Origin of the sequence: Nocardioides sp. (genome assembly GCF_964228225.1) — a bacterium.
In the GTDB taxonomy this organism is placed as follows: domain Bacteria; phylum Actinomycetota; class Actinomycetes; order Propionibacteriales; family Nocardioidaceae; genus Nocardioides.
Map to the genome: position 1 here is coordinate 55,054 of NZ_CAXQZB010000046.1, position 109,064 is coordinate 164,117.

Annotated in this window: 116 protein-coding genes and 1 tRNA gene (2 of these 117 only partly in view); 32 read left to right on the forward strand and 85 right to left on the reverse strand. The window is 73.6% G+C overall.

Features of this window, described 5'->3' with window-relative positions; translation table 11 throughout:
• The 6 genes from ACERUJ_RS10545 to ACERUJ_RS10570 form a co-directional block, all read right to left on the reverse strand.
• A protein-coding gene (locus ACERUJ_RS10545) for a polyprenol monophosphomannose synthase (RefSeq protein WP_370248480.1) crosses the window boundary here: on the reverse strand, positions 1-328 show its start. Its footprint begins 449 nt before the window's first position; the window shows 328 of its 777 coding nt (coding positions 1-328); its start codon is at positions 326-328; the stop codon falls past the left edge of the window.
• The gene (gene lnt, locus ACERUJ_RS10550) at positions 325-1,884 is read right to left on the reverse strand and encodes an apolipoprotein N-acyltransferase (RefSeq protein WP_370248481.1); all 1,560 of its coding nucleotides are present in this window, start codon (positions 1,882-1,884) and stop codon (positions 325-327) included. The genes ACERUJ_RS10545 and lnt overlap by 4 nt, the downstream gene beginning before the upstream one ends.
• Positions 1,885-2,313: 429 nt before the next feature.
• Complete coding sequence (locus tag ACERUJ_RS10555; RefSeq protein ID WP_370248482.1) at positions 2,314-2,709, reverse strand: hotdog domain-containing protein; 396 nt, start codon at positions 2,707-2,709, stop codon at positions 2,314-2,316.
• Positions 2,706-3,479, reverse strand: coding sequence for an OAM dimerization domain-containing protein (locus ACERUJ_RS10560; RefSeq protein WP_370248483.1), 774 nt, complete (start codon positions 3,477-3,479; stop codon positions 2,706-2,708). Before ACERUJ_RS10560 ends, ACERUJ_RS10555 begins: the two co-directional genes overlap by 4 nt.
• Positions 3,476-5,044: a lysine 5,6-aminomutase subunit alpha gene (locus ACERUJ_RS10565; RefSeq protein ID WP_370248484.1), complete on the reverse strand. Its 1,569-nt coding sequence runs from the start codon at positions 5,042-5,044 to the stop codon at positions 3,476-3,478. The genes ACERUJ_RS10560 and ACERUJ_RS10565 overlap by 4 nt, the downstream gene beginning before the upstream one ends.
• Positions 5,041-6,132: an L-erythro-3,5-diaminohexanoate dehydrogenase gene (locus tag ACERUJ_RS10570; RefSeq protein WP_370248485.1), complete on the reverse strand. Its 1,092-nt coding sequence runs from the start codon at positions 6,130-6,132 to the stop codon at positions 5,041-5,043. Before ACERUJ_RS10570 ends, ACERUJ_RS10565 begins: the two co-directional genes overlap by 4 nt.
• Positions 6,133-6,270: 138 nt before the next feature.
• Between ACERUJ_RS10570 and ACERUJ_RS10575 the strand changes: the two genes are divergently transcribed.
• On the forward strand, positions 6,271-7,680 hold the full coding sequence (locus ACERUJ_RS10575; protein WP_370248486.1) for a KamA family radical SAM protein: 1,410 nt from the start codon (positions 6,271-6,273) through the stop codon (positions 7,678-7,680).
• A 12-nt stretch (positions 7,681-7,692) separates the two neighbouring features.
• Here the strand turns inward: ACERUJ_RS10575 and ACERUJ_RS10580 are convergent, their stop codons facing one another.
• The gene (locus ACERUJ_RS10580) at positions 7,693-8,163 is read right to left on the reverse strand and encodes an Lrp/AsnC family transcriptional regulator (protein WP_370248487.1); all 471 of its coding nucleotides are present in this window, start codon (positions 8,161-8,163) and stop codon (positions 7,693-7,695) included.
• 35 nt (positions 8,164-8,198) lie between these two features.
• Between ACERUJ_RS10580 and ACERUJ_RS10585 the strand changes: the two genes are divergently transcribed.
• Positions 8,199-9,146 (forward strand): 5'-3' exonuclease H3TH domain-containing protein, encoded by a 948-nt coding sequence (locus ACERUJ_RS10585; RefSeq protein WP_370248488.1) that lies wholly within the window; start codon positions 8,199-8,201, stop codon positions 9,144-9,146.
• Here ACERUJ_RS10585 and ACERUJ_RS10590 read toward each other — a convergent pair.
• From ACERUJ_RS10590 to ACERUJ_RS10675, 18 genes are all read right to left on the reverse strand, one after another.
• Entirely contained in the window at positions 9,136-9,618 is a 483-nt protein-coding gene (locus ACERUJ_RS10590; RefSeq protein WP_370248489.1) for a DUF2510 domain-containing protein, read from the reverse strand. The two genes, ACERUJ_RS10585 and ACERUJ_RS10590, sit on opposite strands and share 11 nt — an antisense overlap.
• Positions 9,619-9,669: 51 nt before the next feature.
• The gene (locus ACERUJ_RS10595) at positions 9,670-12,486 is read right to left on the reverse strand and encodes a DEAD/DEAH box helicase (protein ID WP_370248490.1); all 2,817 of its coding nucleotides are present in this window, start codon (positions 12,484-12,486) and stop codon (positions 9,670-9,672) included.
• Positions 12,483-13,211: a hypothetical protein gene (locus ACERUJ_RS10600; RefSeq protein WP_370248491.1), complete on the reverse strand. Its 729-nt coding sequence runs from the start codon at positions 13,209-13,211 to the stop codon at positions 12,483-12,485. The genes ACERUJ_RS10595 and ACERUJ_RS10600 overlap by 4 nt, the downstream gene beginning before the upstream one ends.
• Positions 13,208-13,615, reverse strand: a complete 408-nt coding sequence (locus tag ACERUJ_RS10605) for a hypothetical protein (RefSeq protein ID WP_370248492.1) — start codon at positions 13,613-13,615, stop codon at positions 13,208-13,210. Before ACERUJ_RS10605 ends, ACERUJ_RS10600 begins: the two co-directional genes overlap by 4 nt.
• Complete coding sequence (tatC, locus tag ACERUJ_RS10610; RefSeq protein ID WP_370248493.1) at positions 13,612-14,478, reverse strand: twin-arginine translocase subunit TatC; 867 nt, start codon at positions 14,476-14,478, stop codon at positions 13,612-13,614. The genes ACERUJ_RS10605 and tatC overlap by 4 nt, the downstream gene beginning before the upstream one ends.
• 17 nt (positions 14,479-14,495) lie before the next feature.
• Positions 14,496-14,747, reverse strand: a complete 252-nt coding sequence (tatA, locus tag ACERUJ_RS10615) for a twin-arginine translocase TatA/TatE family subunit (RefSeq protein ID WP_370248494.1) — start codon at positions 14,745-14,747, stop codon at positions 14,496-14,498.
• An 8-nt stretch (positions 14,748-14,755) separates the two neighbouring features.
• A complete protein-coding gene (locus tag ACERUJ_RS10620) occupies positions 14,756-15,790 on the reverse strand; it encodes a helix-turn-helix transcriptional regulator (RefSeq protein ID WP_370248495.1) in 1,035 nt (344 codons plus the stop codon).
• Complete coding sequence (locus ACERUJ_RS10625) at positions 15,787-16,767, reverse strand: helix-turn-helix transcriptional regulator (RefSeq protein WP_370248496.1); 981 nt, start codon at positions 16,765-16,767, stop codon at positions 15,787-15,789. The genes ACERUJ_RS10620 and ACERUJ_RS10625 overlap by 4 nt, the downstream gene beginning before the upstream one ends.
• A gap of 34 nt (positions 16,768-16,801) precedes the next feature.
• Positions 16,802-17,818, reverse strand: a complete 1,017-nt coding sequence (locus tag ACERUJ_RS10630) for an FKBP-type peptidyl-prolyl cis-trans isomerase (protein WP_370248497.1) — start codon at positions 17,816-17,818, stop codon at positions 16,802-16,804.
• An 81-nt stretch (positions 17,819-17,899) separates the two neighbouring features.
• Positions 17,900-19,261 carry a Pup--protein ligase gene (pafA, locus tag ACERUJ_RS10635; protein ID WP_370248498.1) on the reverse strand — a complete coding sequence of 454 codons (1,362 nt, stop codon included), beginning with the start codon at positions 19,259-19,261 and terminating at the stop codon, positions 17,900-17,902.
• Positions 19,262-19,351: 90 nt separating this feature from the next.
• Positions 19,352-20,134, reverse strand: a complete 783-nt coding sequence (prcA, locus tag ACERUJ_RS10640) for a proteasome subunit alpha (protein WP_370248499.1) — start codon at positions 20,132-20,134, stop codon at positions 19,352-19,354.
• Complete coding sequence (prcB, locus tag ACERUJ_RS10645) at positions 20,131-20,979, reverse strand: proteasome subunit beta (protein ID WP_370248619.1); 849 nt, start codon at positions 20,977-20,979, stop codon at positions 20,131-20,133. Before prcB ends, prcA begins: the two co-directional genes overlap by 4 nt.
• A 13-nt stretch (positions 20,980-20,992) precedes the next feature.
• On the reverse strand, positions 20,993-21,190 hold the full coding sequence (locus ACERUJ_RS10650) for a ubiquitin-like protein Pup (RefSeq protein WP_370248500.1): 198 nt from the start codon (positions 21,188-21,190) through the stop codon (positions 20,993-20,995).
• 55 nt (positions 21,191-21,245) lie between these two features.
• Complete coding sequence (gene dop / locus ACERUJ_RS10655; RefSeq protein ID WP_370248501.1) at positions 21,246-22,754, reverse strand: depupylase/deamidase Dop; 1,509 nt, start codon at positions 22,752-22,754, stop codon at positions 21,246-21,248.
• Between the two features lie 114 nt (positions 22,755-22,868).
• Positions 22,869-24,569 (reverse strand): proteasome ATPase, encoded by a 1,701-nt coding sequence (gene arc / locus ACERUJ_RS10660; RefSeq protein ID WP_372715306.1) that lies wholly within the window; start codon positions 24,567-24,569, stop codon positions 22,869-22,871.
• 193 nt (positions 24,570-24,762) lie between these two features.
• Positions 24,763-25,512: a glutamine amidotransferase gene (locus tag ACERUJ_RS10665; protein ID WP_370248503.1), complete on the reverse strand. Its 750-nt coding sequence runs from the start codon at positions 25,510-25,512 to the stop codon at positions 24,763-24,765.
• A gap of 18 nt (positions 25,513-25,530) precedes the next feature.
• A complete protein-coding gene (locus ACERUJ_RS10670) occupies positions 25,531-26,424 on the reverse strand; it encodes a tRNA (adenine-N1)-methyltransferase (protein ID WP_370248620.1) in 894 nt (297 codons plus the stop codon).
• Between the two features lie 46 nt (positions 26,425-26,470).
• The gene (locus ACERUJ_RS10675) at positions 26,471-27,643 is read right to left on the reverse strand and encodes a site-2 protease family protein (RefSeq protein WP_370248504.1); all 1,173 of its coding nucleotides are present in this window, start codon (positions 27,641-27,643) and stop codon (positions 26,471-26,473) included.
• A 67-nt stretch (positions 27,644-27,710) separates the two neighbouring features.
• Between ACERUJ_RS10675 and ACERUJ_RS10680 the strand changes: the two genes are divergently transcribed.
• The gene (locus tag ACERUJ_RS10680; protein WP_370248505.1) at positions 27,711-28,511 is read left to right on the forward strand and encodes a RecB family exonuclease; all 801 of its coding nucleotides are present in this window, start codon (positions 27,711-27,713) and stop codon (positions 28,509-28,511) included.
• 21 nt (positions 28,512-28,532) lie between these two features.
• On the opposite strand, the gene ACERUJ_RS10685 is transcribed toward ACERUJ_RS10680, so the two are convergent.
• The 7 genes from ACERUJ_RS10685 to metH form a co-directional block, all read right to left on the reverse strand.
• Positions 28,533-29,876: an ABC transporter ATP-binding protein gene (locus ACERUJ_RS10685; RefSeq protein WP_370248506.1), complete on the reverse strand. Its 1,344-nt coding sequence runs from the start codon at positions 29,874-29,876 to the stop codon at positions 28,533-28,535.
• Positions 29,860-30,933 carry an ABC transporter ATP-binding protein gene (locus ACERUJ_RS10690; protein ID WP_370248507.1) on the reverse strand — a complete coding sequence of 358 codons (1,074 nt, stop codon included), beginning with the start codon at positions 30,931-30,933 and terminating at the stop codon, positions 29,860-29,862. Before ACERUJ_RS10690 ends, ACERUJ_RS10685 begins: the two co-directional genes overlap by 17 nt.
• Positions 30,930-31,853 (reverse strand): ABC transporter permease, encoded by a 924-nt coding sequence (locus ACERUJ_RS10695; protein ID WP_370248508.1) that lies wholly within the window; start codon positions 31,851-31,853, stop codon positions 30,930-30,932. The genes ACERUJ_RS10690 and ACERUJ_RS10695 overlap by 4 nt, the downstream gene beginning before the upstream one ends.
• Positions 31,854-31,891: 38 nt before the next feature.
• Positions 31,892-32,920 carry an ABC transporter permease gene (locus ACERUJ_RS10700; RefSeq protein WP_370248509.1) on the reverse strand — a complete coding sequence of 343 codons (1,029 nt, stop codon included), beginning with the start codon at positions 32,918-32,920 and terminating at the stop codon, positions 31,892-31,894.
• A 91-nt stretch (positions 32,921-33,011) separates the two neighbouring features.
• Positions 33,012-34,766, reverse strand: a complete 1,755-nt coding sequence (locus ACERUJ_RS10705) for an ABC transporter substrate-binding protein (protein WP_370248510.1) — start codon at positions 34,764-34,766, stop codon at positions 33,012-33,014.
• 84 nt (positions 34,767-34,850) lie between these two features.
• Positions 34,851-35,543 carry an HAD family hydrolase gene (locus ACERUJ_RS10710; protein WP_370248511.1) on the reverse strand — a complete coding sequence of 231 codons (693 nt, stop codon included), beginning with the start codon at positions 35,541-35,543 and terminating at the stop codon, positions 34,851-34,853.
• Between the two features lie 4 nt (positions 35,544-35,547).
• Complete coding sequence (gene metH / locus ACERUJ_RS10715) at positions 35,548-39,285, reverse strand: methionine synthase (RefSeq protein WP_370248512.1); 3,738 nt, start codon at positions 39,283-39,285, stop codon at positions 35,548-35,550.
• A 200-nt stretch (positions 39,286-39,485) separates the two neighbouring features.
• Between metH and ACERUJ_RS10720 the strand changes: the two genes are divergently transcribed.
• The gene (locus ACERUJ_RS10720) at positions 39,486-40,337 is read left to right on the forward strand and encodes a PAC2 family protein (RefSeq protein ID WP_370248513.1); all 852 of its coding nucleotides are present in this window, start codon (positions 39,486-39,488) and stop codon (positions 40,335-40,337) included.
• On the opposite strand, the gene mshC is transcribed toward ACERUJ_RS10720, so the two are convergent.
• From mshC to ACERUJ_RS10740, 4 genes are read right to left on the reverse strand one after another with little or no spacing between them, the layout of a single operon-like run.
• The gene (mshC, locus tag ACERUJ_RS10725) at positions 40,338-41,579 is read right to left on the reverse strand and encodes a cysteine--1-D-myo-inosityl 2-amino-2-deoxy-alpha-D-glucopyranoside ligase (RefSeq protein WP_370248514.1); all 1,242 of its coding nucleotides are present in this window, start codon (positions 41,577-41,579) and stop codon (positions 40,338-40,340) included.
• A 55-nt stretch (positions 41,580-41,634) separates the two neighbouring features.
• A complete protein-coding gene (locus ACERUJ_RS10730) occupies positions 41,635-42,423 on the reverse strand; it encodes an SCO1664 family protein (RefSeq protein ID WP_370248515.1) in 789 nt (262 codons plus the stop codon).
• Between the two features lie 17 nt (positions 42,424-42,440).
• Positions 42,441-42,998, reverse strand: coding sequence for a DUF3090 domain-containing protein (locus tag ACERUJ_RS10735; RefSeq protein WP_370248516.1), 558 nt, complete (start codon positions 42,996-42,998; stop codon positions 42,441-42,443).
• 9 nt (positions 42,999-43,007) lie between these two features.
• Positions 43,008-43,769 carry a histidine phosphatase family protein gene (locus tag ACERUJ_RS10740; protein WP_370248517.1) on the reverse strand — a complete coding sequence of 254 codons (762 nt, stop codon included), beginning with the start codon at positions 43,767-43,769 and terminating at the stop codon, positions 43,008-43,010.
• Between the two features lie 55 nt (positions 43,770-43,824).
• On the opposite strand from ACERUJ_RS10740, the gene ACERUJ_RS10745 reads away from it, so the two are divergent.
• Entirely contained in the window at positions 43,825-44,799 is a 975-nt protein-coding gene (locus tag ACERUJ_RS10745) for a magnesium and cobalt transport protein CorA (RefSeq protein ID WP_370248518.1), read from the forward strand.
• Positions 44,800-44,837: 38 nt separating this feature from the next.
• Complete coding sequence (locus ACERUJ_RS10750) at positions 44,838-45,320, forward strand: hypothetical protein (protein ID WP_370248519.1); 483 nt, start codon at positions 44,838-44,840, stop codon at positions 45,318-45,320.
• A 42-nt stretch (positions 45,321-45,362) separates the two neighbouring features.
• Here the strand turns inward: ACERUJ_RS10750 and ACERUJ_RS10755 are convergent, their stop codons facing one another.
• Positions 45,363-46,532, reverse strand: coding sequence for a DUF222 domain-containing protein (locus ACERUJ_RS10755; protein ID WP_370248520.1), 1,170 nt, complete (start codon positions 46,530-46,532; stop codon positions 45,363-45,365).
• 372 nt (positions 46,533-46,904) lie between these two features.
• Here ACERUJ_RS10755 and ACERUJ_RS10760 point away from each other — a divergent pair, with 372 nt between their 5' ends.
• From ACERUJ_RS10760 to ACERUJ_RS10770, 3 genes are all read left to right on the forward strand, one after another.
• A complete protein-coding gene (locus ACERUJ_RS10760; RefSeq protein WP_370248521.1) occupies positions 46,905-47,387 on the forward strand; it encodes a hypothetical protein in 483 nt (160 codons plus the stop codon).
• A gap of 92 nt (positions 47,388-47,479) precedes the next feature.
• The gene (locus tag ACERUJ_RS10765) at positions 47,480-48,124 is read left to right on the forward strand and encodes a hypothetical protein (RefSeq protein ID WP_370248522.1); all 645 of its coding nucleotides are present in this window, start codon (positions 47,480-47,482) and stop codon (positions 48,122-48,124) included.
• Positions 48,117-49,823, forward strand: a complete 1,707-nt coding sequence (locus ACERUJ_RS10770) for a hypothetical protein (RefSeq protein WP_370248523.1) — start codon at positions 48,117-48,119, stop codon at positions 49,821-49,823. The genes ACERUJ_RS10765 and ACERUJ_RS10770 overlap by 8 nt, the downstream gene beginning before the upstream one ends.
• A gap of 115 nt (positions 49,824-49,938) precedes the next feature.
• Here ACERUJ_RS10770 and ACERUJ_RS10775 read toward each other — a convergent pair whose 3' ends face one another.
• Positions 49,939-50,769: an undecaprenyl-diphosphate phosphatase gene (locus ACERUJ_RS10775; RefSeq protein ID WP_370248524.1), complete on the reverse strand. Its 831-nt coding sequence runs from the start codon at positions 50,767-50,769 to the stop codon at positions 49,939-49,941.
• Positions 50,770-50,914: 145 nt separating this feature from the next.
• Here ACERUJ_RS10775 and ACERUJ_RS10780 point away from each other — a divergent pair, with 145 nt between their 5' ends.
• Together ACERUJ_RS10780 and ACERUJ_RS10785 are read left to right on the forward strand one after the other, a co-directional pair.
• Complete coding sequence (locus ACERUJ_RS10780) at positions 50,915-51,871, forward strand: aldo/keto reductase (protein ID WP_370248525.1); 957 nt, start codon at positions 50,915-50,917, stop codon at positions 51,869-51,871.
• Positions 51,872-51,882: 11 nt separating this feature from the next.
• A complete protein-coding gene (locus ACERUJ_RS10785; protein ID WP_370248526.1) occupies positions 51,883-52,101 on the forward strand; it encodes a DUF5703 family protein in 219 nt (72 codons plus the stop codon).
• A 3-nt stretch (positions 52,102-52,104) separates the two neighbouring features.
• Here ACERUJ_RS10785 and ACERUJ_RS10790 read toward each other — a convergent pair whose 3' ends face one another.
• Entirely contained in the window at positions 52,105-53,448 is a 1,344-nt protein-coding gene (locus tag ACERUJ_RS10790; RefSeq protein ID WP_370248527.1) for a M20/M25/M40 family metallo-hydrolase, read from the reverse strand.
• Between the two features lie 115 nt (positions 53,449-53,563).
• Here ACERUJ_RS10790 and ACERUJ_RS10795 point away from each other — a divergent pair.
• Together ACERUJ_RS10795 and ACERUJ_RS10800 are read left to right on the forward strand one after the other, a co-directional pair.
• A tRNA-Leu gene (locus ACERUJ_RS10795) sits at positions 53,564-53,650 on the forward strand.
• A gap of 73 nt (positions 53,651-53,723) precedes the next feature.
• The gene (locus ACERUJ_RS10800; RefSeq protein WP_370248528.1) at positions 53,724-54,620 is read left to right on the forward strand and encodes a TIGR03619 family F420-dependent LLM class oxidoreductase; all 897 of its coding nucleotides are present in this window, start codon (positions 53,724-53,726) and stop codon (positions 54,618-54,620) included.
• 25 nt (positions 54,621-54,645) lie between these two features.
• Here the strand turns inward: ACERUJ_RS10800 and ACERUJ_RS10805 are convergent, their stop codons facing one another.
• The 9 genes from ACERUJ_RS10805 to ACERUJ_RS10845 form a co-directional block, all read right to left on the reverse strand.
• Positions 54,646-56,217: a long-chain fatty acid--CoA ligase gene (locus ACERUJ_RS10805; protein WP_370248529.1), complete on the reverse strand. Its 1,572-nt coding sequence runs from the start codon at positions 56,215-56,217 to the stop codon at positions 54,646-54,648.
• Between the two features lie 9 nt (positions 56,218-56,226).
• On the reverse strand, positions 56,227-57,018 hold the full coding sequence (locus ACERUJ_RS10810) for an SDR family NAD(P)-dependent oxidoreductase (RefSeq protein ID WP_370248530.1): 792 nt from the start codon (positions 57,016-57,018) through the stop codon (positions 56,227-56,229).
• Between the two features lie 121 nt (positions 57,019-57,139).
• Entirely contained in the window at positions 57,140-57,697 is a 558-nt protein-coding gene (locus ACERUJ_RS10815; RefSeq protein ID WP_370248531.1) for a hypothetical protein, read from the reverse strand.
• Complete coding sequence (locus ACERUJ_RS10820; RefSeq protein WP_370248532.1) at positions 57,694-58,269, reverse strand: hypothetical protein; 576 nt, start codon at positions 58,267-58,269, stop codon at positions 57,694-57,696. The genes ACERUJ_RS10815 and ACERUJ_RS10820 overlap by 4 nt, the downstream gene beginning before the upstream one ends.
• A complete protein-coding gene (locus ACERUJ_RS10825; protein ID WP_370248533.1) occupies positions 58,266-58,637 on the reverse strand; it encodes a hypothetical protein in 372 nt (123 codons plus the stop codon). The genes ACERUJ_RS10820 and ACERUJ_RS10825 overlap by 4 nt, the downstream gene beginning before the upstream one ends.
• Positions 58,630-58,809 carry a DUF2273 domain-containing protein gene (locus ACERUJ_RS10830; protein ID WP_370248534.1) on the reverse strand — a complete coding sequence of 60 codons (180 nt, stop codon included), beginning with the start codon at positions 58,807-58,809 and terminating at the stop codon, positions 58,630-58,632. Before ACERUJ_RS10830 ends, ACERUJ_RS10825 begins: the two co-directional genes overlap by 8 nt.
• A gap of 52 nt (positions 58,810-58,861) precedes the next feature.
• The gene (locus tag ACERUJ_RS10835; protein WP_370248535.1) at positions 58,862-59,215 is read right to left on the reverse strand and encodes a hypothetical protein; all 354 of its coding nucleotides are present in this window, start codon (positions 59,213-59,215) and stop codon (positions 58,862-58,864) included.
• The gene (locus ACERUJ_RS10840) at positions 59,212-59,550 is read right to left on the reverse strand and encodes a hypothetical protein (RefSeq protein ID WP_370248536.1); all 339 of its coding nucleotides are present in this window, start codon (positions 59,548-59,550) and stop codon (positions 59,212-59,214) included. The genes ACERUJ_RS10835 and ACERUJ_RS10840 overlap by 4 nt, the downstream gene beginning before the upstream one ends.
• Positions 59,547-59,987, reverse strand: a complete 441-nt coding sequence (locus tag ACERUJ_RS10845) for an Asp23/Gls24 family envelope stress response protein (protein WP_370248537.1) — start codon at positions 59,985-59,987, stop codon at positions 59,547-59,549. Before ACERUJ_RS10845 ends, ACERUJ_RS10840 begins: the two co-directional genes overlap by 4 nt.
• 251 nt (positions 59,988-60,238) lie before the next feature.
• Here ACERUJ_RS10845 and ACERUJ_RS10850 point away from each other — a divergent pair, with 251 nt between their 5' ends.
• Positions 60,239-60,910 carry an RNA polymerase sigma factor gene (locus ACERUJ_RS10850; protein ID WP_370248538.1) on the forward strand — a complete coding sequence of 224 codons (672 nt, stop codon included), beginning with the start codon at positions 60,239-60,241 and terminating at the stop codon, positions 60,908-60,910.
• Positions 60,907-61,362 (forward strand): hypothetical protein, encoded by a 456-nt coding sequence (locus tag ACERUJ_RS10855; protein WP_370248539.1) that lies wholly within the window; start codon positions 60,907-60,909, stop codon positions 61,360-61,362. The genes ACERUJ_RS10850 and ACERUJ_RS10855 overlap by 4 nt, the downstream gene beginning before the upstream one ends.
• Before the next feature lie 22 nt (positions 61,363-61,384).
• Here the strand turns inward: ACERUJ_RS10855 and ACERUJ_RS10860 are convergent, their stop codons facing one another.
• The 3 genes from ACERUJ_RS10860 to ACERUJ_RS10870 form a co-directional block, all read right to left on the reverse strand.
• Entirely contained in the window at positions 61,385-62,386 is a 1,002-nt protein-coding gene (locus ACERUJ_RS10860) for a hypothetical protein (RefSeq protein ID WP_370248540.1), read from the reverse strand.
• Positions 62,386-62,880, reverse strand: a complete 495-nt coding sequence (locus ACERUJ_RS10865) for a SigE family RNA polymerase sigma factor (protein ID WP_370248541.1) — start codon at positions 62,878-62,880, stop codon at positions 62,386-62,388. The genes ACERUJ_RS10860 and ACERUJ_RS10865 overlap by 1 nt, the downstream gene beginning before the upstream one ends.
• Positions 62,881-62,945: 65 nt before the next feature.
• Positions 62,946-63,950: an NAD(P)H-binding protein gene (locus tag ACERUJ_RS10870; protein ID WP_370248542.1), complete on the reverse strand. Its 1,005-nt coding sequence runs from the start codon at positions 63,948-63,950 to the stop codon at positions 62,946-62,948.
• A 34-nt stretch (positions 63,951-63,984) separates the two neighbouring features.
• On the opposite strand from ACERUJ_RS10870, the gene ACERUJ_RS10875 reads away from it, so the two are divergent.
• On the forward strand, positions 63,985-64,581 hold the full coding sequence (locus tag ACERUJ_RS10875; protein WP_370248543.1) for a LysR substrate-binding domain-containing protein: 597 nt from the start codon (positions 63,985-63,987) through the stop codon (positions 64,579-64,581).
• A gap of 22 nt (positions 64,582-64,603) precedes the next feature.
• On the opposite strand, the gene ACERUJ_RS10880 is transcribed toward ACERUJ_RS10875, so the two are convergent.
• A complete protein-coding gene (locus ACERUJ_RS10880) occupies positions 64,604-66,040 on the reverse strand; it encodes a GuaB1 family IMP dehydrogenase-related protein (RefSeq protein WP_370248544.1) in 1,437 nt (478 codons plus the stop codon).
• Between the two features lie 37 nt (positions 66,041-66,077).
• On the opposite strand from ACERUJ_RS10880, the gene galK reads away from it, so the two are divergent.
• Both galK and ACERUJ_RS10890 read left to right on the forward strand, forming a co-directional pair.
• On the forward strand, positions 66,078-67,220 hold the full coding sequence (gene galK / locus ACERUJ_RS10885) for a galactokinase (protein WP_370248545.1): 1,143 nt from the start codon (positions 66,078-66,080) through the stop codon (positions 67,218-67,220).
• Positions 67,221-67,291: 71 nt separating this feature from the next.
• Positions 67,292-67,591, forward strand: coding sequence for a YiaA/YiaB family inner membrane protein (locus tag ACERUJ_RS10890; protein ID WP_370248546.1), 300 nt, complete (start codon positions 67,292-67,294; stop codon positions 67,589-67,591).
• A 289-nt stretch (positions 67,592-67,880) separates the two neighbouring features.
• Here the strand turns inward: ACERUJ_RS10890 and ACERUJ_RS10895 are convergent, their stop codons facing one another.
• Both ACERUJ_RS10895 and ACERUJ_RS10900 read right to left on the reverse strand, forming a co-directional pair.
• Positions 67,881-69,095 (reverse strand): acyl-CoA dehydrogenase family protein, encoded by a 1,215-nt coding sequence (locus ACERUJ_RS10895; protein WP_370248547.1) that lies wholly within the window; start codon positions 69,093-69,095, stop codon positions 67,881-67,883.
• Positions 69,095-70,459, reverse strand: coding sequence for an acyl-CoA dehydrogenase family protein (locus ACERUJ_RS10900; RefSeq protein WP_370248548.1), 1,365 nt, complete (start codon positions 70,457-70,459; stop codon positions 69,095-69,097). Before ACERUJ_RS10900 ends, ACERUJ_RS10895 begins: the two co-directional genes overlap by 1 nt.
• 81 nt (positions 70,460-70,540) lie before the next feature.
• Between ACERUJ_RS10900 and def the strand changes: the two genes are divergently transcribed.
• Entirely contained in the window at positions 70,541-71,128 is a 588-nt protein-coding gene (gene def, locus ACERUJ_RS10905; RefSeq protein ID WP_370248549.1) for a peptide deformylase, read from the forward strand.
• A 9-nt stretch (positions 71,129-71,137) separates the two neighbouring features.
• On the opposite strand, the gene ACERUJ_RS10910 is transcribed toward def, so the two are convergent.
• From ACERUJ_RS10910 to cobA, 4 genes are all read right to left on the reverse strand, one after another.
• The gene (locus tag ACERUJ_RS10910) at positions 71,138-71,833 is read right to left on the reverse strand and encodes a hypothetical protein (RefSeq protein ID WP_370248550.1); all 696 of its coding nucleotides are present in this window, start codon (positions 71,831-71,833) and stop codon (positions 71,138-71,140) included.
• Between the two features lie 64 nt (positions 71,834-71,897).
• Positions 71,898-72,212, reverse strand: coding sequence for a hypothetical protein (locus ACERUJ_RS10915; protein ID WP_370248551.1), 315 nt, complete (start codon positions 72,210-72,212; stop codon positions 71,898-71,900).
• A gap of 108 nt (positions 72,213-72,320) precedes the next feature.
• Positions 72,321-73,124, reverse strand: a complete 804-nt coding sequence (locus tag ACERUJ_RS10920; RefSeq protein WP_370248552.1) for a TrmH family RNA methyltransferase — start codon at positions 73,122-73,124, stop codon at positions 72,321-72,323.
• Positions 73,125-73,131: 7 nt separating this feature from the next.
• Entirely contained in the window at positions 73,132-74,448 is a 1,317-nt protein-coding gene (gene cobA / locus ACERUJ_RS10925; RefSeq protein WP_370248553.1) for a uroporphyrinogen-III C-methyltransferase, read from the reverse strand.
• A gap of 95 nt (positions 74,449-74,543) precedes the next feature.
• On the opposite strand from cobA, the gene ACERUJ_RS10930 reads away from it, so the two are divergent.
• The 3 genes from ACERUJ_RS10930 to ACERUJ_RS10940 are packed head-to-tail and all read left to right on the forward strand — an operon-like array spanning position 74,544 to position 77,184.
• Positions 74,544-75,362, forward strand: coding sequence for an ABC transporter permease (locus ACERUJ_RS10930; protein ID WP_370248554.1), 819 nt, complete (start codon positions 74,544-74,546; stop codon positions 75,360-75,362).
• Positions 75,355-76,206 (forward strand): ABC transporter permease, encoded by an 852-nt coding sequence (locus ACERUJ_RS10935; RefSeq protein WP_370248555.1) that lies wholly within the window; start codon positions 75,355-75,357, stop codon positions 76,204-76,206. Before ACERUJ_RS10930 ends, ACERUJ_RS10935 begins: the two co-directional genes overlap by 8 nt.
• A 3-nt stretch (positions 76,207-76,209) precedes the next feature.
• Complete coding sequence (locus ACERUJ_RS10940) at positions 76,210-77,184, forward strand: ATP-binding cassette domain-containing protein (RefSeq protein ID WP_370248556.1); 975 nt, start codon at positions 76,210-76,212, stop codon at positions 77,182-77,184.
• On the opposite strand, the gene ACERUJ_RS10945 is transcribed toward ACERUJ_RS10940, so the two are convergent.
• Positions 77,165-78,226 (reverse strand): PP2C family protein-serine/threonine phosphatase, encoded by a 1,062-nt coding sequence (locus tag ACERUJ_RS10945; RefSeq protein WP_370248557.1) that lies wholly within the window; start codon positions 78,224-78,226, stop codon positions 77,165-77,167. The genes ACERUJ_RS10940 and ACERUJ_RS10945 overlap by 20 nt on opposite strands.
• 93 nt (positions 78,227-78,319) lie before the next feature.
• Between ACERUJ_RS10945 and ACERUJ_RS10950 the strand changes: the two genes are divergently transcribed.
• Positions 78,320-79,303, forward strand: coding sequence for an alpha/beta hydrolase (locus ACERUJ_RS10950; RefSeq protein WP_370248558.1), 984 nt, complete (start codon positions 78,320-78,322; stop codon positions 79,301-79,303).
• 33 nt (positions 79,304-79,336) lie between these two features.
• Here the strand turns inward: ACERUJ_RS10950 and ACERUJ_RS10955 are convergent, their stop codons facing one another.
• Positions 79,337-80,002, reverse strand: a complete 666-nt coding sequence (locus tag ACERUJ_RS10955; RefSeq protein WP_370248559.1) for a nitroreductase family protein — start codon at positions 80,000-80,002, stop codon at positions 79,337-79,339.
• A gap of 121 nt (positions 80,003-80,123) precedes the next feature.
• Here ACERUJ_RS10955 and ACERUJ_RS10960 point away from each other — a divergent pair, with 121 nt between their 5' ends.
• Positions 80,124-80,477: a hypothetical protein gene (locus ACERUJ_RS10960; RefSeq protein ID WP_370248560.1), complete on the forward strand. Its 354-nt coding sequence runs from the start codon at positions 80,124-80,126 to the stop codon at positions 80,475-80,477.
• A 49-nt stretch (positions 80,478-80,526) separates the two neighbouring features.
• Here the strand turns inward: ACERUJ_RS10960 and ACERUJ_RS10965 are convergent, their stop codons facing one another.
• Complete coding sequence (locus tag ACERUJ_RS10965; protein WP_370248561.1) at positions 80,527-81,321, reverse strand: sulfite exporter TauE/SafE family protein; 795 nt, start codon at positions 81,319-81,321, stop codon at positions 80,527-80,529.
• Between the two features lie 17 nt (positions 81,322-81,338).
• Positions 81,339-82,133, reverse strand: a complete 795-nt coding sequence (locus tag ACERUJ_RS10970; protein WP_370248562.1) for an ABC transporter ATP-binding protein — start codon at positions 82,131-82,133, stop codon at positions 81,339-81,341.
• A gap of 57 nt (positions 82,134-82,190) precedes the next feature.
• Between ACERUJ_RS10970 and ACERUJ_RS10975 the strand changes: the two genes are divergently transcribed.
• The gene (locus ACERUJ_RS10975) at positions 82,191-82,937 is read left to right on the forward strand and encodes a hypothetical protein (protein ID WP_370248563.1); all 747 of its coding nucleotides are present in this window, start codon (positions 82,191-82,193) and stop codon (positions 82,935-82,937) included.
• Positions 82,938-83,027: 90 nt separating this feature from the next.
• Positions 83,028-84,266 (forward strand): phosphoserine phosphatase SerB, encoded by a 1,239-nt coding sequence (serB, locus tag ACERUJ_RS10980; protein ID WP_370248564.1) that lies wholly within the window; start codon positions 83,028-83,030, stop codon positions 84,264-84,266.
• 31 nt (positions 84,267-84,297) lie between these two features.
• Here serB and ACERUJ_RS10985 read toward each other — a convergent pair whose 3' ends face one another.
• Complete coding sequence (locus tag ACERUJ_RS10985) at positions 84,298-84,828, reverse strand: histidine phosphatase family protein (RefSeq protein ID WP_370248565.1); 531 nt, start codon at positions 84,826-84,828, stop codon at positions 84,298-84,300.
• A gap of 121 nt (positions 84,829-84,949) precedes the next feature.
• Between ACERUJ_RS10985 and ACERUJ_RS10990 the strand changes: the two genes are divergently transcribed.
• On the forward strand, positions 84,950-85,654 hold the full coding sequence (locus ACERUJ_RS10990) for a TIGR02206 family membrane protein (protein ID WP_370248566.1): 705 nt from the start codon (positions 84,950-84,952) through the stop codon (positions 85,652-85,654).
• Positions 85,655-85,664: 10 nt separating this feature from the next.
• Here ACERUJ_RS10990 and fabI read toward each other — a convergent pair whose 3' ends face one another.
• The 3 genes from fabI to ACERUJ_RS11005 all read right to left on the reverse strand — a co-directional run bounded on the left by fabI (position 85,665) and on the right by ACERUJ_RS11005 (position 87,647).
• Positions 85,665-86,435: an enoyl-ACP reductase FabI gene (gene fabI, locus ACERUJ_RS10995; RefSeq protein ID WP_370248567.1), complete on the reverse strand. Its 771-nt coding sequence runs from the start codon at positions 86,433-86,435 to the stop codon at positions 85,665-85,667.
• Between the two features lie 44 nt (positions 86,436-86,479).
• The gene (gene fabG, locus ACERUJ_RS11000) at positions 86,480-87,169 is read right to left on the reverse strand and encodes a 3-oxoacyl-ACP reductase FabG (protein WP_370248621.1); all 690 of its coding nucleotides are present in this window, start codon (positions 87,167-87,169) and stop codon (positions 86,480-86,482) included.
• A gap of 262 nt (positions 87,170-87,431) precedes the next feature.
• The gene (locus ACERUJ_RS11005; protein WP_370248568.1) at positions 87,432-87,647 is read right to left on the reverse strand and encodes a dodecin; all 216 of its coding nucleotides are present in this window, start codon (positions 87,645-87,647) and stop codon (positions 87,432-87,434) included.
• Positions 87,648-87,725: 78 nt separating this feature from the next.
• Here ACERUJ_RS11005 and ACERUJ_RS11010 point away from each other — a divergent pair, with 78 nt between their 5' ends.
• On the forward strand, positions 87,726-88,061 hold the full coding sequence (locus ACERUJ_RS11010) for a DUF3099 domain-containing protein (RefSeq protein WP_370248569.1): 336 nt from the start codon (positions 87,726-87,728) through the stop codon (positions 88,059-88,061).
• Between the two features lie 48 nt (positions 88,062-88,109).
• Positions 88,110-88,331 (forward strand): acetone carboxylase, encoded by a 222-nt coding sequence (locus tag ACERUJ_RS11015; protein ID WP_370248570.1) that lies wholly within the window; start codon positions 88,110-88,112, stop codon positions 88,329-88,331.
• 7 nt (positions 88,332-88,338) lie between these two features.
• On the opposite strand, the gene moaA is transcribed toward ACERUJ_RS11015, so the two are convergent.
• A complete protein-coding gene (moaA, locus tag ACERUJ_RS11020) occupies positions 88,339-89,328 on the reverse strand; it encodes a GTP 3',8-cyclase MoaA (RefSeq protein WP_370248571.1) in 990 nt (329 codons plus the stop codon).
• A gap of 35 nt (positions 89,329-89,363) precedes the next feature.
• Between moaA and ACERUJ_RS11025 the strand changes: the two genes are divergently transcribed.
• Positions 89,364-90,209 carry an SURF1 family protein gene (locus tag ACERUJ_RS11025; RefSeq protein WP_370248572.1) on the forward strand — a complete coding sequence of 282 codons (846 nt, stop codon included), beginning with the start codon at positions 89,364-89,366 and terminating at the stop codon, positions 90,207-90,209.
• A gap of 219 nt (positions 90,210-90,428) precedes the next feature.
• Here the strand turns inward: ACERUJ_RS11025 and ACERUJ_RS11030 are convergent, their stop codons facing one another.
• From ACERUJ_RS11030 to abc-f, 3 genes are all read right to left on the reverse strand, one after another.
• On the reverse strand, positions 90,429-92,306 hold the full coding sequence (locus ACERUJ_RS11030) for an ABC transporter ATP-binding protein (RefSeq protein ID WP_370248573.1): 1,878 nt from the start codon (positions 92,304-92,306) through the stop codon (positions 90,429-90,431).
• Between the two features lie 91 nt (positions 92,307-92,397).
• Entirely contained in the window at positions 92,398-93,228 is an 831-nt protein-coding gene (locus ACERUJ_RS11035; RefSeq protein ID WP_370248574.1) for an enoyl-CoA hydratase/isomerase family protein, read from the reverse strand.
• Between the two features lie 45 nt (positions 93,229-93,273).
• A complete protein-coding gene (gene abc-f, locus ACERUJ_RS11040; protein WP_370248575.1) occupies positions 93,274-94,872 on the reverse strand; it encodes a ribosomal protection-like ABC-F family protein in 1,599 nt (532 codons plus the stop codon).
• Positions 94,873-95,038: 166 nt separating this feature from the next.
• Between abc-f and ACERUJ_RS11045 the strand changes: the two genes are divergently transcribed.
• Positions 95,039-95,929: a hypothetical protein gene (locus ACERUJ_RS11045; RefSeq protein WP_370248576.1), complete on the forward strand. Its 891-nt coding sequence runs from the start codon at positions 95,039-95,041 to the stop codon at positions 95,927-95,929.
• A gap of 60 nt (positions 95,930-95,989) precedes the next feature.
• Positions 95,990-96,931: a neutral zinc metallopeptidase gene (locus tag ACERUJ_RS11050; protein WP_370248577.1), complete on the forward strand. Its 942-nt coding sequence runs from the start codon at positions 95,990-95,992 to the stop codon at positions 96,929-96,931.
• A 50-nt stretch (positions 96,932-96,981) separates the two neighbouring features.
• On the opposite strand, the gene ACERUJ_RS11055 is transcribed toward ACERUJ_RS11050, so the two are convergent.
• The 15 genes from ACERUJ_RS11055 to ACERUJ_RS11125 all read right to left on the reverse strand — a co-directional run.
• Positions 96,982-97,890: a phosphotransferase gene (locus tag ACERUJ_RS11055; RefSeq protein ID WP_370248578.1), complete on the reverse strand. Its 909-nt coding sequence runs from the start codon at positions 97,888-97,890 to the stop codon at positions 96,982-96,984.
• An 18-nt stretch (positions 97,891-97,908) separates the two neighbouring features.
• The gene (locus tag ACERUJ_RS11060; protein WP_370248579.1) at positions 97,909-98,616 is read right to left on the reverse strand and encodes a calcium-binding protein; all 708 of its coding nucleotides are present in this window, start codon (positions 98,614-98,616) and stop codon (positions 97,909-97,911) included.
• A 394-nt stretch (positions 98,617-99,010) separates the two neighbouring features.
• Positions 99,011-99,904, reverse strand: a complete 894-nt coding sequence (locus tag ACERUJ_RS11065; protein WP_370248580.1) for a calcium-binding protein — start codon at positions 99,902-99,904, stop codon at positions 99,011-99,013.
• A 95-nt stretch (positions 99,905-99,999) separates the two neighbouring features.
• Complete coding sequence (locus ACERUJ_RS11070) at positions 100,000-100,608, reverse strand: acVLRF1 family peptidyl-tRNA hydrolase (protein ID WP_370248581.1); 609 nt, start codon at positions 100,606-100,608, stop codon at positions 100,000-100,002.
• A 41-nt stretch (positions 100,609-100,649) separates the two neighbouring features.
• Positions 100,650-101,375, reverse strand: a complete 726-nt coding sequence (locus ACERUJ_RS11075; protein ID WP_370248582.1) for a zf-HC2 domain-containing protein — start codon at positions 101,373-101,375, stop codon at positions 100,650-100,652.
• Positions 101,376-101,392: 17 nt separating this feature from the next.
• On the reverse strand, positions 101,393-101,944 hold the full coding sequence (locus tag ACERUJ_RS11080; protein ID WP_370248583.1) for a sigma-70 family RNA polymerase sigma factor: 552 nt from the start codon (positions 101,942-101,944) through the stop codon (positions 101,393-101,395).
• A 132-nt stretch (positions 101,945-102,076) separates the two neighbouring features.
• A complete protein-coding gene (locus ACERUJ_RS11085; protein ID WP_370248622.1) occupies positions 102,077-102,412 on the reverse strand; it encodes a metal-sulfur cluster assembly factor in 336 nt (111 codons plus the stop codon).
• Between the two features lie 113 nt (positions 102,413-102,525).
• The gene (gene sufU / locus ACERUJ_RS11090; RefSeq protein ID WP_370248584.1) at positions 102,526-102,981 is read right to left on the reverse strand and encodes a Fe-S cluster assembly sulfur transfer protein SufU; all 456 of its coding nucleotides are present in this window, start codon (positions 102,979-102,981) and stop codon (positions 102,526-102,528) included.
• A 3-nt stretch (positions 102,982-102,984) separates the two neighbouring features.
• Positions 102,985-104,250, reverse strand: coding sequence for a cysteine desulfurase (locus ACERUJ_RS11095; RefSeq protein ID WP_370248623.1), 1,266 nt, complete (start codon positions 104,248-104,250; stop codon positions 102,985-102,987).
• Positions 104,251-104,258: 8 nt separating this feature from the next.
• Positions 104,259-105,017 carry a Fe-S cluster assembly ATPase SufC gene (gene sufC / locus ACERUJ_RS11100; protein ID WP_370248585.1) on the reverse strand — a complete coding sequence of 253 codons (759 nt, stop codon included), beginning with the start codon at positions 105,015-105,017 and terminating at the stop codon, positions 104,259-104,261.
• Positions 105,014-105,361 carry a non-heme iron oxygenase ferredoxin subunit gene (locus ACERUJ_RS11105; RefSeq protein ID WP_370248586.1) on the reverse strand — a complete coding sequence of 116 codons (348 nt, stop codon included), beginning with the start codon at positions 105,359-105,361 and terminating at the stop codon, positions 105,014-105,016. Before ACERUJ_RS11105 ends, sufC begins: the two co-directional genes overlap by 4 nt.
• Before the next feature lie 4 nt (positions 105,362-105,365).
• A complete protein-coding gene (gene sufD, locus ACERUJ_RS11110) occupies positions 105,366-106,541 on the reverse strand; it encodes a Fe-S cluster assembly protein SufD (RefSeq protein ID WP_370248587.1) in 1,176 nt (391 codons plus the stop codon).
• A 67-nt stretch (positions 106,542-106,608) separates the two neighbouring features.
• Entirely contained in the window at positions 106,609-108,027 is a 1,419-nt protein-coding gene (gene sufB / locus ACERUJ_RS11115; RefSeq protein ID WP_370248588.1) for a Fe-S cluster assembly protein SufB, read from the reverse strand.
• Positions 108,024-108,743: a helix-turn-helix transcriptional regulator gene (locus ACERUJ_RS11120; RefSeq protein WP_370248589.1), complete on the reverse strand. Its 720-nt coding sequence runs from the start codon at positions 108,741-108,743 to the stop codon at positions 108,024-108,026. The genes sufB and ACERUJ_RS11120 overlap by 4 nt, the downstream gene beginning before the upstream one ends.
• A gap of 86 nt (positions 108,744-108,829) precedes the next feature.
• A protein-coding gene (locus ACERUJ_RS11125) for an alpha/beta fold hydrolase (protein ID WP_370248590.1) crosses the window boundary here: on the reverse strand, positions 108,830-109,064 show its 3' end. 692 nt of this gene lie beyond the right edge of the window; the window shows 235 of its 927 coding nt (coding positions 693-927); the start codon falls outside the window, past its right edge; its stop codon occupies positions 108,830-108,832.

Sequence of the window (109,064 nt, forward strand, 5' to 3'; positions counted from 1 at the left end):
GCCGGTGCAGCTGCTCGGGCAGGTGCGAGCCGTCGGCGTCCATCTCCCCGACGACGTCGTAGTCGCGCGCCAGCGCCCAGGCGAACCCGGCCAGGTAGGCCGCGCCGAGTCCCTCCTTGGCCCGGCGCTGCAGGACGTGCACGCGGGGGTCGGTCGCGGCCAGGTCCGCCGCGAGGTCGCCCGTCCCGTCCGGTGAGCCGTCGTCGACGACCAGCACCTCCACGTCGGGCTCGGCGGCGTGCAGCCGACGCAGCAGGCCGGGCAGGTTCGCGGCCTCGTTGTAGGTGGGCACCACCATCAGCGTGCGCGCGGACGCCGCGGAGGTCACGCCTGCCCCGTCGAGTGACCCGTCGAGTGACCCGTCGGCTGGTCCGGGGCCCGCCGCTCACGCCGGCGCCGCACGAGCGCGACGAGCACCACCAGCAGGGCCGCCGGGCGCACGGTCGCCCGCAGGAGCATGCCCATCCGGGTGCCCGGGGTGACGCCGTCGCGCAGCGGAACCCGGTCCACCAGGACCTCCTGCACCCGCCGGTCGGTGGCGGCGAGCACCGTGCCGTCGGCGGCGATGATGCCCGAGATCCCGTTGGTCGAGGCCACGACGGTGGTCTTGCCCGACTCCACCGCGCGGGCGCGGGTGAGGGCGAACTGCTGGTCGACCTGTCCGGTGAAGATGAAGGTCGCGTTGCTGGTCTGCACCGCCAGCAGGTCCGCCCCGTTCTCGATCTGGGCGGCGATGCCGTTGTCGTAGGCCACGTCGAAGCAGATCGCGTCGGCCACCCGCGCGGGGCCCAGCCTCAGGGGCTCGGTCTCGTCACCGGCGCGCATGTCGCGCGGTATCCGCGCCAGCTGACCCGACTGCGTCATGCCGAGGCGGTCGAAGAGCGGACGCCACGGGATGTACTCCCCCATGGTGACCGGATGCCACTTGGTGTAGCGCTGACCGGGACCGGTGACCGGGTCCCAGACGATGCCCTGGTTGCGCACGTGGTCGGGTCCGTCGTCCACGAGGCCGCCCACCACGACCGGCACCCCGATCGCCGCCACGGCCTCCCGGATGCCGGCGTTGGTCTCGAGGTCGAGGAAGGGGTCGCGGGCGGTGGAGTTCTCCGGCCAGAGCACGAAGTCGGGGGCGGGCACCCGGCCGGCGGCGACGTCGGCGGCGAGGGCGAGGGTGGCGTCGACGTGGTTGCGGGTGAGCCCGGCGGGGTCGGCGAGCACGTCGTTGCCGCGCCCCGGCACGTTGCCCTGCACGGCGGCCACCGTCGCGCTGCCGGTCACGGGCAGCTCGTAGGGCACCGCCAGCGGGAGCAGCGCCGCACCGGCCACCACCAGGGCCGCCACCGCGGCGAGGCGCTGCTCGGCGCCGCGGGTGACCAGGACCCGCAGCACGAACATCGACAGTGCCACGACGACGAGGGTGACCCCCGTGATCCCGACGTAGGTCAGCAGCGGGGCGAACGGGGTGTCGATGGCGGCGAAGCCCAACCGACCCCACGGCATCCCGCTGAACGGCTGCTCGCTGCGGGTCACCTCGACCGCGGTCCACACCAGCGCCACCCACACCGGCCACCAGCGCAGTCGGTGCACGAGGGCGGCGCCGGCGCCGGCCAGCCCGAGGAAGGCCGCCTCGATCGCGGCCAGGGCCAGCCACGCCACCAGTCCGTTGGACTCCTTCATCCACCAGATGTGCGGGAAGTAGAAGCAGGCCCCGAACACCAGTCCGTAGCCGAAGCCGGCGCGGACCCGCACCCCGCGGGTCACGGCCCCGAACCCCAGCAGCGCGACGGGCACGACCGCACCGGCGGCGACGGGCTCGAAGGCGAGCACGAGCAGCAGACCGGAGGCCGCGGCGAGCGCCAGGCGGCCGGGCATCCCGTGCAGCACGCCGCCACGGTACCGGCCGGGGACCCACCCCCTCCTGCAGGGTCCGGGAGGACCGACCGCGGCCTTCGGCCGTCCAACGCCGCGACCGGCTGCCGTGACGAGGTCGTTGTCTAGGGACCGAGGCGGTCCTCCCGGGCCGCTCCCATGGCGCGGACCGACCTCCGCGGATCGGGACGGCGGGATGTTGGCGCGATCACCCGCTGTTCCGACCACTCGGACGTCGGTCCGCTCTCCACGTCCTGCACGAGCGGCCGGGCGTCAGATTGCTGTGAGCAACGCCACTTGTCAACCGGCCCGTGACCTGCGCATTTTCCAGAACCCGCAGGTCGCGACACGGGTCGGGGTATCAGGGCTCGAACGTAAAAACCTGGGTCCGACCGGCGTGTCGCGCCCCGACACGCCGCGTCGCGATCGCGGTGTCGATTCCGATCACTCGGGCGGGGGCACGACGACCGTGCCACGCGCGCTCGTCGCCAGGATCGGCTCCGCGAGCGGGAGGGCGCGCCCGGGGCGCTCGGGGGTCGCGGCTCCCCGCGCGACGACGTGCAGGGTGAAGGCCATCCGGCGGGACCGCCGGCCGGCCTCGACCAGCCGGGCGGTCACCTCCACGACGTCGCCCGCGCGCACGGGGGCGTGGAACTGCACGTCGTCGTAGGAGGCGAACAGGCCCTCGTCGCCGTCGAGCAGGATGGCGAGGTCGGTGGCGGCGTCGCCGAACAGCGCCAGCCCGTAGGCGCCGTCGACGAGGTCGCCGGCGTAGTGGGCGTGGCTGAACGGGACGTAGCGGCGGTGGGTCACGCTGTTCTCGGCGGGGTGCTCGCTCATGACGCTGCCTCTCGGGTGCGGAGTCGGTGGGCCAGGTAGGAGGCCACCTCTCCCGGGGTGGTGCCGCGGGCGAAGACGCGGTCGACACCGAGCTCGTCGGCCATGAGCTCGTCGAACCGCGGGCCCCCCACGATGAGCCAGGGGCGCCGGTCGTCGGGGAAGGCCTCGCGGAAGGCGGCCGACATCTCGCGGGTGTTGAGCAGGTGCGCGTCGCGCTGGGTGACCACCTGGGAGACCAGCACGGCGTCGGCCCGCTCGGCCTCGGCGCGCGCCACGAGGTCGGGCACCGACACCTGCGCCCCCAGGTTCACCACCCGCAGCTCGCGGTAGTACTCCAGGCCCTTCTCCCCCGCGAACCCCTTGATGTTGAGGATCGCGTCGATGCCGACGGTGTGGGCGTCGGTGCCGATGCACGCGCCGACCACCACCAGCCGCCGTTGCAGGGTCTCCTTGACCACGGCGTTGACCTCTCGGGGGGTCAGCAGCGGGTAGTCGCGCTCGACGACCTTCACCTGGGCGACGTCGACGTGGTGGTGCACGCGACCGTAGACCACCACGAAGGTGAACCCGGGGCCGATCGGTTTGGCGTGCACGACGAGCGCGGGGTCCATGCCCATCCGGTTCGCCAGCTGCTGGGCCGCACCCTCCGCGATCTTGCCGTGCGGCAGCGGCAGGGTGAAGGAGAGCTGCACCATGCCGTCGCCGCGGGTGTCGCCGTAGGGCACGACGACGTCGGGCAGTGCGGGCGCCTCGGGCTGGTCGGGGGTCATCGGTCCTCCTCGGCCGCGTCGAGCAGGTCGACGGCGGGATTGACGTAGGCGTCCGACGTCTCGGCGACGCCCTCCAGCCCGCGGCCGGCGTCGGCGGGCCGCTTCATCAGCCCGAAGGTGCCGGCGGCGATCGCGCTCAGCAGCCCGTCGCGCCCCACCTGCTCCAGCAGGGTGATGGCCTCCTCCAGGACGTGGTGGGCGCGCTGGACGATGACGCCGTCCGGGCGCGGGTGGAAGTCCTCGTGCAGCCGGCCGGCGGCGTCGAGGACGTAGCGCACGTTCTGCAGCGCGATGTCGCGGTCGGAGAGCCACGGCGTGACCACCGCCTCGGTCATCATCCCGACCAGCAGGATGCCCTGGCCGGTGAGGGCGCCGGCGAGGTTGAAGAACCCGTCGAGCAGGTTGCCGCGGAACACGTCCCCGGTCATGTGGCGGGTGGGCGGCATCCACTTCAGGGGGGCGTCGGGGAACAGCTCGCGGGCGAGCAGGGCGTGGGCGAGCTCGAGGCGGAAGGAGTCGGGGATCGCCGGGTCGATCTCGAAGGCGTGGCCCAGCCCGAGCTGCCAGTCCGCCAGGCCGGCCTCGTGGGCGAAGAACTCGTTGAGCAGCTGGCTGGTCGTCACCGTGTGCGCGGCCTCGACGGCGTCGGCGGTGGTGAGGTAGTTGTCCTCGCCGGTGTTGATGATGATCCCCGCCCGGGCGTGCACCTGCCGGCTGAAGCGCTGGTCGACGAAGGTCCGCACCGGGTTGATGTCGCGGAACAGGATCCCGTACATCGAGTCGTTGAGCATCATGTCGAGGCGCTCGAGTCCGGCGAGCACGGCGATCTCGGGCATGCACAGGCCGCTGGCGTAGTTGGTGAGCCGCACGTAGCGGCCCAGCTCGCGGCTGGTCTCGTCCAGCGCGGCCCGCATCAGCCGGAAGTTCTCCTGGGTGGCGTAGGTGCCGGCGTAGCCCTCGCGGGTCGCCCCCTCGGGCACGAAGTCGAGCAGGCTCTGCCCGGTGGAACGGATCACCGCGATCACGTCGGCCCCCTCCCGGGCGGCCTGCTGGGCCTGCGGGATGTCCTCGTAGATGTCGCCGGTGGCGACGATGAGGTAGATCCAGGGGGTGCGCGGCGCGTCGCCGTGCTCGGCGACCAGGGCCTCGCGACGGGTGCGCTGTGCGTCGATGCGTGCCAGGCCGGCGGCGACCGCCGCGCGCGCCTGCGCGGCCGCGGCCCGCGCGCCGGCGCCCTCGGGCAGGCGGAAGGTGACGCCGCCGGCGGCGGCCTTCGCCGCCAGCGTGGGCAGGTCGGGGGCGACGTCGCGCGCCAGCGCGTCCCACACGGGCAGCACGACGCCGTGCTCGAGCCCGACGTCGGCGCGCACGACGTCGACGAGGTGGTTGACCCACGGCGTGCCCTCGTCGTCGGCGCCGCCGAGGCCGGCCAGACGCAGGGTGGCGCGCTCGACGGCGACGGTCGTGTGGCGGCGCGCGAGGTCGACGATCGGTCCCCCGGCCCGCGCGGCGAGCGCGCGGGCGTGCGCGACCCGGGCGGGATCCAGGCCCAGCTTGCCGCTCACGCCTCCACCCGCCCCTCCAGCAGTCGCCGCACGCCGTCGTGGCGCGCGACGAGGCCCAGGGCCTGCTCGGCGTGTCCCGGGACGTAGCCGTTGCCGACCAGCATCGTGACGTCGGCAGCCAGCCCCTCGGCCCCCAGCGCCGCCCCGGCGAAGGAGGTGGCCATGGAGAAGAAGACCACCGTGCCGCCGTCGGCCGTCGCGAGGATCGCCCCGCCCTCGCAGCCGGGCACGTCGACGCAGACGACGGTGACCGCGGCCGGTCCCCCGGCCTCCCGGACGGCGTCACGCACGGCCAGCGGGTCGCGGGCGTCGGCGATCACCACGGCGTCGGCGAGACCGCTGGCACGCAGTCGCGCGGCCTCGGCCTCGTGGGGCACCAGGCCGATCAGCCGCCCGGCGCCGGCCTCGCGGGCGGCGGCCAGGCTCAGGCACCCGGACTTCCCCGCGCCCCCGATCACCACGACGACAGGGGCCTGCTCCTGCCGGGCGCGTCGCTCGGCGACGACCCGCGCGGTGAGGGCGGGCGCGCCGCACACGTCCATCACGGCCAGCGCCAGCGGTTCGGGGAGGTCGGCCGGCAGTCGCGCGGCGATGGACCGGCCGAAGAGCACCGCGTAGCCGTCGCACGGCACCTGCTCGCTGCGACCGTCCCAGGACCGCAGCCCGTCGGTGATCACCAGCGGGGTGAGGGTGAGGGAGACGAGGGTGGCGACGTCGTCGCCCACCCGCAGGCCCAGGGGGGACTCCGCGCCCACCTCCTCGACGGTGCCGAGCAGCATGCCCCCGCTGCCGGTGACCGGGTTCTGCATCTTGCCGCGGGCCGCCACGATGTCGAGCACTGCGGCCCGCACCGCGTCGCCGTCGGTCCCCTCGGGCGTGCGGTGGGTCTCGGCGAGCTGGCGGTAGGACGCGGCGTCGAGGTTGAGGCGTCGCACCCGGACCCGCACCTCGTCGGGCCACAGATCCGCCCGGGTGTCGAGCCGCTCGGCGGCCTGCGGGAGGACCACCGGGCGGTCGAGCACGCGATGGACCCCGGTGGGGTCGCTCACCGGACGGCTGACGTCCACGGCCGGCTGTGGATGCGACATCTGACTGCTCCGATCATCGATGGCAAGAGAATCTACGGTCCTGATACTCACTGACAGCAGATTCTTGACGTAGCCTAGCCCTGAACGTGGCGCGGATCACCCCGAAGCGCCGCACGGCCCTGACCTACGGAGACCCCGATGACCCTGGACACCGACCTCCGCGTCGCCGCGACCGCCCACGAGGCGCGGACGCCGGCGGAGCAGCCCTACCACTACGGCCGGACCGAGCTGGTGGAGCCCGACTGGACCCGGTTCCCGGGATGGCGCGACGTCACGCCGGCCGACTGGGCCTCCGCCCAGTGGCAGCGGGCGCACTGCGTGAAGACGCCCGAGCAGCTGCGCGGCGTCCTGGGCGACCTGGTGGCGGACCGGTTCTACGAGGACCTCGAGCGCGACCGGCGCGAGCGGGCCACGATGTCGATGCTGGTGCCGCCGCAGATGCTCAACACGATGGTGCCGTCCGGCGTCGGCCCCGGGGAGGACTGGACCGCGGCGTTCTACGCCGACCCGGTGCGCCACTACATGATCCCGGTGTTCTCCGACCGCCGCACCGACTGGCCGAGCCACCCCCTGGCCTCGCGCGACTCCCTGCACGAGCACGACATGTGGGTCGCCGAGGGGCTGACCCACCGCTACCCCACCAAGGTGCTCGCCGAGCTGCTGCCGACCTGCCCCCAGTACTGCGGGCACTGCACCCGGATGGACCTGGTGGGCAACTCCACCCCGACCGTCACCAAGCTGAAGTTCCTCGGCCGCCCCACCGACCGGCACGAGGACATGCTCGACTACCTGCGCCGCTCGCCCCAGGTGCGCGACGTCGTGGTGTCCGGCGGCGACGTCGCGAACCTGCCCTGGGCCCGGCTGGAGGCCTTCCTCGACGCCCTGCTGGCGATCGAGAACATCCGCGACATCCGGCTCGCCACGAAGGCGCTGGTCGGCCTGCCCCAGCACTGGGCGCAGGACGAGGTCGTCGAGGGCATGGCCCGGGTGGCCGGCACCGCGCGGCGTCGCGGCGTCTCCCTGGCCATCCACACCCACGCCAACCACGCCCAGCAGGTGACCCCGGCGGTCGCGGCGGCCGCCGCCGCCATGCTGGAGGCCGGCGTGCGCGACGTGCGCAACCAGGGGGTCCTGCTCGACGGGGTCAACAACGACCCGCACGCCCTGCTCGACCTGTGCTTCGCGCTGCTCGACGGCGCGCAGATCATGCCGTACTACTTCTACCTCTGCGACATGATCCCCGCCGCCGAGCACTGGCGGATCTCCCTGGCCCGCGCCCAGGAGCTGCAGCACCACATCATGGGCTACCTGCCCGGGTTCGCGACCCCGCGACTGGTGTGCGACGTGCCGTTCGTCGGCAAGCGGTGGGTGCACCAGAACGCCGAGTACGACCGCGAGCGCGGCATCTCGGGCTGGACCAAGAACTACCGCACGAGCCTGGAGCAGGCCGACGCCGACGCGCTGACCCGGACGTACTCCTACTACGACCCGATCCACACCCTGCCCGAGGCCGGGCAGGCCTGGTGGAGGGCGCAGGCCGGCGCCTGAGTGATCCGAGACTCAGGCGGGACCCGGGGCCCCGGTGATCGGGCGGTTCTCGTACGGGGTCGAGAGCACGATCGTGGTGCGCGTCGAGACGTTGGCGGCGGCGCGGATCCGGGCGAGCAGGTCCTCGAGGTCGCCCGGCGTGGCCACCCGCACCTTGAGGATGTAGGACTCCTCCCCCGCGACCGACCAGCACGCCTCGATCTCGGGCAGGCTGCGCAACCGCTCCGGGGAGTCGTCGGCCTGGGAGGGGTCGATGGGTCGGATCGAGACGAAGGCGGTGAGCGGCAGCCCCACGCGGTCGTAGTCGAGCGAGGCGCCGTAGCCGCGGATCAGGCCGCGCTGCTCCAACCGCTTGACGCGCTGGTGCACCGCCGAGGTCGACAGGCCGGTGGCCTTGCCGAGATCGGTGTAGGACATCCGGCCGTCGAGGGCGAGCAGGTCGAGGATCCGACGGTCGGTGGCCTCGAGATCGGCAGCGCTCATGGGACGCAGCGTAGTGCTGCCCTAGGGTCGGCCGCATGAGCGACCATCCGCAGCGGCTCCTCCTGCTCGACTCCGCCTCGATGTACTTCCGGGCGTTCTTCGGGATGCCCGAGCACCTCGCCCCCGACGGCACGAACGTCAACGCCGTGCGCGGCATGCTCGACTACGTGGTCCGGCTGCTCGAGGAGTACCGGCCCCAGGCCGCGGTGTGCTGCTGGGACGACGACTGGCGCCCGCAGTGGCGGGTCGACCTCGTGCCCACCTACAAGGCCCACCGGGTGGTGGAGCCGGTCCCGGGCGGCACCGACGTCGAGGAGGTGCCCGACCCGCTGGCCGTGCAGGTGCCGATCCTCCGTGAGGTGCTCGGCGCCCTCGGCCTCGCGGTGGTCGGGGCGCCCGAGGCCGAGGCCGACGACGTCATCGGCACCCTCGCCACCACGTGGGCCGCCGCCGGAGCCGGTCCGGTGGACGTGGTGACCGGCGATCGCGACCTGTTCCAGCTCGTCGACGACGCCGCGGGCGTGCGCGTGCTGTACATCGCCAAGGGCGTCGGCCGTCACGAGCGGGTCGACGAGGCGTGGGTGCGGGAGAAGTACGGCGTCGAGGCCAGCCAGTACGCCGACTTCGCGACCCTGCGCGGCGACGCCTCCGACGGCCTGCCCGGGGTGGCGGGCATCGGGGAGAAGACCGCGGCCGTGCTGCTCGGCGCCCACGGCGACCTCGCCGGCGTGATCGCCGCGGCCCACGACGCCGCCTCCGACCTCAAGCCCGCGGCCCGCCGGCGGATCCTGGAGGGCCTGCCCTACCTGGCGGTGGCGCCGGAGGTGGTGGCCGTGCGACGCACGCTGGACCTCGGCACCCCGGCGCTGTCGGTGCCCGCCGTCCCCGCCGATCCCGACGCGCTGGCCGCCCTGGCGCAGCGGTGGAACCTCGAGGGGGCCGTGAGCCGGCTGCTCGACGTGCTGGCCGACCTCAGCCGCTGAACCCGGCCACCAGCTCACCGACCAGCCGGTCGACGACCTCGGCGCCTTCCAGCTCGACCTCCATCGTGCGGCCGCCGACGTGGAGCGTGACCGTGGTCCCCGCGACGTCGATCCCGTCGATGGCGGCGAGCCGGAGGCTCCGGTGGCCGCCGTCGTCGGTGACCACCAATCGTCGGTCGGTCACGGCGAGCGCACCGGCGGGCGTCGCCACGACGGTGCGCAGGTCCTCCCCGGCCGCCAGCAGGGGGCGCACCGACGCGGCGAGCGGGTCCGGCTCGGGCTCCGGCTCGGGCTCCGGCTCGGGCTGCTGGTCGACGGGCCGCGCGTAGGGCGACACCGAGGGGGCGAGCAGCGGGGCCACCGGGTCCAGCGCCACGACGCCCCGGTCGGACACGTGATCGCTCCACGTGGTGCCGTCCCAGTAGCGCAGTTCGTGGCGGTGGAACGGATCGGGGTGCCAGGCAGCGTCCATGGCCCGCATCCTCCCAGGTCGCCCGCGCGCGTGGGGCTCGGCCTGCCCTGCCTACTCGGCGAGCCCCGAGTAGGCCACGATGCCGCGCTTGCAGCGGGTGACGACCTGGCGCGCCACCACGCGCAGCGGCGAGGCGCCGGCCGCCTCCGCCACCTGGCCGGCGAGATCGATGAGCTGCTTCATCCGTCGCACGAAGTCGCCGGCGGCGAGATCGCCGCCGCGCAGGACGTCGTCGAGGTCGTCGCCCTCGCACCAGCGGAACGCCATGTGGGCGAACCCGGCATCGGGGGCGCGCAGGAAGTCCAGGTGGTGCTCCTTCTCCACCGCGTCCAGCTCCGACCACAGGCGCCGGGTGGCCTCCAGCGCCTGACCGGTACGCCCGCCGGGCACCCGGGGCCCGACGTCGTCGGGTCGCCGGGCCTCGTGCACCAGCGAGGAGAGCACCGCGGCCAGACCGCTGGCCGCCAGGCCCTCCCAGAGACCGCGCCGCAGTGCCTCGGCCGCGAGCAGGTCCAGCTCGGAGTACAGGCGCATCAGGTGACGGCCCTCCTCGGTGACCTCGTCGCCGTCGAGGTAGCCCAGCACGGTGAGCACGTCGCAGACCCGGTCGAACTGGCGCGCCACGGTGTTGGTGCGGCTCGCGATCCGACGACGCAGGGTCGCGGCGTCCCGGTCGAGCTTGAACCACCGGTCGGCCCATCGGGCGTGGTCCTCGCGCTCGCCGCAGCCGTGGCACGGGTGCGCCTTGAGCTGCGCGCGCAGGGCGGCGATCTCCTCCTCCACCGCCGAGGGCCTGCCCCGCGTGCTGCGCACCGCGGGCGGCGGGGGCAGGTCGCGGGTGCGCTCGCGCAGCTGGGCGGCGAGGTCCTTGCGCTGCTGGGGGTTGCGCCCGTCGAACCGCTTGGAGATCCGCAGCCGGGCCTGCGCAGTCACCGGCGCGGGGAAGTCGATCATCGCCAGCCGCCGCGCCTGCCGCTCGACGGTGACGACGTAGGGTCGCGGTCCGCCGTGGTCGAGCGGTGCCCACCCGTTGTCGACGATCACGGCCCACCCGCTGAACTTGCCGGTCGGGACCATCACGACGTCACCGGGCGCGAGCCGGCGCAGCGACTCGGCGACCTCCTCGCGCACGTCGTCGCGGCGCACCCGGCTGGCCTGCTTCTCGACCTCGCCGATGCGACGACGCAGTCGTGCGTACTCCATGAAGTCGCCCAGGTGGCACTGCGCGGCCTCGGCGTAGCCGGTGAGGGCGTCGTCGGCGCGGGTGAGCTCGCGCGCGAGCCCGACCACCGAGCGGTCGGCCTGGAACTGGGCGAAGGACTGCTCGAGCAGCTCGCGGCTGCGGTCGCGACCGAACTGGTGCACGAGGTTGGCGGCCATGTTGTAGGAGGGCCGGAAGGAGGAGCGCAGCGGGTAGGTGCGGGTGGAGGCCAGGCCGGCCACCTCGCGGGGGTTGGTGCCCGGCTGCCAGAGCACGACACCGTGGCCCTCGACGTCGAGGCCCCGCCGGCCGGCGCGCCCGGTCAGCTGGGTGTACTCCCCCGGCGTGATGTCGGCGTGCTCCTCGCCGTTCCACTTGCGCAGCTGCTCCAGCACGACCGTGCGCGCGGGCATGTTGATGCCGAGCGCGAGGGTCTCCGTCGCGAACACGACCTTGCAGAGCCCGCGGACGTAGAGCTCCTCGACGACCTCCTTGAACGCCGGCAGCATGCCGGCGTGGTGGGCGGCGACGCCACGGCTCAGGGCGTCGAGGAAGTCGTGGTAGCCCAGGACGTGCAGGTCGGCGCCGCCGAGCTCGCGGGTCGCGGACTCGACGTAGTCGACGATCTCGTCGCGCTCCTCGTCGGTGGTGAGGCGCACGTCGGCGGCCAGGCACTGCTGCACCGCGGCGTCGCACCCGGCGCGACTGAAGATGAACACGATCGCGGGCAGCAGGTTCTCGCGCTGGAGGCGGTCGATGACCTCGGGCCGCGTCGGCACCCACACCCGGCGCCCGTTGCCCACCTGGCGTCCGCCCTGGGCGCGCGTGCGCTGGCGCTGGGCCTTGGTGGAGCGGCGATCGCGGATCTGGCCGGCGGCCCACTCGTCGCGGGCGATCTTGAGCAGCTCCTCGTTGACCTTCGCACCTTCGCGCACGAACCCGGCGGCGGCGTCGACGTCGGAGGAGGCGAAGAGGTCGAGCAGGCGGCGGCCCACCATGACGTGCTGGAACAGCGGGACCGGACGCCGCTCCTCCAGGATCGTGGTCGTCGCGCCGCGCACGGTCTCCAGCCACTCGCCGAACTCCTCGGCGTTGGACACCGTGGCCGAGAGCGAGACGAGGGTGACCGACTCGGGGAGGTGGATGATGACCTCCTCCCACACCGCGCCGCGGGAGCGGTCGGCGAGGTCGTGCACCTCGTCCATCACGACCACCCCGAGGTCGCGCAGGGTGTGGGAGCCGGCGTAGAGCATGTTGCGCAGCACCTCGGTGGTCATCACCACGATCGGCGCCTCGCCGTTGACGCTGTTGTCGCCCGTGAGCAGGCCGACCTCGTCGGGGCCGTAGCGACGCACGAGGTCGGCGTACTTCTGGTTCGACAGCGCCTTGATCGGGGTCGTGTAGAACGCCTTGCGGCCCCGGGCGCGCGCCCAGTGGATGGCGAACTCGCCCACGATGGTCTTGCCCGACCCGGTCGGGGCGGCGACCAGCACGCCGCGGCCCTCCTCGATCTCGCGACACGCGCGGGCCTGGAAGTCGTCGAGCGCGAACTCGTAGTGGGCCGTGAAGTCGCGGAACACCGGGTGGCGCGAGGAGGAGCGGTAGGCGGCGTACCGGGCCGCCGGGCTCAGGTCGTCCTCGTCGGGGCCGCCGTCCAGCCGGGTCACCGCCACACCTCCAGTGCTCCCGGCGTCCAGGTGAGGGTCACGGGGCCGGGTCCCGCGACCACCCCGTCCACGACGACGTCGTGGCCGGGCGCTGCCAGCGTGACACGTGCGACCCCACCCGTCGGAGCCGCCCTGCCGTCGTGGGCGAGGAGACCGCCGGCGACGCAGGGCTCCCGGGCCGTCCGCGGGTCCACGCGCACCACCGGCAGGGCGCCGGGGGTGGCGCGGACACCGTCGACCTCCCACAGCACCGTGCGCAGCAGGTCGCGGTCCGCACCACGACGCGGCACGACGGGGCCGCGCCACGCGCCGACGCCGGGCCCCGACCGGGGCCGCAGGCGCGCCTCGAAGGCCATCCAGCCCCCGCCGGCACGGGCGAGGCCCTGCGGGGTCGCCACGCCGTGGAGCACCCGCTGCACGGCTGCCGTGGGCTCGGTCGGCAGCTGCCACGCACCGCACAGCAGCGGTGCGCGCCCCACCGGCACGACCCCGAGGCGTCGACCGCACGCGGCGGGCAGCAGGGCCGCCAGGTCGGTGTCCTCGCCCACCAGCACCAGGTCCGTGCCGTCGGCGGCGACCTCCGGCGGCCACGCGGCCTCGGCGGGCCGGACACCGAGGACCGGTCGCCCGCCCACGCGCAGCAGGGTCGCGACACCGGCGGCGAGGTCGCGCGCCCGTCGCGAACGGCCGTGCACCACGAGCACCGGTGCCCCGGTGCTGCTCACCGGCCGAGCCGCAGCAGCACCGCGTAGGACGTGGGCCGGGCCCCGAGGGCCCGGGCGAAGCGCTCGACCGCGACCAGGGTGGACTCCGGTCCGTGGGCGGTCCCGGGCAGTCCCAGGGTGAGCCGGTCCTCGCGTCGCAGCAGACGCACCTGACCCAGCCGCCACTCCTCGTGCACGGCGCGCCGCACCTCCTCGACGACGACGGGCTCGGGATAGGCGACGTCGACGGCGAGCAGGTCGCACGCGAGGTCGTCCTGCCCCGTCGCCGCACACACGAGCCGTCCCCGCACGAGCGGTCCGCAGCCCAGGGCGTCGTCGGCCTCCCAGACGACCTCGTGCACCCCGAGCGCCTCCGGCAGGTCGAAGGGGTCGACACTCTGGGCGGGCAGCGGCCCGCGGGTCACAGCGGCGAGGCCTCGTCGTCGGACCAGGCCTCCTGCTCGGCGCGGCGCCGTCCCCGCATGCGGTCCACGAAGCGGGCGATCACCTCGGCGACGAGGAAGAGCACCACCATCGGCAGCGCCAGCATCAGCATCGAGAACGGGTCGGTGGAGGGCGTGGCGACCGCGGCGAACACGAAGGTGCCCATGATGATCCAGGCGCGGTACCGACCCAGCGCACGACCGCTCACGACGCCGGCGAGGTTGAGCATCACCACGAACAGCGGGATCTCGAAGGCGACACCGAAGACCAGCAGCATCCGGGTGAGGAAGGTGAAGTAGTCGCCGAACTCGACCAGGTTGGTGACGTTGTCGGGGGTGAACCCGATCAGCACCTCCAGGCCGGTGGGGAGCACGTAGTACCCGGTGGCGACGCCGACGAAGAACAGCGGCCCGGCGATCGCGGTGAAGATCCGGGTCCACTTCTTCTCGTTCGCGTGCAGCCCGGGCACGATGAACGACCACAGCTCGTAGAGCCACCAGGGGCTGGAGACCACCAGCGCCGCGACACCGCACAGCTTCAGCTGCAGCATCAGACCGGCGGTGGCGCCGGTGATGACGGCCTCGGACTCCACACCCGGGTCGAGCAGCTCCACCGCGTCGCGGTAGGGGTTCTGGACGAGGTCGAGCAGCTGGTCGTAGAAGAACAGCATCACGAAGAACGCGACGACCAGGATCAGCACCGAGCGGATCAGGCGGGCGCGCAGCTCGCGCAGGTGATCCGACAGCGCCATCCGGCCGTCGGCGCCCACGGGGTGGGCGGGACGGCCGGAGAGCAGGTTGACCAGGCCGGAGAACCGACCGTTGACCGAACCGGAGGTGGACATGCCGACTCCGGCCCGGCTCAGGCGGTGTCGTTGCGCCGGGCCGGGTCCTCGGTGGCGGGCGCGGCGGTGTCGCCGGGGGCGAGCTCACCGGGCTGGGCCGGCTTGTCGTCGTCGTCGAGCAGGCCCTTGGTCTCGGCCTTGAAGATGCGCAGCGCACGACCGCTGCCCCGCGCGAGGTCGGGGAGCTTCGCAGCGCCGAACAGCAGGACGACGATGCCGAAGATGAGCAGGAGCTCCGTGGTGCCGAGGCTGCCGATGAGCGGGGTCATGAGGATCCTCACGGGGTCGTGGGTGGTGGGTCCAGTGTACGGGGCGGGTCGGTGTAGAGCCGCAGGGAGGAGGCCGCGGCCTCCCGGAACACGGCGTCCAGCTCCGGCGGGTCGATCACGGAGGCGTTCGGTGCCAGCCGCAGGAGCAGATGGGTGAGCCACCCCGGATCGGCCACCTCGAGGTCGACGTCGAGACGACCGGCCTGCGCGGGATCGTCGGGGTCGTCGGGCACCGGGCGCTGGGCCAGCACCGGGTAGTACTCCACGACCCAGTGGGCGCGGGGGCCCAGTCGCAGGGTGACGGTGCGGGTGTCGCCGTCGCCGAAGAGCCCCTCCGAGCCCGGACGTCCGGTGCCGGCGGCGGTCGTGACGGGGCTGTCGAGCACGGTGGCGTCCTCGATGCGGTCCAGGCGGAACCAGCGGGCGCCCTCGGCGGCGTGGCACCAGGCGTCGAGGTAGGTCTGGCCGTCGAAGGTGGCCAGCGCGTGGGGGTCGACGACCCGCACCGACCGCTCGTCGCGCGCGGGCACGTAGTACACGAGCTCGAGCTGGCGGCCGGACTCCAGCGCCGCCCGCACCGGGCCCAGCGCGGCGGGCTCGGCCGGCGCCACGGGGTCGGGGGTGATCCGCACCGGCGCGCTGGCCGCGGCGGCCGCCAGCTTGGCGGCGACACGGTCGATGATCGCGGCGGTGTCGGGCTCGGCCTGCAGTCGCAGCGCCTGCAGTGCGACGCCGATCGCCGAGGCCTCCACGGGCGTCAACCGCAGGGGCCGGGCGAGGTAGGAGACGTTCCCGAGCCGGATCAGCGCCTCGGGGCGCGCCTTGCCGCGTTCTCCCTCCAGGGCGTCGATGTCGACGTCGATGAGGTCGTCGGGCAGCCCGCCCGGCAACCCGCACATGAACAGCACGCGCAGGTCGCGCAGCACCTGGTCGGGGCTGACGCCCAGGGCCTCGGCCGCCTCGCCGAGTGACAGGGCGCCGTGCGCGTGGACCATCGGCACCAGGGTGAGCAGCCGCGCCACCTGGTCCTGGGCGCCGCTCACGGCGCGCCCCCGGCCCGGGCGCCGACGGCCGCGACCAGCCGAGCCCGGACCTCCTCGCGCAGCGAGGCCGGCGCCTCGACCACGACGTGGTCGCCCAGCGCGAGCACGTCGTCGGCGAGGCTGCCCGTGCCGGGCAGGTGCACCCGGTCCCAGCCGGTGCGTGCGTCGGGGCCGGGCACCCCGGTCTCGACGCGGGTGGCGCGGCGGCGCAGCGGCAGCGCGCGGTCGGTGCGGGCCAGGATCACGGCCGGCTCACCGTCGCGGGGCGGCACCAGGGCCCGCGCGACGGAGGCGAGGTCGACGTCGGCGGGCACCTCGAAGGCACCCGGCTCCCCCACCGCGAGCACCTCGCCCTGCACCCGGGAGAGCCGGAAGACGCGGCGCTCACCGCGGTCGAGGTCGTGGCCCACGACGTACCAGCGCCCGGCGTAGCGGGTGATGCCCCACGGCTGCAGCCGGCGCCGGGCGGCCGACCCGGCGGCGGAGCGCCGGTAGTCGAACTCGATCTCGCGGCGTTCGACGACGGCGTCCCACACCACGTCGAAGCCGGGTTCGTCGGCGCCGAGCTGGGGCTGGGCGATGTCGAGGGCGGCGAGGTCGGTCTGGATGCCCGCCGCCCGCAGCTTGCGCACGGCCTCGGACGTGGCGTGCGCCAACCGCTGGTGGCCCCACACGCGCGTGGCCAGCCCGATCACGGAGGCCTCCTCGGCGTCGAGCTCGATCTCGGGCAGCGCGAACTCGGCCGGGCTGATCCGGTAGCCCACCTCGTCGTCGAAGTAGGCGTCCAGCGCCCCGACCTCGATCGGGACGCCGAGGGCGCGCAACGCCTCCTTGTCGCGCTCGAACATCCGCTCGAAGGCCTCGGTGCCCTGGTCGGGGTAGAGCAGCTCGCGGATGCGCTCCTTGGCGAGGTAGTGCCGCTGCACGAGCAGCATGATGAGCAGGTTCATCAGCCGCTCGGTGCGGGAGGCGCTCACGCGGGGTCCTGCCGGGTCGAGGAGGTGCGGGTGCTCAGAGCGCGCCGAGGACGTCGATCACGAAGTAGAGCGTGGAGTCCGGCGGGATCTGCTCGCCCTGGCCCTGCTTCCCGTAGCCCAGGTCCGGCGGGATCTGCAGCATCACGCGGCTGCCGACCGGCACGCCGACCAGCGCCCGGTCCCAGCCCTTGATGACCGCACCGGTGCCGATGGAGGTGTTGAAGGACCCGCGGCTGAACGACTCGTCGAACGGGGTCGAGCTGCCGTACACGGCGCCGAGGTAGTTGACCGTGAGCTGGTCGTTCTTCGCCACCGGCTCCCCCTCACCCTCGACGAGCAGCGCCTTGAGCAGCGTGCCGGTGGGCTTCGGGGTGCCGGTGAAGTCGAGCCCGGCGGGCTTGCCCTTCGCGTAGGTGATCCTCGGGGCCCAGGCGGGCGCGGGCCGGGAGGTGCCGGCCGGCTTCTCGAGCGGGGTGTAGTCCAGCACGTCGGCGACGATCACGAGGCCGTCCTTGTTGCCGATGCCCGCCGCCACGATCGGCTCGGCGTACACGGCGTCGCCGAACACCTCGTCGGCCCCCGCGGTGATGACGACGCGGCTGCCCTTGGTCGTGCCGTCGGGCAGCTCGGTGGCGACGAACTCCGCCACCGCCGCCGCGAGGGTGCCGGGCTGGCCGGGGGTGCCGATGGTGACCTGGGCCGGGGCGTCGTCGCCGTCGTAGGTGTCGACCACCGTCTCCTGCGTGAACCCGTTGCCCACGAGCAGGTCGAGGTAGACCTGGTCGCCGTCGGCGAGCGCCGCACCGTCACCGGTGGCCGTGACGTCGACCTCCGGCGTGGTGGCGGCCATCTTGTCCTTCCACTCCAGCGTGGGGGCCGCACCGGGCTCGCCCGAGACCGTGACGGCGTCGAGCCGCTCGGCGGCGTCGAACGCCGGGGTGGCGTCGGTGCCGCACGCCGCGAGCGCGGAGACGAGGGCGAGCCCCGCCGCGATCGGCACGAGGCGGGGAGTGCGGGTGGCGCGGGGGACTCGGCGCAGGGTGAGCGGCACGGCTCTACTTCCTCACAGGCTCAGGCCACGCGGGCCGGGGCAGCGTCAGTTCAGGTCGATCGGGGGCAGCCTACCGGCACGTCACATGCCGTCGATGAGGCGCTGCACCCGCTCGTCGTAGGCCTTGAACGGGTCCTTGCACAACACGGTTCGCTGGGCCTGATCGTTGAGCTTGAGGTGCACCCAGTCGACGGTGAAGTCGCGGCGCCGCTCCTGGGCCTTGCGGATGAACTCGCCGCGCAGCCGCGCGCGCGTGGTGGCGGGCGGCCGCGACTTGGCCTCGAAGATCCTCAGGTCCGTGGTGACCCGGGCGACGGCACCGCGCTTCTCGAGCAGGTAGTACAGCCCCCGGTTGCGGTGGATGTCGTGGTAGGCCAGGTCCAGCTGGGCGATGCGGGGGTGGCCCAGGGGCAGGCCGTGCTTGGCGCGGTACCGGTCGATGAGCTTCCACTTGATGACCCAGTCGATCTCGCGGTCCACGAGGCTGAGGTCGTCGGACTCCACCGCCTTGAGGGTGCGCTCCCACAGGTCGAGGGTGCGCTCGATCGTCGGGGTGCTGATGCCGCGGGCGTCCACGAAGTCACGGGCCTTGCCGAGGTACTCCGCCTGGATCTCCAGGGCGCTGGCCTCCCGGCCGTTGGCCAGGCGGACCTTGCGTCGGCCGGTGACGTCGTGGCTGATCTCGCGGATGGCGCGGATCGGGTTCTCCAGCGTGAGGTCGCGCATCACCACGCCCTCCTCGATCATCCGCAGCACCAGGTCGCAGGAGGCCACCTTGAGCAGGGTGGTGGTCTCGCTCATGTTGGAGTCGCCGACGATGACGTGCAGCCGGCGGTACTTCTCGGCGTCGGCGTGGGGTTCGTCGCGGGTGTTGATGATCGGGCGGGAGCGCGTGGTGGCGCTGCTGACGCCCTCCCAGATGTGCTCCGCACGCTGGCTGACGCTGTAGGCCGCCCCGCGCGGGCTCTGGGTGACCTTGCCGGCGCCGACCACGATCTGGCGGGTCACGAGGAAGGGGATCAGGACGTCGGCGAGCCGGCTGAACTCACCGGCCCGGCTGACCAGGTAGTTCTCGTGGCAGCCGTAGGAGTTGCCGGCGGAGTCGGTGTTGTTCTTGAACAGGTAGATCTCACCGGCGATGCCCTCGTCGTGCAGGCGCTGCTCGGCGTCGAGGAGCAGCCCCTCCAGAACCCGCTCCCCCGCCTTGTCGTGGGTCACGAGGTCGATGAGGTCGTCGCACTCGGGCGTGGCGTACTCCGGGTGGCTGCCGACGTCGAGGTAGAGGCGGGCGCCGTTGCGCAGGAAGACGTTGCTGCTGCGCCCCCACGACACGACCTTGCGGAACAGGTAGCGCGCGACCTCGTCGGGGCTGAGGCGGCGCTGGCCCTTGAACGTGCAGGTGACGCCGTACTCGTTCTCGATCCCGAAGATCCGCCGGTCCATGTCCCAACCCTACGGGCCCGGACCGCACGCGCGGGTGACCACCGCCGAAACGATCCGCCCCCGCTCCCGGACGGGGAGCGGGGGCGGGTCTCAGGCCGGAGGGGCGATCGGTGGCTCGTCGGTCCCGGCCGCAGGCGCCCCGGGGGCCGCGGAGGCGTCGGGCGCCGGTGCCGCGGCCCGCTCGCCGAGCAGGTCCTCCAGGCGCGCCGGCATCAGCCGCAGGAACTTGCGGGTCTGCGCGCGGGTGCGGTCGAGGACCGCCACCTCGAGGTCGCCGACGGGGATCACCCGGTCGCCGGTCTCGGAGTGGCCCAGGGCCGTCACCGCCGCGCGCAGGGCGTCGGCCAGCGGCGCCCCGACGACGTCGGCCTCGCGCAGCCGGGTGGCCACCGCCTCGGCGGAGCCGCCCATCACCGCGAACCCCTGCTCGTCGGCCACCTGACCGTCGTAGGTGAGGCGGAAGATCTGGTCCTCGCCGGGCGTGTCGCCCACCTCGGCCACGAAGATCTCGACCTCGTAGGGCTTCTCACCGCCGCTGGAGAAGATCGTGCCGAGGGTCTGGGCGTAGGCGTTGGCCAGGCCGCGACCAGTGACGTCGCGCCGGTCGTAGGCGTAGCCGCGCATGTCGGCCAGCCGCACCCCGGCGATCCGCAGGTTCTCGAACTCGTTGTAGCGGCCGACCGCGGCGAAGGCGATGCGGTCGTAGATCTCGGAGACCTTGTGCAGCGCCTGGCTGGGGTTCTCGGAGACGAACAGGATGCCGTCGGCGTACTGCACCGCCACCACGGACCGGCCCCGGGCGATGCCCTTGCGGGCGAAGTCGGCCCGGTCCTTCATCAGCTGCTCGGGCGAGACGTAGAACGGCGCACTCATGCGGCACCTCCGGTGAGCGGGGCGAGCGGACCGTCGGGGCGCTGCATCCGGGCGCCGACGACGCGCTCGGCGACGGCGGCCACCTCGGCCTCGTCCCAGCGGCGCCCGCCGTCGGCAGTGACGACGTGCACGACCGGGAAGATCCGGCGACCGAGGTCGGGTCCGCCCGTGGCGGAGTCGTCGTCGGCGGCGTCGTAGAGCGCCTGCACGGCGGCCTCGACGGCCTCCTCGGCGGCGAGGTCGCCGCGGTAGAGCTTCTTCAGCGCGCCGCGGGCGAACAGCGAGCCGGAGCCGACGGCGTGGAAGCCGAACTCCTCGTAGCGCCCGCCGGTGACGTCGAAGCTGAAGATCCGACCCACGCCGGCGCGGGTGTCGAAGCCGGCGAAGAGCGGCACGACCGCCAGGCCCTGCATCGCCATGCCGAGGTTGTTGCGGATCAGCGTGGAGAGGCGGTTGGCCTTGCCGTCGAAGGAGAGCTGGTTGCCCTCGATCTTCTCGTAGTGCTCGAGCTCGGTCTGGAACAGCCGCACCATCTCGACCGCCAGCCCCGCGGTGCCGGCGATGCCGACCGCGGAGTACTCGTCGGCCGGGAAGACCTTCTGGATGTCGCGCTGGGCGATGAGGTTGCCCATCGTGGCGCGCCGGTCGCCCGCGATCACGGCCCCGCCGGGGAAGGTGAGCGCGACGATGGTGGTGCCGTGCGGCGCCAGGTCGGCGTGGTCGCCGGGTCCGCCGACGCCCGTGCGGCGCGCGGGCAGCAGGTCCGGGGACTGCTCGGCGAGGAAGTCGGCGAAGGAGGACGTGCCGGGACGCAGGTACCCCGCCGGGAGTCGGGGGTCGTTCAGCCCGTTCAAGCCCTCACTCCCCGCCCTTCTGGATGAAGGACTTCACGAAGTCCTCGGCGTTGGACTCCAGGACCTCGTCGATCTCGTCGAGGATGTCGTCCACGTCGTTGTCGAGGGATTCCTTGCGCTCGGCGAGGTCGGTCTCGGCGACCACCTCGGTGGTCTCCTCGGTCTCGGAGGACCGTCGCGGCTGCTTCTGCTCCTGGGCCATGCTCCGACCCTATCCATCCGCGCCCACCCGTGGGAGGAGGATCCGCGCGGACCGGTCAGCGGGTGAGTGCGGCGAACAGCTCGGCGGCGGTGTCGCACCGGTCGAGCAGGTCGCCCACGTGGGCCCGGCTGCCGCGCAGCGGGTCGATCGTGGGCACCCGCTGCAGCGACTCCCGACCCGGGAGGTCGAAGATCACCGAGTCCCACGACGCCGCCGCCACGTGCTCGGCGTACTTCTCCAGGCAGCGGCCGCGGAAGTAGGCGCGGGTGTCGGTCGGCGGGTCGTGCATCGCCCGCTCGACGGCGTCGTCGGTGAGCAGACGCTGCATCCGACCGGCCCGGACGAGCCGGTGGTAGAGGCCCTTCTCGGGGCGGATGTCGGAGTACTGGTAGTCGATGAGCTGCAGCTTGGGGTCGTCCCAGGCCAGCCCGTCGCGGGCCCGGTACTGCTCGACCAGGCGCAGCTTGGCGACCCAGTCCAGCTCACCGGCCAGGCTCATCGGGTCGCGGGCGAGCCGGTCGAGCACGTCCTCCCACCGGGCGAGGACGTCGAGGGTCTGGGCGTCGGCGTCGGCCCCGAAGCGGTCCTCCACGAACTTGCGGGCCTGGTCGAGGTACTCCAGCTGCAGCTCGAGGGCGGTGAGGCTGCGGCCGTCGCGCAGGGTGAGCCGGTGCTGCAGGGTCGGGTCGTGCGAGACCGCCCGCAGCGCCGAGACGGGACCGTCCACCGAGAGGTCGCGGCTCAGGAACCGGTCCTCGATCATCGCCAGCACCAAGGTGGTGGTGCCGATCTTGAGGTAGGTGGAGATCTCGGAGAGGTTGGCGTCACCGATGATGACGTGCAGCCGGCGGTACTTCTCCGGGTCGGCATGGGGCTCGTCGCGGGTGTTGATGATGGGGCGCTTGAGCGTGGTCTCCAGGCCGACCTCGACCTCGAAGAAGTCGGCGCGCTGGCTGATCTGGAAGCCCTGGTCGCGGCCGTCCTGGCCGCGCCCGACCCGGCCGGCCCCGCAGATCACCTGCCGGGAGACGAAGAAGGGCGTGAGGTGCTTGATGATCTCGCCGAAGACCGTCGAGCGGCGCATCAGGTAGTTCTCGTGCGCGCCGTAGGAGGCGCCCTTGTTGTCGGTGTTGTTCTTGTAGAGCACGATCTGCGGGTTGCCGGGCAGCTGGGCGGCCCGGCGGCTGGCGTCGAGCATGACCTGCTCCCCCGCCTTGTCCCACAGCACGATGTCCAGCGGTGTGGTGACCTCCGGCGTGGAGTACTCGGGGTGGGCGTGGTCGACGTAGAGCCGCGCGCCGTTGGTGAGGATGACGTTGGCCAGGCCCAGGTCCTCGTCGGTGAGCTGGCTGGGGTCGGCCACGTGCCGCGACATGTCGAAGCCGCGGGCGTCGCGCAGCGGGAACTCCTCCTCGAAGTCCCAGCGCGCCCGGCGCGCCTTGAGGGTCGCGCTGGCGTAGGCGTTGACCACCTGGCTGGAGGCCACCATCGGGTTGGCGAGCGGCTGGCCCACCACCGAGATGCCGTACTCGACCTCGGTGCCCATCACGCGTCGCACGCTCATGGGGCCGAGCCTACGCGTCGTGCTCCCACCCGGAACGACGACGGCCGCCGTCCCGGACGGGGACGACGGCCGACGGATCGAGCAGGGGGCGGGCGGGGGTCGGGTCAGGAGCCCTTACAGGTACTGACCGGTGTTGGAGACGGTGTCGATCGAGCGGCCGGGCTCGGTGCCCTGCTTGCCGGTGATCAGGGTGCGGATGAACACGATCCGCTCCCCCTTCTTGCCCGAGATCCGCGCCCAGTCGTCGGGGTTGGTGGTGTTGGGCAGGTCCTCGTTCTCCTTGAACTCGTCGACGCACGCCTGGAGCAGGTGGCTGACGCGCAGACCCCGCTGGTCGTGGTCGAGCAGGTCCTTGATCGCCATCTTCTTGGCGCGGTCGACGATGTTCTGGATCATCGCGCCGGAGTTGAAGTCCTTGAAGTACAGGACCTCCTTGTCGCCGTTGGCGTAGGTGACCTCGAGGAACCGGTTCTCGTCGGTCTCGGAGTACATCCGCTCGACCGTGGCCCGGATCATCCCGGCCACGCACGCCTCGCGGTCGCCGCCGAACTCGGCGAGGTCGTCGGCGTGCAGCGGCAGCCGGGCGGTGAGGTACTTGGAGAAGATGTCGCGCGCCGACTCGGCGTCGGGGCGCTCGATCTTGATCTTCACGTCGAGGCGACCGGGGCGCAGGATCGCGGGGTCGATCATGTCCTCGCGGTTGGACGCACCGATCACCAGCACGTTCTCGAGCAGCTCCACGCCGTCGATCTCGCTGAGCAGCTGCGGGACGATGGTGTTCTCGACGTCGGAGGACACCCCCGAGCCGCGGGTGCGGAACAGCGAGTCCATCTCGTCGAAGAACACGATGACCGGCGTGCCGGAGCTCGCCTTCTCCCGCGCCCGCTGGAAGACGAGCCGGATGTGGCGCTCGGTCTCGCCGACGTACTTGTTGAGCAGCTCGGGGCCCTTGATGTTGAGGAAGTAGGACTTCCCCTCCTGGCCGGTCTTCGCCGCGACCTTCTTGGCCAGGCTGTTCGCGACGGCCTTGGCGATCAGCGTCTTGCCGCAGCCCGGAGGACCGTAGAGCAGGATGCCCTTGGGCGGCTTGAGCTCGTGCTCGGCGAACAGCTCGGGATAGAGGTAGGGCAGCTCGACGGCGTCCTGGATCATCTCGATCTGGTTGCCCAGGCCACCGATGGAGTCGTAGGCGATGTCGGGCACCTCCTCGAGCACGAGCTCCTCGACCTCGGACTTCGGCACGACCTCGTAGACGTGGTTGGACCGGGAGTCCAGCAGCAGCGAGTCGCCCGCGCGCAGCGTGAGCCCGCGCAGCGGCTCGGCGAGGCGCACGATGCGCTCCTCGTCGGCGTTGGCGATGATCAGCACCCGTTCGCCGTCGGCGAGCAGCTCCTTGAACATCACGACCTCGCCGATCTTCTCGAACGCCATCGCCTCGACGACGTTGAGCGCCTCGTTGAGCATGACCTCCTGGCCGGGCTGCAGACCGTCGAGGTCGACCGCGGGGCTGACGTTGACGCGCAGCTTGCGACCCCCGGTGAACACGTCCACCGAGTCGTCCTCGTGACGCTCGAGGAAGGTCCCGAAGCCCGCCGGCGGCTGCGCCAGCCGGTCGACCTCCTCCTTGAGCTTGGTGATCTGGTCGCGGGCCTCGCGCAGCGTCTGCGCGAGGCGCTCGTTCTGTGCGCTCAGCGCCGCGAGCGACCGCTGGGCGTCGCCCAGTCGCGACTCCAGCACCCGCGCGGACGGCGACCCGTCGGACAGTCGTCGGCGCAGCTCGCCGACCTCGCCCTCCAGGAATCGCACCTGGGCCATCAGTTCCTCAGCACTCGGCGTGCGGCCGGCGCTCTCACCCATGTTCGACATTCGCCCACCTCCTGTCCTCGCGACCCTACCGCCGTCGGCGCGAGTCCGAGGGGTGAGTCGGCGCGAAGTCGGTCACGATTCGATCCCGGTCCGTGAGCGGGCCGGTGAGCGGGCCGGTGGGGGGGCCGGTGGGGGGGTGGGCTCAGACGCGGGCGTAGCGCCGCGCGAACGCGTCGAGCACCCCGCCCGCGGCGGTCACCGGCGTCCGGGCGGCCTCGGTCAGCAGCGCGTCGGCGTCGGCGGGGTCGAAGTAGCCGTGGTGGGCGTAGGCGCGCACCCGGACCGTGAGCCCCGCCAGATCCAGCTCGGGGTGGAACTGGGTGACGTAGGCGTGCGCCCCCAGCCGGAAGGCCTGCACCGGGCAGGTGGGCCCGGTGGCGAGCACGACGGCGTCGGGCGGGGGCGTGCTGAGGGCCTCCTTGTGGGCGCCGTAGGCCGCGAACCGGTCGGGCATCGCGGCGAACAGCGGGTCGGCGCGGCCGGCGTCGGTGAGCTCGACCCAGGTGGCGCCCACCGGCTCACCGTGGGTGGTGTCGACCACGCCGCCGGCCCACGAGCCGACGGTGCCGACGCCGTAGCAGACCCCGAGGAAGGGCACCCCTCCCGGCACGACCACGTCGAGCAGGTGGGCGAGGTCGGCCTCCGCGGCCTGCTGGACCGGCGACTTCGCCTCCGCGGGGTCCGACCACGTGAAGGAGCCGCCGCCGAGCACGAGGCCGTCCCACCGGCGGGCCGCGACGTCGGCGAGGAGCGACGGCGACACGGGGTCGACGCCCAGCTGGTGCCGCTCGACCGCGGCCACGGGCACCCCGAGGTGCCGGGCGAACGCCTCGTGCTCGTCGCGCACGACCTCCTCGCCGTCGCGGATCGAGAGCAGCAGGAACCGCGTCACCGGGTGGTCACCCGGCCCTCACTCGGCCTCGTCCACGGGCACGCCCGGCGGGCGGGGACCCTGGTAGTCCGGGCCGTAGGCGCCGGGCGCGGGCCGGCGCTTCTTCAGCGGAGCACGCTCGCCGGGCGCCATGCGGCGGGCGGTGATGAGGAAGGCGGTGTGGCCGATCATCTTGTGCCCGGGACGCACGGCCAGGCCCTCGACGTGCCAGTCGCGCACGAGCGACTCCCAGGCCTGCGGCTCGGTGAAGCCGCCGTGCAGGCGCACGGTCTCGACGAAGCGCGACATCTGGGTGGTGGTGGCGACATAGGCGCACACCAGGCCGCCGGGGCGCAGCGCGTCGGCGGCGGCGTCCAGGCACTCCCAGGGCGCGAGCATGTCGAGGATCAGCCGGTCGCAGCGCAGGCCCCGGGCCGGGAGCTCCTCGGCGAGGTCGCCGAGGTGGAGCGTCCAGGCGGGGTGCTCGCCGCCGAAGAACTGCTCGACGTTGCGGCGGGCGACGGTGGCGAACTCCCCGCGCCGCTCGAAGGACGTCACCCGGCCGTGGGGACCGACCGCCCGCAGCAGCGAGCAGGTGAGGGCGCCCGACCCGGCCCCGGCCTCCACGACGTCGGCCCCGGGGAAGATGTCGGCCAGCGCGACGATCTGGGCGGCGTCCTTGGGGTAGACCACGGCGGCGCCGCGGGGCATCGAGACGACGAACTCCGAGAGCAGCGGCCGGAACACGAGGTACTCCCCGCCCGCGGACGACACGACGGTGAAGCCCTCCTCGCGCCCGATCAGCTCGTCGTGCTCGAGGTGGCCGCGGTTGGAGAAGAACCGCTTGCCGGGCTCCAGGCAGATGTTGTGACGACGGCCCTTGCCGTCCACGAGCCGCACCCACTCCCCGGCCGCGAGCGGGCCGCGGTGCACCCCCGCCCACGCCTCGGCGGGCACGTCGGGCTGGACCGGGGGGACATCAGGGGTGCTGGACACCCGCTGAACGGTAGTCGGTGCCCGTACCGCGGTGCTTCACGGCCCGCACGACGTCGGCACGGTGCACGACGCCGGTCGGGCGGCCGGTGTCGTCGACCAGCACCCAGTGCGCCCAGGAGCGCCCCTGGTCGGGGGCGGTGCCGTCGGCGACGGCCCGGCGCAGCCGCGTGAGCAGGGCGTGGGCCGTGGCCGTCTCGGGCAGCAGCTGGCCGCGCTCCAGGGGGGCGACGGCACCGTCGACGAGCAGGCCCACGGGCCCACGGGCGCCGTCCACGACCACGGCGGCGACCGCGGTGTCGGGCCGGCGCACGGGGTGGCCGGCCTGCACCGCCACCACCGGGCGGGCCACGTCGCGCAGGTCGACGGCGGCCCACCGGGCCAGCTGTGCCCGTTCGCGCTGCTGCGCCCACCGGGGCGCGGTGGCCTGCGCGACCGCGACGGCCGCGAGGAGCAGGCCGAGCACGAGCAGGCCCGCGCCGATCGCCGGGACCCGGCCGGTGCTCCCGGCGTCGCCCGCGTCGCGTGCGAGGAGCAGGCTCAGGCCCGCCACGCCCAGCACGACGCCGACCACGCCACCGAGCCGCACGGCCCAGCGTCGGCCCTGGTCGCGGTCGCCGGTGAGCACCCACAGCGCGGCGGCGAGCATCCGGCCGCCGTCCAGGGGCAGGGCCGGCACGAGGTCGACCAGCCCGAGCAGCAGCGCGCCGACCGCGACGACCTCCGCGGCGGCGCCGACCGCGCCGGGCGCCAGGACCGCCAGCACCGCCGCCGCGACGCCCACGCCGAGGGTGGCCGCCGGACCGGCGAGCACCACCAGCGCCTCGTCGGTGGGCCGGGCCGCGACCCCCCGCACCTCGGTGCGGCCGCCAGCGGCGCCCAGGCCGATCCGGTCGACGGCGAGACCGCACCGCCGCGCCGCCCACGCGTGCCCCCACTCGTGGGCCAGCGCAGTGGCGTAGAGGACGAGGGCGGCCAGCAGGGCGAGCAGGAAGGCCGCCGGCGCCGCGAGCGCCGGATCCACCGAGCGCAGCCGGGGCGCGAGGGCCAGCGCCAGCAGGACCGCGACCGGTCCGCAGGCCCACGAGACCGTGACCGGGAGTCCGCCGACGCGGAGCCGCAGGCCCCGCGCGGAGGGACGCGCCAGCCCGGTCGACATGCTGGCGAGCCTAGAGCAGGCCCGGTCACCGTCCGGGTGTGTCGGAGCCCGGCCCTACCCTGACGACATGGACACGACGGTGGCGCCCGAGGCGGTCGCGCAGGGCCCGTCGCTGTCGCCGAGCCGCGCGGGCGACTTCCTCACCTGCGCCCTGCTCTACCGCTTCCGCGCCATCGACCGGTTGCCCGAGCCGCCCTCCCCCGAGGCCGTGCGCGGCACCGTCATCCACCGGGTCCTGGAACTGCTCTACGACCGGCCCGCGGCCGAGCGCACCCCGGCCGAGGCGGCCCGGCTGCTGGCACCGGCGTGGGCGGAGGTCCGGGCCGCCGAGCCGGAGCGCAGCGACCTGTTCCCCGACGATCCCGACGGCGACGCCGAGCGGGCCTGGCTCGCCGGGGCGGACGCGGTGCTCGCCCGCTACTTCGACCTCGAGGACCCCCGCCGTCTCGAGCCGGCGGCCCGCGAGGTCGCCGTCTCCGCCCGACTCCCCTCGGGGCTGACCGTGCGCGGCATCGTCGACCGGATCGACGAGCGATCCGACGGCGCGCTGCGCGTCGTGGACTACAAGTCCGGACGGGCACCCGCGCCCGAGTGGGAGCGTCGCGCGCTGTTCCAGCTGCGCTTCTACGCCCTGGTGCTCCAGCACGAGCGCGGGACCGTGCCGCGGGCCCTGCGGATGGTCTACCTCGGCAGCGGCGAGGTGCTCGACGTCGAGGTCGAGCCGCACGACCTCGCGCTCACCGAGCGCAAGGTCGACGCCGTCTGGGCCGCGATCCAGGAGGCCACGACCACCGACACCTGGGAGCCCACCCCCTCGGCCGCCTGCCGCTGGTGCTCGTTCCGCGACCGCTGCCCGGCCGTCGACTGAACCCCACGCCTCCGGGTGCGGTCACGGCGCGGTGGGCTCGGGCACGTGCACGCACGCCGCCTGGACCGCCCCGTCCGGACGCAGCCGGGGGTCGGTCGCCGCGGCGAACCGGACCCGCACGCCGCCGGCCTCCACCGCGACGGACGTGACGCCCCGCCACAGCGGATCGGGGTCCACGGCGTCGCGCAACGACGTCAGGAGCGCGGCCGCCCGCTCGGGATCGGGCGAGCGCAGGAGCGCCTCCACCTCCCCGGTGGTGGTCTCGACCCGGCCGGCCAGGCCCTCCAGGTCCTCGAACAGCGCCCGCTCGGCCGCGAAGTCCACCCCCTCCTCGGTCCAGTGCTGGTCGAGCACGGCCGGCAGGTCGCGCGGCTCCCAGCCGCAGCCGGCCACCGCCTCGGCGCATCGCGGATGGAACGAGCAGCCCCGTGGCGGGGCGGCGGCGTCGGGGATCTCCCCGCGCGGGAGCAGGCTCACCCGCTCGCGCGACGGATCGGGGTCGGGGATCGCCGCGAGCAGCGCCTTGGTGTAGGGGTGCCGGGGCCGGGCGAAGATCTCCGCGACCGGTCCGACCTCCACGATCCGGCCCAGGTACATGATCGCGATCCGGTCGCAGAAGTACTTCGCGCTCGCGAGGTCGTGGGTGATGTAGAGGTAGCTCAGTCCCAGGTCGGCCTTGAGGTCGAGCATCAGCTGCAGGATCTTGGCCCGCACGCTCATGTCGAGCATCGAGATCGGCTCGTCGGCGACCAGCACCTCCGGGCCCACGATGATCGCCCGCGCGATGACGGCACGTTGGCGCTGCCCGCCGGAGAGGTCGGCGGGGTAGCGATCCGCGAACCGGGCGGCCGGCGCGAGCCCGACCCGCTCCAGGGTCTCCGCCACCCGGCGCTTCGCCTCCTCCCCCGTGGCGACGCCGTGGATGCGCAGCGGATGACCCACCGCCTCCCCGATCGTCATTGAGGGGTTCAGGGCGGCCGAGGGGTCCTGGAAGACCATCTGCACCCGGGTGCGGAGTCGCCGCAGGTCGGCGCCGCGCAGGGCCGTCACGTCCTGCACGCCGGTTTCCGCGTGGTAGCGGATGGTGCCGCCGGTGGCCGGTGCCATGCCGAGCAGGGCCCGTCCGAGCGTGGTCTTGCCGCTGCCGGACTCCCCCACGACCCCGAGCACCTCGCCGCGGTGCAGCCGCAGGCTCACGCCGTCCAGCGCGTCGACCGAGCGCGTGCGCAGCCCGAGCAGCCGGGAGAGGGCGGTGCCCTGCAGCCGGTAGGTGACCCGGAGGTCCTCGGCCTCCATGACCACCGGGTCGAGCAGCGGCTCCCCCGTGGGCCCGCGGTGGTCGGCGGGCTCAGGCTTCGTCGGCATCGGCGATCTCCCCTCGGTGCGGGTGGCGGCGCTCGGCCTCGGTCAGGGCCGCCGCGGCGGCGGTGTCGTGGCGCACCTCGGCGGCCCAGCAGGCCACCTCGACGCCGCCGACGCGCCCGGGCCGGGGCGCCCGCTCGGTGCAGACGGCGAGGGCGTCGGGGCAGCGCGGGTGGAACCGGCACCCGGCGGGCGGCTCCACCAGGTCGGGCGGGGCGCCCGGGATCGAGTGCAGTCCGGTGGTGCGCAGCGAGATCGTGGAGGCCAGCAGCTCCCGGGTGTAGCTGTGCTGGGGATCGGCGAAGACCTCCCGCGCGGGACCGACCTCGACGATGCGCCCGGCGTACATCACGGCCACGCGGTCGCAGGCCTCGGCGATGATCCCGAGGTTGTGGGTGATCAGCAGGAATGCGGTGTCGGAGGCGGCGCGCAGGTCGTGGAGGATGCGGATGATCTGTGCCTCGACCAGCACGTCGAGGGCGGTGGTGGGTTCGTCGGCCACCACGACGGCGGGGCGCAGCACCAGGGCCAGGGCGATCATCAGCCGTTGCCGCATGCCGCCGCTGAACTCGTGGGGATAGGCCCGGAACCGCGTGGGCGGGATGCCCATCAGCCGCAGCGCCTCCACCGACCGTGCCTGCACCTCGGCGTCGGACAGGCCGGGCTCGTGCACCTTCAGCGTCTCGGCGAAGTGGTCGCTGATCCGCATCACCGGGTTCAGGCGCGTGAGCGGGTCCTGGAAGATCATGCCGATCCCGCTGCCGCGCAGCCGGTGCTGCTCGCGGGGCCGCAGGGTGAGCAGGTCCTGGTCCCGGAAGCGCAGCTCGCCGTCGCGGGCGGTGCCGGGGGGCAGCAGCCCCAGCAGCGCGCGCCCGAGCGTCGACTTGCCGCACCCCGACTCCCCCACGAGCCCGACGACCTCGCCGGGCCGCAGGGTGAGGTCGACGCCGTCGACCGCGCGGACCGGGCCGCGGTCGGTGCCGTACCAGACCCGCAGGTCGCGGGCCTCGAGCACGGGGGCGGGGTCCTGCTCGCCGGCGACGAGTCGATCGGCGGTCATGGGGCCTCCTCGGGCCGGGCGGGCAGCACCACCGCGGTGCGACGGGGTCGGCGCAGGGTCGGGTTGAGGGTCTCGCTCAGCCCCTCCCCGACCAGGGTGAGGGCGGTGACGAGCAGGATGATCGCCAGCCCCGGCCACAGCGCGGGACCGAGGTCGCCGGCCGCGACGTCGTCCAGGGCCCGGCTCAGGTCGTAGCCCCAGTCGGCCGCCTCGTTGGGCGGGATGCCGAGGCCGAGGAAGCCCAGCGCCGCGAGGGTGCCGAGGGCGTCGGCAGCGTTGAGGGTGCCGATCACCGGCACCGAGGAGGTCACGTTGGGCAGCAGGTAGCGGCGCATGACCGTGATCGGACGCGCGCCGAGCGCCTCCGCGGCCTCGACGTAGGTGGCCTGACGCGCCGCGACGGTGGTGTTGCGCACCACGCGGAAGTACTGGGGGATGTAGATCGCCGTGAGCGACAGGGCGGCGGCCAGGATGCTGCCCCCGATCCGCTCGCGCAGCATGAAGGAGAACACGATGGCCAGCAGCAGCGAGGGGAAGGAGTAGAGCGCGTCCATGAGGAAGACGGTGATCCGGTCGAACCAGCCTCCGAGGTAGCCCGAGACGAGCCCGAGGAGCACCCCGATCACCGCGGACAGCACCACCGAGAGCACGACGACGAGCACGGCGGTGCGGGCGCCCCACACGACCCGGGAGAAGATGTCGTAGAACTGGTCGTTGGTGCCCAGCAGGTGACCCGGCCCCGGTCCGGACGTCTTGGGGAAGCGCACCCCGTCGCTGCTGTTCTGGTCGAAGCCGTAGGGCGCGATCCACGGGGCGAACAGGGCGAAGAGCACGAACACGGTCGTGACGACGAGGCCGACGAGCAGGATCCAGCGCGCGAGACCCTCGGTGCGCCACGCCCGTCGTGCGGTCGCGCGCACGCGTCCCCCCGTCCGGCGCCGGTGTGCAGGGGTGCTCATCAGTACCTCACTCGGGGGTCGACCAGGGCGTTGAGGATGTCCACGAGCACGCTCACGACCACGATCGCCAGGGCGAAGAAGGTCACCAGTCCCTGCACCGCCACGTAGTCGCGGGCGGTGACGTAGGTGACCAGCTCGTTGCCCAGACCCGGCCAGTTGAAGGTGCGCTCGGTGAGGATGGCACCGGAGAGCGTGAGGGCGAACTGCAGGCCGATGACGGTGATCACCGGCACCAGGGCGTTGCGGAAGGCGTGGCGCCGCACGACGCGGCGCTCCGGGATGCCGCGGGCACGCGCGGCCTCGACGTAGTCCTCGTCCAGCGCCCGGATGACGTTGATGCGCACCAGCCGGATGATGACGCCGGAGAGGAGCAGCCCGAGCGTGAAGCATGGCAGCACGTGGTGCTGGAGGATGTCGACCAGGGACACCCCGTCGTTGGCCAGCAGGGCGTCGAGGAGCAGGATGCCCGTGCGGTCGGGCACGTAGTACAGCGTCTCGCTGTCGGCGATGCCGAAGGTCGGCCAGCCGGGCACGTAGGCGACCACGAGGCCGACCAGCATGATGCCGACCCAGAAGATCGGGGCGGCGTAGCTGACCACCCCGACCAGCCGGATCCCCGCGTCGAGGGCGGAGTCGCGGCGGCGGCCCGCGAGGCGCCCCAGCGGGATGCCGATCGCACAGGCGAACAGGAACGCCCCGAGCGTCAGGGTGAGGGTCGCCCCACCCTGGTTGGCGATGATGTCGAGCACCGGGCGCCGGTCGCTGATGGTGGCGCCGAAGTCGAAGCGGGCGACGTCGCCGAGGTACTCCAAGTACTGCACGACCAGGGGCCGGTCCAGCCCCAGCGCCGCGCGGCGGGCTGCGAGCTCCTCGGGGCCGAGCTTGTCGCCGACCGCGGCCGTGACGGGGTCGCCGGGCGCGACCCGCAGCAGCAGGAACACCATCGTGAGCAGGACCCACATCATCGGGAGCACGAGCAGCAGCCGGACGGCGATGTAGCGGGGCAGCGAGCCGGATGCGGGACTCACAGCTCTCCTCTCGGACCCCGGCGGGGTCGGGATGCGTCGCGCGGGCAGGGCACGGCCCGCCCCGCGCGAGGCGGGGCGGGCCGGTGCGGGGTCACTCGGACTTGGTGATGTCCCAGAACCGGAAGATGTAGGTCGGGTCCAGGGTCTCCAGGACCCCCGACATCTGCGGGGTCGCGACCGCGACGTTCTGGCCGTTCCAGGACGGGATCAGGGGCACGTCGGTGGCCACGATGTCCTGCAGCTGGCCGATCTGGCCGTCACGGGCGGCGGTGTCGGTCTCACCGAGCTCGGTGTCGAGCAGGGTGTTGACCTCGGGGTTGCTGTACCCGTTGGCGAAGAAGCCGCCGTCGCGGATGAACGGGGTCAGGTAGTTGTCGGCGTCGAGGATGTCGGGGTACCAGCCGAGGATGAACAGGTCGTAGGCACCCTCCTTGTAGAGGTTCTGGTACTCCTCCCACTCGGCGTCGGCGAGCTCGACCTCGAAGAGCCCGCTGTCGTTGAGCTGGCCGGCGAACTCGGTGGCCTCGTCCACAGCGTTGGGACCGTAGTGGGTGGGGGTGTAGCCCAGGGTGATCGGGACCGGCGTGGCGATGCCCGCGTCGGCCAGGATCGCGGCGGCGGCGTCGACGTCGGGCGACTCGCCGTAGGTCTCGGCGAAGGAGTCCTTCTGCCCACCGAAGCCGGGCGGCACGATGGAGTAGGCCGGGGTGACGGTGCCGTCGTAGGCGTTCTGGGCGATCGCGTCGCGGTCGATGAGCTGGGCCGCGGCCTGACGCACCGCGACGTCCTTGCCCGGGCCGCCCTTGCCGGTCTGCCACACCCAGTAGCGGAACTCCGAGCCCTCGCCGCGCAGGACGTCGACGTTGCCCTCCTCCTCCAGGCTGGCGAGGTCGGTGGGGCTCAGCGTGCGCCAGGCGATGTCGATCTGCTGGGAGGAGATCGCGGTGCGCAGCGGTGCCGGGTCGTTGAAGTAGGTCACGAAGATCTGCGGGGCGGCGCCGACCCGCTCACCGGTGTAGGAGTCGTTGCGGGCCAGCACCGCCTGCTCGCCGGGCTGGTAGCTCTCCAGCACGTAGGGCCCCGACCCGACGACGGCGTCGTCGGCCTGCAGCGCGTCGGCGGGGAAGGTGTCCTCGTCCACGATCGAGGTCGTGGCGGTGGACAGCAGCTTGAGGAACGTCGTGTCGGGCTGGTTGAGGTTGAACACGACGGTGAGGTCGTCGGGGGTCTCGATGGCACCGTCGGCCAAGGCCTGGGCCTCCGGGTCGCCGTTGCTGATCGAGCCCAGCAGCACCGAGGAACCGTTGGGGTCGTTGATGGCCAGGTTGCGCTCGAAGGAGAAGAGCACGTCCGAGGAGGTCAGCGGGTTGCCGTTGGAGAACTCCAGGCCCTCGCGCAGCGTGCACGTGATGGTCTGCGGGTCGTCGTAGGCGCAGGACTCCGCGGCGTCGCCGACCGGCTCGTCGGCCCCGGCGGGGATCGTGAGCAGCTGCTCGAAGATGTTGTACTGCATGTTCCAGGAGCCGAAGTCGTAGGACCCGGCGGGGTCCATCGCGGTGACGGTCTCGGTGGTGCCCAGCGTCCAGGGGGCGCTGTCGGCGGGCGCCGCGCCGCCGGGGGTGCTGCTCCCCCCGTCGCCGCCGTCACCGGTGTCACGGCCCCCGTCGCCGCAGGCGGCGAGGGTCAGGGCCAGCGCGGCGCTCACCGCGCCGAGGGCGAGCAGGCGCGGACGGCCGCGCCGGGAGGGGGCCGTCAGGCCGGTCGTGGGCCGAGAGCGCAACACCATCACCTCGAGGTTCTCGTGGGGGTCGACCCGGCCACGTCGGCCGGGCGGGGTGCTCGGCACGTTACTGAGCGCAGGCTGAGGAGACCAGGGTCCGCTCACCGCAGGTTGGTTGCGATCTGGTCACGACCGCCGGAGACCGTCCGGTCAGGAGGCGGTGGAGCCGGAGGGTGTCGCGTCGCGGGCCGCGCGTCGCACCTGGCCGTGCAGGCTGCGCAGCGCCGCCGGGTCCAGGCCGGTGAGGGTGGTGCGCAGGACGCGCCGCTCCCCCGGACGCACCGGGGCGTGGGCCGGCACGCTCAGCACGACGCAGCCGGCGGCCTCCGCCGAGCGACTGCCGGTCTCGGAGTCCTCGATGGCCAGGCAGTCGGCGGGGTCGACGCCGAGGGCGGCCGCCGCCCGCAGGTACGGCTCGGGGTGGGGCTTGCCGTGCTCGACGACGTCGCCGGTGACGATCGCGTCGAACTCGACGTCGAGGGCCTCCAGCACCCGGTCGACCAGCCGGCGGTAGCTCATCGTCACCAGGGCCACCGGGGTGCCGGCCGTGCGCAGCCCGCGCAGCAGCGCCTCCGCGCCGGGGCGCCAGGGAGCGGCCTCGGCCACGCTCGCGACGACGTGGTCGAGCAGCTCCTCCACGATCTCCTCGGCCGGCTCGGCCAGCCCGAGGTGCTCGCGCAGGATGCCAGCCGAGGTCAGCAGGTCGCGACCGATGAGCGAGCGCGCCAGGTCGTCGTCCCAGTGCCCGCCCGCGCGCGCGGCGAGGGCGTACTCGGCGGCGAACCAGGCCGGTTCGGTGTCGACCAGGGTGCCGTCCATGTCCCACAGGACCGCCGCGGTCACCGGCTCAGTCCTCCGGCTCGTAGCCCAGGATCGGCGAGAGCCAGCGCTCCGCCTCGGCCAGGCTCCACCCCTTGCGACCGGCGTACTCCTCGACCTGGTCGCGCCCGATCCGGCCCACCACGAAGTACTGCGCCTGGGGGTGGCTGAAGTAGAAGCCCGACACCGAGGCACCCGGCCACATCGCCATCGACTCGGTGAGGCGGATGCCGGTGCGCTCCTCGACCTCGAGCATCGACCACAGCGTGGTCTTCTCGGTGTGGTCGGGGCAGGCGGGGTAGCCCGGGGCCGGCCGGATGCCGGTGTACTTCTCCGCGATCAGGTCCTCGTTGGTGAGCTGCTCGGCCTCGACGTGGCCCCAGAACTCGGTGCGCACGCGCTGGTGCAGCCGCTCGGCGAAGGCCTCGGCGAGCCGGTCGGCCAGCGCCTCGAGCAGGATGGCGTTGTAGTCGTCGTGGGCGTCCTTGAACGCCTGCACGCGCTCGGGCAGCCCGATGCCGGCGGTCACCGCGAACGCGCCGACGTGGTCGGCCAGCCCGGTCGCGAGCGGGGCGACGTAGTCGGCCAGGCTGCGATTCGGCACGCCCTCGCGGTGCTCGCCCTGCTGGCGCAGGTGGTGCAGCACCGGCCCGCGCTCGGTGCGGTCGGCCCCGGTGAAGGTGACGACGTCGTCGCCGTCGGCGTTGGCCGCCACGAAGCCGTACACGGCCCGGGCGGTGAGCCACTTCTCGGCGATGATGCGGTCGAGCATCTCCTGCGCGTCGTCGTAGAGCCGGCGGGCGGCCTCGCCCTGGCTGGGGTTGTTGAGGATGTCGGGGAAGCGGCCCTTCATCTCCCAGGCGTTGAAGAAGGGCTGCCAGTCGATGTAGTCGCGCAGCTCGGCGAGGTCGTAGTCGTCGAGCTGGTGGATGCCGAGCTCCTCGCGCGGCACCGGCGGCACGTAGTCGCTCCAGTCCACCGGCGTGGCGTTGGCGCGGGCGCGCTCCAGGGGCAGGCGGGGTCGGTCCTGCTTGGTGGAGTGGCGCTCGCGCAGGGCGTCGTAGTCGGCCTTGACGTCGGCGAGCAGGCCCGGGCGCTGCTCGTCGCTGAGCAGCGCGGCGGCCATCGGCACCGAGCGCGAGGCGTCCTTGACCCACACCACGGGGCCGTCGTACCTCGGGTCGACCTTCACCGCCGTGTGGGCACGCGAGGTCGTGGCCCCGCCGATGAGCAGCGGGATGTCGAGTCCCAGGCGCTGCATCTCGGTGGCGAACCCGACCATCTCGTCCAGGGAGGGCGTGATGAGCCCGGACAGGCCGATCATGTCGGCCTCCACCTCGCGGGCGGCATCGAGGATCTTCTGCGCGGGCACCATGACGCCGAGGTCGATGACCTCGTAGTTGTTGCACTGCAGGACCACACCGACGATGTTCTTGCCGATGTCGTGCACGTCGCCCTTGACCGTGGCGAGCACGATCGTGCCGTTGGTCTCCTTGGCGGTGGCCAGGCTCGGGTCGGCGGCCTTCTCGGCCTCGATGAACGGGATGAGGTAGGCCACGGCCTTCTTCATCACCCGGGCCGACTTCCCGACCTGGGGGAGGACCATCTTGCCGGCTCCGAAGAGGTCGCCCACGACGTTCATGCCGTCCATGAGGGGTCCCTCGATGACCTCGATCGGCCGACCGCCGCGCGCGGCGATCTCGGCGCGCAGCTCCTCGGTGTCGGCCTCGACGTGGGCGTCCAGGCCCTTCACCAGGGCGTGGGTGATGCGCTCGCCGACGGGCAGGTCGCGCCACTGCTCGGTGGTGGCCTCCACGGCGTCGCCGGCGACGTTGTGCGCCTCGGCGATCTCGAGCAGCCGCTCGGTGGCGTCGGCGCGCCGGTTGAGGATGACGTCCTCGATCCGCTCGCGCAGCTCGGGGTCGACCTGGTCGTAGACCACCAGCGCCCCGGCGTTGACGATGCCCATGTCCAGGCCCGCCCGGATGGCGTGGAACAGGAACACGGCGTGGATCGCCTCGCGCACCGGGTTGTTGCCCCGGAAGGAGAAGGAGACGTTGGAGATGCCGCCGCTGACCTTGGCGCCGGGCAGGTTCTCCTTGATCCACCGGGTGGCCTCGATGAAGTCGACGCCGTAGGTGGCGTGCTCCTCGATGCCGGTGGCCACGGCGAACACGTTGGGGTCGAAGACGATGTCCTCGGCCGGGAAGTCCACGACGTCGCGCAGCACGCGGTAGGCGCGCTCGCAGATCGCCATCCGGCGCTGGAGGTTGTCGGCCTGGCCGTCCTCGTCGAAGGCCATCACGACCGCCGCAGCGCCGTAGCGCTTGCACAGCCGGGCCTGCCGGATGAACGGCTCCTCGCCCTCCTTCAGCGAGATCGAGTTGACGATCGGCTTGCCCTGGACGTTCTTCAGGCCCGCCTCGATGACCTCCCACTTGGAGGAGTCGATCATCACCGGCACCCGGCTGATGTCGGGCTCGGCGGCGATGAGCTTGGTGAAGCGGTCCATGGCCGCGACGCCGTCGATCATCCCCTCGTCCATGTTGACGTCGATGATCTGGGCGCCGTTCTCGACCTGCTGGGCCGCGATCGAGAGGGCGGTGTCGTAGTCGCCGTCCTTGATCAGGCGTCGGAACTTGGCCGAGCCGGTGATGTTGGTGCGCTCGCCGACGTTCACGAACAGCGTGTCGTCCTCGATCGTGAACGGCTCCAGGCCCGAGAGCCGGGTCGCGGGCAGGACCTCGGGGACCGGGCGCGGGGCGAGGTCGGCGACGGCCGCGGCGATCGCTCCGATGTGGGCCGGCGTCGTGCCGCAGCACCCTCCGGCGAGGTTGAGGAAGCCCGCCTGCGCGAACTCCGCGACCATCGCCGCGGTCTCCTCCGGGGCCTCGTCGTACTCACCGAACGCGTTGGGCAGGCCGGCGTTGGGGTAGCAGGAGACCCACGTGTCGGCGATCCGGGAGAGCTCGGCGATGTAGGGCCGCATCTCCTTCGCGCCCAGCGCGCAGTTGAGGCCGATCGCGAGCGGGCGGGCGTGGCGCACCGAGTTCCAGAACGCCTCGGTGGTCTGGCCCGACAGGGTGCGCCCGGAGGCGTCGGTGATGGTGCCGGAGATGACCACGGGCCACCGGCGACCGGACTCCTCGAAGAGCACCTCGAGCGCGAAGAGCGCGGCCTTGGCGTTGAGGGTGTCGAAGATGGTCTCGACGAACAGCAGGTCCGAGCCGCCATCGACGAGACCACGGGCGGCCTCGAGGTAGGCGGCGACGAGCTGGTCCCAGGTGACGTTGCGGGCGCCGGGGTCGTTGACGTCGGGGCTGATCGAGGCGGTGCGGGTGGTGGGGCCCAGCGCGCCGGCGACGTAGCGCGTGCGCCCGGTGGCGGCGCCGACCTCGTCGGCGACGCGGCGGGCGAGCCGGGCGGCCTCGAGGTTGAGCTCGTAGGCCAGCTCGGCCATGCCGTAGTCGGACAGGGAGACCGCGTTGGCGTTGAAGGTGTTGGTCTCGATGACGTCGGCGCCGGCCTCGAGGTACTCGCGGTGGATGCCCTCGATGATCGCCGGCTGGGTGAGCGTCAGCAGGTCGTTGTTGCCCGCGAGATCCTGGGGCCAGTCGGCGAACCGCTCGCCGCGGTAGCCCTCCTCCGAGGGCCGGTCGCGTTGGATGGCGGTGCCCATCGCCCCGTCGAGCACGACGATCCGCTCACGCATCAGCGCGGTGAGCTCCGCGGTGACGTCGGGACGGTGCTGCGGTCGGGATGTCACACGAGCCTCCTGCGTACTGCGGTGATGCCGGGACCCGGGGTCCCGGCGGGGGCGGCGACGGCCCGTCGTGCGCGGGGAGCGCGAGCCGGCGTCCGCAGCGTGGGAACGCTTCCCACATGGTGACACCGGCGCGGGAGAGCCCGGAAATCCTCGGCGCGGGCGCCCGGACCCCGCGAGCGTGGCGCGACTAGGCTGGCCGGGTGATCGAGATCGACGACCTCCCCGACCTGGTCGAGCCCGTGGTGATCGCGGCCTTCGAGGGGTGGAACGACGCCGCCGACGCCGCGTCCTCGGTGGTCGACCACCTCATCGAGGTCTGGGACGCCCGGATCGTGGGCGCGATCGATCCCGAGGACTTCTACGACTTCCAGGTGAACCGGCCGCTCGTCGGCACCGACGAGCAGGGGTTCCGGCAGATCACCTGGCCCACGACGCAGATCGCGGTGGCTTCCCCGCCGGACCTCGACCGCGACGTCATCCTGATCCGGGGCATCGAGCCCAACATGCGCTGGCGGCAGTTCTGCGCCGAGCTGCTGGCGGCCTGCGACGAGCTGGGCGGCACGCTGGTCGTCACGCTCGGCGCTCTGCTGGCCGACGTGCCCCACACCCGCCCGATCCCGGTGAACGGCACCTCCACCGAGCCCGAGCTGGTCGACCGGCTGCGCCTGGAGGTCTCCACCTACGAGGGACCCACCGGCATCGTCGGGGTGCTGCAGGACGCCTGCCTGCGCCTGGACGTCCCGGCGGTCTCATACTGGGCCGCCGTGCCGCACTACGTGGCCCAGCCGCCCTGTCCCAAGGCGACGCTGGCCCTGCTGCGCCAGCTGGAGGAGCTGCTCGACATCTCCCTGCCGCTGGGCGACCTGCCCGACGACGCCCGGGCCTGGGAGCGCGGCGTCGACGAGCTGGCCGAGGAGGACGAGGAGATCTCCGACTACGTGCGCTCCCTGGAGGAGAGCCGCGACACCGCGGACCTGCCCGAGGCCTCCGGCGAGGCGATCGCCCGCGAGTTCGAGCGCTACCTCAAGCGTCGGGGCGAGGACGGCGCCTGATCAGAGGGCCAGGCCGAGGGCGGCGTCGAGCACGTCGGTGATCGCGGCGGCGGCGCGGGGGTCGCTGGCGTCGGCGAGGTGGCCCGCGGCGCCGAGGGTGGCGTCCACCCAGGCGTCGATCGCCGCGGTGGCGGTGGGGGCGTCGAGGTCGTCGGCGACCGCGTCGAGCACGGCGGTGACCACCGGCGCCGCCGGGGCCCCGGCACCGAGGGCGAGGGCGCGACGCCAGCGGGCGAGGTCGTCGACGGCGTCGAACAGCTCGGCGTCCTGCCACTCCCAGTCGCTGCGGTAGTGGTGGCGCAGCAGGGCCAGGCGGATGGCCATCGGGTCGATGTCGCTGTTGCGCAGCGCGGAGACGAAGACCAGGTTGCCCCGCGACTTCGACATCTTCTCGCCGTCGTAGGCGACCATCCCGGCGTGGCTGTAGACCTGGGCGAAGGGGGCGCCGCCCGCCACGACCTGGACGTGGCCGGCGCACATCTCGTGGTGCGGGAACACCAGGTCACTGCCGCCGCCCTGCACGTCGAAGCCGGTGCCGAGGTGCTCGCGGGCGATCGCGGCGCACTCGATGTGCCACCCGGGGCGTCCCTTGCCCCACGGGCTGTCCCACGACGGCTCGCCCTCGCGCTCGCCGCGCCAGACGACGCAGTCGAGGGGGTCGCGCTTGCCGGGCCGCTCCGGGTCGCCGCCGCGCTCGCCGAACAGGCGCAGCATCGTGTCGCGGTCGTAGCCGGACTCCGCACCGAAGCGGGGGTCGGCGGCCACCGAGTAGTAGAGGTCCTGCTCCACGCGGTAGGTCGCCCCGGCCGCCTCGAGCTCGGTGATCAGGTCGATGACGAGCGGGATCGACTCCACCGCGCCGATGTAGTGGGCCGGCGGCAGGACCCGCAGCGCCTCCATGTCGGTGCGGAACAGCTCGGTCTCGCGCTCGGCGAGGGCGACCCAGTCGACCTTCACCTTCTCGGCACGCTCCAGCAGCGGGTCGTCGACGTCGGTGACGTTCTGGACGTACACGACGTCGTGGCCGGCGTTGCGCCAGGCGCGCTGCAGCAGGTCGAAGCCGAGGTAGGTGGCCGCGTGGCCGAGGTGGGTGGCGTCGTAGGGCGTGATGCCGCAGACGTAGAGCCGCGCCGCGCCGTCCGGGGTCGGGACGATCCGCCCGCCCGTGGCGGTGTCGTGCAGCGAGACCGCCGGGCCCGGCTGGGTGAGACGAGGGACCTCGGGGGCCGACCATGCACGCATGGGGCCGAGCCTAGTGGGCCCTCACCGGGGCTGCTCAGAAGGGCGGCGGAGCTGCTCAGAAGGGCGGCCAGGGGATGACCGGCCACTGGCCCTGGGGCGAGGGGAAGCGCCCCTTCTCCAGCAGCCGCTCGCACCGGCGCCCCAGCACCACGATCTCGACGTCCGTGAGGTGGGGGGCGAGCGCGTCGCCCAGGCCGGAGCCGAGCGCGGCGAGCAGACGGCGCACGCCGTCGGCCTCCTCGGGCTCGAGCAGCTGCTCCTCCCAGCCCCACAGCACGGTGCGCAGCTTGTGCTCGCGGTGGAAGGTCAGGCCGTGGTCGACGCCGTAGCGGTGCCCGTCGGGCATCTCCAGGATGTGGCCGCCCTTGCGGTCGGCGTTGTTCGTGACGACGTCGAAGACCGCCATGCGGCGCAGCGGCGCGGTATCCTCGTGCACCAGCACCACCTGCTCGTCCTCGGCGTCGACGCCGTCGAAGACTGCGAGGTAGCCCGGGGGCACCTCGTCGGGGCGGACGACCGCCACCGCGGACTGCGCGGGGTCGACCTCGCGCCACTCCTGCACCATCCCGACACCGTGCGGCCCGTCGCCGAGCCAGGTGGGCGGCACGATGTCCCACCCGAGCGCGTCGGAGACGAGGAAGGCCGCGACCTCGCGGCCGGCCAGGGTGCCGTCGGGGAAGTCCCACAGCGGGCGCTCCCCCGCCACCGGCTTGTACACCACCTGCACGCGGCCGGCGGTGGTGTCGATGCGACCCAGGAACGTCGCGTTGCTCGCGGGCATGATCCGGCCCTCGAGCACGAGCTCGCCGTCAGGGACGCCGGGCGCGGACGCCGGGATGCTCACGGGATGCTCACCCGCGCTCACGTGGCCCGGCGCCGGAAGCCGTTCGCGCGCACGCACAGGTGCCCGGCCGGGTCGATCGGCAGACCGCAGAAGGGACAGTCGGGACGGCCGGCGGAGATCACCTGCTCTGCACGCTGCACGAACGAACGGGCCGCGGCCGGGGGCAGCCGGACGACCAGCAGCTCCTCGGGCTCGGCGGCCTCACCGGCCTCGGCGCTGAAGCCGGTCTCGTCCACCGGGAAGACCTCCACGACGACCCGCTCGTCGTCGGGGTCCCACGACAGCGTCATCGTGCCGACCCGGAACTCCTCCTCGATCGGCTGCTCCAGCGGGTTGAGGTCGACGGTCCCGACCGGCGCTACAGCGGGCACGACGGCCCGGGTGTCGCTGCCCATGACCTCGTCGAGCAGCTCGTCCATGCGCTCGGCGAGCGCGGCCACCTGCTGCTTCTCCAGCGCCACGCTGGTGAGCCGAGCGCCGGCGCGGGCCTGGAGGAAGAACGTGCGTGCCCCCGGTTCGCCCACCGTTCCGGTGACGAACCGCTCGGGCGGGTCGTAGGAGTGCACCAGGGCCATGAGTCCACCCTAGGGGCGGGTCGAGGGACCCGCCCCACCCCCCACCGCAGCGTCGTCGGCGGTGTCCTCAGCAGTGTCCTCGGCGGTGTCCTCGGCAGCCTCGTCCGAGGTGCCCTCGCCGTGCTTCGCGGGCGGTGGGGCCAGCCAGCCGAGGTCGCCGGCGTGGGAGTTGCTGGCCAGCACGTAGGGGCGAGTGCCGGTGTAGCGGATCACCGAGATCGAGGCAGGGTCCACGTGCAGGCGCTGGAAGAGGTCGAGGTGCATGCCGAGTGCGTCGGCGAGGATCGCCTTGATGATGTCGCCGTGGCTGACCGCCACCCACACCGCACCGGCACCGTGGGCGGACTCGATGGCGGCGTCGTGGCGCCTGATCGCGGCCACGGCACGGGTGGACATCGTGTGCATCGACTCCCCGCCGGGGAACGCGGCGACCGAGGGCTGGGTCTGCACCACCTTCCACAGCGGTTCCTTGGCCAGCTCCTTGAGCGGGCGGCCCTGCCACTCGCCGTAGTCGCACTCGGAGATGCCGTCCTCGGTCGTGACCTCCGGGGCGGCGGGATGGGCCGCGAGCAGGAGGTCGGTGGTCTGCCGACACCGCTCCATGGGGCTGGACACCACCGCCGCCAGCGGCACGGCGTGCAGCCGCTCCCCCGCCCGGCTCGCCTGCTCGGTGCCGACGTCGTCGAGTCGGACGCCGGGGAGCCGGCCGGCGAGCGTGCCGGAGGCGTTCGCGGTGGTGCGACCGTGCCGCACCAGGATCACCGTGGCCATGGACGCGAGGCTAGCCCAGCGCTCCCACCCCCTCCGGGGGGCTAGCGTGGTCGCCGTGATCGTGGACTGCGCCGTCTACCGCGACGGCACCCGGCTGCCGGGCTGCCATGCGGGCACCGCCGCTGCCGAGCTGCGGGCGCTGGCCGACGCCCCGGGTGACGTGGTGTGGATCGGCCTGTTCGAGCCGACCGCCGAGGAGTGGCGCACCGTCGCCGACACCTTCGCGCTCTCTGCCGGGGTGCGCGCCGAGGCCCAGCGCACCCACCAGCGCCCGCGGCTGGACCTCATGGGCGAGGTCACGGTCGTGGTGCTCAAGACGCTGCGCTACCACGAGGACCTGGTCGAGACCGGCGAGCTGCGGCTGGTGATCGGCCCCGACTTCGTGATCACGATCCGGCACGGCGAGGGCGGAGAGCTGCGCCACGCCCGGGCCCGCGTCGAGAACCGTCCCGAGGTGCTGCGGGGCGGCACCGGCGCCGTGCTGCACACCGTCATCGAGGCGGTCGTCACCGAGTACGAGGCCGTGGTCTCGGAGCTGGAGACCGACGTCGACGAGGTCGAGGAGTCGGTGTTCTCGCCCGAGCGCACCCGCGACTCCGCCCGCATCTACGTCCTCAAGCGCGAGATCGCGGAGGTCCGCCGCGCCGTCGTGCCGCTGCGCGAGCCGCTGCGCCGTCTCGACGCCGGTGAGCTGATGGACGTCTCCGACGCCCTGCGACCGCTGGTCGCCGAGACCACCGGGCGGGTCGGCCACCTCGCCGAGCTCGTCGAGTCCCTCGACCAGCTGCTCTCCACCGCCTTCCAGGCCCACCAGGCCGCCATCTCGATCCGACAGAACGACGACATGCGCCGCATCTCCGCCGGCGCCGCCCTCGTCGTCGTGCCCACCCTCATCGCCGGGGTCTACGGCATGAACTTCGAGAACATGCCCGAGCTGTCCTGGACCTACGGCTACCCCTTCGCCCTCGGGCTCATGGTGGGCATCGCGGGCGCCCTGTGGTGGGTGTTCAAGCGCAGCGGCTGGCTCTGAGCCTGGCCGGAGGGCGACGGGCCGGCTAGGTTGCGGCCATGCCCCTGCTCCCCCGCCCCGTGCTCGGGATGGTGCTGCTTGCCTCCCTCCTGGCTGCCGGGACGGCGGGGCCGTGGCGCGGCGGGAGCGATGACGGCGCCGACACCGTGACGGCCTTGTCGGATCCTGGTGCACCTGGAGGCGTACCGGACTTCACGGTGAGCGGCCTCCCTGACGGCTGGCAGGTCACGGTGCTCGGTCCCGGCGTGCGGGAAGGCGGGCGCTGGGTCGTTCGGCGCAAGACCCTGATCCCGCCTCACGACGTGGACGGCACCCACGTGCCGTACGGGATCTGTGTCGCGTCGGCGGAGTCTCGCGACTGTCCGTCGGCGGCTGCTGTCGTGGACCGGATCCTCGGTGTGCGGTCACTGTCGGTGGGTCGGGTGCGCCTGGTGATCAGTCGCGGCAACCCCGGACCCGCGTCGGAGGGACAAGCCGACGATGCCCTGATGCGCGAGGTCCGGGTGAGCTTCCTGCGCTGATCGTCGGCACTCCGGATCGTCCTCAGCCACTCCGGATCGTCCTCAGCCGTCCGGTGGGTCGGTGTTCGACGGTCGATGTCGTGCGCGGTGGTGTTGCGGGCAGAGCGGTTTGCCGGTGAGGTCGGTGCCTCCCCCGGCGTCCCAGGGTGGGTCGTGGTCGATCTCGCAGTGACTGGCCGAGACGTCACATCCGTGGTGGACGCACCTGCGGTGCATGGTGGCGATCGCCAGCCGCTGCGCCTTGGTGTGGAAGCGGCGGGTGCGGCCCCAGTCGAGCACCATGCCGGTGCCGTCGAGGACGGCGGGGATGATCCCGGCCCTGGCGGCGAGGCGCCGGGCTGCGATGGCGGAGATGCGCTCGCCGGTGTCGAGGAGCCCGGCCTGCTCCAGCTGCTGGGTGAGGTTCTCGATGGTCATCGTCACCACCACGGTGGCGCCGCAGCCGGCGCGGACGGGCAGGTCGCTGTCCTGGATGCGTTCGAGGAGGTCGCAGAACGCCTGCCCCCAGCGTGTCGGAGTCTTGATGGTCGGGTCGTAGGACCCGGCACCCGCCGCAGCGCGCTTGGCCTTGGGGGCGCCGATCGCGACCAGCATCTTGCGCAGCATCGCGCCGTGCAGCACGGGGACCCGGAACCAGCCCTCCATCGTGCCGTCGTCGTGCTCGACCATCGAGAACCGCACCCGCGCCGCGGCCCGGGCCTCCTGCCGCTCCAGAGCCGCCGACTCCCGGGCATCCGCGGCCACCGGGTCCAGGACCTCCCAGATCCTGCGCCCCAGGACCCGCAGGTCCTTCGCGTGGTGTGTCTCGGCCTTCTCCAGCAGATACGTCGAGGCCTGCTCGCGGTCCTCTTCCGGGACCTCCGCGACCGCATCGACGATCACCTTCGCCTGCGCCGGGTTGATCGCGGCAGCAGCCAGCGCTGCCGCGACGTCAGACCGCGCCTCCAGCGCCACCGCCTCCCGCAGCGCCGCGCGACCCTGCGCCACCGTCGTCAGGGTCGCTCTCGCGTGCCACACCGCGACCGACTCCGCCCCCGACTCCTGGTGCGCGCCGATCCCCTCGGCATGCACCAGCACCCGCGCCCGCAAGGCCGCCGCGACCGCCTCCAGCTCAGCCAGCTCCCGCAGGACCGTCAGGCTCTCAGCCGCGCCGAAGCGCCACACCTCCCCACCCGCCGCCGCGCCCAGCGCGGCGCGAGCGGCGTGCGTCAACGCAGCAACGCTCGCATCCGGGGTGGCCATCTCCATATGAGGAGTCAACCCGGGACCACCGACAGTTTCGGCCCAGCCGGCGGGGTCGCTGTGGATGACTGCCCCTCGACAGGTGCGTGACCGACAGGTGATGTGCCTATCCCGAATCACGCATCCCTGTTACGGTCCGCGGAACCCGGCCCGATCTCCCACATCGGCGCACCTCCCGCCGGGTCCGTCCTCTCCCCTACCCAAGGAAGCCACGTGTCCCCATCCCCTGACACGGCCGCTCGCGCGCGCCCTCCGTACGGTCCGAGGCGGAGGTGGCCGGTCGTCGTCCTCGTCTGCGCCGCCCTCGCACCCGGCCCCGCTCTCGCCGCCACGGCGACACTCATGCTCGGCACCTCGAACAGTGCCGCCACCACGAGCACACTGACCAGCAAGAAGGGACCTGCCCTGGCACTGAAGGGCACCGGGCCGGTGCTGAGCATGGGCAACAGCGCCCTGATCAAGGGCCTCAACGCCGACCTGCTCGACGGCCGATCGGCCAGTGATCTGCTCCCCGGGTCCGTGCTCACGACGACGGTGGTGACGACCTCTCGTGGCCTCCTCGTCGACGCGGACGGCGACGGTCGCGCCGATCTCGGCGCGATCGCCGAATGCCCCGCCGGGCTGCGCATCATCGGCGGCGGCTGGACCAATCGCACCGGGTACCCGGTGTCGCGTGTCACTGTAGGCAACAGCGACGGCAAGGCGCACCGGACCGTCTTCGTGTCGATGCCCAATGCGGCCGACCACCAGGGCGAGCTCAAGGCGACCGCCCACTGTCAGGGCCCGCTGCCCGCCGCAGCGCGGCCGCGCCACCACCGGAACTGATCCCGGACGCCGGAGCGCCACCGCGCGTTCCGCGCCGGCACTCCGACCACCCTCCCCGGCGCTGCGGCGCCCCCTGATGCAAGGAATCTCCCATGAACGACCGATCCACCTCGACCTCAGGACGGTTCAGCCGACCCGTGGTCTGTTTCGTCGCCGGCGCCGCGTGCGCGACTCTCATGACCGGCACGGCGATGGCGGCCGGTGCCACCTTCCTGCTCGGCAAGGCCAACACCGCTCCCACGACCAGCACGCTGACGAGCAAGAAGGGACCGGCGCTCGCGCTCAAGGCCACCGGTCCCGTCCTCAGCGTGGGCAACTCCGACGTGATCGCCAAGCTCAACGCCGACCTGCTCGACGGGAGATCGGTCAGTGACTTCGCGACCCGCGAGGACTTCGCGATCTCGAGCTACTCCGGGGACGGCTACACCTACGACGCCGACAACAACGGTGTGGCCGACGAGATCGGCGCGTTCGTCTCGTGCCCGCCGGGATCGAGCCTGGTCGACGGCGGCTTCGAGGACAAGACCGGTTCCCACCTGACCTACGCCGGTCCCGGGCTCGGGTTCGACAACGACGGCTGGCTCATCCTCAGCGCCGCCGACCCCACTCCGGCGAACGCGGACAAGCTCAAGGCCTTCGTCCTGTGCCAGGGCACGCCGATCTTCGAGCCGAGGACGATGAGCAGCGCCAAGCAGACGCGTGCGGCGATCGCGCACCAGCGGGGTGACGATGACTGAGACGCATCGACGACGGGTCCTGGCGGCGGCGCTCGTGGCGGCGTGTGTCATCCCCGCCCTGAACCCGGTGGCGGCCGACGCCGCTCGGGTCACCGCCGGCGGCTCCGAGTTCACCGTGCTCCACAGCACGGTGGTCACCCAGAACCAGGCCACCGTCTACCCCTCGAACGTCGTGGTCTCCAGCTTCGACATCGAGCGCGTGAGCGATGTCGACCTCTTCGTGACGGTGCGCGGGTCCAACCTGGAGACCCTGCGCCTGCTCCTGGTCGCGCCGACCGGCCAGCAGGTGCTGGTGCTGCACCGGATCGCCCCCGGTCGGGTGACGACGCCCAACAACGGCCTGAACACCGTCACCCTGCAGATCGACGACGAGGCCGCCGGTCCGATCGTGGCGACACAGGTGCCCCAGCAGCTCGTCAGCGCACCGATCCAGCCGACCAACACCAACACGGTCAACGACGCGGGGCCGACCAACACGACCCCGCTGCTCAGTCCGGCGCCTCAGTCGGCCGCCTCGCTGACACTCGGGGCGTTCGACGGCATCAACCCGAACGGCACCTGGAACCTGTACGCGACCAACGCCAAGCCGGCTGGTCCGGTCGCGAGCCTGACGGTCGTCACGTCCTGGGCGCTCCGGGTCGACGGCGACCGTGTGTTCACCCAGGCACCCACGGCCGCGATCAGCGGAACGCCTCGGGTGACCCGGACTCTCACCGCGGTCTACGACCGCGCGGTGCCGCACACCCCCGACGTGACCTACACCGCGGAGTGGCAGCGTCTGAGCAACGGTCAGGCCATCGACGTCGCCACCGGTCCCACCTACACCCTGACGCCGGCCGACCTCGGATCCCAGATCCGGGTGCGCGTGGTCGCGAACAGAGGCGGATTCATCCCGGTGTCCGCCACGTCGGCCCCGACACCGGTGATCACCAAACAGGTGCTGGTGCTGGTCCCGCCGCGTTTCAGCGCTCCACCCCAGGTCGGACGTCCAACGTCGTGCACCACCAACGCGCAGGGCGTGAGCTTCGCCTGGACCCGGGGCACGACCCCGCTCGCGACCACCGCGACCTACACACCGGTGGCCGCGGATGCCGGCGCGCGGCTCACGTGCACGATCACCCGCCCCGGGGACGACTCGTTCGAGCAGGCCCGGCGCAGCAGTGTCAGCGACCCCGTCCTCTCCACCTACGCCATCGCCCGCCCCAGCATCATCGGGGATGCGGTGGTCGGAGCCACGCTGACGTGTGGCACGACGACGACCGGGGCCAAGGTCGCCTACGAGTGGTCGGCCTTCGGCTCCGATGGGGTCCTGGCGTCCACAGCCGCCTACAAGGTCCGGATCACCGACGCCGGCAAGATCCTCACCTGCCGAGCAAGGGTGACCCGTGGAGCCGAGACCGGGGTCTCCAAGCCTGCCGGCACCTCGCGCGTCCCGGTGCCGAAGCCGACCGTCGTGCCCTCGACCACGTCGCTCGCACGCGGGTCGTCGCTGACGGTCAGGGTGACCGGTCTGGTCCCGGGCTCGTACTACCATCTCGGCCTGCGGCGCCACGACCTCGCCAACGACGTCGTGCCACCGAGTGGGGTCCTGGACCTGACCGTGACGGTGCCCGGCTCGGTTCCGACAGGCGCGGGGACGCTCACCTTCTCGACGAGCGCACCTCACCAGTACGTCGGCATCCCGGTGACGGTGGCCTGATCCACCGCCCGATCCGACGTGTGGCCCCGGGACGACGTATCCCGGGGCCACACCTCGTTCCACGGCCCTGTGGTCGAGCGGGCGGACCCATCGGCCCCCCGGGGACGCCCCGGACTCAGCCCGTGGCGCTGAGGACGCCGGTGGCGAGTAGGACCATCGTGAGCCCGCCCAGGGCGATGCGGTAGATCACGAACGGCGTGTAGGACTTGGTGGAGACGTAGTTGAGCAGCCAGGCGATGGCGGCGTAGCCGACGAGGAACGACACGACGGTGCCGACGATCGTGGGGCCCACGCCGTAGGGGTTGTCGCCGCCGGGGATGTCGCCGAGCTGGAAGACGCCGGCGCCGACGACGGCGGGGATCGCGAGCAGGAAGGCGAAGCGGGTGGCGGTCTCGCGGTCGAACCCGAGGGCGCGGCCCATGGAGATCGTGGCGCCGGAGCGGGAGACGCCGGGGATCAGCGCCATCGCCTGGGCGCCGCCCATCAGCGCGGCGTCGCGCAGGCCCAGCTGCTTCTGACCGCGCTCGGTGGAGCCGAACCGGTCGGCCATACCGAGCACGACACCCATCACGATCAGGGTGGTCGCGATGATCCACAGGTTGCGGAAGTCGCTCTCGATCGTGTCCTTGAGCAGGATCCCGAGGATCACGATCGGGAGCGAGCCGACGATCACGTACCAGCCCATCCGGGCGTCGATGTGGCCCCGCAGCTCCGGCTTGACCAGCGAGCGCAGCCACGCCCAGGCGATCCTGACGATGTCCTTGCGGAAGTAGATCAGCACGGCCAGCTCGGTGCCGATCTGGATGACCGCCGTGAAGGCCGCGCCCGGGTCTCCCCAGCCGAACCAGTCGGGGAGGATGCGCAGGTGGGCGCTGCTGGAGATCGGGAGGAACTCGGTGAGTCCCTGGATCGTGCCCAGCACGATCGCCTTGAGGAGGTCGTCCACGTGCGGCAGCGTAGTGGCGGGACCTGACGCGGACCTGACAGTCGTGAGGTCCCGGCCACGTGATCCGCGCGACACCCGCCACGCGCCAGGACGACGCCGGAGCGGCGCCCCGGGCCGCGACACGGCGTTCCACTAGGTTGGAGGCATGCAGCAGCGCCGTCTGGGCACCACCGGACTCAAGGTCTCCCGGCTCGGCCTGGGCACGATGACCTGGGGCCGCGCCACCGATGAGCACGAGGCCCGCGACCAGCTGATCGCCTTCGCTGAGGCGGGCGGCACGCTGGTCGACACCGCCGCCGGCTACACCGACGGCGCCGCCGAGGAACTCATCGGTCGGCTCGTCGGCGACGTCGTCAGCCGCGACGAGATCGTCATCGCCACCAAGGCCGGGATCTCGCGGCGCACCGGCGAGCGGGTCACCGACACCTCCCGCGGGACGTTGCTGCGCACGCTCGACGGCTCGCTGTCCCGCCTCGGCGTCGACCATGTCGACCTGTGGCAGGTGCACGTCTGGACCGACGACACCCCGCTGGAGGAGACGCTGTCGGCGCTGGACCAGGCGGTGAGCAGTGGCCGGGCCTCCTACGTCGGCATCTCCAACTACACCGGCTGGCAGACCGCCCAGGCCGCGACCTGGCAGCGGGCCGTGCCCGGCCGGGCGCCGCTGGCCTCGACCCAGGTGGAGTACTCCCTGGTGAACCGCGGCGTCGAGCGCGAGGTGATGCCGGCCTGCGCGGCGCTCGGGCTCGGCGTGCTGCCGTGGTCGCCGCTGGGTCGCGGCGTCCTGACCGGCAAGTACCGCACCGGCATCCCGGTGGAGTCCCGGGCGGCCTCGCGCGACTTCGCCCGCTTCGTGGAGACCTACTTCGACGAGACCTCGGCCGCGATCGTGGAGGCCGTGGCGCGCGCGGCCGACGGCCTGGGGTGGACACCGCTGGAGGTCGCCCTGGTCTGGGTGCGCGACCGGCGCGGCGTGACCGCCCCGATCGTCGGCGCCCGCACGGCCGCGCAGCTGCGCGGCGCCCTCGGCATCGAGGACAAGGCCCTGCCCCCCGAGCTCATCGCGGCCCTCGACGACGTGTCGGCCGCCGCGGTGCGCTGAGGCGGGCCGGCATGAGTCGTGCCCTGCGTCGCCCGCTGCGCCCCGGCGTGGAGTGGGAGTTCGAGAGCGTCGTCTTCGAGCGGGAGCTGAGCCGCAACGTCGTGACCAAGCTGCTCACCGAGCGCGCCGAGTACGGCGGGTGGGAGCTGGACCGGGTGCGGATCGGGCCGGACGGCAAGCGGCGCGTCGTGCTGCGCCGCAAGATCATCCGCGCGGTGCGCACCGCCTGAGCCCTACACGTCGTCGAGGAAGCGGTCGAACACCCGCGCCCCGAAGGTGAGCGCGTCGACCGGCACCCGCTCGTCGACGCCGTGGAACAGCGCGGTGAAGTCGAGGTCGGCCGGCAGCCGCAGCGGCGCGAACCCGAAGGACGCCGTCCCGAGCCGCCGGAAGTGCTTGGCGTCGGTGCCGCCGCTCATCGTGTACGGCGCCACGAGGCCGTCGGGGTCCTCGCTGAGGATCGCCCGGGTCATCGAGCGCACGAGGTCGCCCTCGTACGGCGTCTCCCACGGCTGCTGGTGGGACACGAAGTCCCAGTCCACGCCGTCGCCGCACAGCTCGCGCAGCGTGGCGAAGAACTCGTCCTCGTAGCCCGGCAGGAAGCGGCCGTCGAGGTGGGCGGTGGCCTCGGTGGGCACGACGTTGACCTTGTAGCCCGCCTCGAGCTGGGTCGGGTTCACCGTGTTGCGGATGACGGCGCCGAGCATGCGCGCCGCTCCCCCGAACTCCTCGATCAGCGCCGGCGCGTTCTCCGGGGTGGCCTCGGTGCCGGCGAGGTCGGCCACGGTGGCGAGCAGGACCTCCATCGTGGGGGTCAGCCGGACCGGCCACTCGTGGGCGCCGATCCGGGCCACCGCCCCGGCGAGGCGTGCCACCGCGTTGTCGGGGTTGATCATCGAGCCGTGGCCGGCGGTGCCGCGCGCGGTGAGCCGCATCCACGCCATCCCCTTCTCGGCCGCCTCGATGAGGTAGAGCCGGCGGCCGCGGATCGTGGTGCTGAACCCGCCGACCTCCCCCACCGCCTCGGTGCACCCCTCGAGCTCGTCGCGGTGGTGGTCGACCAGGTAGTCGGCCCCCAGGTGTCCGCCCGCCTCCTCGTCGGCGGTGAAGCACAGCACGATCGGACGCTCCGGCACCCGCCCGGCCCGCTGCCGGGCGCGCACGGTGGCGAGCAGCATCGCGTCGAAGTCCTTCATGTCCACCGCGCCCCGACCCCAGACGTAGCCGTCGCGGACCTCCCCGGCGAACGGGTCGACCGACCAGTCCTCCGCGGCGGCCGGCACGACGTCGAGGTGGCCGTGGAGCAGCAGCCGGCCGCGGGCGTCGTCCTGACCGCCCCAGGTGGCGACCACCGACGTGCGCCCCGGTCGCGACTCGTACAGCCGCGCCTCGATGCCGACCTCCTCGAGCAGTCCCGCGACGTACTCCGCCGCCGTCCGCTCCCCCGGGCCGTCGTCGGTGCCGTAGTTGGAGGTGTCGATCCGGATCAGCTCCCGGCACAGGTCCACCACCTCCGACGCAGGGTCGTGGCGGGGGTCGGGAGTGGCGGACTCGGGCTGCTCACGCGGTTCGGCCATGGCCCCAGCATGTCACCGCGACGCCGTCCGCAACCCCGCCGACGCGGGCCCTCGCCCGCCCCGGACCCCGATTCCACCCTGCTGCCGAGGTGCTGCTAACGTTCCACTCGCACTCGTCCGGGTGGCGGAATTGGCAGACGCGCTAGCTTGAGGTGCTAGTGCCCTAACGGGCATGGGGGTTCAAGTCCCCCCTCGGACACCATCGAACGGCCGATCAGCACCTGGTCGGCCGTTCGTCGTTCCCGGGCCACCGCACGCCGCCTAGGCTGGCGGCCATGTCGGTGCGGGTGGGGCTGGCGCTGCCGGCCACGGGAGTGGACCTCGGTGCGTTCGTGGACGAGTCCGAGCGGTTGGGGTTCGACTCGCTGTGGGTCACCGAGCGGGTCAACGCCGCCACCCACGACCCAGTCGTCGCGATGACCGGGGCCGCGGCGCGGACGAGTCGCATGAAGATCGGCGCCAGCGTGATGGTGCTGCCCGGGCGTCAGCCCGCGCTGCTCGCCAAGGCGCTGGCCAGTCTCGACGTGCTCTCCGGCGGTCGGCTGCTGCCGGCGTTCGGCCTCGGGCTGCCGGCGCGGGAGGAGCACCAGGCGTTCGGGGTGGAGGCCGGCGATCGGGCGGCGATCTTCGAGGAGGCCCTGCCCCTGCTGCGGCGGCTGTGGGCCGAGGACGAGGTCGTGCACCACGGGCAGTGGTTCACCTACGACCGGGCCCGCATCGACCCCAAGCCGGTGAAGCGGGGCTTCCCGGTGTGGATGGGCGGCGTGACGCCGCGTGAGCTCGACCGCGTGGGGCGGCTCGCCGACGGCTGGCTGGCTGCGTTCATCGGCCCTGCCCGCGTGGAGGCGGCCATCGCCGCGATCGTCGAGGCCACCGACCGCGCCGGCCGCAGCATCGACGACGACCACTACGGCTCTACGATCGTCTACCACCCCGACCCCGACCTGCCCGCCGAGGCCAAGGCCGCCGTCGCCCGGCTCGAGCCCGACACCGACCCCCGCGAGCTCGTGGCCACGAGCCCGGAGGCGCTGGAGGCGATCCTGCGCCGCTACGTCGACGTCGGGGCGTCGAAGTTCGTGGTGGCACCCCAGGGCCCGCACGCCGACTGGATCGGGGAGCTCACGACGCTGGCCCACGTCACCCGGTCGGTGGAGTCCTGGGCCAACGCCTGAGAGGGAGCACGCGTCGGCTCGCGGATCAGGAGCCGGTCGGCACCCTCGCGAGCCGCGCCTTGATGTCGGGCTTGAGCACCTTGCCCACCTTCGAGCGCGGCAGGTCCTCCCACACCTCGACCTGCTTGGGCGCCTTGACCGACCCGATCCGGCCCTTGACGTGGGCGATGAGCGCCTCGGCGTCGACCTCGCGCCCCGGCTGGGCCTGCACGACGGCGACGACACGCTCGCCCCACTTCTCGTCCGGCAGCCCCACCACGGCGCAGTCCTGCACGTCGGGGTGGCTGAGCACCGCCTGTTCCACCTCGGTGGAGAAGACGTTGAACCCACCGGTGATGATCATGTCCTTGGCGCGGTCGACGATGAACAGGTAGCCGTCGTCGTCGAGGTAGCCGATGTCGCCGGTGTGGTGCCAGCCGTGCATGCCGGCCTCGGCGGTGGCCTCGGGGTTGCGGTAGTAGCCCCGCATCACCAGCGAGCTGCGCACGACGATCTCGCCGCGCTCCCCCGGCGGGAGCAGCGCGCCGTCCTCGGCCATGATCGCCACCGTCACCAGCGGCGTGGGCCGCCCGGCCGAGGAGAGCCGTTCGGTGGCCACCGTGCCGTCGTCGCGGAAGTGCTCGCGCGGGGACAGCGTGGAGATCATCATCGGCGCCTCGGTCTGCCCGAACAGCTGCGCCATGACCGGCCCGATCCTCCTCAGCGCCTCCTCCAGCCGCGACGCCGACATCGGCGCGGCGCCGTACCAGAAGCATTGGAGCGACGTGAGGTCCGTGCGGTCCAGGGCCTCGTGCGCCAGCACCATGTAGATCAGCGTGGGCGGCAGGAAGGTGTGGGTGATCCGGTGCCGCTCCACGTGCTCCAGGAACCCGCCGACGTCGGGAGCCGCCATGATCACGATCTCCCCGCCCAGCGCCATGATCGGGAAGCAGAGCACCCCGGCGGCGTGCGTGAGCGGCGCGAGCGCGAGGTAGCGCGGGACGCCGTCGAAGGGGTAGCTCATCAGAGTCAGGGCCGTCATGGTCTCCACGTTGGTGCCGGTGAGCAGCACCCCCTTGGGCCGCCCGGTGGTGCCCCCGGTGCCCACGAGCGCGATGACGTCGTCCTCGGCCGGCAGGTCGACCACCGGCCGACCCTCGCCCCGCGCGAGGAAGTGCTCCCACGCGACGGCGTCAGCGACCGTGTCGGTCACCGCGTCGGCGCCGGCCCCGGGGAGCACCGTCCAGGTGTGCACGCCGGGCAGGTCGCCGCGGATCCGGTCGACCAGCGGCGCGAACGCCGGGGCGTAGATCACCGTGACGCAGTCGAAGAGCGCGAGCAGCTCACGGTTCTCCTCTGCCTCGTTGCGCGGGTTGATCGGGCACCACACCGCTCCGGCGCGGCTGATGCCGAGCAGGCAGGTGAAGGCGGTCGGGTCGTTGCCGGAGAGCACCGCGACCTTCTCCCCCGGCGTCACGCCCGACGCCGCGAGCGCGGCGGCGATCCGACCGGTGAGGTCGTGCACCTCCCGGTAGGTGCGCGACCCCGCCGCCGTGGTGAGGCAGGGCCGGTCGGGGCCGATCGAGAGCCCCTTGTCGAGGTAGTCGACGATGCGCACGAGCCGACCTCACATCCCCATGCCACCGTCGACGGGCAGCCCGGCGCCCGTGATGAACCGCGAGGCGTCGGAGGCGAGGAACACCACGGCGTCGGCCATGTCCTCCACCGTGCCGAGGCGTCCGCCCGGGGTGAGCTCGATGACGGCGCCCACGGCCTCCTCCGGGGACCCGAACAGGCCGATCTGGGCGACGTCGTTCGCCAGGCCGGCCCCCATCCGCGTGGGCACCAGGCCGGGGTAGATGCAGTTGACCCGCACGCCGTAGCCGAGCTTGCCGCTCTCCATGGCCGCGACGCGGGTGAGCCGGTCGACCGCGGACTTCGTGGCGGAGTACACCGAGATGCCGGGGAAGGCGATCGTGGCCGCGACGGAGGCGATGTTGATGATGCCGCCGCCCTCGCCGGCCGCACCGCCGGGGCGCATCGCCCGGAACCCGTGCTTGATGCCGAGCGCGGTGCCGAGCACGTTGACGTTCAGCATCCGCGCCGCGTCGGCGGCGTCGAGGTCGGCGAGCAGGCTCGTGATCTCGATGCCGGCGTTGTTGACCAGCAGGTCCAGGCCGCCCACCTGCTCCACGGTGGAGACGATCGCCTCCTCCCACGACGCGTCGTCGGTGACGTCGAGGGTCACGTGACCGTGGCCGTCGCCGAGCGAGGCGGCGGTGTCCTTGCCGAGCGGGTCGATGTCGCCGATCACGACCCGGGCACCGGCGGCGGCCAGCGCGCGCGCCATGCCCTCCCCGAGACCCTGGGCCCCTCCGGTGACGAGGGCGCGGCGGCCGGCGAGCGAGTACGACGTCATGGGGGCTCCCATCGAGAGTGGTGTGGTGCACGTCACTCTGCGCCCCTCGCCGGCCACCGACAAGGGCACGGCGGTCGAAGATCGCCCCTGCTCTTTGGGCGCCGTGCACAGTGCGCCGGGGTCAGCGCACGCGGCTCACGCCGCGCGTGCGGCGGGCCACCCGCAGCTCGACCCGCAGGTCGACGTCGTCGCGCCCGACGACGCCCGCCGCGTCGGCCCGTACGCGGGCGGCCGCGTCGGCGACCACCCGGGGGTCGGCGTCGGGGTCGACCAGTGCCCTCACGCGCAGGAGCAGGCCGCCACGCTCGCGCGACACCCGCGCGCCGGCGCGGCGCACCCCGAGGGTGTCGGCCAGGGCGTGGGCGGCGGCGTCGGCCGCCGCCGCCGGTTCGAGGAGCAGCCGGCCCTCGCGGCCCGAGCCCGCCAGTCGCACCACGGGGACCGGTCGCGGCCGCAGGTGCGCCCACAGCCAGCCCAGACCGAGCACCAGCAGCACGACACCGACGGCGCCCAGCGCCCAGGGCCACCAGGACTCGCGCGAGGCGTCGGTGACCGGCGTCGGGTCGAGGACCCGGTCCGCACCCTCGCGTCGCCACCACCACAGCCCTCCGGCCGCGGCGAGCAGGCCCAGCGCCACCACCGCGAGCGCCGCACGGTCCAGCGCCCTCACGCGCCTCATGACACACCGTCCTGGTGCTGCAGCCGGACCTTCAGCCGGGGCGCCGACTCCACCGCACCGAGGACGTCGTCGGCGTCGGCGCGGACGGACGCCTCCACGTCGTCGTGCTCCGCGGGTGGCGCCAAGGTCGTGATGGTCGCGACCAGGCGGCGCCCGCCCCGCACCCGCACCCGCGTGGCACCCGGCACGGCGTCCAGCCGCGCCTGCACCCATCGGGCGAGGTCGCGATCCGGCACGACGGCCGCACCGCCGCCCAGGCGGCGCCCGCGTGCTGGGGCCGGGCGCAGCGCCGTCCACAGGAGCGCGAGCGCCAGCAGTGCCACACCCGCACCGACGCCGTCGGTCACGGCGTCGGGTCGCAGCTCCGCCAACCGCGGCGCGAGGTCGTCCCACCAGGACGCACCGGACACGACACCGCCCGTCACCAGTGCCTCGCGCACCAGTGCGGCACCGGAAGCGACGACCGCCAGGGCGAGCAGCACCCCTCCCACGACGGGACCGGCGAGTCGGCGCGGTCGCGGCACGGGGCCGGCGACGCTCGCCGTCTCCTCCCTGCTCAGCAGCGCGGTCATTCCACCCTCCTCCTCGGGTTCGGGACGTGCACGACGCGGGTGACCCGCACGTCGACGCCGTCGACGACCACGCCGACCAGGCTGCCCACCCTCTCGGCGACGGTGGCGCGCACCTGCGCGGCCACCGCGGCCGTCGGCTGGGGCCAGGCCGTGGCGATGTCGAGGGCGATCCGGCTCCGGCCGCCCGCCACGACGGCGCGCACCCGCGGCGACCCGCCCCCGGGACGCCGGGGACGCACCACCGCGACGTGGGCGACCTCGCGCGCCGCCTGTCCGGCGACGCGGGTCACGACGCGGTCGGCGATCACCAGGGAGCCGCGCTGCCCCGGGTCGGCGTCCGGTGTCGGGTCGGCGCCGGGCTCAGCCACGGCTGCGACGCCCCAGCAGCTGACCGAGGTCGAGCTCGCCGTCGTAGTGGCCACCGAGCGCGAACCCGGCGGTGCCGAGCACGAGCGCGAGCAGGAACCCGACCAGGCCCCCCACGCAGATCGCGAGGGTGAGCAGCAGGCCGGCGATGAGGCCGAGTGAGGACGTGGACATGTCAGGGACTCCTGGATGGTCGTGGGCGGGAGAGGCGTACGGACGGGGCGGGTCAGAGGTCGAGGTAGCGGCGCGAGCCGGGCCACCCGCCGGGGATGCGGGCGCGGACCCCGCGGCCGAGGTCGCGGGCCCGGCGGCGACCGCGCCGGAGACTGCGCCGAAGCTGCTCCGGCAGCGCGTCGGAGGCGGTCAGCTCCACGAGGTGGAGGTCGGCCAGGGCATCGGCGAGGGGGGCCGGGGCTCCGTCGCGTACCGCGAAGGAGCGGTCGAGGTCCTCCAGCGCCGCCGTCATCAGCGCACCGTCGCCGCCGGTGTCGGGATGGAACTGCCGCACGAGCGCCCGGCGCTGCGCGAGCCACTGCGCGCGCAGCCCCGGGTCGCGCGGGCCGGGGTACCGGGCGCTCACGCGCCGGCCGCCGGGATGCGGATGTCCTCCACCACGACCTCCACGACCGGGTCGGGCCCAGGAGCTGGGTCCGTGCCGGGTCCGGCGCACGCGGCGAGGGCGACGTCGCGCACCCGGTCGGCTACCGCGAGCAGGTCGACGTCGGCACGCAGCACGACGTGGACCTCCACCATCCCGGACCGCACCCGGACGCCGTCGATGCGGCGTCCGGCTGCGTGCACGGCGACCTCGCCGTAGGGGCCGGCGTGCAGGTCGAGCACCCCGGGCACGGCCCGGGCGGCCCCCGCCACCGCCTCGGCGAGGTCGGCGACGGGGTCCACCGAGGGCGTGGTCACTGGACCCGGCGCTCCTGCGGCTCGTCCTTGTCCTCGCTGGGCACGTGGACGTCCTGCACCTCGATGTTGACCTCGGTGACCTCCAGCCCCGTCATCCGCTCGATCGAGCCGATCACGTTGCGGCGGATACCGGCGGCGAGGTCGGCGATTCCGACGCCGTACTCGGCCACGAGCTGCACGTCGACGGCGGCCTGCTTCTCGCCCACCTCGACCGAGATGCCCTGGCCGTGGTTGGTGGTGCTGCCCGGGATGCGCTCGCGCAGGGCGCCGACCGCCCGGGACGCGGTGCCGCCGAGGGCGTGGACGCCGTTGACCTCGCGGGCCGCGATGCCCGCGATCTTGGCGACCACGGTGTCGGCGATCGTCGTACGGCCCTCGGTGGTGACCAGCGCCTTGCTGTCGCGCGCGGTCGTCTTCTCCAGGGTCTTCTCGGTCATCGTGCTTCCACCTTCCGTGGCGTGGTGGCGAGCACCCCGAGGCGCTCGCCGGATCGTCGTTGACACCACTGGGACGCGACGCCCGGCCGGATCCTCACGCGGTCGCGACTGTGAGGTGGGTCACGCCGACGGATCGTCTCGGGCGCGAGTCGATCGCGCACTCCCGGGTAGGCGTCGAGCGGACGACGCTCCGACCCGGGACCCTCCCGGCCGCCGTCCGGGCCCGGGAGATGGGTGGAGGTGAGGGGGAGGTGAGCACGACATCGCAGGACCCCCGCGACGACCGCACCCTCCTGCGCGCCGGAGCCGCCGGCGACGAGCAGGCCTTCGCCGTGCTGTTCGAGCGGCACTTCGCCGCCACCTTCCACTACGCGCTCTCGATGCTGGACGGCGACGACGCCCTCGCGCAGGACGTCGCGCAGGCGACGTGGATCAAGGTCTGGCAGCATGCCGCGAGCTTCCGCGGCGACGCGCAGGTGCGGACCTGGATCTTCACGATCCTCACCCGGCAGGTGGCCGACGACCGGCGCCGCCGCCGCCCGGTCGCCGTGGCCGACGAGGAGCTCCAGCGGGCGCACGACGCGCTCCGACGGCGTGATCCGGGCGCCCACGCCGCGCCCGCGGCCGAGGACGACGCCGCCACCGCGCAGCTGTGGGCGGCGGTGGCCGTGGCACTGGCCGAGCTGCCGTGGCGCCAGCGCGAGACCTTCGTGCTGCGCGAGTTCGAGGGTCTGGGCTATGCCGAGATCGCCACGGTGCTCGGCACCTCGGTCACGGTCGTGCGGGGTCAGTTGCATCGCGCCCGGCGTGCCCTCGCCTACCGGCTGCGCGCCTGGCGGCCCGACGGATCGTTCGCGGAGTCGCTCGCGGGGACGTCCGCGCCGGAACTCGACGATGATGAGGACGGAAGGGAGTCGCCATGACCGCGCCTGAGGGACCCGATCCGCTCGCCGGCCTGCGGGCCGGCCTCACCGCCCTGCGACGTCGCAGCGAGCGGCGGGCCGCCGAGATCGGCCCGGCCCTGCTCGCCGCGGTGCTCGCCTCGCCCCGGCGCTCGCTCCCGGTGCAGCACCGCACCCAGGAGTGGCTGCAGATCGCCGAGCACGTGCTGGTGGCCGCGATCCGCGACGACGTCGAGCGCGCCCTGCCCGGCGTTCAGGTGCGCGACGTGCGGCTGGTGGTGGAGCGCACCGACCTCACCTCGGTCACCCTCGAGGTGAGCGTGGCGCTCGGCCTCCCCCTCGCCGACACCGCCGACGCCGTGCGCGCCGCCGCCCTCGCCTCCCTGGCCGCCCGTCTCGGCACCGGACCGTCCGACGCGCCGGTGGAGGTGGCCGTCGTCGACGTGCACCCGCGCTCGGCCCCCGACGCCTGAGCCGCGCCGAGCGACAGCGACCTCACCCCGCCGGGAGCAGCTCGTCGATCGGGCCCTCCACGACCAGCGTCACCGGCATCCCCGCGACCTCGGCCAGGCGCTCTTCCCAGCCGTCGACGTCGCGCACCGCCGTGGCGATCCCGACGCGCAGACCCGAGCCGTCGCCGCAGCCGGAGGTGGAGACGAGGTCGATCGGGGAGTCCGCCAGGCCGGCGTCGTCCCAGAGGCGCTGCCCCGCCTCCCGCACGTCGCGCTCGGAGTAGCGCACCCCCTCCACCACCACCTGCACCTCGCCCGGCTCGTCCCGGGCCAGCGCGGCCACCTGCGCCGGCACCGGGGCGCGCCACTGCAGCAGCACGGTGCCGGCCTCCGGGAACACGGCGAGGCCGGCCGCACCGGGCAGACCCGCCGTGGCACGCCGCAGGTCGGCGACCACGGGGTCGAGCTGCCAGGCCAGCACCTGGCGCACCTGGGCGGCGGCGTCGAGGCCCACCGCAGGGCCGCTCGGATCCCACTCGTAGGCCCACCGGGCCCCGGCCGCGCGCAGGACCCCCACGACGTCGGGGGGGAGGGTGAGGTCGGGATCGCCGCCGTCATCGGCGACCAGGGCCACCACCCCCAGCGGGGTCGGCACGGCGCGCACCACCTGGACCGAGCTGAGGGACCGCAGCCGCACGACCGCGCGGCGCTGATCCTCCAGGTCCGGGACCGCGCGCGTCGGCGGCGCCGCCACGGCCTCGGGGCACGCCGGCGCCGGACGGCCGGTCGGCGTCGAGGGCTCCGGGTCGGAGGCCACCGCGACCCGGCGATCCCCGTCCGCAGGGCCGGCGTCGCCCGGGCCCAGCGTCACCACCCCACCGACCGACATCGCGGTCGCGGTCGCCCCGGCGGCCGCCGCGACCGCGAGACGCCGCCGTCGGCGGCGGCGGACGCCACGGTGGACCAGCAGGGCCGCCTCCGGGGCGGGGGTCACCGCGCCGGCCAGTCCGCGCACGGCGCGGGTCACCTCGTCCGTCTCGTCCATCAGGTCCCTCCCAGGTCGGTGCGTGCGGGGGCCCGCTCGCGGAGTCGGGACAGGCCGCGGGAGAGGTGGCTGCGGGCGGTGCCCACCGAGCAGCCGAGCCGCTCGGCGATCCCGGCGTGGTCGAGGTCCTCGAGCACCCGCAGCACGACCGCGCTGCGCTGCTGCGGGGTTAGGGCGGCGAGCGCCTCGAGCAGCCACGGCTCGACGGGGTCCTCGAGCGGGATCCGCACCACCGGCGCGGCCCGCTCCGGGACCTCACCCGGGAGCGTCTCGCGCCGGCGACGCCGGGCCCGGTCGATGTTGAGCCGCACGAGCGTCGTGCGGGCGTAACCACCGGGGTTGCCGTCGGCCAGGCGGCGCCACCGCACGCCGACCCGGGTGAGGCTCTCCTGCACGAGGTCCCACGCGTCGTGGGGATCGCCGGTGAGCGCGTGCGCGAGGCCGAGCAGTCGCGGCGTCTCCGCCTCGACGAACGCCGCGAAGTCCTGCCTCATCCGGTGTGCCTCCCCTCGGTCCTGTCCCCTCCTCAACGCGGAGCGTGGCCCGAACGTTGAGACGCTCAGCGCACCTGTCGGCGCGCGCCGGGTCCGACGGCGTCGGTGGGTGCCCGCAGGTGGGGGTCGACGTCGGCCCGGGTGGCGTCGTCGCCGCGGACACGGGAGCGCCGGAACGCCTCGTCGAGTGCGACGAAGTCGTGGCCCCGCAGCAGGTCGCGGCGCAGCGCCGCGCGGCTGGCAGGGTCGCACACCATGTCGTGGCGCAGGCTCGCGGTGAGCGCGCGCATCACCGGGCGCGGTGCGCCGGTGGCGAGGGCCAGTCCCTCGCCGGCGAGGGCCGGAGGTGCGAGCAGCACGGGCACCTGCACCCGGGTGAGCCCCGCGACCCGGGCGTAGCGCGCCAGCAGCTCGGGGTAGCGCAGCACCTCCTCACCGCCGAGGTCGTAGCCCCGGTGGCCGACGTCGCTGCCCAGGGCGGCCCGCACGGCCGCCAGGACGTCGCTGACCGACACCGGCTGCAGTCGGGCCCGCAGCCAGCGCGGCACCGGCTGGATCGGAGGCTGGACCGGGAGCCCGGGCACCCCGCGCACCGAGGCGCGCAGCGACTCGAAGGACAGCGAGCCGGCCCCCACCACCATCGAGGCCCGCAGGGTGATGCTCGGCACCGGCCCGGCCGCCAGGACCTCCTCCACCTCCCGGCGCGAGGCCAGGTGCCGCGACAGCGGGCCGGCGGGGCTCAGCCCCGAGACGTAGACGATCCGGCGCACGTCGTGGCGCGCGGCGGCGCCGGCGAGGTAGCGGGCCGCATAGCCGTCGAGGCGGGCGAAGTCCGGGGACTCCATGCCGTGCACCAGGAACACGACCGCCTCGACACCCCGCACCGCGGTGTTCACCGACACCGGGTCGTGGGCGTCCAGCCGGGCGTGCTCGACGGCGTCCGCCCACGAGAAGGGGCCCAACCGCCGGGGGTCGCGCGAGGTGGCCACGACCTCGTGGCCGTCCGCGACGAGGCGGGACACGAGCCGGGAGCCGAGGTAGCCGGTGGCACCGGTGACGAGGACGCGCACACCGCGAAACTACGCGACCCGCCATACTCCTGCCGTGTCCTCCACCTCCCCCGCCCTCCGGCTCGGCTACGTGATCGGGGCGACCCCCGACAAGTGGGCGCGCGCGTGGCGGGAGCGTCGTCCCGAACCACTGATCCTCGTGCCGCTCGAGGAGCACGAGCAGGCCGACGCCGTCACCGGCGGCGAGGTGGACATGGCGATCGCCCGGCTCCCCCTCGACTCCCCCGCCGACCTCCACCGGTTGCCGCTGTACGAGGAGGAGGTCGTGGCCATGGGTGCCAAGGAGGGCCTGCTGGGCATCGTCGAGCACGAGGTCGCACTGGCCGACCTCGCCGACGAGCAGCTCGTCATGCCCCACCGCTCCGGCTGGACGCCCACGGCCGACCAGCTGCCCTGGCCGCCCATGGGGTACCGCGACGCCGTCGAGACCGTGGCCGCCGGCACCGGCATCGTCCTGCTGCCGGCGTCCGTGGCCCGGCTGCTGCAGCGGCGCGACGTCGTGACCCGCCGGGTGCCGGAGCTCGACCCCACGGCGGTGGCCCTGGTGTGGCGCCGCGACCGTGACGGCGAGGACTGCCAGGCGTTCGTGGGCATCGTCCGCGGGCGGACGGCGCGGTCCTCGCGCGGCTGACCCGGCCTGCGGGCCGCCGGTCTCACCAGCTGGTGGCCAGCGGGCGACCCTCCGCGTACCCGGCGGCGGACTGCACGCCCACGACGGCGCGCTCGTGCAGCTCGGCGATCGTGGCGGCGCCGGCGTAGGTGCAGGCCGACCGCACCCCGGAGCAGATCTGGTCGATGAGGTCCTCCACGCCCGGCCGCGCCGGGTCGAGGTACATGCGCGAGGAGGAGATGCCCTCCTCGTAGAGGCCCTTGCGGGCCCGGTCGTAGGCCGACTCGGTGGACGTGCGGTTCGCGACCGCCCGCGCCGAGGCCATCCCGAAGGACACCTTGTAGCTGCGGCCCTGGCCGTCGTCCATCAGGTCCCCGGGCGACTCGTGGGTGCCGGCGAACCACGAGCCCACCATCACCGAGGCCGCGCCCGCCGCGAGCGCCAGCGCGACGTCGCGGGGGTGCCGCACGCCGCCGTCGGCCCACACGTGGGCACCGAGCTCGCGGGCGGCGGCGGCGCACTCCAGCACCGCGGAGAACTGCGGGCGCCCGACGCCGGTCATCATCCGGGTCGTGCACATCGCGCCCGGGCCGACGCCGACCTTGAGGATGTCGGCCCCCGCCTCCACTAGGGCCCGCACGCCCTCGGCTGCGACGACGTTGCCCGCCGCGACCGGCACCTGCGGGTCGAGGGCCCGCACCGCGCGCAGCGCGTCGAGCATCCGGTCCTGGTGCCCGTGGGCGGTGTCGACGACGAGGCAGTCCACCCCGGCCTCCAGCAGCGCGGCCGCCTTGCCGGCGACGTCGCCGTTCACCCCGACGGCGGCGGCGATCCGCAGGCCGCCCGCGGCGTCCACCGCGGGGTCGTAGAGGGTGGCGCGCAGCGCGCCGACCCGGGTGAGCACCCCGACCAGGCTCCCGTCGGCGGCCGTAGCGACGGCGAGCGGGGCGTGGGAGGCGTCGAGGAGGTCGAAGACCGCGCGCGGGTCGGCGTCGGCGGCCACGGGCGCCGCGATCGGACGCATCACGGTGCCGACCTGGGCGAAGCGGTCGACGTCGCGGCAGTCGGAGGCGGAGACGACGCCGACCGGGCGCCCGTCGCGAACGACGACCGCCGCGCCGTGGGCCCGCTTGGGCAGCAGGGACAGTGCCTCGGCGACCGTCTGGTGCGGGCCGAGCACGATCGGGGTGTCGAAGACGGTGTGGCACGCCTTGACCGTGCGCACGACCTCGGCCACCACCTCGGTCGGGATGTCCTGGGGCAGCACCGTGAGGCCGCCGCGTCGGGCCACCGTCTCGGCCATCCGGCGACCCGCGATCGCGGGCATGTTCGCCACCACGATCGGCAGGGTCGCCCCCGTGCCGTCGGTGGTGGCGAGGTCGACGTCGTAGCGGCTGGCCACCGCGCTGTGGCGCGGCACCATGAAGACGTCGTCGTAGGTGAGGTCGTGGGAGGGGACGCGGTCGTCGAGGAAGCGCACGGCGCGAGCCTAGGGGGTGTCTCCCTAGGCTGGGCCCGTGACCGACCTGCCGACACCCCCGGCCCCCGGCCGGCGCGTCGTGGCCCGGGCACCGGGTCGGGTCAACCTCGTCGGTGAGCACACCGACTACAACGGCGGGCTGTGCCTGCCCTTCGCCCTCGACCTCGCGACGACCGCGACCGTGACGACGCGCGCCGACACCCGGGTCCGCCTCCTCAGCAGTCCTCCCGGCGCCTCCGCGCCGATGGTCTGGGAGGGCGACCTGGCCGACTGCCGGCCGGGCGGTGTCCGGGGCTGGGCGGCCTACGTGGCCGGCGTGCTCTGGGCGACGGCCCAGGACGGGCAGACCGTACCCGGAGTGAACGTCGCGGTGACCTCCACGGTGCCGCTCGGCGCGGGACTCTCCAGCTCCGCCGCCCTGACGGTGGCGGTCGCCCTCGCCCTCGACGCGCTCGCCGGACACACCCTCGACGACGACCGCCGCGCGGTCCTGGTGGAGCGGTGCCGCCGCGCCGAGGCGGAGGTCGCGGGCGCCCCGACCGGAGGGCTGGACCAGCAGGCCTCGCTGCGGGGCCGGGCGGGCCACGGGGTCCTGCTCGACTTCGGGGCCGGGACGGCGCGGCCGGTACCGCTGGCCTGGGAGGAGGACGGGCTGCGGCTGATCGTCGTCGACACCCGGGTGAGCCACGCCCTGACCGACGGCGGGTACGCCACGCGACGCGCCGAGTGCGAGGCGGCGGCCGCCGCCCTGGGGGTCGCGACCCTCTCCTCGGCCGCACCGGAGGCACTCGCGGGCCTGACCGACCCCGTGCTGCGCCGCCGCGCCCGCCACGTGGTCACCGAGGACGCCCGCGTGCGGGAGGTGGTCGCGGGCGCGGCCGCCCGCGGCTGGCGCACGGTCGGTGCAGCCATGACGGCGTCCCACGCCTCGTTGCGCACGGACTTCGAGGTGAGCTGCGCCGAGCTCGACCTCGGCGTCCAGACCGCGCTGGACGCCGGTGCCCTGGGCGCGCGGATGACGGGCGGCGGCTTCGGCGGCTCCTTCATCGCCCTCGTGCCGGCGCCGGCGGTCGAGGGGGTCCGGACGGCCATCGACACCGCCTTCGCCCAGGCCGGGCACCGGGCTCCCGACCACCACGACGGCGTGCCCGCTCCCGGCGCGCAGCTGGTGTCGATCTGAGTATCCGGGCCCGGTCGGGAACGGGTACCGGCACGGACGCGAGGGAGGCGTCGACGGCGCAGGCTGGTGCCATGACCTCGATGACCGGCCCCTCCGCCCCCTCCAAGAACACCGCCGCCTTCTACGCGATGTCGGCGATCTCCTTCGGCGTCGCCCTGATGGCGATGCTCATCGCCTTCGTCTACCTCCCGGTCGACCCGTGGGTGCGGGCCTTCCTGGCCCTCGGCACGATGTACCTCACCACCAGCTCGTTCACCCTCGCCAAGGTGATCCGCGACAACACCGAGAGCCAGTCGGTGGTGCACCGCCTCGACCAGGCCCGGGTCGACCGCCTGCTGGCCGAGCACGACCCCTTCCGCGCCGTCTCCTGACCGGGCCTTCCCCCGGCGTCGCTCCCCGGCTCACCGCGTCTCGTGACGGCGCCGGGGCGCCTCCTCGACGAACGTGGATGAAGACGGTCGTCGAGGAGCGAGCGGCAGCGAGCGTCACGAGACGCGCGCACCCGACAGACCGCCTTCCCTCCTCGACGAACGTGGCCACCACGGTCGTCGGCGAGTGTCGCGGGACACCCTCCACGACGGCACGAGGCCCTCCCCCGCCATCGGCGGAGGAGGGCCTCGTGATGTCCCGTGCCGCCCCGGAGCAGGACGGCGGCTCAGCTCACTTCAGCTCGGCGCTGGAGAGCCCCAGCACGCGGCGGGCGATGATGAGCTGCTGGATCTGCTGGGTGCCCTCGAAGATGTCGAGGATCTTGGAGTCCCGGGCCCACTTCTCGAGCAGCTCGGTCTCGCTGTAGCCGATCGAACCGGCCAGCTCGACGCAGGAGAGCGTGATGTCGGAGCCCACGCGGCCGGCCTTGGCCTTGGCCATCGAGGCCTCCAGACTGTTGGGCTGGCGGTTGTCGGCCATCCACGCCGCCTGCAGCATGAGCAGGTAGGCGCCCTCCCAGTCCGACTCCATCTGCAGGAACTTCGCGGCCGCGGCCGACTGCAGGTGGGCGGGCCGGTCGTAGTCGACCTCGATGCCGGCCTGCTTCAGCAGGTCGCGGGTGAGGTCGAGCGACGCCCGGGCGCAGCCGACGGCCATCGAGGCCACCAGCGGACGGGTGTTGTCGAAGGTCGCCATCGCGCCGGCGAAGCCCTGCTTGGTGTCGATCTCGGGCGAACCGAGCAGGTTCTCCTTCGGCACGCGGCAGTTCTCGAAGATGATCGCGGCGGTGTCGGAGGCGCGGATGCCGAGCTTGTGCTCCAGCCGCTCCACCCGCATGCCGGGCGTGCCCTTGGCCACGACGAAGGACTTGATGGCCGCACGGCCCAGGTCGCGGTCCAGCGTGGCCCACACGACGATGTGGTCGGCGCGGTCACCGGAGGTGACGTAGATCTTCTCGCCGTTGATGACGTACTCGTCGCCGTCGAGCACCGCGGTGGTCTTGATGTTCGCCGAGTCCGAGCCGGTGCCCGGCTCGGTGATGGCCATGCCGGCCCACACGCCCTCGAAGCGCTGGAGCTGCTCGTCGTCGGCCACCGAGGCGATGGCCGAGTTGCCCAGGCCCTGGCGCGGCATCGAGAGCAGCAGGCCGACGTCGCCCCAGCACATCTCGGCGATCGAGAGCACCGAGGCCAGGTTGGCCCCGTTCTTGACCCCGCCGTCGTCCTTCTTCTCGTCGCGCCGCACGCCCGCAGCGCCCGCACCCTCGCCCGCGCCGGACTCGGAGAGCCCGTCGATCATGGCGGCGAGCATGTCGAGCTCCTTGGGGTACTCGTGCTCGGCGCGGTCGTACTTGCGCGAGATCGGTCGCAGCATGTTCATCGCGACCTGGTGGGCCTGACCCACCAGCGGCTTGAACTTCTTCGGCTCCTCCAGGTTGATCGCCATCAGACCAACACCGCCCCTTCCATGATGCCGACGGCGCGCAGGTCGCGGTACCAGCGCTCCACCGGGTGCTCCTTGACGAATCCGTGTCCCCCGAGCAGCTGGACGCCGTCGAGGCCGATCTTCATGCCCTTCTCGGCGCACGCCTTGCGGGCCAGTGCCACCTCGCGGGTGAAGTCCTTGCCGGCGGCCGCGCGGCCGGCGGCCTTGTAGGTGAGCAGACGCATGGCCTGCAGCTCGATCGCGATGTCGGAGACCATGAACGCCACCGACTGTCGGTGGGCGATCGGCTCGCCGAAGGCCTCGCGGGTCTTGACGTAGGGCACCACGTAGTCGAGCACGGCCTGGCCGGTGCCGACGGCGAGCGCGCACCACGCGAGCCGGGACAGCCGCACGCACTCGCGGTAGGTGGAGCCGTCGGTGGCACCGAGCACGGCGTCGGCCGGCACGACGACGTCGGCCAGGTGCAGGGTGGTCAGCGACGCGGCGCGCACGCCCATCGCGGGGTCGCCCTCGACGCTGAGGCCCTCGGCGCCCGACTCCACCAGGAACAGCACCGGCTGGCCCTCGAGGCTGGCACCGACGACGAACAGCTCGGCGCTGGCGCCGAGCGGCACGAGCGACTTGGTGCCGGTGAGCACGAAGCCGTCGCCGCGGCGGGTGGCGGTGGTGCTCGGGGACAGCACGTCGAAGAGCACGGTGGGCTCGGTCAGCGCGAGCGCCGCGGCCGGGACGTCGTCACCGGCGAAGGCGGGCAGGTAGGTCTGCTGCTGCGCCTCGGTGCCCCACAGGCCCAGCGCGGTGGCGACCGAACCGGGCGCCAGCGCGGCGACGGCCAGACCGAGGTCGCCCTTCGCCAGTGCCTCCGCGACCAGGGTGCCGGCCATGGCCGAGCGCTCCTCGGAGATGCCGCCGAGCTCCTCGGGGATGCCGAGGATCGGCAGGCCGATCTCGCGGCCGGCCTGGAGCACCTCGTCGGGGGCCGCGCAGGCCTCGTCGGCCGCGGTGGCGGCGGGCCGCAGCACCTCGGTGGCGTACTCGGTGACGACGTCGACGAGCATCTGCTCGTCCTCGGTCGGGGTGAGGTCGAAGGGACCGGTGCCGGCCGTGGGCGCGGGGCGCACGCCGGACCTGCTGCTCGAGCCGCTGCGGTTGAAGGTGCGGCTGGCGCTGGTCATGGTCGAGAAGCCGCTGCGGGTCACGGTGAAGACGGCCTGCTCGGCGGTCTTGCGGAGGCCGACGCGGTCGAGCACCTCGCTCTGGGCCAGCTTGTTGAGGCCGGCCACGAGGTACCCGATCGGGTCGCGCGACTCCGAGCGCGGGATGCCGTTGCGGCCACCCGGCTTGAGGCTGTTCATGAGGGACATGGCCCTAATGTAACTCGGAGTTACACTCGGCGCTACAGGTACCCGGGATGCGGCGGATCACACGCCCGTACGATGCCGTGCATGGCCGATCCGACCCCGCCCCACGCTCCCTACGGTCCGCTGCCCGCGGGCGGCACCGTGCGCCCGATCACCCGGTGGGGCACGCCGGTCATGCACCGCCCGCAGGCCGCGGTCACGGCCTACGACGACGCCCTCCACACGCTGGTGGCCGACATGGTCGCCACGATGTACGCCGCCGAGGGGGTCGGCCTGGCGGCGTGTCAGATCGGGGTCGACCTCGCGGTGTTCGTCTTCGACTGCCCCGACGACACCGGCGACCACACCGTCGGCGTGGTCTGCAACCCGGTGCTCGAGCTGCCCGAGGGTCGCGCCCGCCGCCTCGACGACGACGCCGAGGGCTGCCTGTCCTTCCCCGGCGCGTTCGTGGACTGCGCGCGCCCCGACACCGCCACGGTGCACGGCACCGGTCTGACGGGTGAGCCCGTGACCTTCACCGGCACCGGGCTGCTGGCGCGCTGCCTCCAGCACGAGACCGACCACACCCAGGGCACCGTGTTCGGCGACCGGGTGTCGGCCAAGGCCCGCCGGAAGCTCACCAAGGCCCACGACGCCGCCGCCGCCGACTACCCCCCGACCTGGCCCGCCTGACCAGCGGCGTCAGGCCGGGGCGAGCGGCCGGGCGTCGAGCGCCCAGAGGACGCTGCGGGTCCCGAGCGGGTCCTGCAGGTCCCCCGGGTCGAACAGCGTGGTGACCTCCACGCCGGTCGGCTCGGCGTCGGCCGATCCCACGACCCAGGCGCAGCCCGCCACCCAGCGGGTGGGCAGCCGGGGTCCCGGCGGCCCGTCGCAGTCGGCCGGGCCGAGCACGAGGGTCCGCTCACCACCGCCGTCGGACAGGACGGCGGTCGGGGCGCCGTCCACCTCCCAGGCAGCGGTGCGCAGCGGTGCCTCGGCGCTCACCCGGTAGTCCACCAGCCACACCGGCAGGCCACCGAGGTCGGGCTGCCCCGGGTCGAAGGTGGCGTCGGTGGAACGCCGCACCCCGGTGACGCGCACCTGCACCGGCACCGCGTCGGCGTCGGAGGAGGTGCGGAACGGCACCCGCGCCGTGGCGCCCGGGCACAGCACGGTGTCCGGCGGGGTGAAGCCGTCGGCGTCGCGCGGCGACGTCGTGGCGCAGGTCGGCGCGGGCTCGGGACCGGGCGTGCCGGCGGAGGCGGGCGTCCCGCTCGGGACCGGGGACGGCTGCCCGTCGGTGCCGCAGCCGCCGAGCAGCAGCGAGGCTCCCAGGCCCGTCACGAGGGCGACGCCCCCGGCGGCGATCAGCGGGCGCGGGCGGGTGGTCGTCGACATGACGACGACCTTCCCGCCCCGGCGCCTGCCGAACCCACCGGGGCTCGCGGCTCCGGGAGGGGGCTCAGAACACCGCGGACTTGGCGGAGAGCCGGCCGTTCTCGAAGGACACCGAGACCGCCCCGAAGCGGGTGCAGGCGCGGTAGGACCGGATCTCGATGGTGACGCCGTAGCCGCGGCTGATGGCCTCGCGCGAGCCCTTCGTGCCGAAGACACGGGCGACCTTGGCCTTGCTGAAGTCCTTCTTGACCGAGGCGAACTCGCGCTGGGAGACGCAGGAGTCGGCGGCGGTGGCCGGGGCGGCGGTGGACACGACGGCGACGGGACCGCCGACCAGGGCGAGCGGCAGCAGCAGGGCCGCCAGGTGGGTGCGCATCATCGGATGCTCCTCTCGGGTGGGGGCGGTCCGCTGGTCGGGGCCGCCCGGGTGCGAGAAGCGTGCACCCACCCTCCGAGTCAACACCTCGGCCGCGCGGGGAGAGCCTGCTCAGCGCCGCACGGTGACGTAGCAGGCGACGGCGGCCGCCGCAGCGACGTTGAGGGAGTCGACGCCCGCGGACATCGGGATGACGGCGCGCCGGTCGGCGGCCTCCTGCCAGCGCGCCGACAGACCGTGCCCCTCGGATCCCAGGACCAGCGCGACCCGGTCGCAGCCGGCCACCGCCTCCTCGATCGGGACGGCGTCCTCGGCCAGGGTGAGGGCGATCGTGGTGAACCCGCGTGCGGTGAGGTCCGGGAGAGCGCCGTACCAGTCCGGCAGCCGCGTCCACGGCACCGAGAACACCGTGCCCATCGCGACCTTCACCGAGCGCCGGTAGAGCGGGTCGGCGCAGCGGGGCGCGAGGAGGACGGCGTCGAAGCCCAGTGCCGCGCCGCAGCGGAACACCGCACCCACGTTGGTGTGGTCGACGACGTCCTCGAGCACCAGCACCGAGCGAGCGCCGGCCAGCACCTCCTCCACCGACGGCAGCGGGGTGCGGGTCAGGGAGGCCAGGGCGCCGCGGTGCACGTGGAACCCGGTGACCTGCTCGGCGAGGTCCTCGGACAGCACGTAGCAGGGGGCGTCGCTGCGCTCGAGCACGTCGGCGAGGCCCTCCAACCAGCGCGGGCTCATCAGGAAGGACCGGGCGCGATGGCCGGCCTCGACCGCGCGGCGCACGACCTTCTCGCCCTCGGCGAGGAACAGGCCGTGCTCGGCCTCGACGTGCTTGCGCAGCTCGACGTCGCGCAGGTCGCGGTAGTCGGCCAGCCGCGGGTCGGCGGGGTCGTCGATCTCGACCAGTCGGGCCACGGCGGTGCTACTCCCCCGGCCCGGTGTGCGGGTCGACCGCGAGCCGGCCGGGGAACCGGTCGGGATGCGCCACCGCCACGACGTCGCCCACCACGATGATCGCCGGCGGGCGCACGTCCTGGGCCGCGATCACCTCCGTCATCGTCGCCAGGGTGGCGAGCACCGTGCGCTGGGTGGCCATGGAGCCGTCGGACACGAACGCGACGGGGGTCTGCGGGTCCCGGCCGCCCGCGAGCAGCGCCGCCGCGATCTGCGGGCCGTGCTCCACCGCCATCATCAGCAGCAGGGTGCCGCTCAAGCGCGCGACCGCGTCCCAGTCGGTCAGGGAGCGGGGGTGCCCCGGCGGCACGTGGCCGGAGATCACGGTGAACTCGTGCGCGACCCCGCGGTGGGTCACCGGGATGCCGGCCAGGGCGGGCACCGAGACCGGGCTGGTGACACCCGGCACGACCTCGACGTCGACGCCGGCCTCACGGCAGGCCAGCACCTCCTCGTAGCCGCGCCCGAACACGAAGGAGTCGCCGCCCTTGAACCGCACCACGCGCCGACCGGCCCGGGCCTGCTCCACGATGATCCGGTTGATCTCCTCCTGCAGCGCCGAGCGTCCGCGCGGCAGCTTGGCGACGTCGTAGAGCTCGACGTCGACCGGCAGGTCGCCCAGCGCCTCGCGCGGCGCGAGCCGGTCGGCCACCACCACGTCGGCCTCCATCAGCGCCCGTCGTCCGGCGAGCGTGAGCAGCTCCGGCTCGCCCGGGCCGCCGCCCACGAGCGTGACGCCGGCGGTGCGCGGCCGCGCGTCGGCGCGCCCGAGCCGGCCCTCGCGCAGCTCCTCGACGACCTCGTCACGGATCGCGGCGCTGCGTCGCGGCTCGCGGCTGCCCCAGACCGCGACGGTGACACCCGCGGCGCGACCGCTGGCCGGCGTCCAGGCGGTGGCCGCCTCGGCGTCGTCGGCGCGCACGCAGAAGATCCGCCGCTCCTCCGCCGCCGAGGAGACCGCGGCGTTGACGGCGTCGTCGTCGGTGGCGACCAGGACGTACCAGGCGTCGTCGAGGTCGGCGGCGTCGAAGCCGCGCGCGGCCCACCGCACCTCGCCCGCCTCGATGAGGCCCTCCAGGGCCGGCCGCACCCAGGGCGCGACCACCAGCACGTCGGCTCCGGCCGCGATCAGCTGCGGCACCCGTCGCTGCGCGACGTGCCCACCGCCGACCACCACGACCCGACGCCCCGCGAGGCGCAGGCCGACGGGGTACAGCGCGGCCTCGGCCCCGGTGCCGGGGGTCGGCAACGGGTCGGCGGTCTCGGGCAGGGGGGCGTCGTCCACGCCGGCCATCCTCCCGCGCGACTCCCCCGGCTGGGAAACCGCGCACCGCCCGACCCCGGGTGGCCTGCGCCACTCGGGATGACTAGCGTGACCGGGTGCGGCTCGCAGGTGTCTCGGGAGGGTGGGCGACGGCCGTGGTCGCCGCCGGGTTCCGGCGCTCCAGCACCTACCGCGCCGCCACCCTGGCCGGCATCTTCACCAACACCGTGTTCGGGTTCATCCTGTGCGGCGTCTTCGCGGCCGTCTGGGCGGCCCGCCCCGACGCCGGCGGCTACGACGCCACCCAGGCGATCACCTACGTCTGGATCGGGCAGGGGCTGCTGGCCGTGGTCGAGATGTTCGGCGGAGGCTCCCCCGACGACCTCGCCGAACGGATCCGCAGCGGCGCGGTGGCCAGCGACCTCGCCCGGCCGGCGAGCGTGCTCGGGTGGTACCTGTGCCTGGACCTGGGGCGGGCCTGCTTCCAGCTGCTCACGCGCGCCGGCGTCCCGCTCGTGATCGGTGCGCTGGTGTTCGGCCTCACGACGCCGACGGTCACCGGAGCCCTGCTGGTGGCGGTCGCGGTCCCGGTGGCGGTGGTCGTCAGCTTCGCCCTGCGGCTGCTCCCGGCGCTCACGGCGTTCTGGCTGCTCGACACGACGGGCCCCCGACTCCTCGGGGGCGTGCTCACGATCTTCTTCTCCGGGCTGACGGTCCCGCTGGTGCTGCTGCCCGACGGCCTGCGCGAGGTGACGCTGCTCCTGCCGTGGGCCGCGCTGCTGCAGACGCCCGCCGACCTGTGGCTCGGTCGCGTGAGCGGCGTCGAGGCGGTCGCGCTGCTCGGGGTGGCGATCGGCTGGGCGGTCGTGCTGCTCGGCGCCTGCCGGCTGGTCCTCGCCGCGGGGGAACGCCGGGTGGTGGTCCAAGGTGGCTGAGGCCCGGGAGGTCCAGGGCCGAGTGGGGCAGGACCGGGTGGACGGGCTGCGCGCCGACGTCGCGGACTACCGCACCCTCGCCGCCGCCTGGGGCCGCGCGGCGATGTCCTACCGCGCCTCGTTCGTGATGCTCAGCCTCGGCGGGCTGGTCATCACCGCCCTGGACTTCGTCGCGATCGCGGTCCTGCTCTCCCGCGCCACGACCCTGGGCGGCTTCGGCCTGCGCGAGATCGCGCTGCTCTACGGCGCCTCGGGGCTCGGCATCGCCGTGGCCGACCTCGCGGTGGGCCAGGTCGAGCGACTCGGTCGTCACATCCGCTCCGGCCGGCTGGACACGATGCTCGTGCGTCCGACGTCGCTCCTGGTGCAGGTGTGCACCGAGGAGTTCAGCCCCCGACGGATCTCGCGGGTGGTGCAGGCCGCCGTCGTGTTCGGCTGGGGCTGCGGCGCCGTCGCGTGGACGCCGGAGCGGGTGCTGCTCGCGGGCCAGATGCTGGTGAGCGCGACCCTGCTCTTCGGCGCGCTCTTCGTGGGCCTGGCCTGCCTGCAGTTCTGGACCACCGACGGGCAGCAGGTGGCGAACGCCTTCACCTACGGCGGCAACACCGTGACGCAGTACCCACTGGTGATCTTCCCGCGCGAGGTCGTGCTGGCGCTCACCTTCGCCGTGCCGCTGGCGTTCGTGAGCTGGTACCCCAGCCTGCGCCTGCTCGACCGCCCCGATCCCCTCGGCCTGCCCGCGGCGCTGGCGTGGTGCTCGCCGGTGGCCGTGGTGCTCGCCGTGCTCGCCACCGTCCTCGTCTGGCGCGCCGGCGTGCGCCGCTACACCTCCACCGGGAGCTGATCCGTGCCCACCCCGCCCGTCATCGTCACCCGTGGCCTCACGCGGGTGTTCCGCCGCACCGAGGGCGACCTGCGCGCCGTCGACGACGTCGACCTCGAGGTGACGCCTGGGGAGTTCCTCGGCCTGCTCGGGCTCAACGGCGCCGGCAAGTCGACCGCCGTCAAGCTGCTCACGGGCGTGCTGGTGCCCACCGCCGGCAGCGCGCGGGTGTGCGGCCTGGAGCCCGCCGCGCAGCGCCGACGGCTCGCCCGCCGCATCGGGGTGGTCTTCGGTCAGCGCAGCGCGCTGTGGTGGGACCTGCCGCTGGCCGACTCGTTCACCCTCGTGCACCGGCTGTACCGCACGACGCCGGCCCACCACCGGGCCCGCCTCGACGAGCTGGTGGACCTGCTCGACCTCGGGCCGCAGCTGCGCCAGCCGGTGCGCTCCCTCAGCCTGGGTCAGCGCATGCGCGGCGAGCTCGTGGCGGCGATGCTGCACGACCCCGAGGTGCTGTTCCTCGACGAGCCCACCATCGGCCTCGACGTGGTGAGTCGGGCGCGGCTGCGCGACGTCCTGCGCGACCTCAACGCCCGGCGCGCCACCACGATCGTGCTGACCACCCACGACCTGCCCGACGTCGAGGCGCTGTGTCGGCGGGTGGTCGTGCTCGACCACGGCCGGCTCGCGCACGACGGCACGCTCGAGGGCCTGCACCGCCTGGGCCGCAGTACCCGGATCCTGAGCGTCGACCTCACCGAGGCGCGACCCGCCCTCACCTTCCCCGGGCTGCCCGGCGTGCACGTCGTCGAGGTCACCGACCGGGTCCAGCGCATCTCGCTCCCCCTCGAGCAGCCCGCGGCGCCGGTGATCGCCGCCGTCGTCGCCCAGGCCGGGCTGCGCGACCTCGCCCTGCAGGACCCGACGCTGGAGGGCGTCATGCACGCCCTGCACGGAGCCGGGTCGACGCCGGCCGGGTCTACGCCGGATCGCGACTGAGCATCAGCACCGCGCGGTCGTCGTCGCCGCGGGGCACCTGCCGGATGATCCGCCGGGGCGCCCCGAGGGCGCCGCGCCGGAGGGCGGCGGTGGCGACGCCGCACAGCCAGCCGATGCCCTCCTCGATGTCCTGGCCGCGCGATTCGACCACCCCGTCGGTGTAGAACAGCAGCGCGTCGCCGGGGGCCAGCACGCCCTCGGTGGCCTCCAGGTCCGGGTCGGGCAGCACCCCGAGCGGCAACCCGCGCGCGGCGTCCTCGCGCCAGGTGCGGGCCGCCGGGTCCCAGCGCAGCGCCGGGGGGTGGCCGGCCGAGAGGATGCGGTAGCGCCCGGAGTCGAGGCAGACGGTGATCGCGGCGGCGGTGGCGAACATCTCCTCGCGGCCCTGGCGCAACAGGAACCGGTTGGCCGCGGCGAGCAGCTCGTCGGCCTCCAGCGAGCCCACCATGCCGCCGATCGCACCGGCCAGCATCAGCGCCGACGGCGCGGCCTCCACACCCTTGCCGACGACGTCGACCAGCACGAGGTCGACCCGGCGATCGGTCTGCTCCACGATCATGAAGTCCCCGGCGTAGCCGACGCCGTGGGCCGCGACCATCGCGGTCTCGCACCGCCAGCCGTCGGGCAGCGCCGGCACGCGGCCCTGGGCGTCCAGCCGTTCGCGGAGGTCGGCCAGCAGGGCACCGCTCAGCGTGGACGGGAGGCCGGTGCGCTGCTGACGCGCGGTGTAGAGGACCAGCACGATCGTGATGGCGAAGAACAGCAGCGACATCCAGCGCGAGAACGTCATCGGCGCCAGCGCGACCCAGGTGACGGTGCCGGCGACGCCGACCACCACGGCGTGGACGATGAGCGGACCCACGCGCAACAGGAACGCACCGAGCACGAGCCACATGAGGTAGCCGGCCAGCGGCACGACCTGCCAGACCAGGGAGAGGGGCACCGAGAGCACGACGGCGAGGAGCAGCAGCCCCAGGACGCGGCGCTGACCCAGCCGCGTGCCGGAGCGCCACCCCGAGACCAGGTCGCCCCTCCACCCCACGCGAGGACGGTAGCCCCTCCGGCCCCTCCACCGCAGGAGGGTGGCCCCACGTCCTCGCACGGGCGCGTCCCCGGGATCTGCCAGGATGCGGCCATGTCGTTCTCGGACGCCGTCGCGGGCTCACTCCTCCCCGACGTCCTGGGCGGGGACTGGACCGCGGAGACGATCGGCCTGCCGCCCGACCACGAGGGCCCGGTGGTGGCCACCCTGGTGCGCCGCACTCCCCTCGGGCCGACGTCGCAGGGGGCCGTGCTGCTCGTGCACGGCTTCGCCGACTACTTCTTCCACACCGACCACGCCGACTGGTGGACCGCCCGCGGCTGGGACGTCTACGCCCTGGACCTGCGCAAGTACGGACGGTCGCTGCGCCCCCACCAGACCGCCACCGACATCACCGACCTCGCCGAGTACGACGCCGAGCTCGGCCTCGCCTGGTGGCGGGTCACCCGGCGCGACGGCCACCGCCGCGTCGTCGTGGACGCCCACTCCACGGGCGGACTCGTCGCCGCGCTGTGGGCCGACCGGGTCCGGCCACCGGAGCTGGCGGGCCTGGTGCTCAACTCGCCGTGGTTCGAGCTGCAGGGGGCGCCCTGGCTGCGCACCGCCGCCGCCGCGGCCGCCCTCGACCAGCTCGGGCGGCGGCGTCCCGGGCTGGAGATCCCGCGGGAGGTCAACGGCTTCTACGGGCGGTCGCTGCACCGCGACCACGAGGGCGAGTGGACCTACGACCTGGCCTGGAAGCCGCTGGAGTCCTATCCCGCCCGGGTCGGCTGGCTGCGGGCCGTGCGCGCCGGGCACCGGCGCCTCCAGGCCGGTCTCGACGTCGACGTGCCGACGCTGGTGCTGTCCTCGGGCCGGTCGCACCGTCCGACCGTGCTGGACGAGGACGTGCACACCTGCGACATCGTGCTCGACGTGGAGCACATCCGGCGCTGGGCCGGCGCGGTCGGACGGCACGTCACCTCGATCGCCGTCCCCGGCGCCCGCCACGACGTGTGGCTCTCCCGCCCCGAGGCGCGCGCCCGGGCCCACGCCGTGCTGGGCCGCTGGCTCGCCACCTGGCTCGAGGGGGACTGACCGGGAGTGACCGGGCGCCGCGCCGTCAGCCGCTCAGGGGCTCAGGGGCTCACCGTCGAAACGCTCCCGGGTGACCCACTCCTCCACCGGCCGGCGCCGCAGCTTCGTGAGCTGCTTGACCGGTCGTCCGAGGGGGACGACGGTCGCGACCGCGTGGTGCGCGGGGATCCCGAGCAGCTCACGCACCGCGTCCTCCTCCACCACGGCCATGGTCGTGATCGTGCCGCCGTAGCCCTCGGCCCGCGCCGCGAGCAGGACGTTCCAGACCAGCGGGTAGACCGAGGCCCCGCTGACGACCCCGACCCGGGGCAGGTCCTGGTCCATCGCGGCGACGACGCCGAGGTCGACGCTGAACACCAGCACGGCGGCCGCGGTGAGCACCGGGGCCGTGTAGGCGGCCGGCACCTCGGTGGCCGCGATCGTGGCGGCGTCCGGACCGGGCGGGTGCAGGGGGTTCCACGGGCTCTCACCGGCGGCGATCTGCGCGAGGTAGCGGCGGGCGGCCGTGAGGTTCAGCTCGGCCAGCCGCTCCCGGGTCGCGCGATCGCGCACCACCGTGAGGTGCACGCCCTGCCGGTTGCCGCCGCTGGGGGCGAACCGGGCCAGGTCCAGGATCCGGTACAGCACGTCGTCGGGCAGCGGGTCGTCGGTGAACTCCCGCACCGCGGCGGTCGTGCGCATCACCTCAGCCAGGTCCATGCCCCCCACCGTGCCCGGTCGCGCCCGCCCGCGCCACATCCGGCCGGGCCCTTGACCGGACAGCACCGGGCCTCCGCCGGGCCTCCACGGGGGTGCGGGGGCGATGCCCTAGGGTCGCGGCATGAATCCTGTGACCGGTCTCTCACTCGGCCGCATCGTGATCGGGGCGGCCTCCCTCGCCCGCCCCGAGCTCGTCGCCGGCACCCTCGGCACCACCAGCAGCTCCCCCGTGCTCACCCAGTGGTTCGGCAACCGCGAGATCGCGCTCGGCGCCGCGACCCTGCTCAGCCGGGGCGGAGCGCGGCGCACGATGCTGCTGATCGGTGCGGCCGTCGACGCCGCCGACGCCGCCACCGCCTACCAGGCCGTGCAGGGCGGGTCGATCCCGAAGTCGGCCGGCATGCCCGCCGTCGCCGTCGCCGCGGGCGCCACGCTCGTCGGCCTGCTCGGACTGCGGTTCAAGAAGTCCGCCTGAGGCGCCCGGCCGGTCCGGCCGGGCCGCCCCGGCCCCCGGACCGGCCGGCTCAGGTGAGCAGGAACGCCGTCAGCGCCGCCAGCCCCACCACGACGATCACGACGCGCAGCACCACCGGCGGGAGCCGACGACCGACGCGGGCACCGAGCACACCGCCCAGCACCGAGCCCACCGCGAGCAGTGCCACCACCGTCCAGTCGACGTCGGCCACGACGGCGTAGACCAGCCCCGCGACCCCGTTGACCGCGCCCGCGAGCACGTTCTTGAGCCCGTTGCTGCGCTGGAGGTCCTGCGGCACGCCCGACCCGAGCACCCCCATGAGCAGCACGCCCTGCGCCGCCCCGAAGTAGCCGCCGTAGATCCCGGTGGCGAACACCGCCGGCCGGACCCATCCGGCGTCGCCGCGCGTGGAGGTCGCTGCTTCGGAGGTCGCCCCGGCGGCCGCCTCGCGGGCGGCCGCACGGTCCGCGACGGCCGCCGAGAGCCGCGGCTGCAGCACCACCAGCAGCAGTCCGAGCAGCACCAGCACCGGCACGATCGCCTCGAAGGCTCCGGGCGGCAGCGTGAGCAGCAGGACGGCGCCGAGCAGTCCGCCCAGCACCGAGGCCGGGAGCAGCCGACGCACGAGCGCCCCCTGCCCGCGCAGCTCGCGGCGGTACCCCAGCGCACCGGTGACCGCGCCCGGCACGAGGCCGATGTTGTTCGAGACGTTCGCGACCACCGGCGGCACCCCGACGGCGAGCAGCGTCGGGAAGGTGAGCAACGTGCCGGAGCCCACGACCGCGTTGATCGTGCCCGCGCCCAGTCCGGCCGCCGCGCTCGCGGCGGCCTCGAGGGGACCCATCCCAGGACCTCCGCCGATCAGCGCCGACGGGCGCGGCGTCGGGCGGCGTAGCGCCCGTCGACGACGCTGAGCTCCAACGGCATCCCGAAGGTCGCCGAGAGCGTGCTGGAGGCGAGGGCGTCCTCGATCGGGCCGGCCGCCATCACCCGACCCTGCCGGAGCAGCATCGCGTGGGTGAAGCCCGGGGGGATCTCCTCCACGTGGTGGGAGACCAGCACGGTGGCCGGCGAGTCGGGGTCGTAGGCCAGCACCGAGAGCGTCGAGACGAGGTCCTCGCGGCCCCCGAGGTCGAGCCCGGCGCCGGGCTCGTCGAGCAGCAGCAGCTCAGGGTCGGTCCTCAGGGCCCGGGCGATCTGCACACGCTTGCGCTCGCCCTCGCTGAGGGTGCCGAACACCCGGTCGGCGAGGTGGGTGACGCCGAGCTCGCGCAGCAGCGCCTCGGCCCGCTCGTGGTCGACGGCGTCGTAGGCCTCGCGCCAGCGGCCCACGACGCTGTAGGCGGCCGAGACCACGAGGTCGCGCACGACCTCCTGGCGCGGGATGCGCTCGGCCAGCGCGGCGCTCGCCACCCCGATCCGGGGACGCAGGTCGAACAGGTCGGTGCCGCCGAGCAGCTCGCCCAGGATGCCGACCGACCCGCTGGTGGGGTGCAGCTGCGCGGCCGCGACCTGCACCAGGGTGGTCTTGCCCGCACCGTTGGGGCCGAGCACCACCCACCGCTCCCCGGAGCGCACGACCCACGTCACCCGGTCCAGCAGCAGGCTCTCCCCGCGCCGGACGGTGACGTCGGCCAGCTCCAGCACCGCGCTCATGCGCCCCACCCTAGTGGGGAGCCGGTCCCCCGGGTCCCGGGGTTAGAGTCGCCGGTCGTGAGCCTGCGAGACGCGACCCCCACGCCGGCGCTGCTGCCCGTCGGCGCCCGGCTGGCGTGGTGGGGCACCGCCTGGTTGCGCGGGCACATCGGCCCCGACGACCTGCTCGACGGCGTGACCGGCGACGACGTCGCCCACGTCGTGGTGGGTCGTCCCGGCGAGTCGCTGGTCGGTCTGCTAGCGGGGCTGCGCGCCGAGGGCGCCGAGGGCTGCGGCCTGGCCCTGCCGGTGGAGGGGCACCTGGTCGGGCTCGGCGGCCCACCGGCGTTCAACGACGCGGCCCTGGAGGTCGGCGAGGCGGTGGTGGTCGTCGGCACCGGCGTCGGTCTCACCCCCGCCCAGGTCGGCCCGGTGGTGGAGTGGAGCCTGCACCCGGCAGCCCGCCGGCAGGTGCCCGACCTGGGCGACGCCGACCGCGACCTGCGCAGCACCCTGCTGGGCACCGCCGAGACCCTGGCCCGCCTCGACGTCGCCCGGTGGCGCCCCGAGGTCGCCGACGCGCTCATGAACCTGCGCCACCGCGCGCCGCTGCACCCGCCCGCCGGGGTGCCTCCCCGCGCCGTCGCCCTCGCCGAGCGCGCGCTGCAGGCCCTGGCGATCACCGAGCTCGCGCTCGAGGACGACGGCGGTGCGGTGTCGGCGATGGAGGCACAGCGACGACGCGAGGCCCTGCTGCCGCTGGCCCGGGCCGGCCGGGCCGGCCTCGTGGCCGCCTGCTCCCCCGAGGGGTGGCCCCCGGCCTGACCCCCGGCCTGACCCCCGGCGCGGCCCGGGTGCCCGGGGAATGACCGGCGTGCGCCCGCCGGGCCGCGGGATCGCTAGCCTCAGGTCCTGATGTCCGCGACGCCGCACCGCCCCGAGACCCTGCTCGTGACCCTCACCGGTCAGGACCGACCGGGTGTGACCGCCACCCTGTTCGGGGCGATGGTCGGCAGCGGGGTGGAGGTCCTCGACATCGAGCAGATCATCCTGCGCCAGCGGCTGATCCTCGGGGTGCTGCTCACCACGCCCGGCGGGCCCGGTGATCCCGCCGCCACCGACGACCTGGTGGCCACCCTCGAGCGGGTCGCGGCCGAGCTCGGCATGAGCATCGAGGTGCAGCGCGGCACCGGCGACAACTTCACCCGCGGCGAGGGCCGTTCCCACGTCACGCTGATCGGCCAGCCGCTGGCCGCGAGCGCGATGGCGGCCGTGGCGGGCCGGATCGCCGAGATCGGCGGGAACATCGACCGCATCGAGCGGATGGCCCGCTACCCCGTGACCGCCATCGACCTCCACGTCTCCGGCGCCGACCCCGACGACCTCCGGGCGCGGCTGGCCCCGACGGCCGCGGAGAACGGCGTCGACCTCGCGGTGCAGCCCGCCTCGCTGCTGCGACGCGGGATGCGGCTGATCGTCATGGACGTCGACTCCACCCTCATCCAGGGCGAGGTCATCGAGATGCTCGCCGCCCACGCGGGGGTCGAGCCGCAGGTCGCGGAGATCACCGAGCGGGCGATGCGCGGCGAGCTGGACTTCGAGGCCTCGCTGCGCGAGCGCGTGCGCATGCTCGCCGGGCTGCCGGCCTCGGTGCTCGACGAGGTCTACGACCAGATCGTGGTGACGCCGGGGGCCCGCACGATGGTGCGCACCCTGCGCCGGCTCGGCTACCGGTTCGCGATCGTGTCCGGCGGCTTCTCCCAGATCACCGACCGGCTCGCGGCCGACCTCGGCATCCACTTCGCCCGCGCCAACGAGCTCGAGATCGTCGACGGCGTCATCACCGGCGCCATCGTCGGCGAGGTCGTCGACCGCGCCGGCAAGGCCCGGGCGCTGCGCGAGTTCGCCGAGGCCGTGGGCGTGAGCCAGGCGGCGACGGTGGCCATCGGCGACGGCGCCAACGACCTCGACATGCTCAACGCCGCGGGCCTCGGGATCGCCTACAACGCCCGCCCCGTCGTGCAGGCGGCCGCCGACACCGCGGTGAACGTGCCCTACCTCGACACGATCGTCTACCTGCTCGGGATCAGCCGCGAGGAGGTCGAGGCGGCCGACGCCGAGGCCGGCATCGTGACCCCCGCCCCGCCGATCTAGGACGTCGCGAGCCCCACGTCGACCCGGCCGCCTACCCGCGGGCGACGTGGGCGGCGCCGAGCCGCGCGGTGCCCGGCTCGAGCGCGGCCCAGGAGCCCGGCAGGTGCAGCACGGCCAGGGCGGAGGTCGGGAAGTGACCGGCCGGCAGCGCCGACGCGGCGAGCGCCGGGTCCGACCCGTCCTCGAGCAGGGCCACGAGCATCGCCATCGTCGGGTTGTGGCCCACCACGACGAGGGTCGTGGCGTCCTCGGGGGTCAGGCGCAGCAGGTCCAGCGCGGACTCCGGACCGGCGGCGTACAGCCCGCGGTCGAGGTCGGGCTCGAGGTCCCAGCCGGCGCCGAGCGCGACGTCCTCCCAGGTCTGGTGGGTGCGCAGCGCCGCCGAGACCAGCGCGTGGGACGGGCGCACGCCGGCCGCGGCGAGCCACGCCCCCGCCGCGCGCGCGTCGCGGTGCCCGCGCGGCGCCAGGGGCCGGTCGAAGTCCGTGGGGCCGTCGGGCTCCGCCTTCGCGTGCCGCATCACGACCAGGGTGCGCTCCGAGACGGACCGGGGGTGGGTCATGAGCAGGAGCCTAGGCCGTGGCCCCCGCCTCGGGGGGGCGGACACGTCCCCGGTGTTCGCCCCACTGGCTACGCTCGGCGGCACCGACCCCGTGTGCCGCCCGCCGCCCCCGGAGCCCGTCATGGATCCCTACAGCCCCCCGCACCTCGTCGCCCTGGCCGTGCTGCTCCTCGGCCTGCCCGTGCTCGTGGTCCTCGCGCGGCGTGACGCCGCCCGGGGGAGCCGCCGTCTGGCGCGGACGATGGCGGTCGCCATCCCGGTGGTGCACGTGCCCACCCAGGTCGTCGACGTCCTCACCCGGTTCGACGTCGACGTCTCGTTGCCGCTACACCTGTGCGACCTGGCCTGGGTGGCCGCCACGTGGGCGCTGTGGACCGGTCACCGGCTCGCGGTGGCGCTGACCTACTTCTGGGGCCTGGTGCTCACGACCCAGGCGGTGGTCACGCCGTCGTTGGGCGAGGACTTCCCCGACCTGCGGTTCTTCGCCTTCTGGGCGCTGCACCTGCTCATCATCTGGGCCGCGGTGGTGCTCGTGTGGGGCTACCGGGTGGTGCCGGACTGGCGGGAGTACCGCCTCACCCTGGTGGTCACCGGGGTCTGGGCCGTGGCGACGTTCGGGATCAACGAGGTGCTCGGCACCAACTACGGCTACCTGCAGGAGAAGCCGGCCGGCGGCTCGGTGCTCGACCTGCTCGGACCGTGGCCCGTGTACGTGCTCGCCGAGATCGCGATCGTCGCGGCGGTGTGGGCCGCCATGACCGCGGCGTGGCCGGCGACGCGGCGCGCGCCGGCCCCGCGGTCCGACGCCGCGCCGGTCCCTTCGTGAGTGCACCCGCTCAGGCGCCCATCGCGTGGAAGCCGCCGTCGACGTGGACGATCTCGCCGGTGGTCGCGGGGAAGAAGTCCGAGAGCAGCGCGCAGACCGCCTTCGCGGTCGGGACGCGGTCGTTGTTGTCCCAGCCGAGCGGCGCCTTGGACTCCCACAGGGCGTCGAGGTCGGCGAACCCGGGGATGGCCTGCGCGGCGAGCGTCTTCAGCGGCCCGGCCGAGACCAGGTTCACCCGGATGCCGTCGGGGCCCAGGTCGCGGGCGAGGTAGCGGGCGCAGGACTCCAGCCCGGCCTTGGCGACCCCCATCCAGTCGTAGACCGGCCAGGCCACGCTGGCGTCGAAGGTGAGGCCGACGATCGAGGACCCCGGGCCCAGCAGCGGACGCGCCGCCATCGCCAGCGACTTCAGCGAGTAGGCCGAGACGTGCACCGCCTGCGCGACGTCGTCCCAGGGGCCCTCGAGGAACTTCCCGCCCAGCAGGGTCTCGGGGTTGCCGTAGGCGATGGAGTGCACGACGCCGTCGAGACCGTCGACGTGCTCCCGGACGGCGTCGGCCAGCCCGGCGAGGTGGTCGGGGTCGGTGACGTCGAGCTCGAGCACGGGGGGCTCGACCGGCAGCCGCCGGGCGATGCGCCGGGTGATGCCCATCGCCCGGCCGAAGTTGGAGATCAGCACGGTGGCGCCCTGCTCCTGCGCGATCCGCGCGGTCGCGAACCCGATCGAGGAGTCGAGGGTGACACCGGCCACCAGGAGGCGCTTGCCGTCGAGAAGTCCCATGGCGGGCTCGCTTTCGGATGTCGGGGGTGGGGGGCGGTGGCCGGTCAGTGGCCCATGCCGAGGCCGCAGTCGACGGGGATCACCGCGCCGGTGACGTACCCGGCGTCGGCGAGCCACACCACGGCGTGGGCGATCTCCTCGGTCGCGCCGTAGCGGCCCAGGGGGACCTGACCCCGGATGGCGGAGCGCTGGTCGTCGGTGAGCACCGCGGTCATGTCGGTCTCGACGAACCCCGGGGCCACGACGTTGGCGGTGATGTCGCGCGAGCCGAGCTCGCGCGCCAGCGAGCGGGCCAGGCCGACCAGACCGGCCTTGGAGGCGGCGTAGTTGGCCTGTCCGGCCGAGCCGAGCAGGCCGACGACCGAGGAGACGAAGATGAGGCGGCCGCGGCGCTGGCGCAGCATGCCGCGCGCGGCCCGTTTCGCGAGGCGGTAGGCGCCGGTGAGGTTGGTGTCGACCACTCGGTGCCAGTCGTCCTCGCCCATGCGGAGCAGGAGGGTGTCGGCGGTGATGCCGGCGTTGGCGACGAGCACCTCGACCGGGCCCCACTCCGCCTCGATCCGGGCGAAGGCCGCCTCGACGGCGGCGGGGTCGGTGATGTCGCAGACCAGGTCGAGGGCGCCCTCGGGTCCGCCGCCGGACCGGGAGGTCACCGCCACGCGGTCGCCGGCGGCCAGGAAGGCCTGCGCGACGGCGCGGCCGATGCCCCGGCTCCCGCCGGTCACCAGCACCACCCGGCCCGCGGACGGACCCGCCTCGGTGGGGGTCGGCGTCGGCGCCGTGGACGTCTCGCTGCTGCTCACGTCGCCGGACGCTAGTGACTACCGAGAGGTAACCCCCAAGCAGGACGGCGGTGCCGGAGCAGGTTTGGCGGGGCCTCACAACGCCGACGCGGCGACCCTGTGACAACCGGCCAACCCGGCGCCGCACCGCCGCCCCGTCGACCGGAGCCGGGGACGACCCCCGGAGGTGGAGCCGTGGTGGGGCTGCGGCGTCCTACTCGTCGTCCTCGAGGCGGAAGCCGATCTTCAGGCCCACCTGGAAGTGCTCGACGCCGTTGTCCTTGATGTGGCCGCGGATCTGGGTCACCTCGAACCAGTCCAGGTGGCGCAGGGTCTGCCCGGCCCGCTCGATGCCGTTGCGGATGGCGGCGTCCACGCTCTCGTTGGAGGTGCCGACGATCTCGGTGAGTCGGTAGGTGCGATTGGTCATGGGTCGACTCTAGGGTGCGGCTGTCCGCGGCGGGACGGCACGCCGAGAGGGTGAGGAACGGCTCCGTAATCTGGAGTCATGGCCCGAAGCTCCCGGCGCGACGACGACGCCATCCGGATCACCACCGCTCCGCAGAGCCGGGCCGACGACATCCGCAAGCGCCAGAAGCGCTACCTGCTCTCGATGAGCCTGCGCACGATCTGCTTCGTCGGCGCCGTGCTGGCCTCGCTCAACGGCATCGACTGGCTCTGGCCGTGGCTGGTGGCGGGCGCGCTGATCCTGCCCTACATCGCCGTGGTGGCGGCCAACGCGGCGGCCAACCTCTCCGAGGGGTTCCGGCTGCGCGAGACCGAGTACATCGGGCAGCAGCTGCCCGGCGGCCGCAGCGAGGACTACGGCCAGCGCCGTCTCTGAGCCCGGCGCATCCGAGCCGGGCCGGGCCGCGTTCACTACCCTGAGGACGTGACCGACCCCTCCACCGACGGCTCCGACACCGGCCCGGCGATCTGCTCGGCGAAGGGCTGCCAGCTCCCCGCCGCCTGGGAGCTGCGCTGGAACAACCCCAAGCTGCACACCCCGGAGCGCCGCAAGGTGTGGCTGGCGTGCGAGGAGCACCGCACCTCGCTGACCGACTTCCTCGGCGCCCGCGGGTTCCTGCGCGAGACCGTCGCGCACGCGGGCTGAGCGCCGCTCAGCCGCCGATCGCGGACATCGGGCGCTGGGGCTGCAGGAAGCTGGGGTCGTCGATGCCGTGACCGGCCGCCTTGCCGCGCATGGCGGTGGCCCAGCGCTGCGCCAGCTCGTCGTCGTCGGCACCGGCCCGCAGGGCGGCCCGCAGGTCGGACTCCTGCCGGGCGAACAGACAGGTGCGCACCTGGCCGTCGGCGGTGAGCCGGACCCGGTCGCAGTCGCCGCAGAAGGGCCGGGTCACCGAGGCGATGACGCCGACGGTGGCCGCGCCGCCGTCGACGAGGAACAGCTCGGCCGGCGCACTGCCCCGGGGCTCGTGCGCGGGCGTGAGGGTGAACTCCGCGGCCAGCCGCTCGAAGATCTCGTCGGCGGTGATCATGCCGTCGCGCGACCACCGGTGCTGGGCGTCGAGCGGCATCTGCTCGATGAAGCGCAGCTCGTAGCCGCGCTCCAGGCACCAGCGCAGCAGCTCGGGCGCGTGGTCGTCGTTGATCCCGCGCATCAGCACCGCGTTGACCTTCACCGGCCCCAGACCGGCCTCGGCGGCCGCCGCCAGACCCGCGACGACGTCGTGGAGCCGGTCGCGCCGGGTCAGCTCGAGGAAGGTGTCGGCCCGCACGGTGTCGAGGCTGACGTTGACCCGGTCCAGCCCGGCCGCCGCCAGCGCGGGCGCGACCTTGGCCAGGCCGAGGCCGTTGCTGGTGATCGAGGTCTCGACGCCGAGCGCGTGGGTGCGGGCCACGATGTCGACCAGCCCCCGGCGCACCAGCGGCTCGCCGCCGGTGAAGCGCACCTCGGTGACGCCGAGGCGCTGCACGGCGATCGTGATGAGCCGCACGATCTCGTCGTCGGTCAGCACCTGCTCGGTGGGCAACCAGTCCAGGCCCTCCGCGGGCATGCAGTAGGTGCAGCGCAGGTTGCAGCGATCGGTCAGGGAGACACGCAGGTCGGTGGCCACACGGCCGTAGCCGTCCACCAGAGGGAGCACCATGGGTCAACCATACGGCCGTTGGCTAGATTCGAAGGGTGGGGACGTTCCGGTTCATGCTCAGCCGGCGCTGGCTGGTCTTCGCCCTGGTCGTGGCCCTGCTCGCGACCCTGGCCTGGTGGCTCGGGGAGTGGCAGTTCGGCCGACTGGAGGACCGCAAGGAGCGCAACGCGATCATCCGCGCCAACGAGACCCAGGACCCGGCCCCGGTCACCGACGTGCTCGCGCTCCCGGGCCGCGGGCTCGACCCCGACCGGGAGTGGCGGCTGGTCAGCGCGACCGGCACCTACGCCGTCGACGAGACCGTGATCGTGCGCTACCGCACGCGTGACGGTCGGGCCGGGGTCGACGTCGTCGTGCCGCTGCGGCTGGCCGACGGCACGCTGGTGGCCGTCGACCGGGGCTGGCTGGCCACCCAGAACCAGGGCACCGCCGACCCCGGCGACGTGCCGGCCCCACCCGCGGGCGAGGTCACCATCACCGGCTACGCCCGGGTGGACGGCACGGGCGACTCGGTGACGGTCGACGACGACGCCTCCACCCGTGCGATCAGCTCGCGCGAGCTGGGCGAGCACTGGGGCCAGCCGACGCGGGGAGGGTTCGTGGACCTCGCCAGCGAGACCCCCTCCCCCGTCACGCCCCTGGCGCTGCGCGAGCTGCCCGAGCTCGACAACGGCCCGCACTTCTTCTACGGCCTGCAGTGGTGGTTCTTCGGCGTGCTCGCGGTCTTCGGGTTCTTCTACCTCGCCTACGACGAGCGCCGCCGCGGCCCGCGCGGCGAGCGCACCCCCTCCGGTGACGGCTCCCGACCCGCGCGCCCGGCACGCGAGCGCAAGGTGCGGCAGTCCAACGTCAACCCCGCCTACCAGCGCCGCCGCGACTGACATCCCACCCGCGTCCCGTGACGGCGCCGGGGCGCCGCCTCGACGAACGAGGGTCCCCCCGGTCGTTGAGGAGCGACCACGTCTCGTGACGGCGCCGGGGCGCCTCCTCGACGAACGTGGGTGGCCCGGTCGCCGTGCTGCCGGCCGTGGGGAACCACGGTCGTCGAGGAGCGAGCGCAGCGAGCGTCACGAGACGCCCCCAGCCGACCTCGCCCGGCCTCAGGAGGGCGTGGTGGTCTCCTGGCCGGCGAACTGGGTGCGGTAGAGCTCGGCGTACAGGCCCCCGGCGGCGAGCAGGTTGTCGTGGGTGCCGGACTCGCGGATGCGGCCGCCCTCGAGCACGAGGATGCGGTCGGCGTCGCGCACGGTCGAGAGACGGTGCGCGATCACGAGTGAGGTGCGGCCGCGCAGGGCGTTCTCCAGGGCCCGCTGCACCGCCGCCTCGGACTCGGAGTCCAGGTGGGCCGTGGCCTCGTCGAGCACGACGATGCGCGGCGCCTTGAGCAGCAGCCGGGCGATCGCGAGCCGCTGGCGCTCCCCACCGGAGAGGCGGTAACCGCGGTCGCCGACGACGGTGTCCAGGCCCTCGGGGAGGCTGCGCACCAGCGGGGCGATCTGCGCGGCCTCCAGCGCCGCCCACAGCTCCTCCTCGGCCGCACCGGGCCGGGCGTAGCGCAGGTTCGCCGCGATCGTGTCGTGGAACATGTGAGCGTCCTGGGTGACGTACCCGACCGCCTCCTCCAGCGACTCCAGGGTGACCTCGCGGACGTCGCGGTCCCCCACGCGGACGGCACCGGCGTCGACGTCGTAGAGCCGCGCCACGAGGTGGGTGACGGTGGACTTCCCGGCGCCCGAGGGACCGACGAGGGCGACCATCTGGCCGGGCTCGGCGACGAAGCTGACGTCGTGCAGGACCTGCTGGCGTCGACCGCTCTCGCGGCGGGCCAGGACCTCCAGGGACCCCAGCGAGACGTCGTCGGCGCGCGGGTAGGTGAACCCCACACCACGGAACTCCAGCCGGCTGGCGTCGGGGGCGAGCGGGACCGCGTCCTCGCGATCGGCCACCAGCGGCGCGAGGTCGAGCACCTCGAAGACCCGCTCGAAGCTCACCAGCGCGGTCATGACGTCGATGCGCACGTTGGAGAGGCCCTGCAGCGGACCCAGCAGCCGCAGCAGCAGGGTGGCCAGGGCCAGCAGCGTGCCGACGGTGAGGGTGGAGGAGATCGCGAGCTGTCCCCCGACGCCGTACACGACCGCCGTCGCGAGTGCCGGGACGGCGACCATCGCCGCCCCGAAGATGCGGGTGATGAGGGCGATGCGGATGCCGAGGTCGCGCACGCGGGCCGCCTTGGCGGCGAAGAGGTCGTCCTCCTCCTCCCGCCGCCCGAACAGCTTGAGCAGCATCGCGCCACCGACGTTGAAGCGCTCGGTCATGACGTTGCCGAGGTCGGCGTTGCCGTCCATCTGCTCACGGGTCAGGCCGGCGAGCCTGGCCCCGACCAGACGTGAGAGCACGAAGAGGATGGGGAACATCGCGACGCACAGCAGGGTCACCTGCCAGCTGAGGGCGAGCATGGCGATCCCCACGACCACGACGGCGATCGTGTTGGCCACCGTGCTGGACAGGGTGGAGGTGAAAGCCCGCTGCGCGCCGATGACGTCGTTGTTGAGCCGGCTCACCAGGGCGCCGGTCTGGGTGCGGGTGAAGAAGGCCAGCGACTGGCGCTGGACGTGGCCGAACACCGCGGTGCGCAGGTCGTAGATGAGGCTCTCGCCGATCCGCGAGGAGAACCAGCCGCCGACCACGGCCAGGATCGCGTTGAGGATCGCGACACCGGCCATGGCGAGGGCCAGCAGGGCGACCAGGCGGCGGTCGCCGGTGGCGATGCCGTCGTCGACCAGGCGCTGCACGAGCAGCGGCAGGGCGATCACCATGGCGGCGTCGACGACGGTCACGGCGAGGAACACCGCGATGAGCCGCCGGTGGGGTCGGGCGAAGCGCAGGATGCGCAGCACCGTGCCCCGGTCGACCCGGGTCGCGACCGCCTTGCGATCGGACTTCAGGTGCCGCCAGACGACCGCGTTGGGTCCTCCCATGCCGGCCATCGGGCCACCACCTCTCTGCTCACTGCGCTCTCGTGCGGGGGGTGCCGACCGCGGTCCGGTCCCGGCGGGTCCGGGGTCGGGGTCAGCCGGCGGGCTGCACGCCCAGCTCGGGCGCCATCTCGGTGAAGCGGCGGAACTGGGCGGTGCGCTCCACCTCGCACTGCTCGTCCAGCGTGCGGGTGAGCGCGCCCTGGAGCAGTGCCTTGGTCTCGCGGACCGCCCCGACGCGCGGGGCGGTGAAGGCGGCGACGTGTCGCGCCACCGCCGCGTCGAGCTCGGCCTCGGGCACCTGCTCGAGCGCGAAGCCCAGCCGGACGGCCTCCTCGGCGCCGACCATGCGGGCGGTGGCGCAGATCTCCAACGCCCTCGCGTACCCAACGCGCTCGACGAGCGGCTTTGTTCCCGCGAGGTCCGGCACGAGGCCCAGCGCGGCCTCCTTCATGCAGAACTGTGCGGTGTCGGCGGCCACGATGACGTCGCAGCTCAGCGCCAGCTGGAAGCCGGCGCCGATGGCGTAGCCGTGCACCTGGGCGATCGTGACGAACCGGGGGTCGGAGAGCCAGGTGAAGCCCTGCTGGTAGTCGTGGATGCGGGCGGTCATCTCCGCCTGCGGCATCGCGAGCAGCTCCGCGACGCTCTCCTCCGAGGCCGCCTTCTCCCCCGGGAGCAGCAGGTTGCGGTCCAGCCCCGCGGAGAAGCAGGGGCCGGCCCCGCGCAGCACGACCACCCGGACGTCGTCGGGCAGCGACGCGCCGAGGGCGGCCAGCGCACGCCACATCGTGGGGGTCTGGGAGTTGCGCGAGGTGGGCCGGTCCAGGGTGATGGTGGCGACCTGGTCGGCGATCTCGAGGCGCAGTCCCGCGGAGGCGAGCTGCTCGGCGCTGGGGATGCTGGAGGGGGCCACGGTCGTCATGACCTGTGATCCTACGGGCCGACGGCGCCCGGTTTCGGACGAGTGTCAGGCCAGCGAGACCAGGTCGGCGTACTCGGGGTTCCACAGGTCCTCGACCCCGTCGGGCAGGATCAGCACCCGGTCGGGCTCGAGCGCGTGCACCGCGCCCTCGTCGTGGGTGACGAGCACGATCGCGCCCTCGTAGCGACGGATCGCGCCGAGCACCTCCTCGCGGGAGGCCGGGTCGAGGTTGTTGGTGGGCTCGTCGAGCAGCAGCACGTTCGCGGCCGAGACCACGAGGGAGGCCAGCGCCAGTCGGGTCTTCTCCCCGCCCGAGAGCACCCCGGCGGGCTTGTGCACGTCGTCGCCGGAGAAGAGGAACGACCCGAGCACCGAGCGGGCCTCGGTGTCGGTCAGCTGCGGTGCGGCCGACTGCATGTTCTCCAGCACGGTGCGGCCGACGTCGAGGGTCTCGTGCTCCTGGGCGTAGTAGCCGACCTTGAGGCCGTGGCCCGGCACGACCTCGCCGGTGTCGGGCTTGTCGACGCCCGCCAGGATCCGCAGCATCGTGGTCTTCCCCGCGCCGTTGAGGCCGAGGATGACCACGCGCGAGCCCTTGTCGATCGCGAGGTCCACGGCGGTGAACACCTCCAGCGCACCGTAGGACTTCGACAGGTCGTGGGCGGTGAGCGGCGTGCGTCCGCAGGGCGCGGGCGTGGGGAACTTGATCGCGGCGACCTTGTCGCTCTGCCGCTCGCCCTCGAGGCCGTCGAGCAGTTTCTCGGCCCGCTTGAGCATCTGCTGGGCGGCGCTGGCCTTGGTGGCCTTGGCGCGCATCTTGTTGGCCTGGTCGGTGAGGGTCTTGGCCTTGTTCTGCGCGTTCATCATCTCGCGCTTGCGGCGGGCCTCGTCGGTCTCGCGCTGGGTCAGGTAGTTCTTCCAGCCCATGTTGTAGACGTCGACGACGGCGCGGTTGGCGTCGAGGTGGAAGACCTTGTTGACCGTCTCCTCCAGCAGCGCGTTGTCGTGGGAGATCACGATGAAGCCGCCCTTGTAGGACTTCATCCACTCGCGCAGCCACACGATGGAGTCGGCGTCGAGGTGGTTGGTGGGCTCGTCGAGCACGAGCACCTCGGCGCTGGAGAACAGGATGCGGGCCAGCTCGACCCGGCGACGCTGCCCGCCGGACAGCGTGCCCAGGGGCTGGTCCATGAGCCGGTCCGGGATCCCGAGGCTCTGGGCGATCTGGAGCGCCTCGGTCTCGGCGGCGTACCCGCCGCCGGCGTCGAGCTCGTCCTGGGCGCGCTGGAAGCGCCGGAACGCCTTGTCGCGCTCCTTGGGATCGTCCGAGCCCATGGCCACCTCGGCCTGACGCATCCGCCGGACGGCGTCGTCGAGCCCGCGCGCGGAGAGGATGCGGTCACGCACGACGACCTCCGGGTCGCCGACGCGGGGGTCCTGGGGCAGGTAGCCGAGCTCGCCGGTGCGGGTCACCGAGCCGCCCGCCGGGAGCAGGTCGCCGGCGAGCACCTTGGTGAGGGTGGTCTTGCCGGCGCCGTTGCGGCCGACGAGGCCGACCTTGTCGCCGGCACCGACGCGGAAGCTGACATCGCCCATGAGGAGGCGCGCACCGACGCGGACCTCGAGCTGGTGCACCGTGATCATGACGGCTGCGATCCTAGGTGCGACGGCGTCGCGAGGACGCATCCGCGCGCCTCACCGCACCGGTCCCGGCGCGCACCGGAGCACCATCCGACGGCCGTCTGACGGCCTCGTGACGGTCCACCAGGCGTCGCCCGGCGGTCACGCGCGACTCCTAGCGTCGTGGCACGTGACCAGGCTCACCGTCCTCGTCCCCGCCGCCACCGTCCCGCTGGTCGTCCTGGCCGCGCTGCTCGGCCCCCCGTCCCCGGACGCCGCGCCGACGCTGCCGGTGCCGGTCTCCGCCGCCGTCGTGCCACCCGGGCCTCCTTCCCCGGACCGTCCCGGCCGTCTCCGGAGCGCGGCCGTGCTGGACCTGGGGCTGACCACGGCCAACATCCGCAGCGGCGAGCACCCGATGCCGCAGCCGGACGTCGTCGACGACGTGGCCGCCGTCGCCGCCGCGACCCCCGACGGCGGTGCGTTGCTGCTGCAGGAGATCATCCCGGCGCGCTACCGGGCCGCCGTGCGGGAGCGGTTCCGCGACCGGGAGATCGTGGCGATCCGCACCACCTCGGTCCCGATCGTGGTGCCGCGCGGCTGGACCGTGCGCGGCAGCGGCCACGTGCTCGTGCACCGGGGGCGTCCCGACGCCGGGCCCGACCGGTTCGTCTCCTGGGCCGTCGTGCGGCCGGGCGGATCGGGGACCACGGGAGCGGTGGCGCTGCTCAACACCCACTTCGTGCACGCCGCCTGGAACGGCCGACCCGACCGCTGGGACCCCTGGCGCAAGGACCGCTGGCGCGCGCACCACGTCGTGGTCGAGCGGATCGTCGCCTCCTTCGTGGCGCGGGGCATCCCGGTGCTGGGCGGCGGCGACTTCAACCGCACCGTGCGGCGGGGTCTACGACCCTTCCACCCCGACCAGCGGTGGCTGCACTCCGACGGCGGCATCGACAAGCTGTTCTGGGTGCCGGCCGGCGGCGCGGACGTGAGTGTCGATGCGCGCGACCTGACCCCGCTGCACTCCGACCACGACGCCCGCACGGTGCGGCTGCGGCTCGTGCTCCCCACGGGCTGATCCCACGGGCTGATCCCACGGGCGGGCGCCACCGGCGCGGCGGATCGCTAGATTCCCTCCATGCGCTTCAACCCGAAGGCCCGGCTGGACTCCTCGCGCGTGCACGACGCCGGGCGCGGCGGCGGCCGTGGCGGCGGAGGTCTGGGCGGGGCACTCGGCAGCGGCCGCGGGCTGCCCCTCCCGGGCGGGCTCGGCGGCGGCGTCGGCGGGTTCGTCGTGCTCGCCCTCGTGGTGGTGGTCTACCTGCTGCAGAACAGCGGTGGCGGTGCCGGTGGTTCCGGCGCCGCCTACGACACCGGTCGCTTCACCGACACCGGCCGGTACGCCGGGTGCACCACGGGCGAGGACGCCAACGCCAGCGCCGACTGCGCCCGGGTCGCGGTGGAGAACTCCCTGGACGACTTCTGGTCCACCACCCTCGGCGACCGGTTCGCCCCGATCGAGGGCCTCACGACCTTCGAGGGCTCCATCAGCACCGGGTGCGGCGGGGCCTCCTCCGACGTCGGGCCGTTCTACTGCCCCTCCGACCGCTCGATCTACCTCGACGACGGCTTCTTCGTCGACGTGCTGCAGGGCGAGCTCGACGGCCCGGCCGGGGCGTTCGTGGAGCCCTACGTGCTGGCCCACGAGTACGGCCACCACATCTCGAACCTCCTCGGCACGATGGGACAGGTGACCGGCGACACCGGCCCGCAGAGCAGCGGCGTGCGGTTGGAGCTCCAGGCCGACTGCTTCGCCGGTCTGTGGGCCGCCCACGCCACCACCACCGAGGACGCCGAGGGCCAGGTCCTCCTGCTCGACCTGACCGACGAGGACATCGCGCTGGCCATCGAGGCCGCGAAGGCGGTGGGTGACGACTACATCCAGCGCCGCACCGGCGGCCGGGTGGACGAGGAGGTCTGGACCCACGGCTCCTCGGCCCAGCGCCGGGACTGGTTCGAGCGCGGGTTCGCCGGCGACTCGATCCGGGACTGCGACACGTTCGGCGCCGGACGCGTCTGAGGCGGCGTCGCCGGGCCGAGGGCGGCCGGGCCGAGGGCGGCCGGGTCGACCTACCAGCCGAGCAGCGCCTCGACGTGGGCGAACTGGCGCTGCAGCGCGCGCAGGTGGGGCGCCACCGCGGGATGGCGGAACTTCGCGAGCAGCGGACCCTCGCCCGACGCCACCCGGGCCAGCACCCACTCCGCACGGCTGAGCGCGGTGTACAGCGCCACGACCCGCGCGCCGAGCAGCACGTCGTCGCGGGTGGCCGTTCCCGCGGGCAGCCCCAGGAGGTAGGCCTCCAGCAGGGGGTCGAACTCCTCACGGCTGCCGACGGAGAACAGGCCGAGGTCGCCGCCCACCGGCCCGACACCGAGCGTGGCCCAGTCGATGGCCAGCGCGTCGTCACCGATCCTGCCGGGCAGGTTGGCGTGGCACGGATCGCCGTGCTGGGGCACCTGCGGCAGGGCGTCGAGCAGGTCGAGGAAGGTGCCGCGCCGCTCCCACAGGTGGTGGGCGACGTCGGCGGCGGCCGTCCGCGCCAAGGTCGGCCAGCCCCCCGCGGCGTGCGCGGTGCGTTCCAGACGGCGCCGCAGCTGGTCGCGGCACAGGAACGCCGGGCGCGGGAGCGCCGAGCCCGCGAAACGACCCAGCGCGACGGCGAGGAACAGCCCGGGCACCGCCGCGTCCTCCACCCACTCCCGCGTGATCGTGAGGCCCCCCGCGTCCTCCTCGACCGACGCCGGCTGGCCACGGAGCCCGGCCGTGGCGCGCACGATGCCGGTCTCGAGCACGTCGGCCTCGCGCCGCCAGTACGCCGGATGGGTCGGGTCGGACAGCTCCCGGGGATCGTGGGGCTCGGGCCGCGCGAGCCGCTTCACGACCAGCGGCCGTTCGCCGTCGGTCGTGCGCCACACGCCGACCGTCGAGGGACCGGTGCCGCCGGGGAGCGGATGCCAGCCCGGTTCGGGCGCCCACATGGGCGCGACGCTAACCCATCACCGCAGGTCGGCGCGGGCGATCCGCCGCGGCGCGCCGCGCGGGGCGGGGGTCGCCGCCTCGTCGGCCACGATCCGCTCGCAGGTGCGCACGACGTCGTGGTCGTCGGCGCGGGCCGTGTCGGGACCGTCCTCGCCCACCAGGAGGTCCGCGCCGTCGGCCCCTGTCAGCTCGTCGGCCCCGCCGGCGCCGAAGAGGACGTCGTCGCCGGCACCGCCGTCGAGGACGTCGACGTCCTCGCCCCCCACCAGGCGGTCGCCGTCCTCCCCGCCGGCGATCGTGTTGGCCCCGATCCCGCCACGCACCCAGTCCTGTCCGGACCCGGTGTCGACGACGTCGTCCCCCTGGGCACCGTTGACGAAGTCGTCACCGGCGCCGGTGCGCACGACGTCGTCGCCGTCGTCGGTCAGCACCCAGGCGCGGTACCGCGCGGGCAGGGCGGTGGTGTCGACCACGTCGTCGCCGAGCCGGGGCCAGATCTCGAGGAAGACCTCGCGCTGCCGTGACCGCGCGGGACAGGCGGCCGCGATCCCGACCGGCGGGGAGAGCCTGCGACAGCCCGCCGGCAGGCCGCGCCAGGCCGCCGTGCCACGGTCGGCGATCACCAGGCGCCCCCCGAGCAGGGAGACGCGCAGGTCGCTGTCCTGCTGGCCCGCGCGGAAGCGGTAGCCGCGCTCGGTGCGGTCCAGGACCGCGAGGCCCTTCAACGGCTCCGCCGGGCCACCCTCCCCGGTCAGGGCCGTCGGAGGTTGCCCCGGGGCCGGACCCGGGCCGCCGCCCTGGCGGACGGAACCGCCGTGGTCCGCCCCGGCGGGGGGCGTCACCAGCAGGACGAGACCGAGGACGAGTGCGAGGACGAGCGGGAACGCACGACCGGGAGCGGTCGCGGAGAGGGCACCGGAGGGCAGGCGGACAGGACGGGTCGTCGACATGGCGGGACCTCGAGGGGGACGGGTGTCCGGACGGACACCGGGCCGGGAGAGCGCCGGCGAGGCGTCAACCGGCCTCCCCAGTCTTGTCGATCCCTTGCGCCTCCGCGATCACCCGGACGGAGTGAGTGCCAGGTCACACCGGGACGCGGGTCGCCCGATCAGATCAGGCTCAGATCCCGAGCAGGTCGTCGAGGATCCGCTCGCAGTCACGCACCCGGTCGGTGGCATCGGCCACCGCGGTGTCGCGCCCGCCGGCGCCGTTGATGAGGTCCGCGCCCGGGCCGCCGGTCAGCAGGTCGTCCCCGAGGCCGCCCCAGACGGTGTCGTCGCCCTCGCCCGCGTCGAGGGTGTCCTGCTCGTCGCCGCCGACCAGCCGGTCCTCCCCCGGTCCGCTCGCCAGGACGTTGGTCCCGATGCCGCCGCGCACCCAGTCGTCGCCGTCACCGGTGTCGACGCGGTCGTCGCCCTGGGCGGCGTTGACGAAGTCGTCGCCGGGACCGGTGCTGATCACGTCGGCGCCGTCGTCGGCCAGGACCCACATCCGCACGTTCGCCGGCAGGTCCGTGGCCGTGATCGTGTCGTCGCCGAGCCGGGGCCAGACCTCGAGGAACACCGGACGTGGCAGCAGCAGCCGCGCCGGGACCGGGCACGAGGCACCGATGCCCCGCGGCACGGTGAGACGGCGACACACGCGCGGCACCCGCTTCCACCGCTCGGTGCCGGTGTCGACGTACTGCAGCCGCCCGTCCACGAGCGAGATGGTGAGGTCGGAGTCCTGCTGGCCGGCGATGTAGCGGTAGCCCCGCAGCGTGACCAGCAGCATGGCCTGGTCCTTCATGGGGATCGCCGGACCGCCCTCGCCGAGCAGCTCGGTGATCGGCAGGCCGGGCTGTCCGGGCCCGGCGGCGTCGGCCAGCGCGGGATCGGCGCGGGGGGTGAGGCCGGCGAGCACGAGCAGGAGCGTCAGGCCCACCAGGCGACCGACGCCGACGAATCCGGGACGCACCCGGTGGGCCGCGCCGGGCGCCTCGTGGGGGGCGCGGTGACGGTGCGCGACGGTCATGGGGCCTCCCGGGCGGATCGGGCCGACCACACCGGCGTGGTCGGGGTGCCCGACCTATCGGCAGGACCGCCGCTCCCCTGACCGGAACCGCTCGATCAATCGCGCACGACCGGGTCGTGGACGTCGACCGTCAGCGCGAGGGCGTCGAGCACGGCGGCGTCGAGCACGGCCCGCCGGGGATCGGGCACCGGCAGCCACCGTTCGACCGGTCGCAGTCCGCGCAGGCGTGCGTCGCCCAGCACGTCCGCCACCGCGGGCCGGTCGCCCCCGGTGACCACCGGACCCTGGAGCCCGGCCAGGATCCGTGCCGCGTGCTCGGCCGCGGCCTCGAAGGCCGCCCGGGCCTGGTTGTCGCGCCGCCGCGCGAACCGCTGCTGGGCCTGGCCGCCCGCCTTGGTGCGTCCCTGCACGTGCCGCTGGCCGATCTTGTGGGCGACGATCCGGTCGCCGCCGACCCGCGCCACCGCGAACCCGCCGCGACGCACCAGCAGCACGCCCCAGTCGGATGGTCCCGGGACCGTGCTCGGCGGCACCGGTCCGACGGCGGGGTCGCCGAAGGGCAGCGTGACGCGCACCCGGGCGCCGTCGGGCGCCGTCCCCTCCCAGACGGCGTCGCGGCGCTCCAGCGCGGCACCCGGATGACGCTGCTCGAAGTTCGACCACCACCGCGACCACCGAGCGGCGGGCAGCAGCAGGACGGGCACGCCCCGACCCTAGACCCGGCGGCCCCGGCGGGGCCGACGGCTCAGGCCGGGGCGTCGAAGGCGGACGTCAGCACCACGCGGCCGGCGGCGTCCAGGACCTCGAACCCGCGCGCCTGCGGACGCAGCACGGCGCTGTTGAGGTTGCAGCGCATCGTGACGTCGCCGACCCCGACGAACTCGCCCGCGTCGAAGCGGCGACCGGCGGCGTCCAGGATGCGCACCCGGTACGCCTCGCCCGCGGTGAACCCGGTGGCGACGAGCTTGACCTCGACGCCCCAGGTGTGGGGCACCAGGTCCGCGCGCGCCGTGATGCCCGCCGCCGGTGCCACCGCCACCGCCTCCAGGGGCACCACCGGCGGCTCGGGCGCGAGGCGGTAGCCCACGACCCCCGCGCCGCCCACGGCCGCGAGCACCGCCGCGGCCGCCACCCACGTCGTCGGACGACGCCACCGCGGGGCCACCGGACCGGCTCCCCCCGCCACGGCCGCCCGGCCCGCTCCCGTGCCGGCCGTCGGACCGGCGGCGCGCACGGCGGCCAGCAGCCGCTCCTCCCCGCCGGGGGGCAGCACCTCCTGCTCCCCCAGACCCGGGTCGAGCCGGTCGAGGGCGAGCCGGGGGCGCAGGTCGGTCAGGCGGCGTCCGAGGCCGGCGAGGCTCGCGACCTCGTCGCGACACGGCGCGCAGCCCGCCAGGTGCTCCTCGAGCGCGGTGGCCTCCGGCTCCTCGAGGCGCCCGAGGGCATGGACGCCGAGAAGCTCCCGCCACACCCGGTGCTCCTCGCCGTTCACCACTCCACCCCCATCTCGTCCAAGGCGATCCGCAGCGCACGCAGACCATAGAAGACCCGGCTGCGGACCGTCCCGACCGGCACGCCCAGCAGCGCCGCGGCCTCGGCCGGCGCCCGGTCGCGCAGATGCACCTCCACGACCGCCCGCCGGTGCTCCGGGGAGAGCCGGGCGAGCGCCTCCTCCAGCACCCAGGCATCCATCACCTGCTCCTCGGGGGCGACACCGTCAGCCGTGGCGGCGTCGGGTTCGGGGTCCTCGGCCACGGGCACGAGTCGCGGCCGGGCCGCCTGTCGCCGGGCGTGGTCGACCAGGGCGTTCCGGGCGATCCCGAACAGCCACGTGCGCAGGCTCCCCCGGCGGGCGTCGAAGCTGTCGGCGGCCCGCCAGGCCCGCAGGAACACCTCCTGCACGAGGTCGGCCGCGACACCGCGGTCCCCCGTGGAGCGCAGGCACAGCCGGAACAGCTCGTCGCCGTGGGCGCGGTAGGCCGCGCAGAGCTGGTCCTCACGGCGCAGGTCCACCGTGTCCTCGGGCACGCGTCGGGCCACGGCGGCTCCTCCCCTCGATGCTCCGACGCCGCCCCGCGGGTCGCGGGGCGGCGTTGAGGAGATACGTACGGTTCGGCGCCGGCGTTCAGATCGGATCGGGCCGATCGGGCCGATCAGGCCCGTGGGACCGGCTCAGACGTTGAACCCGAGGGCGCGCAGCTGCTCGCGGCCGTCCTCGGTGATCTTGTCCGGACCCCACGGCGGCATCCAGACCCAGTTGATCGCGACGTCGGCGACCATGCCCTCCAGCGCGGCGTTGGTCTGGTCCTCGATGACGTCGGTGAGGGGGCACGCCGCGGAGGTGAGGGTCATGTCGAGCACCACCTGGGTGGACTCGTCGATGTGCACGCCGTAGAGCAGGCCGAGGTCGACGACGTTGATGCCGAGCTCGGGGTCGACGACGTCCTTCATCGCCTCGGTGACGTCCTCGACGGTGATGGCCGCGCCGGGGGCGGCGGTCCCGACCACCACCGTGCCGACGGGCGCGCCGGCCTCGGGGACCTCGGGGAGGTCGCCGTGGTCGACCTGGCCGTGGCCGTGGCCGTGGTCGTGCGCGTGGTCGTGCGCGTGGTCGTGATCGGTCATGACGGGGCCTCCAGGGATCGGGCCGTGGCGTCCTTCCAGGCCATCCACGACAGCAGCGCGCACTTCACGCGCGCGGGGAACTTGGCGACACCGGCGAAGGCGATGCCGTCCTCGAGCACGTCCTCGTCGGGCTCGACCTGACCCTTGCCCTGCATCAGCCGGACGAAGGTCTCGTGCACCGACATCGCCTCGGACACGGGTTTGCCGATGAGCAGGTCGGTCATCACCGAGGCCGAAGCCTGGGAGATCGAGCAGCCCAGCGCGTCGTAGGACACATCGGCCACGACGCCGTCGGCGACGTGCACCCGCAGGGTGACCTCGTCGCCGCACGTGGGGTTGACGTGGTGCACCTCGGCCTCGAAGGGCTCGCGCAGACCGGCATGGTGCGGGTTCTTGTAGTGGTCCAGGATGATCTCCTGGTACAGCGCGTCCAGATCCTGTCCGGCGCTCATGGCTCATCCCACCTTGAAGTAGCTGCGGGTGTAGTTGAGGGCCTCCACCAGCGCGTCGATCTCCGACGGCGTCGTGTAGAGGTAGGACGACATGCGGGTGCTGCTCTGCACGCCGAAGCGCGCATGCGCGGGCTTGGCGCAGTGGTGCCCGGCCCGGACCGCGATGCCGCGGCTGTCGAGCACCTGGGCGATGTCGTGGGGGTGCACACCGTCGAGCTCGAACGAGATCGCGCCGCCGCGCTCGGCGGCGTCGAGCGGCCCGAGCACGCGCAGGCCCGGCACTGTGCCGAGGCCGTCGAGCGCGTAGGCCGTGATCGCCCGCTCGTGGGCGTGAACGGCGTCGAGCCCGATGTGGCCGAGGTACTCCACCGCGGCACCGAGGCCGACGGCCTCGACGATCGGGGGCGTGCCCGCCTCGAACTTGTGCGGGATGCCCGCGTAGGTCGAGCCCTCCATGCGCACCGTCTCGATCATCTCGCCGCCGCCGAGGAAGGGCGGCAGCTGGTCGAGCACAGCACGGGCACCCCACAGCACGCCGATGCCGGTGGGTCCGACGACCTTGTGGCCGGTGAACGCCAGCAGGTCGGGACGCTCCTCGACCGGCATCGCCGCTAGGTCGATCGGCAGCTGGGGAGCGGCCTGCGAGGCATCGACGACGACGAGCGCACCCACCGCGTGCGCACGGCGGGTGAGCTCGGCGACCGGGTTGACGGTGCCGAGCATGTTCGAGACCCAGGTGAACGAGACGACCTTGGTGCGCTCGTTGATGAGCTCATCGATGGTCGAGGTGTCGAGCCGACCGTCGTCGGTGAGGCCGAACCACCGCAGCGTCGCGCCCGTGCGCTGCGCGAGCAGCTGCCACGGCACGATGTTGGAGTGGTGCTCCATCTCGGTGATGACGATCTCGTCACCCGGGCCCACCTGCCGCTCGCCGGCCCAGGCCAGGGTGTTGGCGACGAGGTTGAGCGCCTCGGAGGCGTTCTTGGTGAAGATCACCTCGTCGCGCTCGGGCGCGCCCAGGAAGGCGGCGACCTTGTCGCGGGCCTCCTCGAACGCCTCGGTGGCCTCGGCGCCCAGCTGGTGCATGGCCCGGGCGATGTTGGCGTTGTGCCGCTCCAGGTGATCGACCATCGTGTCGATGACGACCTGCGGCTTCTGCGAGGTGTTGGCGCTGTCGAGGTACACCAGCGGGTTCCCGCCCGCGAGCTCGCGCTCGAGGATCGGGAAGTCCTTGCGGATCACTGCCAGCTCCGGCAGCAGGCCCTCCATCGTCATGATCAGACCCCGGCGGAGAGGAAGCGCTCGTAGCCGTTGGCCTCGAGCTCGTCGGCGAGCTCGGGGCCGCCGGACTCGGCGATACGGCCGTCGACGAACACGTGGACGACGTCCGGCTTCACGTAGCGCAGGATGCGCGTGTAGTGCGTGATGAGGAGCAGACCCTTGTCCTCGCGACCGGCGAAGGCGTTGATGCCGTCAGAGACGACCTTGAGCGCGTCGATGTCGAGACCGGAGTCGATCTCGTCGAGGATCGCGAACTTCGGGTCGAGCAGGTCGAGCTGGGCGATCTCGGCGCGCTTCTTCTCGCCGCCCGAGAAACCTTCGTTGACCGAGCGGGTCGAGAAGGCCTGGTCGAGCTTCATCCGGTCCATCGCGCCGTTGACGTCCTTGACCCAGGTGCGCAGCTTCGGGGCCTCGCCGTCCAGGGCGGTCTTGGCGGTGCGCAGGAAGTTGGCCATCGACACACCGGGGACCTCGACGGGGTACTGCATCGCGAGGAACAGGCCGGCGCGGGCGCGCTCGTCGACGCTCAGGTCGAGGAGGTTCTCGCCGTCGAGGAGCACCTCGCCGCCGGTGATCGTGTACTTGGGGTGGCCGGCGATGGAGTACGCGGTGGTGGACTTGCCGGAGCCGTTGGGGCCCATGATGGCGTGGGTCTGGCCGCTCTCGATGGTGAGCGTCACGCCCTTGAGGATCTCCTTGGCGCCGTCCTCGGTCTCGACGGAGACGTGGAGGTCCTTGATCTCGAGCTTGCTCATGCGGGGGTGACTCCGTTCAGGGTGGTCTCCACGTCGACGTAGACGTCGCCGTCGCGGATCTCGACTGGGAAGGTGGCGACCGGCTCGGTGGCCGGCAGGGTGGTGGGCTTGCCGGTGCGCAGGTCGAAGGTCGACCCGTGCAGCCAGCACTCGACGGTGCAGGTGTCGCCGGACACGACGACCTCGCCCTCGCTGAGGTTGACCGCCGCGTGGGAGCAGAGGTCCTGCACGGCGAAGACCTCGTCGCCGTCGCGGCCCAGGGCCAGGTCGTAGCGTCCGACGGTGGCCTTGAGCGCCTCGTCGTCGGCGATGTCGGACAGGGAGCAGGCGCGTTCGAAGCTCATCGGCTCACAGCTCCTTGAGCACGTTGCGCTGGAGCTCGTCCTCGACCTGCGCCGACAGCTTCTCGGCGAGCTCGGGCACCTGGACGCGCCGGATGAGGTCGTCGAAGAAGCCGCGGACGACGAGCTTGCGCGCCTCGGCCTCGCTGATGCCGCGCGAGCGCAGGTAGAACAGCTGCTCGTCGTCGAAGCGGCCGACCGCCGAGGCGTGGCCCGCGCCCTCGATCTCGCCGGTCTCGATCTCGAGGTTCGGCACCGAGTCGGCCTGGCAGCCGTCGGTGAGCACGAGGTTGCGGTTCTCCTCGTAGGTCTCGATGCCCTCGGCGACCTTGCGGATGAGCACGTTGCCGATCCACACGGTGTGGGCGTCCTGGCCCTGCAGCGCGCCCTTGTAGACGACGTTGGAGATCGTCTTGGGCGCGTTGTGGTCGACGAAGAGCCGGTGCTCGAAGTGCTGGCCCGCGTCGGCGAAGTAGAGGCCGAAGAGCTCGGCGGTGCCGCCGGGGCCGGCGTAGTCGACGTTCGTGCTGGTGCGCACGAGGTCGCCGCCGAGGGTGAACTCGAACTGGCGCAGCGTGGCGTCGCGACCGACCCGGGCGTTGATCTGCTCGGCGTGCACGGCGTCGTCGGCCCAGTCGTTGACGTGCACCAGGTCGAGCTGGGCGCCGTCGCCGACCTCGACCGAGGTGAAGGCGTTGTAGACCGTGCTGCCGGCGTGCTCGATCACGACCACGGCGCGGGCGAAGCGGCCCACGCGCACGACGAGGCGACCGGCCACGGCCGCCTCGAGCCCGGTGCCGGTGAGCTGCAGACGCACCGGCTCGGCGAGGTCGGCCTCCGCCGGGACGTCGAGCAGCAGCGCCGTGGGCGCCTGGCGCGCCGCGAGGGCCGCCAGGCGGTCGAAGGGCGCAGCGACCCGGGCGGCGTCCGCCTCGTCGAGGGCGATCTCGGTGAGCGTCACGCCCGCGGGCAGCGACGTCTCTCGCGCGAGCGTCCCGGCGGAGGCCGGCCCGTCGTCGAGCAGGCCGCGGAGCCGCTTGAGCGGGGTGAAGCGCCAGATCTCCTCACGCCCCGTCGGCGACGGGTGCGCGGCGAGGTCGAAGGTCGGCTCCGGGTGCAGGTGGGACTCGACGTGCGAGTCGCCCATCTCCACGGCCTCGGCCACGGTGTTGGTCAGTGACACAGGTGTTCCTTGCTCTCAGGTCAGGGGACGGCGCGGGCCGTCCTCGTGCGGGGACGCGGGGCCGGCCTCAGCCGACCGCGCCCTCCATCTGCAGCTCGATGAGGCGGTTGAGCTCGAGGGCGTACTCCATCGGGAGCTCCTTGGCGATCGGCTCGACGAAGCCGCGCACGATCATCGCCATCGCCTCGTCCTCGGCCATGCCGCGCGACATCAGGTAGAAGAGCTGGTCGTCGGAGACCTTGGAGACGCTCGCCTCGTGGCCCATCGACACGTCGTCCTCGCGGATGTCGACGTAGGGGTAGGTGTCGGAGCGGCTGATCTGGTCGACGAGCAGGGCGTCGCACAGCACGTTGGACTTCGAGCCGTGCGCCCCCTCGTTGACCTGGATCAGGCCGCGGTAGGAGGTGCGGCCGCCGCCGCGCGCCACCGACTTGCTCAGGATGGAGCTGGACGTGTTGGGCGCGGCGTGCACCATCTTGGCGCCGGCGTCCTGGTGCTGACCCTCGCCGGCGAAGGCGATCGACAGCGTCTCGCCCTTGGCGTGCTCGCCCATCAGGTAGACGGCCGGATACTTCATGGTGACCTTCGAGCCGATGTTGCCGTCGACCCACTCCATGGTGGCGCCGGCCTCGCAGACCGCGCGCTTGGTGACGAGGTTGTAGACGTTGTTCGACCAGTTCTGGATGGTCGTGTAGCGGCAGCGGCCGCCCTTCTTGACGATGATCTCGACCACCGCGGAGTGCAGCGAGTCGGAGGAGTAGATCGGCGCGGTGCAGCCCTCGACGTAGTGCACGTAGGCGTCCTCGTCGACGATGATCAGCGTGCGCTCGAACTGGCCCATGTTCTCGGTGTTGATGCGGAAGTAGGCCTGCAGCGGGATGTCGACGTGCACGCCCTTCGGCACGTAGATGAAGGATCCGCCGGACCACACCGAGGTGTTGAGGGCCGCGAACTTGTTGTCACCCACCGGGATGACGGTGCCGAAGTACTCCTTGAAGAGCTCCTCGTGCTCCTTCAGCGCGGTGTCGGTGTCGACGAAGATGACACCCTGCTCCTCGAGGTCCTCACGGATCTGGTGGTAGACGACCTCCGACTCGTACTGAGCGGCGACACCGGCGACGAGGCGCTGCTTCTCCGCCTCCGGGATGCCGAGCTTGTCGTAGGTGTTCTTGATGTCCTCGGGGAGCTCCTCCCACGAGGTGGCCTGCTTCTCGGTGGAGCGCACGAAGTACTTGATGTTGTCGAAGTCGATGCCGCCGAGGTCGGACCCCCAGGCGGGCATGGGCTTCTTGTCGAAGAGCTTCAGGCCCTTGAGGCGCAGGTCGAGCATCCAGCCCGGCTCGCTCTTCTTGGAGGAGATGTCGCGCACGACGGCCTCGTTGAGACCGCGCTGGGCGTCGGCACCGACGTCGTTCTTGTCGGCCCAGCCGAACTCGTAGCGACCGATCCCCTTGAGCTCGGGGTTCAGTTCTTCGATGGAGGTCATGAGGTGACCTGCTCCTTCTTCTCGACGGGCTTCTCGACGGACTCTGCAGGCGTTGCGTGGGGTGCGTTGGGGATGCACGTGGTGCACACCCCGTCGCCGTGGGCGATCGTGGCGAGGCGCTGCACGTGGGTGCCGAGCACGCGGCCGATGGCCTCGGTCTCGGCCTCGCACAGCTGCGGGAACTCGGACGCGACGTGGGAGACCGGGCAGTGCTGCTGGCACAGCTGCTCGCCCACCACGGGCAGCTCGCGCACCGTGGCGGCGTAACCCTCGTCGCTGAAGACGAGCGCGAGCACCTGCGCGGGCGTGGCCTCGGGGTAGGCGGCGCTCACCTCGGGGAAGCGGCGCTCGATGAAGGCGGCACGGCGCTCGGCGAACGCACGCACGGCCGCCTCGCCACCGGTCTCGGCGAGGAAGCGCAGCGCCTCGGAGGCGAGGTCGTCGTACTGCTGGTCGAAGCGGTCGCGCCCGCGCTCGGTGAGCGCGAAAACCTTGGCCGGTCGACCGCGACCGCGGCTGGCGACCTGGCGCGGGTCGCGCGGCTCGACCGAGCCCTCGGCGACCAGCTGGTCGAGGTGGCGACGCACGGCAGCCGGGGTGAGATCGAGTCGGGCGGCCAGGGCGGCCGCGGTGGAGGGGCCGTTGACGAGGATGGCCCGCGCGACGCGCTGGCGCGTCGGCTGGTCGCCGTCCCCGTTGGTGCCCACGAATTCCACAACGCCAGTGTGCCGTTATTGATTCCAGCCCTTCAAGGAAGGTCGGCCTTACCTTCCACCGGTGCCGCGCCGGTACTCGCCGGCGCTCACCAGCCGGCGAGTCGCCTCAGGTCCGCCACGATCTCGTCGAGTCGCGCCATCAGCGACAGGTGGCCCTCCCCTGGCAGCAGGTGGACGACGGCCCCCGCCGTCCGCTCGCCGAGGTGGGTGGCGTGGGCCTGCGGCACCATGCGATCGTCGCCGCCCTGCCAGATCGCCACCGGCACGGTCATCGACGCCAGGTCGACGCCCCAGTCGTCGACGAACGCGAGGTCGTCGCGC

What these genes read in the sequence shown, in the direction of transcription:
- ACERUJ_RS10830 (WP_370248534.1), bottom strand. Translation starts at nt 58,809, where the DNA reads ATGTCCACGTCCTCACTCGGCCTCATCGCCGGCCTGCTGCTCACCCTC.
- ACERUJ_RS10955 (WP_370248559.1), bottom strand. Translation starts at nt 80,002, where the DNA reads ATGGACCTGGCTGAGGTGATGCGCACGACCGCCGCGGTGCGGGAGTTC.
- moaA (WP_370248571.1), bottom strand. Translation starts at nt 89,328, where the DNA reads ATGGTGCTCCCTCTGGTGGACGGCTACGGCCGTGTGGCCACCGACCTG.
- tatA (WP_370248494.1), bottom strand. Translation starts at nt 14,747, where the DNA reads ATGACCCCGCTCATCGGCAGCCTCGGCACCACGGAGCTCCTGCTCATC.
- ACERUJ_RS11055 (WP_370248578.1), bottom strand. Translation starts at nt 97,890, where the DNA reads ATGTGGGCGCCCGAACCGGGCTGGCATCCGCTCCCCGGCGGCACCGGT.
- ACERUJ_RS10780 (WP_370248525.1), top strand. Translation starts at nt 50,915, where the DNA reads ATGCAGCAGCGCCGTCTGGGCACCACCGGACTCAAGGTCTCCCGGCTC.
- ACERUJ_RS10785 (WP_370248526.1), top strand. Translation starts at nt 51,883, where the DNA reads ATGAGTCGTGCCCTGCGTCGCCCGCTGCGCCCCGGCGTGGAGTGGGAG.
- prcA (WP_370248499.1), bottom strand. Translation starts at nt 20,134, where the DNA reads ATGAGTGCGCCGTTCTACGTCTCGCCCGAGCAGCTGATGAAGGACCGG.
- ACERUJ_RS10890 (WP_370248546.1), top strand. Translation starts at nt 67,292, where the DNA reads ATGACCTCGATGACCGGCCCCTCCGCCCCCTCCAAGAACACCGCCGCC.
- ACERUJ_RS10855 (WP_370248539.1), top strand. Translation starts at nt 60,907, where the DNA reads ATGACCGCGCCTGAGGGACCCGATCCGCTCGCCGGCCTGCGGGCCGGC.
- ACERUJ_RS11050 (WP_370248577.1), top strand. Translation starts at nt 95,990, where the DNA reads ATGCGCTTCAACCCGAAGGCCCGGCTGGACTCCTCGCGCGTGCACGAC.
- sufB (WP_370248588.1), bottom strand. Translation starts at nt 108,027, where the DNA reads ATGACCTCCATCGAAGAACTGAACCCCGAGCTCAAGGGGATCGGTCGC.
- ACERUJ_RS10790 (WP_370248527.1), bottom strand. Translation starts at nt 53,448, where the DNA reads ATGGCCGAACCGCGTGAGCAGCCCGAGTCCGCCACTCCCGACCCCCGC.
- ACERUJ_RS10765 (WP_370248522.1), top strand. Translation starts at nt 47,480, where the DNA reads ATGAACGACCGATCCACCTCGACCTCAGGACGGTTCAGCCGACCCGTG.
- ACERUJ_RS10910 (WP_370248550.1), bottom strand. Translation starts at nt 71,833, where the DNA reads ATGTCGACGACCACCCGCCCGCGCCCGCTGATCGCCGCCGGGGGCGTC.
- ACERUJ_RS11095 (WP_370248623.1), bottom strand. Translation starts at nt 104,250, where the DNA reads ATGGAGGGCCTGCTGCCGGAGCTGGCAGTGATCCGCAAGGACTTCCCG.
- ACERUJ_RS10560 (WP_370248483.1), bottom strand. Translation starts at nt 3,479, where the DNA reads ATGACCCCCGACCAGCCCGAGGCGCCCGCACTGCCCGACGTCGTCGTG.
- pafA (WP_370248498.1), bottom strand. Translation starts at nt 19,261, where the DNA reads ATGGACCGGCGGATCTTCGGGATCGAGAACGAGTACGGCGTCACCTGC.
- serB (WP_370248564.1), top strand. Translation starts at nt 83,028, where the DNA reads ATGTCCGCGACGCCGCACCGCCCCGAGACCCTGCTCGTGACCCTCACC.
- fabI (WP_370248567.1), bottom strand. Translation starts at nt 86,435, where the DNA reads ATGGGACTTCTCGACGGCAAGCGCCTCCTGGTGGCCGGTGTCACCCTC.
- ACERUJ_RS10685 (WP_370248506.1), bottom strand. Translation starts at nt 29,876, where the DNA reads ATGCCGACGAAGCCTGAGCCCGCCGACCACCGCGGGCCCACGGGGGAG.
- ACERUJ_RS10915 (WP_370248551.1), bottom strand. Translation starts at nt 72,212, where the DNA reads ATGATGCGCACCCACCTGGCGGCCCTGCTGCTGCCGCTCGCCCTGGTC.
- ACERUJ_RS10990 (WP_370248566.1), top strand. Translation starts at nt 84,950, where the DNA reads ATGGATCCCTACAGCCCCCCGCACCTCGTCGCCCTGGCCGTGCTGCTC.
- ACERUJ_RS10895 (WP_370248547.1), bottom strand. Translation starts at nt 69,095, where the DNA reads ATGGCGATCAACCTGGAGGAGCCGAAGAAGTTCAAGCCGCTGGTGGGT.
- ACERUJ_RS10760 (WP_370248521.1), top strand. Translation starts at nt 46,905, where the DNA reads ATGCTCGGCACCTCGAACAGTGCCGCCACCACGAGCACACTGACCAGC.
- sufU (WP_370248584.1), bottom strand. Translation starts at nt 102,981, where the DNA reads ATGAGCGCCGGACAGGATCTGGACGCGCTGTACCAGGAGATCATCCTG.
- ACERUJ_RS10740 (WP_370248517.1), bottom strand. Translation starts at nt 43,769, where the DNA reads ATGGCCACGGTGATCCTGGTGCGGCACGGTCGCACCACCGCGAACGCC.
- ACERUJ_RS10770 (WP_370248523.1), top strand. Translation starts at nt 48,117, where the DNA reads ATGACTGAGACGCATCGACGACGGGTCCTGGCGGCGGCGCTCGTGGCG.
- mshC (WP_370248514.1), bottom strand. Translation starts at nt 41,579, where the DNA reads ATGCGTGCATGGTCGGCCCCCGAGGTCCCTCGTCTCACCCAGCCGGGC.
- ACERUJ_RS10970 (WP_370248562.1), bottom strand. Translation starts at nt 82,133, where the DNA reads ATGAGCGCGGTGCTGGAGCTGGCCGACGTCACCGTCCGGCGCGGGGAG.
- ACERUJ_RS11005 (WP_370248568.1), bottom strand. Translation starts at nt 87,647, where the DNA reads ATGACCAATCGCACCTACCGACTCACCGAGATCGTCGGCACCTCCAAC.
- tatC (WP_370248493.1), bottom strand. Translation starts at nt 14,478, where the DNA reads ATGTCCACCTCCGGTTCGGTCAACGGTCGGTTCTCCGGCCTGGTCAAC.
- ACERUJ_RS10900 (WP_370248548.1), bottom strand. Translation starts at nt 70,459, where the DNA reads ATGTCCCTCATGAACAGCCTCAAGCCGGGTGGCCGCAACGGCATCCCG.
- ACERUJ_RS10590 (WP_370248489.1), bottom strand. Translation starts at nt 9,618, where the DNA reads ATGGACGCTGCCTGGCACCCCGATCCGTTCCACCGCCACGAACTGCGC.
- ACERUJ_RS10585 (WP_370248488.1), top strand. Translation starts at nt 8,199, where the DNA reads ATGAGCGACCATCCGCAGCGGCTCCTCCTGCTCGACTCCGCCTCGATG.
- ACERUJ_RS10690 (WP_370248507.1), bottom strand. Translation starts at nt 30,933, where the DNA reads ATGACCGCCGATCGACTCGTCGCCGGCGAGCAGGACCCCGCCCCCGTG.
- ACERUJ_RS10815 (WP_370248531.1), bottom strand. Translation starts at nt 57,697, where the DNA reads ATGAGGCGCGTGAGGGCGCTGGACCGTGCGGCGCTCGCGGTGGTGGCG.
- ACERUJ_RS11010 (WP_370248569.1), top strand. Translation starts at nt 87,726, where the DNA reads ATGGCCCGAAGCTCCCGGCGCGACGACGACGCCATCCGGATCACCACC.
- ACERUJ_RS10960 (WP_370248560.1), top strand. Translation starts at nt 80,124, where the DNA reads ATGAATCCTGTGACCGGTCTCTCACTCGGCCGCATCGTGATCGGGGCG.
- dop (WP_370248501.1), bottom strand. Translation starts at nt 22,754, where the DNA reads ATGAGCGTGCGACGCGTGATGGGCACCGAGGTCGAGTACGGCATCTCG.
- ACERUJ_RS10865 (WP_370248541.1), bottom strand. Translation starts at nt 62,880, where the DNA reads ATGAGGCAGGACTTCGCGGCGTTCGTCGAGGCGGAGACGCCGCGACTG.
- ACERUJ_RS10985 (WP_370248565.1), bottom strand. Translation starts at nt 84,828, where the DNA reads ATGACCCACCCCCGGTCCGTCTCGGAGCGCACCCTGGTCGTGATGCGG.
- ACERUJ_RS11030 (WP_370248573.1), bottom strand. Translation starts at nt 92,306, where the DNA reads ATGGGAGGACCCAACGCGGTCGTCTGGCGGCACCTGAAGTCCGATCGC.
- ACERUJ_RS10860 (WP_370248540.1), bottom strand. Translation starts at nt 62,386, where the DNA reads ATGGACGAGACGGACGAGGTGACCCGCGCCGTGCGCGGACTGGCCGGC.
- ACERUJ_RS11065 (WP_370248580.1), bottom strand. Translation starts at nt 99,904, where the DNA reads ATGACCGTCGCGCACCGTCACCGCGCCCCCCACGAGGCGCCCGGCGCG.
- ACERUJ_RS10575 (WP_370248486.1), top strand. Translation starts at nt 6,271, where the DNA reads ATGACCCTGGACACCGACCTCCGCGTCGCCGCGACCGCCCACGAGGCG.
- ACERUJ_RS10800 (WP_370248528.1), top strand. Translation starts at nt 53,724, where the DNA reads ATGTCGGTGCGGGTGGGGCTGGCGCTGCCGGCCACGGGAGTGGACCTC.
- ACERUJ_RS10750 (WP_370248519.1), top strand. Translation starts at nt 44,838, where the DNA reads ATGCCCCTGCTCCCCCGCCCCGTGCTCGGGATGGTGCTGCTTGCCTCC.
- ACERUJ_RS10735 (WP_370248516.1), bottom strand. Translation starts at nt 42,998, where the DNA reads ATGGCCCTGGTGCACTCCTACGACCCGCCCGAGCGGTTCGTCACCGGA.
- ACERUJ_RS10965 (WP_370248561.1), bottom strand. Translation starts at nt 81,321, where the DNA reads ATGGGTCCCCTCGAGGCCGCCGCGAGCGCGGCGGCCGGACTGGGCGCG.
- ACERUJ_RS10570 (WP_370248485.1), bottom strand. Translation starts at nt 6,132, where the DNA reads ATGTCGCATCCACAGCCGGCCGTGGACGTCAGCCGTCCGGTGAGCGAC.
- ACERUJ_RS11035 (WP_370248574.1), bottom strand. Translation starts at nt 93,228, where the DNA reads ATGACGACCGTGGCCCCCTCCAGCATCCCCAGCGCCGAGCAGCTCGCC.
- sufC (WP_370248585.1), bottom strand. Translation starts at nt 105,017, where the DNA reads ATGAGCAAGCTCGAGATCAAGGACCTCCACGTCTCCGTCGAGACCGAG.
- ACERUJ_RS10680 (WP_370248505.1), top strand. Translation starts at nt 27,711, where the DNA reads ATGGACACGACGGTGGCGCCCGAGGCGGTCGCGCAGGGCCCGTCGCTG.
- ACERUJ_RS10810 (WP_370248530.1), bottom strand. Translation starts at nt 57,018, where the DNA reads ATGACGTCGTACTCGCTCGCCGGCCGCCGCGCCCTCGTCACCGGAGGG.
- ACERUJ_RS10845 (WP_370248537.1), bottom strand. Translation starts at nt 59,987, where the DNA reads ATGACCGAGAAGACCCTGGAGAAGACGACCGCGCGCGACAGCAAGGCG.
- abc-f (WP_370248575.1), bottom strand. Translation starts at nt 94,872, where the DNA reads ATGATCACGGTGCACCAGCTCGAGGTCCGCGTCGGTGCGCGCCTCCTC.
- ACERUJ_RS10820 (WP_370248532.1), bottom strand. Translation starts at nt 58,269, where the DNA reads ATGACCGCGCTGCTGAGCAGGGAGGAGACGGCGAGCGTCGCCGGCCCC.
- ACERUJ_RS10650 (WP_370248500.1), bottom strand. Translation starts at nt 21,190, where the DNA reads ATGGCCCAGGAGCAGAAGCAGCCGCGACGGTCCTCCGAGACCGAGGAG.
- def (WP_370248549.1), top strand. Translation starts at nt 70,541, where the DNA reads ATGGCCGATCCGACCCCGCCCCACGCTCCCTACGGTCCGCTGCCCGCG.
- arc (WP_372715306.1), bottom strand. Translation starts at nt 24,569, where the DNA reads ATGGCCCAGGTGCGATTCCTGGAGGGCGAGGTCGGCGAGCTGCGCCGA.
- ACERUJ_RS10555 (WP_370248482.1), bottom strand. Translation starts at nt 2,709, where the DNA reads ATGAGCGAGCACCCCGCCGAGAACAGCGTGACCCACCGCCGCTACGTC.
- ACERUJ_RS10675 (WP_370248504.1), bottom strand. Translation starts at nt 27,643, where the DNA reads ATGTCGACCGGGCTGGCGCGTCCCTCCGCGCGGGGCCTGCGGCTCCGC.
- ACERUJ_RS11105 (WP_370248586.1), bottom strand. Translation starts at nt 105,361, where the DNA reads ATGAGCTTCGAACGCGCCTGCTCCCTGTCCGACATCGCCGACGACGAG.
- ACERUJ_RS10580 (WP_370248487.1), bottom strand. Translation starts at nt 8,163, where the DNA reads ATGAGCGCTGCCGATCTCGAGGCCACCGACCGTCGGATCCTCGACCTG.
- ACERUJ_RS10950 (WP_370248558.1), top strand. Translation starts at nt 78,320, where the DNA reads ATGTCGTTCTCGGACGCCGTCGCGGGCTCACTCCTCCCCGACGTCCTG.